Origin of the sequence: Candidatus Sulfuricurvum sp. RIFRC-1 (assembly GCF_000310245.1) — a bacterium.
Taxonomy (GTDB): Bacteria; Campylobacterota; Campylobacteria; order Campylobacterales; family Sulfurimonadaceae; genus Sulfuricurvum.
This window is the reverse complement of the sequence record NC_020505.1, coordinates 459,999-574,305: the sequence shown is the minus strand read 5'-3', so window position 1 is coordinate 574,305 and position 114,307 is coordinate 459,999. Positions and strand designations below refer to the sequence as shown.

At 44.3% G+C, this 114,307-nt stretch carries 135 protein-coding genes (2 of these 135 only partly in view); 46 read left to right on the top strand and 89 right to left on the bottom strand.

What is annotated here, in order from left to right; translation table 11 throughout:
• The 14 genes from B649_RS03090 to B649_RS03025 all read right to left on the bottom strand — a co-directional run.
• On the bottom strand, nt 1-214 hold the 5' portion of the coding sequence (locus tag B649_RS03090; protein WP_015653045.1) for a cation:proton antiporter. 938 nt of this gene lie to the left of the window's left edge; the window shows 214 of its 1,152 coding nt (coding positions 1-214); its start codon is at nt 212-214; its stop codon lies off the left edge, out of view.
• Nucleotides 215-216: 2 nt separating this feature from the next.
• The gene (gene folP, locus B649_RS03085; protein WP_015653044.1) at nt 217-1,356 is read right to left on the bottom strand and encodes a dihydropteroate synthase; all 1,140 of its coding nucleotides are present in this window, start codon (nt 1,354-1,356) and stop codon (nt 217-219) included.
• Nucleotides 1,346-1,969 carry a DNA polymerase III subunit delta' gene (locus B649_RS03080; RefSeq protein WP_015653043.1) on the bottom strand — a complete coding sequence of 208 codons (624 nt, stop codon included), beginning with the start codon at nt 1,967-1,969 and terminating at the stop codon, nt 1,346-1,348. Before B649_RS03080 ends, folP begins: the two co-directional genes overlap by 11 nt.
• The gene (locus tag B649_RS03075; protein ID WP_015653042.1) at nt 1,956-2,504 is read right to left on the bottom strand and encodes a HobA family DNA replication regulator; all 549 of its coding nucleotides are present in this window, start codon (nt 2,502-2,504) and stop codon (nt 1,956-1,958) included. The genes B649_RS03080 and B649_RS03075 overlap by 14 nt, the downstream gene beginning before the upstream one ends.
• Nucleotides 2,504-3,715, bottom strand: coding sequence for an aspartate kinase (locus tag B649_RS03070; RefSeq protein ID WP_015653041.1), 1,212 nt, complete (start codon nt 3,713-3,715; stop codon nt 2,504-2,506). The genes B649_RS03075 and B649_RS03070 overlap by 1 nt, the downstream gene beginning before the upstream one ends.
• Complete coding sequence (locus B649_RS03065; protein ID WP_015653040.1) at nt 3,715-4,185, bottom strand: RNA pyrophosphohydrolase; 471 nt, start codon at nt 4,183-4,185, stop codon at nt 3,715-3,717. Before B649_RS03065 ends, B649_RS03070 begins: the two co-directional genes overlap by 1 nt.
• A 156-nt stretch (nt 4,186-4,341) precedes the next feature.
• Nucleotides 4,342-5,118, bottom strand: a complete 777-nt coding sequence (locus tag B649_RS03060) for a transposase (protein WP_041192385.1) — start codon at nt 5,116-5,118, stop codon at nt 4,342-4,344.
• An 11-nt stretch (nt 5,119-5,129) separates the two neighbouring features.
• Complete coding sequence (locus B649_RS12055) at nt 5,130-5,627, bottom strand: hypothetical protein (RefSeq protein WP_015653038.1); 498 nt, start codon at nt 5,625-5,627, stop codon at nt 5,130-5,132.
• A 12-nt stretch (nt 5,628-5,639) separates the two neighbouring features.
• The gene (locus tag B649_RS03050) at nt 5,640-6,119 is read right to left on the bottom strand and encodes a DUF5625 family protein (RefSeq protein WP_291750926.1); all 480 of its coding nucleotides are present in this window, start codon (nt 6,117-6,119) and stop codon (nt 5,640-5,642) included.
• 17 nt (nt 6,120-6,136) lie between these two features.
• Nucleotides 6,137-6,442: a hypothetical protein gene (locus B649_RS03045; RefSeq protein WP_015653036.1), complete on the bottom strand. Its 306-nt coding sequence runs from the start codon at nt 6,440-6,442 to the stop codon at nt 6,137-6,139.
• 157 nt (nt 6,443-6,599) lie between these two features.
• Nucleotides 6,600-7,160, bottom strand: a complete 561-nt coding sequence (locus tag B649_RS12050) for a 2OG-Fe(II) oxygenase (RefSeq protein ID WP_015653035.1) — start codon at nt 7,158-7,160, stop codon at nt 6,600-6,602.
• 4 nt (nt 7,161-7,164) lie between these two features.
• Entirely contained in the window at nt 7,165-8,073 is a 909-nt protein-coding gene (locus B649_RS03035) for an HlyD family type I secretion periplasmic adaptor subunit (protein WP_015653034.1), read from the bottom strand.
• A gap of 74 nt (nt 8,074-8,147) precedes the next feature.
• Nucleotides 8,148-8,417 (bottom strand): hypothetical protein, encoded by a 270-nt coding sequence (locus B649_RS03030; protein WP_015653033.1) that lies wholly within the window; start codon nt 8,415-8,417, stop codon nt 8,148-8,150.
• Nucleotides 8,414-8,686, bottom strand: coding sequence for a hypothetical protein (locus tag B649_RS03025; protein WP_015653032.1), 273 nt, complete (start codon nt 8,684-8,686; stop codon nt 8,414-8,416). Before B649_RS03025 ends, B649_RS03030 begins: the two co-directional genes overlap by 4 nt.
• A gap of 97 nt (nt 8,687-8,783) precedes the next feature.
• Between B649_RS03025 and hemW the strand changes: the two genes are divergently transcribed.
• Genes hemW through B649_RS02995 form a run of 6 tightly spaced genes read left to right on the top strand, consistent with a single transcriptional unit; the run spans nt 8,784 to nt 13,710 of the window.
• Nucleotides 8,784-9,845: a radical SAM family heme chaperone HemW gene (hemW, locus tag B649_RS03020; protein WP_015653031.1), complete on the top strand. Its 1,062-nt coding sequence runs from the start codon at nt 8,784-8,786 to the stop codon at nt 9,843-9,845.
• 55 nt (nt 9,846-9,900) lie between these two features.
• A complete protein-coding gene (gene tatB / locus B649_RS03015; protein WP_015653030.1) occupies nt 9,901-10,296 on the top strand; it encodes a Sec-independent protein translocase protein TatB in 396 nt (131 codons plus the stop codon).
• Nucleotides 10,296-11,078, top strand: a complete 783-nt coding sequence (gene tatC / locus B649_RS03010) for a twin-arginine translocase subunit TatC (protein WP_015653029.1) — start codon at nt 10,296-10,298, stop codon at nt 11,076-11,078. Before tatB ends, tatC begins: the two co-directional genes overlap by 1 nt.
• A complete protein-coding gene (queA, locus tag B649_RS03005) occupies nt 11,056-12,099 on the top strand; it encodes a tRNA preQ1(34) S-adenosylmethionine ribosyltransferase-isomerase QueA (protein ID WP_041192384.1) in 1,044 nt (347 codons plus the stop codon). The genes tatC and queA overlap by 23 nt, the downstream gene beginning before the upstream one ends.
• A gap of 51 nt (nt 12,100-12,150) precedes the next feature.
• Nucleotides 12,151-13,377 (top strand): molybdopterin-dependent oxidoreductase, encoded by a 1,227-nt coding sequence (locus B649_RS03000; RefSeq protein ID WP_015653027.1) that lies wholly within the window; start codon nt 12,151-12,153, stop codon nt 13,375-13,377.
• A 9-nt stretch (nt 13,378-13,386) separates the two neighbouring features.
• Entirely contained in the window at nt 13,387-13,710 is a 324-nt protein-coding gene (locus B649_RS02995; RefSeq protein ID WP_015653026.1) for a hypothetical protein, read from the top strand.
• Between the two features lie 7 nt (nt 13,711-13,717).
• Here B649_RS02995 and B649_RS02990 read toward each other — a convergent pair whose 3' ends face one another.
• The 3 genes from B649_RS02990 to ilvC all read right to left on the bottom strand — a co-directional run bounded on the left by B649_RS02990 (nt 13,718) and on the right by ilvC (nt 16,709).
• Nucleotides 13,718-14,494 carry a DNA-processing protein DprA gene (locus B649_RS02990; protein ID WP_015653025.1) on the bottom strand — a complete coding sequence of 259 codons (777 nt, stop codon included), beginning with the start codon at nt 14,492-14,494 and terminating at the stop codon, nt 13,718-13,720.
• 73 nt (nt 14,495-14,567) lie between these two features.
• Nucleotides 14,568-15,626 (bottom strand): divergent polysaccharide deacetylase family protein, encoded by a 1,059-nt coding sequence (locus B649_RS02985; protein ID WP_015653024.1) that lies wholly within the window; start codon nt 15,624-15,626, stop codon nt 14,568-14,570.
• 60 nt (nt 15,627-15,686) lie between these two features.
• The gene (ilvC, locus tag B649_RS02980) at nt 15,687-16,709 is read right to left on the bottom strand and encodes a ketol-acid reductoisomerase (RefSeq protein ID WP_041192383.1); all 1,023 of its coding nucleotides are present in this window, start codon (nt 16,707-16,709) and stop codon (nt 15,687-15,689) included.
• A gap of 164 nt (nt 16,710-16,873) precedes the next feature.
• On the opposite strand from ilvC, the gene B649_RS02975 reads away from it, so the two are divergent.
• On the top strand, nt 16,874-17,512 hold the full coding sequence (locus tag B649_RS02975) for a hypothetical protein (protein ID WP_015653022.1): 639 nt from the start codon (nt 16,874-16,876) through the stop codon (nt 17,510-17,512).
• Here the strand turns inward: B649_RS02975 and B649_RS02970 are convergent.
• From B649_RS02970 to rpmH, 10 genes are all read right to left on the bottom strand, one after another.
• The gene (locus B649_RS02970; protein ID WP_015653021.1) at nt 17,507-17,800 is read right to left on the bottom strand and encodes a type II toxin-antitoxin system RelE/ParE family toxin; all 294 of its coding nucleotides are present in this window, start codon (nt 17,798-17,800) and stop codon (nt 17,507-17,509) included. The two genes, B649_RS02975 and B649_RS02970, sit on opposite strands and share 6 nt — an antisense overlap.
• Entirely contained in the window at nt 17,801-18,025 is a 225-nt protein-coding gene (locus B649_RS02965) for an addiction module protein (RefSeq protein ID WP_015653020.1), read from the bottom strand.
• Between the two features lie 102 nt (nt 18,026-18,127).
• Nucleotides 18,128-18,841: a hypothetical protein gene (locus B649_RS12045; protein ID WP_291750925.1), complete on the bottom strand. Its 714-nt coding sequence runs from the start codon at nt 18,839-18,841 to the stop codon at nt 18,128-18,130.
• A 161-nt stretch (nt 18,842-19,002) separates the two neighbouring features.
• On the bottom strand, nt 19,003-19,422 hold the full coding sequence (gene ruvX / locus B649_RS02955) for a Holliday junction resolvase RuvX (protein WP_015653018.1): 420 nt from the start codon (nt 19,420-19,422) through the stop codon (nt 19,003-19,005).
• Complete coding sequence (gene mnmE / locus B649_RS02950; protein ID WP_291750962.1) at nt 19,422-20,771, bottom strand: tRNA uridine-5-carboxymethylaminomethyl(34) synthesis GTPase MnmE; 1,350 nt, start codon at nt 20,769-20,771, stop codon at nt 19,422-19,424. The genes ruvX and mnmE overlap by 1 nt, the downstream gene beginning before the upstream one ends.
• Entirely contained in the window at nt 20,765-21,568 is an 804-nt protein-coding gene (locus tag B649_RS02945) for a Jag N-terminal domain-containing protein (RefSeq protein ID WP_015653016.1), read from the bottom strand. Before B649_RS02945 ends, mnmE begins: the two co-directional genes overlap by 7 nt.
• Nucleotides 21,555-23,162: a membrane protein insertase YidC gene (yidC, locus tag B649_RS02940; RefSeq protein WP_015653015.1), complete on the bottom strand. Its 1,608-nt coding sequence runs from the start codon at nt 23,160-23,162 to the stop codon at nt 21,555-21,557. The genes B649_RS02945 and yidC overlap by 14 nt, the downstream gene beginning before the upstream one ends.
• Complete coding sequence (gene yidD, locus B649_RS12440; protein ID WP_015653014.1) at nt 23,156-23,488, bottom strand: membrane protein insertion efficiency factor YidD; 333 nt, start codon at nt 23,486-23,488, stop codon at nt 23,156-23,158. The genes yidC and yidD overlap by 7 nt, the downstream gene beginning before the upstream one ends.
• Nucleotides 23,466-23,810, bottom strand: coding sequence for a ribonuclease P protein component (gene rnpA / locus B649_RS02935; protein WP_015653013.1), 345 nt, complete (start codon nt 23,808-23,810; stop codon nt 23,466-23,468). Before rnpA ends, yidD begins: the two co-directional genes overlap by 23 nt.
• Before the next feature lie 11 nt (nt 23,811-23,821).
• Nucleotides 23,822-23,956, bottom strand: coding sequence for a 50S ribosomal protein L34 (gene rpmH, locus B649_RS12435; RefSeq protein ID WP_013459438.1), 135 nt, complete (start codon nt 23,954-23,956; stop codon nt 23,822-23,824).
• 140 nt (nt 23,957-24,096) lie between these two features.
• On the opposite strand from rpmH, the gene B649_RS02930 reads away from it, so the two are divergent.
• Nucleotides 24,097-24,621: a hypothetical protein gene (locus B649_RS02930; RefSeq protein WP_015653012.1), complete on the top strand. Its 525-nt coding sequence runs from the start codon at nt 24,097-24,099 to the stop codon at nt 24,619-24,621.
• On the opposite strand, the gene B649_RS02925 is transcribed toward B649_RS02930, so the two are convergent.
• The 3 genes from B649_RS02925 to B649_RS02915 form a co-directional block, all read right to left on the bottom strand.
• Complete coding sequence (locus tag B649_RS02925; protein WP_041192381.1) at nt 24,618-24,971, bottom strand: hypothetical protein; 354 nt, start codon at nt 24,969-24,971, stop codon at nt 24,618-24,620. The two genes, B649_RS02930 and B649_RS02925, sit on opposite strands and share 4 nt — an antisense overlap.
• A gap of 8 nt (nt 24,972-24,979) precedes the next feature.
• On the bottom strand, nt 24,980-27,559 hold the full coding sequence (locus B649_RS02920) for an AAA family ATPase (RefSeq protein WP_015653010.1): 2,580 nt from the start codon (nt 27,557-27,559) through the stop codon (nt 24,980-24,982).
• Between the two features lie 76 nt (nt 27,560-27,635).
• Nucleotides 27,636-28,334 carry a hypothetical protein gene (locus B649_RS02915; protein WP_015653009.1) on the bottom strand — a complete coding sequence of 233 codons (699 nt, stop codon included), beginning with the start codon at nt 28,332-28,334 and terminating at the stop codon, nt 27,636-27,638.
• Between the two features lie 75 nt (nt 28,335-28,409).
• Here B649_RS02915 and B649_RS02910 point away from each other — a divergent pair, with 75 nt between their 5' ends.
• On the top strand, nt 28,410-28,898 hold the full coding sequence (locus B649_RS02910) for a hypothetical protein (protein WP_015653008.1): 489 nt from the start codon (nt 28,410-28,412) through the stop codon (nt 28,896-28,898).
• Nucleotides 28,898-29,323, top strand: coding sequence for a hypothetical protein (locus B649_RS02905; protein WP_015653007.1), 426 nt, complete (start codon nt 28,898-28,900; stop codon nt 29,321-29,323). Before B649_RS02910 ends, B649_RS02905 begins: the two co-directional genes overlap by 1 nt.
• Here B649_RS02905 and B649_RS02900 read toward each other — a convergent pair.
• From B649_RS02900 to B649_RS02830, 15 genes are all read right to left on the bottom strand, one after another.
• Entirely contained in the window at nt 29,314-30,621 is a 1,308-nt protein-coding gene (locus tag B649_RS02900) for an aminopeptidase P N-terminal domain-containing protein (RefSeq protein ID WP_041192529.1), read from the bottom strand. The two genes, B649_RS02905 and B649_RS02900, sit on opposite strands and share 10 nt — an antisense overlap.
• Nucleotides 30,622-30,705: 84 nt before the next feature.
• Complete coding sequence (locus B649_RS02895; protein ID WP_015653005.1) at nt 30,706-31,200, bottom strand: chemotaxis protein CheW; 495 nt, start codon at nt 31,198-31,200, stop codon at nt 30,706-30,708.
• A 1-nt stretch (nt 31,201) separates the two neighbouring features.
• The gene (locus B649_RS02890) at nt 31,202-33,691 is read right to left on the bottom strand and encodes a chemotaxis protein CheW (RefSeq protein WP_015653004.1); all 2,490 of its coding nucleotides are present in this window, start codon (nt 33,689-33,691) and stop codon (nt 31,202-31,204) included.
• 10 nt (nt 33,692-33,701) lie between these two features.
• Nucleotides 33,702-34,646, bottom strand: a complete 945-nt coding sequence (locus B649_RS02885) for a chemotaxis protein (protein ID WP_015653003.1) — start codon at nt 34,644-34,646, stop codon at nt 33,702-33,704.
• Nucleotides 34,643-35,386, bottom strand: a complete 744-nt coding sequence (locus B649_RS02880) for a metallophosphoesterase (RefSeq protein WP_015653002.1) — start codon at nt 35,384-35,386, stop codon at nt 34,643-34,645. Before B649_RS02880 ends, B649_RS02885 begins: the two co-directional genes overlap by 4 nt.
• On the bottom strand, nt 35,376-36,389 hold the full coding sequence (argC, locus tag B649_RS02875) for an N-acetyl-gamma-glutamyl-phosphate reductase (RefSeq protein ID WP_015653001.1): 1,014 nt from the start codon (nt 36,387-36,389) through the stop codon (nt 35,376-35,378). The genes B649_RS02880 and argC overlap by 11 nt, the downstream gene beginning before the upstream one ends.
• The gene (gene greA, locus B649_RS02870) at nt 36,376-36,873 is read right to left on the bottom strand and encodes a transcription elongation factor GreA (protein ID WP_015653000.1); all 498 of its coding nucleotides are present in this window, start codon (nt 36,871-36,873) and stop codon (nt 36,376-36,378) included. The genes argC and greA overlap by 14 nt, the downstream gene beginning before the upstream one ends.
• A gap of 91 nt (nt 36,874-36,964) precedes the next feature.
• On the bottom strand, nt 36,965-37,261 hold the full coding sequence (locus tag B649_RS02865) for a type II toxin-antitoxin system RelE/ParE family toxin (RefSeq protein ID WP_015652999.1): 297 nt from the start codon (nt 37,259-37,261) through the stop codon (nt 36,965-36,967).
• On the bottom strand, nt 37,248-37,466 hold the full coding sequence (locus B649_RS02860; RefSeq protein WP_015652998.1) for a hypothetical protein: 219 nt from the start codon (nt 37,464-37,466) through the stop codon (nt 37,248-37,250). Before B649_RS02860 ends, B649_RS02865 begins: the two co-directional genes overlap by 14 nt.
• 40 nt (nt 37,467-37,506) lie before the next feature.
• On the bottom strand, nt 37,507-38,145 hold the full coding sequence (locus B649_RS02855; RefSeq protein WP_015652997.1) for a tRNA threonylcarbamoyladenosine dehydratase: 639 nt from the start codon (nt 38,143-38,145) through the stop codon (nt 37,507-37,509).
• Nucleotides 38,142-38,909 carry a 5'/3'-nucleotidase SurE gene (surE, locus tag B649_RS02850; RefSeq protein ID WP_015652996.1) on the bottom strand — a complete coding sequence of 256 codons (768 nt, stop codon included), beginning with the start codon at nt 38,907-38,909 and terminating at the stop codon, nt 38,142-38,144. The genes B649_RS02855 and surE overlap by 4 nt, the downstream gene beginning before the upstream one ends.
• Entirely contained in the window at nt 38,910-40,208 is a 1,299-nt protein-coding gene (locus tag B649_RS02845; RefSeq protein WP_015652995.1) for an ArsS family sensor histidine kinase, read from the bottom strand.
• Nucleotides 40,205-40,867 carry a response regulator transcription factor gene (locus B649_RS02840; protein ID WP_015652994.1) on the bottom strand — a complete coding sequence of 221 codons (663 nt, stop codon included), beginning with the start codon at nt 40,865-40,867 and terminating at the stop codon, nt 40,205-40,207. The genes B649_RS02845 and B649_RS02840 overlap by 4 nt, the downstream gene beginning before the upstream one ends.
• Before the next feature lie 34 nt (nt 40,868-40,901).
• Nucleotides 40,902-43,013 carry a ferrous iron transport protein B gene (feoB, locus tag B649_RS02835; RefSeq protein ID WP_015652993.1) on the bottom strand — a complete coding sequence of 704 codons (2,112 nt, stop codon included), beginning with the start codon at nt 43,011-43,013 and terminating at the stop codon, nt 40,902-40,904.
• Nucleotides 43,003-43,272: a FeoA family protein gene (locus B649_RS02830; protein ID WP_291750924.1), complete on the bottom strand. Its 270-nt coding sequence runs from the start codon at nt 43,270-43,272 to the stop codon at nt 43,003-43,005. Before B649_RS02830 ends, feoB begins: the two co-directional genes overlap by 11 nt.
• Nucleotides 43,273-43,411: 139 nt before the next feature.
• Between B649_RS02830 and B649_RS02825 the strand changes: the two genes are divergently transcribed.
• Genes B649_RS02825 through B649_RS02815 form a run of 3 tightly spaced genes read left to right on the top strand, consistent with a single transcriptional unit; the run spans nt 43,412 to nt 45,771 of the window.
• Entirely contained in the window at nt 43,412-44,365 is a 954-nt protein-coding gene (locus tag B649_RS02825; protein WP_015652991.1) for a DUF6662 family protein, read from the top strand.
• 9 nt (nt 44,366-44,374) lie between these two features.
• Nucleotides 44,375-44,923, top strand: a complete 549-nt coding sequence (locus B649_RS02820; RefSeq protein ID WP_015652990.1) for an FMN-binding protein — start codon at nt 44,375-44,377, stop codon at nt 44,921-44,923.
• Nucleotides 44,920-45,771 (top strand): FAD:protein FMN transferase, encoded by an 852-nt coding sequence (locus B649_RS02815; RefSeq protein ID WP_015652989.1) that lies wholly within the window; start codon nt 44,920-44,922, stop codon nt 45,769-45,771. Before B649_RS02820 ends, B649_RS02815 begins: the two co-directional genes overlap by 4 nt.
• A gap of 6 nt (nt 45,772-45,777) precedes the next feature.
• Here B649_RS02815 and B649_RS02810 read toward each other — a convergent pair whose 3' ends face one another.
• Nucleotides 45,778-46,992: an OprD family outer membrane porin gene (locus B649_RS02810; protein WP_015652988.1), complete on the bottom strand. Its 1,215-nt coding sequence runs from the start codon at nt 46,990-46,992 to the stop codon at nt 45,778-45,780.
• Between the two features lie 225 nt (nt 46,993-47,217).
• Between B649_RS02810 and B649_RS02805 the strand changes: the two genes are divergently transcribed.
• Complete coding sequence (locus B649_RS02805) at nt 47,218-47,766, top strand: CDP-alcohol phosphatidyltransferase family protein (RefSeq protein ID WP_015652987.1); 549 nt, start codon at nt 47,218-47,220, stop codon at nt 47,764-47,766.
• Here the strand turns inward: B649_RS02805 and rmuC are convergent.
• Genes rmuC through B649_RS02785 form a run of 4 tightly spaced genes read right to left on the bottom strand, consistent with a single transcriptional unit; the run spans nt 47,761 to nt 50,998 of the window.
• Nucleotides 47,761-49,065 carry a DNA recombination protein RmuC gene (gene rmuC / locus B649_RS02800; RefSeq protein WP_015652986.1) on the bottom strand — a complete coding sequence of 435 codons (1,305 nt, stop codon included), beginning with the start codon at nt 49,063-49,065 and terminating at the stop codon, nt 47,761-47,763. The two genes, B649_RS02805 and rmuC, sit on opposite strands and share 6 nt — an antisense overlap.
• Before the next feature lie 53 nt (nt 49,066-49,118).
• Nucleotides 49,119-50,036, bottom strand: a complete 918-nt coding sequence (locus B649_RS02795; RefSeq protein ID WP_015652985.1) for an SPFH domain-containing protein — start codon at nt 50,034-50,036, stop codon at nt 49,119-49,121.
• Nucleotides 50,037-50,053: 17 nt separating this feature from the next.
• Entirely contained in the window at nt 50,054-50,488 is a 435-nt protein-coding gene (locus B649_RS02790; RefSeq protein ID WP_015652984.1) for an NfeD family protein, read from the bottom strand.
• Between the two features lie 3 nt (nt 50,489-50,491).
• On the bottom strand, nt 50,492-50,998 hold the full coding sequence (locus B649_RS02785) for a hypothetical protein (protein WP_015652983.1): 507 nt from the start codon (nt 50,996-50,998) through the stop codon (nt 50,492-50,494).
• Nucleotides 50,999-51,080: 82 nt separating this feature from the next.
• Between B649_RS02785 and B649_RS02780 the strand changes: the two genes are divergently transcribed.
• Nucleotides 51,081-51,482, top strand: a complete 402-nt coding sequence (locus tag B649_RS02780) for a YchJ family metal-binding protein (protein ID WP_015652982.1) — start codon at nt 51,081-51,083, stop codon at nt 51,480-51,482.
• 21 nt (nt 51,483-51,503) lie between these two features.
• Here B649_RS02780 and B649_RS02775 read toward each other — a convergent pair whose 3' ends face one another.
• Nucleotides 51,504-52,307 (bottom strand): formylglycine-generating enzyme family protein, encoded by an 804-nt coding sequence (locus tag B649_RS02775; protein ID WP_015652981.1) that lies wholly within the window; start codon nt 52,305-52,307, stop codon nt 51,504-51,506.
• Between the two features lie 113 nt (nt 52,308-52,420).
• On the opposite strand from B649_RS02775, the gene B649_RS02770 reads away from it, so the two are divergent.
• The 7 genes from B649_RS02770 to B649_RS02740 all read left to right on the top strand — a co-directional run bounded on the left by B649_RS02770 (nt 52,421) and on the right by B649_RS02740 (nt 57,941).
• A complete protein-coding gene (locus B649_RS02770) occupies nt 52,421-52,885 on the top strand; it encodes a hypothetical protein (RefSeq protein WP_015652980.1) in 465 nt (154 codons plus the stop codon).
• 124 nt (nt 52,886-53,009) lie between these two features.
• Nucleotides 53,010-54,335, top strand: a complete 1,326-nt coding sequence (gene rho, locus B649_RS02765; protein WP_015652979.1) for a transcription termination factor Rho — start codon at nt 53,010-53,012, stop codon at nt 54,333-54,335.
• A gap of 1 nt (nt 54,336) precedes the next feature.
• Nucleotides 54,337-55,083, top strand: a complete 747-nt coding sequence (gene murI / locus B649_RS02760) for a glutamate racemase (protein WP_015652978.1) — start codon at nt 54,337-54,339, stop codon at nt 55,081-55,083.
• Between the two features lie 57 nt (nt 55,084-55,140).
• Nucleotides 55,141-56,781: a DNA polymerase III subunit gamma/tau gene (locus B649_RS02755; RefSeq protein WP_015652977.1), complete on the top strand. Its 1,641-nt coding sequence runs from the start codon at nt 55,141-55,143 to the stop codon at nt 56,779-56,781.
• 190 nt (nt 56,782-56,971) lie between these two features.
• Entirely contained in the window at nt 56,972-57,190 is a 219-nt protein-coding gene (locus tag B649_RS02750; RefSeq protein WP_015652976.1) for a cold-shock protein, read from the top strand.
• Between the two features lie 130 nt (nt 57,191-57,320).
• Complete coding sequence (locus B649_RS02745; RefSeq protein ID WP_015652975.1) at nt 57,321-57,506, top strand: hypothetical protein; 186 nt, start codon at nt 57,321-57,323, stop codon at nt 57,504-57,506.
• A 75-nt stretch (nt 57,507-57,581) separates the two neighbouring features.
• A complete protein-coding gene (locus B649_RS02740) occupies nt 57,582-57,941 on the top strand; it encodes a cupin domain-containing protein (protein WP_015652974.1) in 360 nt (119 codons plus the stop codon).
• A gap of 13 nt (nt 57,942-57,954) precedes the next feature.
• On the opposite strand, the gene B649_RS12430 is transcribed toward B649_RS02740, so the two are convergent.
• A complete protein-coding gene (locus tag B649_RS12430; protein ID WP_291750923.1) occupies nt 57,955-58,086 on the bottom strand; it encodes a hypothetical protein in 132 nt (43 codons plus the stop codon).
• Between the two features lie 114 nt (nt 58,087-58,200).
• Here B649_RS12430 and B649_RS02735 point away from each other — a divergent pair, with 114 nt between their 5' ends.
• The 3 genes from B649_RS02735 (at nt 58,201) to B649_RS02725 (ending at nt 59,175) form a co-directional block, all read left to right on the top strand.
• A complete protein-coding gene (locus B649_RS02735) occupies nt 58,201-58,542 on the top strand; it encodes a nucleotidyltransferase domain-containing protein (RefSeq protein WP_041192380.1) in 342 nt (113 codons plus the stop codon).
• Nucleotides 58,529-58,918 carry a HEPN domain-containing protein gene (locus tag B649_RS02730; RefSeq protein ID WP_015652972.1) on the top strand — a complete coding sequence of 130 codons (390 nt, stop codon included), beginning with the start codon at nt 58,529-58,531 and terminating at the stop codon, nt 58,916-58,918. Before B649_RS02735 ends, B649_RS02730 begins: the two co-directional genes overlap by 14 nt.
• Nucleotides 58,919-58,983: 65 nt before the next feature.
• The gene (locus tag B649_RS02725; protein WP_015652971.1) at nt 58,984-59,175 is read left to right on the top strand and encodes a YwbE family protein; all 192 of its coding nucleotides are present in this window, start codon (nt 58,984-58,986) and stop codon (nt 59,173-59,175) included.
• A 51-nt stretch (nt 59,176-59,226) separates the two neighbouring features.
• On the opposite strand, the gene B649_RS02720 is transcribed toward B649_RS02725, so the two are convergent.
• The 4 genes from B649_RS02720 to B649_RS02705 form a co-directional block, all read right to left on the bottom strand.
• Entirely contained in the window at nt 59,227-59,625 is a 399-nt protein-coding gene (locus B649_RS02720) for a hypothetical protein (protein ID WP_015652970.1), read from the bottom strand.
• A gap of 82 nt (nt 59,626-59,707) precedes the next feature.
• A complete protein-coding gene (locus tag B649_RS02715) occupies nt 59,708-60,349 on the bottom strand; it encodes a 3-methyladenine DNA glycosylase (RefSeq protein WP_015652969.1) in 642 nt (213 codons plus the stop codon).
• A gap of 95 nt (nt 60,350-60,444) precedes the next feature.
• Nucleotides 60,445-61,254, bottom strand: coding sequence for a TIGR00282 family metallophosphoesterase (locus tag B649_RS02710; RefSeq protein WP_015652968.1), 810 nt, complete (start codon nt 61,252-61,254; stop codon nt 60,445-60,447).
• Nucleotides 61,251-61,832 carry a hypothetical protein gene (locus B649_RS02705; RefSeq protein WP_015652967.1) on the bottom strand — a complete coding sequence of 194 codons (582 nt, stop codon included), beginning with the start codon at nt 61,830-61,832 and terminating at the stop codon, nt 61,251-61,253. The genes B649_RS02710 and B649_RS02705 overlap by 4 nt, the downstream gene beginning before the upstream one ends.
• A gap of 140 nt (nt 61,833-61,972) precedes the next feature.
• Here B649_RS02705 and pgaB point away from each other — a divergent pair, with 140 nt between their 5' ends.
• Genes pgaB through B649_RS02685 form a run of 4 tightly spaced genes read left to right on the top strand, consistent with a single transcriptional unit; the run spans nt 61,973 to nt 66,269 of the window.
• Nucleotides 61,973-63,982, top strand: a complete 2,010-nt coding sequence (pgaB, locus tag B649_RS02700; protein WP_015652966.1) for a poly-beta-1,6-N-acetyl-D-glucosamine N-deacetylase PgaB — start codon at nt 61,973-61,975, stop codon at nt 63,980-63,982.
• Between the two features lie 12 nt (nt 63,983-63,994).
• Complete coding sequence (gene pgaC / locus B649_RS02695) at nt 63,995-65,287, top strand: poly-beta-1,6-N-acetyl-D-glucosamine synthase (protein ID WP_015652965.1); 1,293 nt, start codon at nt 63,995-63,997, stop codon at nt 65,285-65,287.
• 1 nt (nt 65,288) lies between these two features.
• The gene (pgaD, locus tag B649_RS12425) at nt 65,289-65,732 is read left to right on the top strand and encodes a poly-beta-1,6-N-acetyl-D-glucosamine biosynthesis protein PgaD (RefSeq protein WP_015652964.1); all 444 of its coding nucleotides are present in this window, start codon (nt 65,289-65,291) and stop codon (nt 65,730-65,732) included.
• A gap of 6 nt (nt 65,733-65,738) precedes the next feature.
• On the top strand, nt 65,739-66,269 hold the full coding sequence (locus B649_RS02685; protein WP_015652963.1) for a YgjP-like metallopeptidase domain-containing protein: 531 nt from the start codon (nt 65,739-65,741) through the stop codon (nt 66,267-66,269).
• Here the strand turns inward: B649_RS02685 and rlmC are convergent.
• From rlmC to yajC, 9 genes are read right to left on the bottom strand one after another with little or no spacing between them, the layout of a single operon-like run.
• Entirely contained in the window at nt 66,236-67,354 is a 1,119-nt protein-coding gene (gene rlmC, locus B649_RS02680; RefSeq protein ID WP_015652962.1) for a 23S rRNA (uracil(747)-C(5))-methyltransferase RlmC, read from the bottom strand. The two genes, B649_RS02685 and rlmC, sit on opposite strands and share 34 nt — an antisense overlap.
• On the bottom strand, nt 67,351-70,335 hold the full coding sequence (locus tag B649_RS02675; protein WP_015652961.1) for a DEAD/DEAH box helicase: 2,985 nt from the start codon (nt 70,333-70,335) through the stop codon (nt 67,351-67,353). The genes rlmC and B649_RS02675 overlap by 4 nt, the downstream gene beginning before the upstream one ends.
• On the bottom strand, nt 70,313-71,476 hold the full coding sequence (locus B649_RS02670) for a Mur ligase family protein (RefSeq protein WP_015652960.1): 1,164 nt from the start codon (nt 71,474-71,476) through the stop codon (nt 70,313-70,315). The genes B649_RS02675 and B649_RS02670 overlap by 23 nt, the downstream gene beginning before the upstream one ends.
• Nucleotides 71,473-73,008, bottom strand: coding sequence for a GGDEF domain-containing protein (locus tag B649_RS02665; RefSeq protein ID WP_015652959.1), 1,536 nt, complete (start codon nt 73,006-73,008; stop codon nt 71,473-71,475). The genes B649_RS02670 and B649_RS02665 overlap by 4 nt, the downstream gene beginning before the upstream one ends.
• Before the next feature lie 9 nt (nt 73,009-73,017).
• Nucleotides 73,018-73,515, bottom strand: coding sequence for an LPS assembly lipoprotein LptE (gene lptE, locus B649_RS02660; protein WP_015652958.1), 498 nt, complete (start codon nt 73,513-73,515; stop codon nt 73,018-73,020).
• 4 nt (nt 73,516-73,519) lie between these two features.
• On the bottom strand, nt 73,520-75,967 hold the full coding sequence (leuS, locus tag B649_RS02655; protein ID WP_015652957.1) for a leucine--tRNA ligase: 2,448 nt from the start codon (nt 75,965-75,967) through the stop codon (nt 73,520-73,522).
• Nucleotides 75,968-75,989: 22 nt separating this feature from the next.
• Complete coding sequence (gene secF, locus B649_RS02650) at nt 75,990-76,961, bottom strand: protein translocase subunit SecF (protein WP_015652956.1); 972 nt, start codon at nt 76,959-76,961, stop codon at nt 75,990-75,992.
• A complete protein-coding gene (secD, locus tag B649_RS02645; protein WP_015652955.1) occupies nt 76,961-78,538 on the bottom strand; it encodes a protein translocase subunit SecD in 1,578 nt (525 codons plus the stop codon). The genes secF and secD overlap by 1 nt, the downstream gene beginning before the upstream one ends.
• Entirely contained in the window at nt 78,528-78,794 is a 267-nt protein-coding gene (gene yajC, locus B649_RS02640; protein ID WP_015652954.1) for a preprotein translocase subunit YajC, read from the bottom strand. Before yajC ends, secD begins: the two co-directional genes overlap by 11 nt.
• A 69-nt stretch (nt 78,795-78,863) precedes the next feature.
• Here yajC and B649_RS02635 point away from each other — a divergent pair, with 69 nt between their 5' ends.
• Nucleotides 78,864-80,081 carry an apolipoprotein N-acyltransferase gene (locus B649_RS02635; RefSeq protein ID WP_015652953.1) on the top strand — a complete coding sequence of 406 codons (1,218 nt, stop codon included), beginning with the start codon at nt 78,864-78,866 and terminating at the stop codon, nt 80,079-80,081.
• Nucleotides 80,082-80,160: 79 nt separating this feature from the next.
• On the opposite strand, the gene B649_RS02630 is transcribed toward B649_RS02635, so the two are convergent.
• A complete protein-coding gene (locus B649_RS02630) occupies nt 80,161-81,630 on the bottom strand; it encodes an acetyl-CoA carboxylase biotin carboxylase subunit (RefSeq protein WP_041192379.1) in 1,470 nt (489 codons plus the stop codon).
• Between the two features lie 230 nt (nt 81,631-81,860).
• On the opposite strand from B649_RS02630, the gene cysK reads away from it, so the two are divergent.
• The 3 genes from cysK to B649_RS02615 are packed head-to-tail and all read left to right on the top strand — an operon-like array spanning nt 81,861 to nt 83,834.
• On the top strand, nt 81,861-82,784 hold the full coding sequence (gene cysK / locus B649_RS02625) for a cysteine synthase A (RefSeq protein ID WP_015652951.1): 924 nt from the start codon (nt 81,861-81,863) through the stop codon (nt 82,782-82,784).
• On the top strand, nt 82,785-83,354 hold the full coding sequence (locus B649_RS02620) for an aminotransferase class IV family protein (protein ID WP_015652950.1): 570 nt from the start codon (nt 82,785-82,787) through the stop codon (nt 83,352-83,354).
• An 18-nt stretch (nt 83,355-83,372) separates the two neighbouring features.
• Complete coding sequence (locus B649_RS02615; protein ID WP_015652949.1) at nt 83,373-83,834, top strand: hypothetical protein; 462 nt, start codon at nt 83,373-83,375, stop codon at nt 83,832-83,834.
• A gap of 78 nt (nt 83,835-83,912) precedes the next feature.
• Here B649_RS02615 and B649_RS02610 read toward each other — a convergent pair whose 3' ends face one another.
• Nucleotides 83,913-84,812, bottom strand: a complete 900-nt coding sequence (locus B649_RS02610; protein ID WP_015652948.1) for a LysR family transcriptional regulator — start codon at nt 84,810-84,812, stop codon at nt 83,913-83,915.
• A gap of 163 nt (nt 84,813-84,975) precedes the next feature.
• On the opposite strand from B649_RS02610, the gene B649_RS02605 reads away from it, so the two are divergent.
• From B649_RS02605 to B649_RS02580, 6 genes are read left to right on the top strand one after another with little or no spacing between them, the layout of a single operon-like run.
• Nucleotides 84,976-87,024 (top strand): UvrD-helicase domain-containing protein, encoded by a 2,049-nt coding sequence (locus B649_RS02605; protein WP_015652947.1) that lies wholly within the window; start codon nt 84,976-84,978, stop codon nt 87,022-87,024.
• Complete coding sequence (gene truB, locus B649_RS02600; RefSeq protein ID WP_015652946.1) at nt 87,025-87,846, top strand: tRNA pseudouridine(55) synthase TruB; 822 nt, start codon at nt 87,025-87,027, stop codon at nt 87,844-87,846.
• Entirely contained in the window at nt 87,840-88,070 is a 231-nt protein-coding gene (gene csrA / locus B649_RS02595; protein ID WP_015652945.1) for a carbon storage regulator CsrA, read from the top strand. The genes truB and csrA overlap by 7 nt, the downstream gene beginning before the upstream one ends.
• Nucleotides 88,067-88,843, top strand: coding sequence for a 4-(cytidine 5'-diphospho)-2-C-methyl-D-erythritol kinase (locus tag B649_RS02590; protein ID WP_015652944.1), 777 nt, complete (start codon nt 88,067-88,069; stop codon nt 88,841-88,843). The genes csrA and B649_RS02590 overlap by 4 nt, the downstream gene beginning before the upstream one ends.
• Nucleotides 88,836-89,288 carry an SsrA-binding protein SmpB gene (gene smpB, locus B649_RS02585; protein WP_015652943.1) on the top strand — a complete coding sequence of 151 codons (453 nt, stop codon included), beginning with the start codon at nt 88,836-88,838 and terminating at the stop codon, nt 89,286-89,288. The genes B649_RS02590 and smpB overlap by 8 nt, the downstream gene beginning before the upstream one ends.
• A gap of 3 nt (nt 89,289-89,291) precedes the next feature.
• Nucleotides 89,292-90,107, top strand: a complete 816-nt coding sequence (locus tag B649_RS02580) for a CorA family divalent cation transporter (RefSeq protein WP_015652942.1) — start codon at nt 89,292-89,294, stop codon at nt 90,105-90,107.
• A gap of 65 nt (nt 90,108-90,172) precedes the next feature.
• On the opposite strand, the gene rplS is transcribed toward B649_RS02580, so the two are convergent.
• From rplS to B649_RS02545, 7 genes are all read right to left on the bottom strand, one after another.
• Nucleotides 90,173-90,532 (bottom strand): 50S ribosomal protein L19, encoded by a 360-nt coding sequence (rplS, locus tag B649_RS02575; protein ID WP_015652941.1) that lies wholly within the window; start codon nt 90,530-90,532, stop codon nt 90,173-90,175.
• On the bottom strand, nt 90,522-91,217 hold the full coding sequence (gene trmD, locus B649_RS02570; protein ID WP_015652940.1) for a tRNA (guanosine(37)-N1)-methyltransferase TrmD: 696 nt from the start codon (nt 91,215-91,217) through the stop codon (nt 90,522-90,524). The genes rplS and trmD overlap by 11 nt, the downstream gene beginning before the upstream one ends.
• Nucleotides 91,217-91,687 carry a ribosome maturation factor RimM gene (gene rimM / locus B649_RS02565; RefSeq protein ID WP_015652939.1) on the bottom strand — a complete coding sequence of 157 codons (471 nt, stop codon included), beginning with the start codon at nt 91,685-91,687 and terminating at the stop codon, nt 91,217-91,219. The genes trmD and rimM overlap by 1 nt, the downstream gene beginning before the upstream one ends.
• 64 nt (nt 91,688-91,751) lie before the next feature.
• Nucleotides 91,752-91,991: a KH domain-containing protein gene (locus B649_RS02560; protein WP_041192521.1), complete on the bottom strand. Its 240-nt coding sequence runs from the start codon at nt 91,989-91,991 to the stop codon at nt 91,752-91,754.
• Between the two features lie 2 nt (nt 91,992-91,993).
• Entirely contained in the window at nt 91,994-92,224 is a 231-nt protein-coding gene (gene rpsP / locus B649_RS02555; protein ID WP_013459360.1) for a 30S ribosomal protein S16, read from the bottom strand.
• 146 nt (nt 92,225-92,370) lie between these two features.
• A complete protein-coding gene (gene ffh, locus B649_RS02550) occupies nt 92,371-93,717 on the bottom strand; it encodes a signal recognition particle protein (protein WP_015652937.1) in 1,347 nt (448 codons plus the stop codon).
• Between the two features lie 88 nt (nt 93,718-93,805).
• Entirely contained in the window at nt 93,806-94,543 is a 738-nt protein-coding gene (locus B649_RS02545) for an RNA pseudouridine synthase (RefSeq protein ID WP_015652936.1), read from the bottom strand.
• A 244-nt stretch (nt 94,544-94,787) separates the two neighbouring features.
• Here B649_RS02545 and B649_RS02540 point away from each other — a divergent pair, with 244 nt between their 5' ends.
• On the top strand, nt 94,788-96,071 hold the full coding sequence (locus B649_RS02540; RefSeq protein ID WP_015652935.1) for a malic enzyme-like NAD(P)-binding protein: 1,284 nt from the start codon (nt 94,788-94,790) through the stop codon (nt 96,069-96,071).
• 50 nt (nt 96,072-96,121) lie between these two features.
• Here the strand turns inward: B649_RS02540 and waaA are convergent, their stop codons facing one another.
• The 5 genes from waaA to B649_RS02515 are packed head-to-tail and all read right to left on the bottom strand — an operon-like array spanning nt 96,122 to nt 100,074.
• The gene (gene waaA, locus B649_RS02535; protein ID WP_015652934.1) at nt 96,122-97,279 is read right to left on the bottom strand and encodes a lipid IV(A) 3-deoxy-D-manno-octulosonic acid transferase; all 1,158 of its coding nucleotides are present in this window, start codon (nt 97,277-97,279) and stop codon (nt 96,122-96,124) included.
• Entirely contained in the window at nt 97,272-97,994 is a 723-nt protein-coding gene (locus B649_RS02530; protein WP_015652933.1) for a zinc ribbon domain-containing protein, read from the bottom strand. The genes waaA and B649_RS02530 overlap by 8 nt, the downstream gene beginning before the upstream one ends.
• Before the next feature lie 39 nt (nt 97,995-98,033).
• A complete protein-coding gene (locus B649_RS02525; protein WP_015652932.1) occupies nt 98,034-98,756 on the bottom strand; it encodes a Nif3-like dinuclear metal center hexameric protein in 723 nt (240 codons plus the stop codon).
• Nucleotides 98,753-99,493 carry an NYN domain-containing protein gene (locus tag B649_RS02520; protein WP_015652931.1) on the bottom strand — a complete coding sequence of 247 codons (741 nt, stop codon included), beginning with the start codon at nt 99,491-99,493 and terminating at the stop codon, nt 98,753-98,755. Before B649_RS02520 ends, B649_RS02525 begins: the two co-directional genes overlap by 4 nt.
• Nucleotides 99,490-100,074: a tetratricopeptide repeat protein gene (locus B649_RS02515; RefSeq protein WP_015652930.1), complete on the bottom strand. Its 585-nt coding sequence runs from the start codon at nt 100,072-100,074 to the stop codon at nt 99,490-99,492. Before B649_RS02515 ends, B649_RS02520 begins: the two co-directional genes overlap by 4 nt.
• An 80-nt stretch (nt 100,075-100,154) precedes the next feature.
• Here B649_RS02515 and B649_RS02510 point away from each other — a divergent pair, with 80 nt between their 5' ends.
• The 5 genes from B649_RS02510 to B649_RS02490 are packed head-to-tail and all read left to right on the top strand — an operon-like array spanning nt 100,155 to nt 105,111.
• The gene (locus tag B649_RS02510; protein WP_015652929.1) at nt 100,155-102,254 is read left to right on the top strand and encodes an RNA degradosome polyphosphate kinase; all 2,100 of its coding nucleotides are present in this window, start codon (nt 100,155-100,157) and stop codon (nt 102,252-102,254) included.
• A gap of 14 nt (nt 102,255-102,268) precedes the next feature.
• Nucleotides 102,269-102,805, top strand: coding sequence for a gamma carbonic anhydrase family protein (locus tag B649_RS02505; protein WP_015652928.1), 537 nt, complete (start codon nt 102,269-102,271; stop codon nt 102,803-102,805).
• Complete coding sequence (locus B649_RS02500) at nt 102,798-103,415, top strand: TRIC cation channel family protein (protein WP_015652927.1); 618 nt, start codon at nt 102,798-102,800, stop codon at nt 103,413-103,415. The genes B649_RS02505 and B649_RS02500 overlap by 8 nt, the downstream gene beginning before the upstream one ends.
• 2 nt (nt 103,416-103,417) lie before the next feature.
• The gene (mtgA, locus tag B649_RS02495; RefSeq protein WP_015652926.1) at nt 103,418-104,302 is read left to right on the top strand and encodes a monofunctional biosynthetic peptidoglycan transglycosylase; all 885 of its coding nucleotides are present in this window, start codon (nt 103,418-103,420) and stop codon (nt 104,300-104,302) included.
• Nucleotides 104,303-104,343: 41 nt separating this feature from the next.
• Nucleotides 104,344-105,111, top strand: a complete 768-nt coding sequence (locus B649_RS02490) for a carbonic anhydrase (protein WP_015652925.1) — start codon at nt 104,344-104,346, stop codon at nt 105,109-105,111.
• A gap of 146 nt (nt 105,112-105,257) precedes the next feature.
• On the opposite strand, the gene B649_RS02485 is transcribed toward B649_RS02490, so the two are convergent.
• Nucleotides 105,258-106,322 (bottom strand): type I restriction endonuclease, encoded by a 1,065-nt coding sequence (locus B649_RS02485; protein ID WP_015652924.1) that lies wholly within the window; start codon nt 106,320-106,322, stop codon nt 105,258-105,260.
• Nucleotides 106,323-106,486: 164 nt separating this feature from the next.
• On the opposite strand from B649_RS02485, the gene B649_RS02480 reads away from it, so the two are divergent.
• Nucleotides 106,487-106,684, top strand: coding sequence for a hypothetical protein (locus tag B649_RS02480; RefSeq protein ID WP_015652923.1), 198 nt, complete (start codon nt 106,487-106,489; stop codon nt 106,682-106,684).
• 221 nt (nt 106,685-106,905) lie between these two features.
• Here the strand turns inward: B649_RS02480 and B649_RS02475 are convergent, their stop codons facing one another.
• The 9 genes from B649_RS02475 to flhF form a co-directional block, all read right to left on the bottom strand.
• Nucleotides 106,906-108,132 (bottom strand): MFS transporter, encoded by a 1,227-nt coding sequence (locus B649_RS02475; RefSeq protein WP_015652922.1) that lies wholly within the window; start codon nt 108,130-108,132, stop codon nt 106,906-106,908.
• A gap of 124 nt (nt 108,133-108,256) precedes the next feature.
• Complete coding sequence (gene mnmA, locus B649_RS02470; RefSeq protein WP_015652921.1) at nt 108,257-109,276, bottom strand: tRNA 2-thiouridine(34) synthase MnmA; 1,020 nt, start codon at nt 109,274-109,276, stop codon at nt 108,257-108,259.
• Entirely contained in the window at nt 109,276-110,061 is a 786-nt protein-coding gene (locus B649_RS02465) for a TIGR00730 family Rossman fold protein (RefSeq protein ID WP_015652920.1), read from the bottom strand. The genes mnmA and B649_RS02465 overlap by 1 nt, the downstream gene beginning before the upstream one ends.
• Before the next feature lie 2 nt (nt 110,062-110,063).
• Entirely contained in the window at nt 110,064-110,924 is an 861-nt protein-coding gene (gene fliY / locus B649_RS02460) for a flagellar motor switch protein FliY (RefSeq protein WP_015652919.1), read from the bottom strand.
• Entirely contained in the window at nt 110,917-112,014 is a 1,098-nt protein-coding gene (gene fliM, locus B649_RS02455) for a flagellar motor switch protein FliM (RefSeq protein WP_015652918.1), read from the bottom strand. The genes fliY and fliM overlap by 8 nt, the downstream gene beginning before the upstream one ends.
• The gene (locus tag B649_RS02450) at nt 112,014-112,706 is read right to left on the bottom strand and encodes an RNA polymerase sigma factor FliA (protein ID WP_015652917.1); all 693 of its coding nucleotides are present in this window, start codon (nt 112,704-112,706) and stop codon (nt 112,014-112,016) included. The genes fliM and B649_RS02450 overlap by 1 nt, the downstream gene beginning before the upstream one ends.
• Complete coding sequence (locus B649_RS02445; protein WP_015652916.1) at nt 112,703-113,020, bottom strand: hypothetical protein; 318 nt, start codon at nt 113,018-113,020, stop codon at nt 112,703-112,705. Before B649_RS02445 ends, B649_RS02450 begins: the two co-directional genes overlap by 4 nt.
• Nucleotides 113,021-113,086: 66 nt before the next feature.
• Nucleotides 113,087-113,959 (bottom strand): MinD/ParA family protein, encoded by an 873-nt coding sequence (locus B649_RS02440; RefSeq protein WP_015652915.1) that lies wholly within the window; start codon nt 113,957-113,959, stop codon nt 113,087-113,089.
• On the bottom strand, nt 113,956-114,307 hold the 3' end of the coding sequence (gene flhF, locus B649_RS02435) for a flagellar biosynthesis protein FlhF (protein ID WP_015652914.1). It continues 914 nt past the right edge of the window; only the last 352 of its 1,266 coding nucleotides appear in the window; its start codon lies off the right edge, out of view; the stop codon is at nt 113,956-113,958. Before flhF ends, B649_RS02440 begins: the two co-directional genes overlap by 4 nt.

Genomic DNA, 114,307 nt, shown 5'->3' with positions numbered 1-114,307 from the left:
GATTAACCTCCATACCCGCAAGAAACATCAGGTATAAAAACCCTACTTTTGCAATGATTTTAAAGAGCTCGTTTTCAACCAAAAATCCAAAATATCCGGCAAGACTTCCCAACATAATTTCGACAACTACCACCGGTATTTTCGTAACACGGGATAAGAAAGGAGAAAGCATTACCAGTAAAGACAAGGTAATAATAACGACCGTATTGCTCATATTTATCCTCGCATCGCTTTCCAGATTTTAATCGCTTGTACATGCTCTTTTACATCATGCACCCGTACAATCGAAGCACCCTCTTCGATCGCTTTGAGATGGATGGCGACACTTCCCGCCAAACGCTCATCACTCTCTGAGGGGGAGATTGCATCGATCATTGATTTACGGCTGGCACCAACCAGCAGTTGTTTGCCCAAACGCAAAAAATGGCGTTGATGGGTGATTAGGGCAAGATTATCTTCCAAACGTTTTCCAAAACCGATTCCGCAGTCTAGTATAATCTCTTTAATTCCAAAGGACTCCGCTTTCTCAATCCGTTCACGGAAAAAGAGTTCAACTTCAGCAATTACCGACAAATAGGCCGGGTTCTCTTGCATACTCTTCGGACTACCCTGCATGTGCATAATCACAGCCGTTGCCCCGTAGCTTCCGCACAATCGTGCTACCTCATCGTTGGCTAGACCCGTAATGTCATTGATAATATGAAATCCCCTCTCCAGTGCGTAGTGGACGACCATGGGCTCATAACTGTCCAGACTCAGACGGGTCTTGTCATAAAAACGCTGCTCATACAGTGCGTCAATGATCGGACGGACACGAGAAAGCTCTTCTTCCGCACTCACTGCTACAGACCCCGGACGGCTCGATACACCGCCTAGATCAATAATATCGGCACCTTCACTAATCATCGTCTCAATACGTTCAAGCGCGTAAGATCCTTGAAAACGACTCGCATGATAAAAGCTGTCATCATTCGCGTTGAGAATTCCCATAATAGCAATATTTTTCTCACGTTTCAAATGACAAAAACTCTCCAATTCTGATGAGAGTTGTTTTAATCCAAACGGTTGAGCTTTCTCTTTTTTTACCAGCTGCTGCAACTGCCGCTCGGTAGCGATCAAAAGTACATCTACCTGAGGAATCGATGCCGTTACCGTACCACGAGGAACCGCTACATCGGCACCGATACTGAGCGCATCTTGCTTGAGGATATTGGCGGCACCCACATGCAGATCACGAATACGAATCAGATGCAGTTCCCCTTTATCCTCTAAAATCGATACCCCGCCGCCATCTACACCGAGATGTTTAAGCTCACGCTGCAGGTCAATGGCATTGGAGAGTTTTTCAACGACCACGTTTAATCTCGCGGGTAAAATTCATCAATACCATTACCAATACACTTTGAAAACGGCTGTTCAACTCGATCAAACGGAGCGCTTTTTCAAATCCTTCGAGTTGCGCCGTGGTAAGGGAAAGTTTTTCACCATGAATTGCCTGATGCATTAACTGCTCAATCAACGCCTTGGCTTCATGTTTTTTAAGGCGATCATGCGCTTTAACAAAGGTAAACAACCCTGCAAGATCGAGATTTTTCAACACAATCGGAAGGATTTCGTAAGTACGTTCAGCATGCTCTTGCGTAAGACTCAAACGAGAACGAACCGTTGGCAAAAACGTACTTTTATTGGGGGCAAGGAGGATAAAAACAATATTTCGAGGGGGCTCTTCGAGAATTTTCAAAAGGGCATTTTGGGCAGGAACGGTAAAACTCTTGGCTCCGAGGATAAGGGTTTTGGTATCCTCTTCGCTTCGATACGCTTCGGCTATAACCTCTTTGGCATCTTCAATTTTAAAATCATCACGCATAAAGGTGATGCAGCGCAGAGGGTATCGAGATGCTTCGATCTGGCGTGCTCGCTCTTCCATTTCTGCAGTGATGAGGATGCCGCCCCTCTCATTCGCGAACATTAATCTCCCCAAACAGTACTGCACCGAGCGTTTTATCAAAAAGACGGTAAAGCTGCAAAAGTTTGATATCGATAAGTTCATCGTGAGAGCGTAAAACTAAAGCATTTTGAAACCGCTCATCCATAATCCATAACAGAGAGTTGGCATTACGTTTGGCGATATCGGCACGACGATCATCCCCGCGACCGATATACCAAAAGAAATACTCCCCCTTAAAAGTAATATCCAGCATATCACTCAGCATATCGATCGACTCTCCGCCGCTGATATGATCATAATGCGGATAAAGGGCATCGATACAAACGATAGGGATCATCGGACGCTCTTGAGAGCGTTTATTTAAAGAAGAGGTGATGTAATGGGAAAACCATTTACGATCATGATCGGTAATGAGGACGATACTTTTCCCCCCCATCATTTGATCCATGGCATTAGCGATAGGAGGAGTCCATTCGAAGCGCTGTTCTTCGAACCAGCTCATCGATGCCCCTACGGAGCGGATCGATTCTAATGTCCACTGATCAAATTTGCGCACTACTTGTCCAACGCGTAAGCACTGTGTAGTGATCTAACCGCTAATTCTGCGTATTTTTCATCAATTACCATCGATACTTTGATCTCTGACGTAGAGATCATCATGATGTTGATGTTCTCACGTGCCATTGTTTGAAATGCTTTAGCCGCAACTCCCGTATGCGATTTCATCCCAACACCGACAATGGAGACTTTACAAATATTTTCATCGTACGAAGCTTCACTGATCTCATCTTCGGCAATAAACGTTTCAACCACTTTTTTCGCATCCAAAAGTTCAGTTTTAGGGACAGTAAAATCGAGATTCGTTTTACCGTCATGTCCCGAAGTTTGGATAATCATGTCAATATTCACACTGTTGTCGGCCAAACGGGTAAAGATATCCGAAGCAATTCCGGGGCGGTCAATTACGCCGCTCAAAGATACGCGTGCCTGATTTTTATCGAGTGCGATACCGCTGACAAGTGGTTTTTCCATAATATTCTCTTCCTTTGTGATAAGTGTCCCTTCCGCATCGCTAAAGCTGGAACGGGTTACGAGGTTAACGTTTAATTTTTTAGCGAGTTCAACGGAACGGTTTTGAAGCACTTTTGCTCCGAGTGATGCGAGTTCCAACATCTCGTCGTAACTGATTTTATCCATTTTACGCGCTTTAGGCTCGATACGCGGATCGGTAGTATAAATGCCGTCAACATCGGTATAAATTTCGCATAAATCCGCTTGAAGTGCCCCTGCGAGAGCAACGGCAGAGAGGTCCGATCCTCCGCGTCCGAGCGTTGTCACCTGACCACGCTCGCTCACCCCTTGGAATCCGGCGACAACAATGACTTTGCCCTGTGCGAGTTCAGCATGCATTGTGGACGGATCAATACTTTCAATCCGTGCTTTGGTATGGACAGCGTCGGTAACAATACCGGCACGACGACCGCTCATAGAAGTGGCACTGTGTCCCATAGCATTGAGTGCAATGGAGAGTAACGCAGCCGTTACCCGCTCGCCTGAGCTCAGAAGCATATCAACTTCGCTTCGCTCAGGGGTAGCGGTATAATGTTCCGCATACGCAATAAGTTTGTTGGTTTCACCGCTCATAGCCGATACAACGACTACAACCTGATGTCCCTCTTTAAGTGTTCGCGAGACACGGTTGGCAACGTTTTGGATTCGTTCCAAATCGCCGACACTGGTTCCGCCAAATTTTTGCACAATTAGCATTACAGATACCCCTTGGTTCTAAAATGAGAAATAACACGTTCATAGACCGGTTTTTTAAAATGGGCAATATTACTCAACAGCTCATCAATCTTGACAAATCGGTACGCCTTGAATTCAGGATGCTTAGTATTCAAATCGATTTTAGCCCCTTGTTTTAGGCGTACTAAAAAATAGCGCTGTTTTTGTCCCGCATACGGAGCCATTTTAGCAGCTACATGAGTAGGAAAATCATAGGCAATCCACTCAGGATATTCGGCAATGATCTCTACTTTTTTGGTACCGATCTCTTCCTCAAGCTCCCGAAAAAGTGCTTCTTCAGCCGATTCGCCTTCATCAATTCCCCCTTGAGGGAATTGCCATACCCCTTCCAAATCACTCCGCTCGGCGATAAAGATATCTTGGACTTCAGGATACTCGTGAGAGACAATAATCGCCGCCACATTCGGTCGGTAGAACTTATTTTCGGTCATTCGCCATCTTTTAATTTAATGTTGTCCTAAAGCTTTTCGCACATCTACGAAAGAATTCTTTATTTTGGAGGGGTATTGTAAACTATTCGCCATTAAAAATACTATAATCCGCGTATGCTTTTATATATTCATATCCTTTTCCACAAGGGTCAGGCGTTAAATATTAATTATCTCTAAACTTTTTTTTACCATCTGTGAAACACGTGCTCTTGAAATATCAAGATGACGTGCGATTTGAGCCTGTGTGTATCCATCAGCTAACGCTTCAGCTATTGCGTTATCCCTTAAAACAGTAGTCTTGATATTTTTAAAATGATTATTAAGTGATTTTGTATAAGCAAGACTTTTCACATCCTCATTGAATACAACTTTTTGTTTTTCAATTGCTTGTAGTCTTCCAATATCTTCTTCATTAAGTGATACTCCTACAAATTGATCAATATCTTTAATCTCATCAATTAATTTGGAATGTACTGCACATTCGATGAGTGTCGTTTTATTTTTTATTGCCCGTAATAACGTATAGGGATACTCTCCAACACTTTGCGCCATCCCTGCTTCTATAGGATTTTGTTCGATATATTTTACCAAAGTATAAAAATACTCATCACTGTTGATATAGCGGGAATAAAACCGTCCTTGCCAAAAATGACCGCTTCGTTTATATTTTTTGTTCACATAAATAGCGTAATTGCTATTGATATGTTTCATAAACAAAGAGAGGTTTTCCAGCTCACACTCAACCAAAAGATGATAATGATTACTCATCAGACAATAATCATGAAGAATAACTCTATAATTTTTACACGCTTTACACACAATCATTAAAAACATCTCATAATCGTCATCACACATGTAAATATCAGATTTATTGACACCTCTGTTGATAATATGATGAAATCCACTAAGCTCTATTCTAGGTCTTCTTGGCATTTTCTAACCTTTTATTTTTGGTATTCTAGCGTATTAATATTTAACGCCTGACCCGTATTTGTAAATAAGTATTTGTAAAGTGCAGCATCCGCATCGTCGGCGTTCTTTGTCGGCCATATTTGTCCCTCAAAATCGCTTGGATTAAGTCCGATGATGTTTAGTGCTTTCCATGTGTAGTCGATACAGCTGTTACTTGTTCCTATGTAGAAACTGCTGAAATCAAAAGGGTGACCGTTGAGATTTTCAAGATTTCCAAACTGTTGTAATTTTATATACTGATTATAATCGATTACGATTGTACCTGTATAATACGTACTGCCATAGTTTACATCATCATCTGGTTTGATTTCTCCTGCCCATACTGGCATGCTATCTTTTGCGGGAGCAAATCCAAAAGATAAAGGAGTTCCTCCATCCGATATCGAATACCACATATGACCAGTTAGAGATGTGTCGTTGTCATGATATATTGTTCCGTTTGCTGCTATTTTTACTGTGATTGTATACATAATTTTTTCCTTTTATTTCGTTTTGTAATAGCCGATTGCTACTTCTACGTTTAACTCTGCCAACTCTGGATAATCCTCTACGGTTTCAACTTTGATGTGATATTTAGCACCTTCTTGAAGCTTGAATTCATTAATTTCTCTACTTGAATAAGTTCTTCCAAGTGAATTTGTATAATAAATTTTATCAACCACAATGCTCGTGCCAGTTTTTTCATATTTCAGCACAGTAAGTTTAATTGGGAAAATTGGGAATGCTTTATGTCTCCCAAAATATTTCTCGATAATTTCCCCATACCTATCTCCGCCTATTTTTTGTTTTCTATAGTCATAGTACAACTCTACATACACAGAATACTTCTCATCAATCCGAATATCCGTCTCGGCAACATTTCCCGCCTTACTCAAATCGATAGCCATTGTATGACGCGGTGTCGGCGTAGAGTCAAACAAATCCCCAAACCACCCCGCATGTAAAAAACTCATTAGTGCCATTGTGATTACTCCTATTTTTAGCATGGTGATTCCTCGCTGATGTTGTTAATCGATATGACTTTGCCGTGTTGAAACTCGACTTGAAAGGTCTGTACCCCTTTTTCGGGATACTGGGTAGCGTTTTGGAAGGTCATCCAGATTTGGGAGTTGTCAGGTTGTGTTGCTTGGGTTTTAATGATGATATTTGGGTCTGTGTCTTTGTCCCATACCTCTTCATCGGCTATGACTCTGTAAAAATATGCTCCCCCTGCTAAACTTGCCTCAATAGTATTCATCCCTAGAGTGATTTGCTTTTTGGATAGTGATTGTGTTGTTGTTTTCATTTAGGCTACCTCTCTTTCAAAATTATTCCCCTACCACTCCGCCATAAACGCATCGAACTGCGTGGCAACCTTGGTGATATCAGCTGCGTACTCTACCCCCATCGCTCTGAGGGTATTCCTATCTTCCATTTTCATTTTTCTTCCCCTTTTTTGATTTTTATTTATAATGCAAAAGCGTCCCGACGATGTATTTCGGGCTTCCTCGGATGATCGGTTTGGCTTGATGCAGCCATCCCCACATCGGAGGAAACATGATCAGCCTCCCCGGTTTGGGCTTCGCCATAATCTGTAGTTGCGGAAAGTCGGTCTCACCGCCTATAAAATCATCATTTAGATAGAAAAATACGACCAAAAATCGTCTCGCCGAGTCATGGTCAGTGACGTCCACGTGAGTATCGAAACGATCATCCCCGCCGGGCTGATAGCGTTTCATCCGTATCTGCTCGAATGTATAATCACTCAGCCATTGATGCGGCTCGATCTTGTTATCTTCTTTGTAACGCTCGATTGCTTCACGGAATAAATGGCTGAGAAATATGACATCATCACGAAAGATTTCGTGTTGATAGAGGTTGATCTGCGTAAAACGCATCTGCCACTCATCATACGTATTTCGCACATTATGGTGACACTGTGAATTTGTCTCGAATCGCTCGATCAAATCTTGACAGTAGTTTTTACTTAAAACATCGTCGTATATACTGATATAGTGGTGCATTTTCTTACCTTACACTGAGCCCTTCATCGAGATATTTGATCATCGGGTAGATAAAGAACTCGATCACTCTGCGTTTACCGACTTTGAGTTCTGCCGTGACGCTCATCCCCGGATGGATGGAGAGGGTTTTTCCTTCCCCTTTGAGCGTCAGATTAGAAGGTGCGATGGCGATCTCATAGACAGGCCCGAGTTTTTCATCGTCTATCGCATCATCGGCGATGTGTTTGACCTCTCCGTGGATGAGTCCGTATTTTTGGAAATCGAACGTATCGATCTTCACCGCCGCTTCCATCTTCTTGGTCACGAAACCGATGTCTTGGTTTTGTACAGTCGCTTTTATGATGAGGGGGACACCTTTGGGGATTAGAGTTAGGAGTTTTTCAGCTGGGGTAACGACTCCTCCTACGGTGTGGACGAGAAGTTTTTCGATATAGCCATCTACGGGAGCGATGATCTGCTGTTTGGCGTTACGAAACTGGGTTGTTTCCACTTCGGTACGCAGAGACGTTGCCTCTTTGGACTTTTGGGTAAGTTCGGCTAAGAGTTTGTTGCGGTACTCTTGGGTGATGAGGCGGAGCTGTTGGTTGAGCTCGTTTAGTTTACCCTGAGATTGGGCGATAACGTGCTCTTTCATGGTGAGTTGTTCTTGGTACTCTATCCGTTGGTTCTGTGCTTCGATGTAGTCGCGTTTGGCGATAATGTCGAGTACCTCTTTGAGACGGGCTTCGTGATCTTTTGCGGAGGTGAGAAGCTGTTTGAGTCTGCTTTTATCCGCTTTTGCCGCTTCGGTCGCTTCATCGTTCTGGCGAATCTGCTCTTGGAGGACTTGGCGTTGTTGATCGTAGGCGAGTTTACCTGAGGTGTACATCATCTGCTGGGTGGCGATGGCGGCGGTCTCTTGGAAATAAGGCAAACTATGTATCTCATTTTTTATCCCAAAAGGCAGAAAACCTATTTTTGATAAATTATAACGAAATAAATTTCAAATCAAATCTTCAACTCCACTTTTCCATGTGCATAGTTATGGATCAATGCTTGGATGATATTTTGGTACGATATTCCTATGTCTTTTGCCCGTTGTTTGACAAAATCCAAATCGGATTGCTTCATATTGATCGTAATCTGCTTCTTTTGGTTGAGATAATCGAGAGAATCGGCTGCCGTTTTTTTGATTTGTTCATTATCAAACGGGACATGCTCGATTTCACCTTTTTCCAACGCATCTAATAACTCTTTTTCTTCTAAGTCGTATTTCATGATTCATCTCCTCTGTAGTGTTTATGTAGTTTTCGACTGGGGATAATATTTTTGAGAAAAATATCATCTCCATCCCTCACATAGGGGATATAATGGATATACCCGCCTAAAGATATGACGTATATGTATTGGTTCGGATATTTATCACTCAAAGGGTGTTTATAATGATCAACTGCCCCCTCTTTCGACAATACCTCTAAAACCTCTTCGAAGCTATAACCTCTGGTTGCTTTTAGAATACTGTTTTTATCTTCATTCCATTTATACATATACAACCTTTTCCATATCTAAGCATTATATGAGCAATATATTTAATATAAAATAAATTCCTAAACTTCTATAGGAGTCACAATGCTATAATGGCACATGCTTTTATATATTCATATCCCTTTTTGCGATAGCAAATGTTCTTACTGTGCGTTTAACTCTTATGTCGATAAATTTTCATTGCGTGAAGCGTACATGAATTCCCTTCTCCACCAGCTCAAAACTGAGCTACACCGTTTTAACGTCAGTGCTTCAAACCCTATCGAAAGTGTATTTATCGGCGGAGGAACTCCCTCTACGGTAGAGCCCTCACTTTATCATCCTTTATTCGAAATGATTGATCCTTATTTGGTAAAAAATTGCGAAATCACCTCCGAAGCCAACCCAAACAGCGCGACTCGAACATGGCTAGAGGGGATGTTTGAGCTGGGAGTCAACCGCATTAGCTTCGGTGTACAGAGTTTTAATAATGAAAAACTCAAAATACTCGGACGTGCGCATAACACTCTCCATGCCCTGCAAGCAATCCGTACCGCCTCCGCCATCGGATTTAAACATCTCAGTATCGATCTGATCTATGGTGTTCGAGGCGATACCAAAGAGCTTTTGAAATCCGATATTTCCCAAGCATTTGTTCTCCCCATCGATCATATCAGTCTCTATGCCCTAACAATCGAAGAGGAGACCGCGTTTGAAAAAACACCGGAAATTGCTCAAGAAGAGTTGGAGCTTACCCAATGGCTCTTTCGTGAAATCACCGCAAAAGGGTTTGAACAATACGAAATCTCGAATTTTGGGAAATACCGCTCACATCATAATATCGGATATTGGGAGCACAAACCTTATATCGGTCTAGGCTCCGGGGCCGTCGGATTTTTAGACCATCGACGCTATTATCCCGGCACCAATGTCGAGCACTATATTCAAAACCCTTGTGAGCATACCACCGAAGAGATTACCAAAGAAGCACTGATCAGCGAAAAACTGTTTTTAGGTTTTCGCAGTTGTGTCGGAGTAGATGCTGCCATTCTCAACGACAAACAAAAAGTTCAAGCGGATATCCTCGTCGAAGAAGGGATGCTCTTTCACCGTCATGGTCGCTATTTTAACGGTGATTTTTTACTTGCTGATGAAATTGCATTGAGGGTAGAAGGGTTTTAAACTTTCTTTGGGTAAAATCCCAGATTATACAAAATACACACATTAGGCAGTTATTATGTTTGGAATGGGTATCGGCGAAATATTGCTCATCATTATTATCGCTATTTTATTTTTAGGGCCGGACAAACTCCCCTCAACAATGGTGGATATTGCCAAATTTTTTCGACAAGTAAAAGGGACCGTCAGCAGTGCCAAAGCTACGCTGGAAGAAGAGATGAAGTTCTCAGAGATGAAAGAGAGTGCCCTTAATTATAAGAAAGAGCTAACCGATGCAAGTGCAGAACTGGAACGTCTTACCAATGTCACTGAAATCGGAAGCGAACTGAGCAGTATCACAAATGAGATCAATCTTGATATTCCCCCTCCCGCTCCATCCGCACCCAAAGAACCTGAAGTAATCACCTTCACACCTAAACCAAAAGAAACTAAACCCGCAGAAGAGAACGCCTGATGTTTGAAGATTTAAAACCCCATTTAGCCGAATTACGAAAACGTCTCGGTATCAGTGTCGCCACAGTCATTATTATGTTTTTTGTGATGTTCAACTTTCATGAAGCTCTTTTAGCCTGGGTAACCGCGCCTTTAGCCGAAGCAATCGCTGCTGTGGCCAAAGTCTCTACAAAAGCAGCTGAGGGGATGATCACTACCACTCAACTGGGAGGGACCTTTTTCGTTGCGATGAAAGTCTCTTTTTTCGCAGGCTTACTCGCCGCACTCCCCGTCATTCTGACTCAATTTTGGCTTTTTATCGCTCCGGGGCTTTATGCCAATGAGAAAAAAATGCTGATCCCGTTTGTCGTCGGTGGAACGGTTATGTTCGCGATGGGTGCTTCATTCGCTTATTATGTCGTCACCCCGTTTGGGTTTAGTTATCTTATTGCATTCGGAAGTGCCTCTTTTGTTCCGATGATTAACATCGAAGACTATGTCGAATTTTTTACGAAAATCATGTTTGGATTCGGCCTCTCGTTTGAGCTTCCGGTTATCTGTTATTTTTTAGCTCTATTGGGGCTTATTGATGACAAAGCAATGATCGGGTTTTTCCGCTACGCCATTGTTTTAATCTTTATTATTGCCGCTGTTTTAACACCGCCGGACGTTATTACCCAGATATTGATGGCAATGCCGTTGATTCTCCTTTACGGGATCTCTATTCTGATAGTCCGTGCTGTCAATCCGGCACCGAAAGAAGAGCCATATATCGCCGAAGATGAAGAAGAGACGATTGACTAACCTCGATCCTCTTCTTACGTCAAGTTATCACTATGAGCTCCCCGAAGAGCTGATAGCGACCCATCCGATACACCCCAGAGATCATGCCCGACTCCTTGTCTACGACCGAGCCGATCAATCGATTACCCACGCTCGCTTTGATGCACTGGACAATTTTCTCCCTCGTGAATGCGGTATTATCTTTAATGACACCAAAGTTATCAAAGCACGATTGTACGGTCACAAAGAGAGCGGAGGAGCGATTGAGCTGCTCATCAACCGTCCTCACGATGCCTACGCTATTAACGTCTATATCAAAGGACGGGTGAGAAGTGATACCCGTTTAATTTTTGACGGTGATTTGAGTGCTCGTGTTATAAAATTGTACGAAGACGGCTCACGTGATGTCAATTTTTATCTCCGTAAAACTCTTATCCGATTTGAAGAACTTCTCCCTATTTTGGAGCAAGTAGGTCACATCCCCCTCCCCCCGTATCTGGGACGTGAGGACAACTCCGAAGATGAACGCGAATACCAAAGCGTTTTCGCCCACTACGAGGGGGCAGTTGCCGCTCCGACTGCGTCGCTTCATTTTAGTGATGAGCTTTTTGAAGCCGTATGCTCACACCACCCTCACGCTTTTGTCACTCTCCATGTAGGCTCGGGGACGTTTAAACCGGTCGAAGCCGAAGTGATTACCGATCATCCGATGCATTCGGAGTATTTTGATATCAGTGCCTCTGCACTAGAGCTTATCCACAGCAACATTCCCCTCCTCAGCATCGGAACTACCTCTACCCGTACGGTTGAGTATCATGCCCGTACTGCGGAGCATCATGGAGAAGCCAATCTCTTTCTACACCCCCACAATCCCCCAAAACGGATCAACCATCTCCTTACCAATTTTCATCTTCCCCAATCAACGTTGCTTATGCTCGTCGCCTCATTTGTCGGGCTGGAAGAGACCCATCGCATTTATCACGAAGCAATTGATCAAAAATACCGCTTTTTCTCGTACGGCGATGCGATGCTTATTCTTTAAATTATTCCAGATTATGATAAAATAGTGATATTATAATCTAAGGTACAGCGCATGAGACATCTTAACCGCAGACATTTTTTAGGTGCCGGCTTACTCCTGGGGGCTTCAACCCTGCTAGGTAAAGAGGCACCTGCCAAACCAATCGCTATCCCGCAAACATACACTCCGCCTGTAATTGCATTTCCTGAAAAAAAGCCGATGGTGACCATCTCCGATCGCCCCCCTTTGCTCAAATCTGCAAAAGGGCGTGAAATTTTCACCCAAGCAATCACCCCGAATGATGAATTTTTCGTCCGTTGGCATCTTCCGGATATCCCGACTCATATCGATTTGAATGAATTTCGTCTGGAAATCAAAGGTTCCGTCAATACCCCTCTCTCCTTGAGTGTCGATGATTTAAAATCAAAATTCGAGCCCGCAGAGATTACCGCTGTCCTGCAATGCGGCGGTAACAGCCGTAAATATTACGCGGTTACCGGACAGGCAACGCATGGCGTCCAATGGGATCACGGTGCGATGGGCTGTGCTGTATGGAAAGGGGTCCGTCTCAAAGATATCCTCAATCGTGCCGGTGTGAAAGAGAGCGCTACATGGGTTGGCCTTAACGGTTTAGAAAAACCGGCAATGGATGAAACTCCTGACTTTTTCCGTGAAATGGAGATTCATGAAGCGCTTGAGGATCAAATCATTGTTGCCTACGCAATGAACGGTGAAGACCTCCCTTATCTCAACGGTTTTCCGATCCGTCTCGTTATTCCGGGACACTTCTCGGATAGCTGGGTTAAAATGCTCAGTGAGATCATGGTTATGGATACGTACCGTAAAAGTTTCTTTATGGATGTAGCCTACACTGTCCCTGATAATGATTGCGAATGTGTTGTCTCAGGCAGTGACTTCGAGTACAAACGCAAACCGATCGCGAGCATGAAAGTCAAATCGGTTATCGGGTACCCATCCTCTGACACCGTGATCAAAAAAGGCTCCAAAGTCAAAATTTCAGGCGTTGCTTTCGATCAGGGCAAAGGGATCAAAGAGGTGATGATTTCTCTCGATGGAGGCAAAAGCTGGAGTGCGGCAAAACTGGGTCAAGACTACGGCAAATTTGCCTTTAGACCATGGAGTTTTGAATGGGATGCAAAAGCCAAAGGTAATTTCACCATTATGGCACGCGCTATCAACCGCATCGGCAATATTCAGCCCCTAGCCGATGAGATTGGCTGGAATGCCGGCGGATACCAATACAACGCTGTTGACAGCGTTAATGTGAAAATTGTATAAGGTTCAAAAATGAAAAAATTACTACTACTCAGCGTATTTTTGGCCGCTACCGTATTTGCTCAGGTTGATAAACCGATTGAAATGCCTTACGTCGATTATCCGATGGCAAAAGGGGATCACGATGAAGTAGCGCAACAATACTGCCTGATCTGCCACTCATGGGGATATATCCTCAATCAAGGGGAAAAAAGCCGTCCGTATTGGACAGGAACCGTCCAAAAAATGGTCAATGAGTTCAAAGCTCCTATCGGGAAAGAGGATCAACAAACGATTATCAACTACCTTGTAAAACACTACGGGTATGAAGTGAAATCAGGGCAATCAGGACATTAAGTCCTGCTTACTCTAGATAGACCCTCCCGTTACGCACTTCCACAATCCCGTTTAATTCCGCTTCAAAAATATCTTTGGGAAATTTTGCCAAAACCTCTTCATAGGTCGGTGCATTTCGGCAAAATGCAAAAAATGGGCTATCGTCCATGGCATTTCGCCCTTTTTGACTGACCAGGGCAACAAAGATATCGATATCATCAATCGCTTCAGCCTTCCCATCACGTAAAAGTTGACGCGTAGCCGCGCTCTCACGGAGCCGATGGGGAAGAACATAGATCGGTTTTTTCATCGCAAGCGCATATTCTACACTGCGCATACTTCCGCTGTCGATATCTGCCTCAGTGACAATCAAAACATCCCCCAATGCAACCACTATCTCATTACGGACGACAAAACTCCACTCGCGAGCATCAAAACCTCTCTCAAACGGGCTGATCGTAAGCCCTCGTTTTTCAATCGCTTCAATCAATTCAGCGTTTGCCGCAGGATAACGCACATCAATACCGCTGGGGAGAACCGCTATCGTATTTTCTGCACCCGCCCCCTGATGGGCTATTGCGTCAACTCCGAGTGCCGCGCCGCTGACAATAACCATACCCGACAAAGAGAGTTTTTTGGAAAGTTCCAGTGTAATAGAGCGCGTATAAGGATTGGGCCGGCGTGTCCCGACAATAGAGATTTTAGGACGGTGAAGAAGATCCAAAGAACCTCGATAAGAGAGTTTCTCGGGATAACGTTTCATCGAGAAGAGTTCAGGAATATCAAAATGGATCGTATTGCTCATGCTGACTCATTACTATTTTAGATGAGTAACAATAGCGAATAAAGGTTAAAACGAGCGATTTTTTGTCACTGTGTCAAATATTTTCTATCCCGACTATCTGAATGCCGCGTAATAGTTCTTTGGACTCTTTGAGCGCTTGAATCGTATCCGCTCTTGGATGACCGATGGCGATAGCAGTTCCATGGCGTCTAGCTTTCTCTACCGCCTCTTTAATCTGCTTTTTAACATTGGCTACACCGTCTTGATGATCCAAAAATACATCGCGTCCGATATAACGGGTACCTAATTTTCTCGATATCTCTGGAACCTTCGTTTTTCCGGTCGTTCGGCTATCGACAAAAACAATCCCTTCCCGTTTCAAAACGCGGATCAGCTTTTCCATTGCTTCCGCATCTGCGGTAAACTTGGAGCCTGTATGGTTATTCATATAGCGAACCGCAGGATAAAGCTGCTTGAGTGTCGAAATGCGTTTAGCCATCTGTTCTTCAGAATCGGTGATATGGAGAGTGACTGCCTCTTCATCGTTAAAATCCATCGCTTCCATCGGCAAATGAACCATATAACGAGATTGCTGTTGTGCTAATTTAGCCGATTCCGGATGCCTGGAACTTGGGGGAAGAAACGACATTACCAAAGGCAATCCCGTCGATTGAATTGCCTTAACATCATGAGCATACGAAACATCATCAATGATAATGACGAGTTTTGCACCTTTGGAATCAAGAACTACCGGACGTTTTGGAGCGGGAGGGGGTAACGCCTGCTTATCTTTAGGGGCATATTCATGCTGAGGCTTAATCGGCTCAGGTTTATGCACTTGTGCAGGTGAACGCTGAGATTCTTTCTCTAAAAGAGATTGCAGCTCTTTTTTCAGTCGACGGATTTCAAGATCTTGCCCGTTTTCTTTGGGCTTTGGGGTAGGTATGTAACTCTCATCTATCGCGGCAATTTCTTTGATTTGATTTACGAGCATCTGTGTTTGAACACGTTCGGCGGCAAGCTCTTCTTCTGCTTGTGAAAATCCGATTACATACCCGATTAGAAGTGCAATCAGAAAAAGGAGAAATCCGACGATTCCCCATCCAAGGCGTTGCAATGAAAAAATGTGATTAGGTCGAGGTCGTTTGCTCATAAAATGATAAAACCTCTTATGATGGAGTATATTCAGAGCGTCATGCTCTGAAAAGGGATATTAGTTTGTGCTTTGGTTAACGATTTTGTTTTTAGAAATCCACGGCATCATCGCACGAAGGCTTACACCTGTACGTTCGATCAACGATGCTTTTGCGTTTGTACGCTCAGCATTCATACGTGGGTAACCCGCTTGACCTTCAAGGATAAAGTCTTTTGCGAAACGGCCGTCTTGGATCTCTTTGAGGATCTCTTTCATCGCCGCTTTTGATTGCTCATTGATAACACGTTTACCACTTACATAGTCACCGTATTCCGCTGTGTTGGAGATAGAATAACGCATATCAGCGATTCCGCCCTCGAACATCAAGTCAACGATGAGTTTAAGCTCGTGAAGACACTCGAAGTAAGCAAGCTCAGGTGCGTAACCCGCTTCTGTCAATGTTTCAAATCCCGCTTGAACGAGAGAAACTGCACCACCGCAAAGAACCGCTTGTTCTCCGAAAAGGTCTGTTTCCGTTTCGTCTTTGAACGTCGTTTCGATGATCGCTGTACGTCCGCCACCGATAGCCGATGCGTATGAAAGCGCCAATTCTTTTGTTGTACCGCTTGGATTTTGTCCTACTGCGATCAAATCGGGAATCCCGCCGCCGCGAACAAACTCAGAACGTACGGTATGACCCGGTGCTTTAGGCGCGATCATCGTTACATTGATATCAGCGGCTGGTTTAATACGTCCGTAGTGGATGCTGAAACCGTGACCGAATGCGATAGTTGCACCTGATTTTAGGTTTGGAGCGATTTCGTTTTTATAGATTTCTGCTTGGTTCTCATCCGGAAGAAGGATCATAACAACGTCAGCGTATGCAGAAGCTTCTGCTACTGTCATAACTTTGAACCCTTTAGCTTCCGCTTTTGCCCATGAGCCGCCCTCTTTGCGAAGACCGATAACAACTTCGACACCGCTGTCGCGAAGGTTTTCCGCGTGTGCATGACCTTGTGATCCAAAACCGATCATTGCCACTTTTTTGCTTTTGATTAATTCGATATTACAATCTTTATCGTAGTAGACGTTCAATGCCATACAGGTATCCTTAGAGTAAGCTCATAGGCTTAAAATTTGGCGAATTATACCCCACTTTTGCATAAAAATATATTAGCGTACCCTTATATCATTCTGCTAAATACTTCACTAAGGATGATGCAACGATCCCATGCTACAATTCACCCAAAAAAAGAGACATTTTAATGAAAAAATTCAACCTTTTTAAAGAGATCATAGTTGTCGCCAAAGAGGATTTTTTGCGTGCCGCCAGCTCGGCAAAATCTTTTGCGATCACCTATAGCGGTGAAATCCGATACGCTCCTTTCGCAGATGATACCATCTCGATTTTCGAGGGACAAATTCCACCGCTCTCTCCTCTAAGTACCACACTTTCTCGCCCTATCTCAAGTATGCTCGGAGACAGTTATCGAATCGTCGAAGATGATGATCGAATATTGATCAAAGCTTCCGGTGCATGGCAAAGTATTATCGGGTTTAACCAAAAACGGGCTTTGTACGATGATACTACGGGAGATGGAATTGCCGAATTTTCCGATAAAAAGCTCGAAGATATCGGTTGGAATGCTACCGAATTCAACATCTCTTACCGTGAAATCGTCGAACAATTTGAAGAAAAGTGTGAAGGGATTTTACTCTGTATCGAACAAGAAGAGCCGTATCAATTCAGCGGAATGGGATTTGTATTTAACATTGAAAATGCGAGAGAAATCGGATTTGATTATTGTGTCTCGACCATCAAAGATAAGCTGGAAAACGATGAGGATTTTGCCACCCTCACCGATGATGAAGAGGAAGCGGCGGAGTTTTTTAAAGTTTTATAGCCGATCTTTCCAGTATCCGGGTTTACGGCTATTATGCATCACAGCAAGTATAAAAATGGTATCGTGCGTTTCTTTGTAAATGACAGAAAATGGAAAATGGGGTAAAACATAGCGGTGGAATCCATGCTCAAAAGGAGACCACATCTGTGGAAAGTAGCTGATTGCTTCATACGAGTGTTCTAGTTGGGAAATAAATCTAGCCCCTAATCCAACAGAGCGCTCTTCATACCACTCATATGAGCCTTTGACATCGACGCTCACATCAGGATGAAAGCGCAACGGCTTCACTCAAGCACCTAAAATCTGATTTTTGATGCTCTCCCAACTTACTGATTGGACATCTCCATTTTCCAATGATTCAAAACGTTTTTTCGCCAGTTCCGCCCACTCAGTTTGAGCATCAGCATCCTGTGCGGTATCAAGAGAGGAAATCAGGTATTGTGCGACAAACCCTTTTTCATTTGGGGTAAGTTCCTGCAAATCTTCAATCGCTTTATTCATTGCAATCGTCATAGTGTCACCTCGTGTGTGTTGGTAATATTGTAGCGAAAATTCATTTCAGTAAGTTTCCTATTTTTAATGAAAAATCGATGATTTTGCATCCATATAATATTACTATTGATGAATAACTTTTCTATATTCCCCGCCAAACGAAACATTTAAGCCTCCACAATGTAAATTCTCATCAGTCACAACCAAGCTATTCTTATAAAAAACAACTCTCAACTGACATCCATTGCCATCTTCGGATGTTTCCTCATAATTAAATCTATTGTCGATTAATGTGGCTTCGCCATAAGCTTCACCCGTATTAACGTTACCTGTCTCAATATTACCAATCCATATTGAAGAACCTACAATTTGAACTCTATTACTATCCAATTCATAAATGTTGATTAAAGATATATGTTTATCAAGTCTTCCATTATAATATCGTTGATACTTACCTGAAATAGAATCTTTAGAGATATTTTTGACAAACTCACGTAGTTTACTGATTTGAGATTCATATACTTTTTCAAGACAATGAGGATCATTGCAGCTTCCACGATCATTATACAACCAAACTTTTTGCCATTCTTTTATAGATTGTTTATTCCCTTTTGATAGTGCATCATGATAAGAAATTGACAATTGTTTATCAAGTTTTGATAATTCCTTACTATCGCATACCATTGCGTCGATTGATGTCTTTGTTTTAGAACAATCAAAACTTGGTTTATCATCCATGGAAACATTAGCTGTGTCGGCAAAACTCAAATAGGGCAACATAAACATCGCTAAAACACTCAGAAATCTCATAATCTCACCTGAAATAAAATGGTTCACATTTTATACCATTTATGCATAATTTTTACATTTTATTGCTTGAATTATGAGCGTTTGCCCTGAGCCTGTCAAAGGGGGATGTTCATGGTTCGACAAAACAAGGGTTCCGCTCGCGAAGCGATGTTTCCTTGAGCTCACCACGAACGGAGAAAAAGGACAGATTATAAAACTGGATTCCCGCCTTCGCGGGAATGACAGGAAAGATACCGCTCTAAAATAATCTTTGCCGAGAGCGAATCTATCCGGCCGTCGCGTTTGTAACGGATTTCACCCTTCATCAACGCTTCGGCTTCTTGGGAGCTGTGGGATTCGTCTTGGTAGGCGATTTCTCCACTGAATTCGACGAGATTCATAAAGTGTGCCACCCGTCGGCGCATCTCATCCTCGGTCGTGCTTCCCATAGGGATACCGACGACGACCGTTGTCGCTTCGTATTCGTTCAACACTTTTTTAACGTCATTAGCGGCTTGGTTACGGTTTTTCCGCTCAACGGCACTCAGCGGCGTCACGATCCCGGCACCCGCACTCAGCGCTAATCCGATCCGCTTTAGTCCTAAATCAATTGCGATATAAACTGCCATCATTTCCCCAGACAAAACTGTCCGAACATTTTGTCGAACATCTCATCGAGTTCATACGGACGGCTGATGGAGGCGACTGAGCGGATCGCGGCATTGATATGAAAGGAGAAGAACTCCAACTCCCCATCATGTAACGGTTCGTACGCGTCGTCGATTGAGCGAACGGCACTCTCAGTGGCACTGATCTGACGGGCGGAAATCAACATCATCTCCTCACCGTCATTCTCATAATCCATCAAAGAACTGAGGGTATCGATGAGACTGCGCATCTCCTGTTTACAGCTCAGACGAATCGGAGTGTATCTCTCGATTGACTCTGTGTCAAAGCTCTCCGGTAAATCCGATTTGTTCAGGATACAGATAAAAGGTTTCTCTTCGCGGTAACGTTCGATTAACTCGATAATGGCACGATCTTCGTCATCGATCATGCGGCTCGAATCAAATAATGTAATGACAACATCGGCATTTTCAATCGCCGCGATGGAGCGTTCGATCCCGATCCGCTCAATCTCATCGTGAGCGTTACGTATCCCTGCTGTATCGACAAGACGGATCAAATGGGTACCGATACGCACTTGCTCTTCTATCGTGTCACGAGTCGTCCCTGCAATGTCACTGACGATGGCACGCTCGTAATCAAGCAATGCGTTTAGAAGTGAACTCTTACCGACATTGGGCTTTCCGATGATCGCAACTCGAAATCCCTGCATTAAACCTGAGCGTCTGCGGCTCGATTCGAGTGTACGGGAGAGGGTATGTTTGATACGCTCCAGCTTCACTTCGATCTGCTCTACGACGTCTTGAGGCAAATCCTCTTCGGCATAATCAATCACCACTTCGGAGTACGCCAAGATTTCGAGCAGCGAATCACGAATCCCCTCGATGTATCCGCGCAATTCCCCCTTCATCTGACGAGCGAGTATCCGTGCGGCATCGTCGCTTTTGGCTTCGATCAATGCTGCGGTCGCTTCGGCTTGGGTCAGATCAAGACGTCCGTTTAAAAAAGCCCGTTTGCTGAACTCACCGGGTTCGGCCAAACGTGCCCCCTCCGATAATACCGCCCGAAGCAACGACTCGGCGACCACGTAGCCGCCGTGACATTGAAACTCAACGACCTCTTCACCCGTAAAACTGCGCGGCGCTTGGAAATAAATCACAATTGCTTCATCAATCAATGTTCCGTCGTTATGATGCAAAGAGCTGAGGGTTGCATAGCGGGGTTGGAGCTGCGATTTTTGGGTAAGTTTTAATGCGATCTCAAGAGAGCGACCTCCGCTGAGGCGGAGAATCGAGATAGATCCGACACCGTTCGCGGTGGCGATAGCGGCTATGGTGTCGTTCATCAATATTCGTGGTAGCTGTTAATGATGATAAATTTACCACCATCACGGGTAGAGCGGATCGCGACATAGCGATCAGGGTAACGATCACGAAGTTGTTTGAGTGCGATTTGAACCAATACTCCATCGAGTACCTTGGTTTGAGCACGTCCCTCTTGATCGATGATCTCACAAACATTAATCAAATAACGGGAAATCGACTCTTCTTGATTTTTCAAAAACTCGGCGATTTCAAGACGCAGCTGCATCCCGTACACTGCATTAATCCAGTTAAAAAGCATATAAGAGAGCGCTTTATAACGATATCCCTCTTTACCGATCATGAGCGCCGCATCGGCACCCGTAAATTCAACAAGCAGTGTATTTTCATCATACACACTCACTTCTACATTGTTTATGTCGAAGCAAATGTCTTTAAAAAGGATATTGATCTGCTCTTTGACTTCATCCGCACACTCTTGAGCTGAGATTTCATAATAATCCCCCTCCATCTCTGAGGGTTCTTCAAAATCATCCGCTTGCTCGTAAAACTCATCCCCTAAAACCAGTTCTTCGGGTTCAGTAAATGAAGGTTCATGAGTGATCTCATCATTTTGTCTATCAAAAATCTCTTCTTCTACTGCTTCTTCCACGGAAGCGGTATAAGGGAGATTGGCAACAATGATGGCAGATTTTTTAAAAAAGCCCAATACCCCGCTAGAGGGGAACTGAACAATCTCAACTTGCAGTGCGGTAACGGAACATCCAAACGCAGCGGCCGCTTCAGCGTACGCTTGTTCTAGTGTAGGTGCTTCAATCTTTTTCATGATGCTTTTCCGCAAGATGAGCTTCGTGACGTACTGCGCGTGCCGCTTCGAATTGTTTGTTGACCAAATATTGCTGCGCAATCGAGAAAAGGTTGTTTACGAACCAGTACAACACGAGGCCCGCCGGGAACGTGATAAAAAAGAACATAAAGATAAGCGGTAAAAATTTAAAGATTTTTTCCTGCAACGGATCGGTAAAATTGCTCGGAGTAATCTTTTGTTGATAATACATCGTCGCACCCATCAAAATAGGGAGGATGTAATACGGATCCATTCGTGACAGGTCGGTTACCCATAGTATCCATGGAGCTCCTTGGAGTTCAACGGCATTGAGTAATACACGGTAAATTGCAAAGAAAACCGGAATTTGCAAAATCAATGGAAGACATCCGCCGAGTGGATTAGCACCGTGTTTTTTGTACATCTCCATCACTGCCGCATTCATACGGGCAGGATCACCTTTGTATTTTTCTTGAACTTCTTTGATACGTGGAGCGATATCTTTGATCTTTTGCATCGATACCATCCCTTTGTGGGTCAAAGGGTACAAGAAAATACGGATAAGGACAGTAAGGCCGATAATCGCCCAACCCCAGTTGCCGAGCAAACCGTGCAACCACATCAATACTTTAAAAATTGGAGCCGCAACAAACGTGAAAAATCCAAATTCGATTGCATTAACCAAAACCGGATCAATGGATTCAAGTGTTTTATACTCTTTTGGCCCGATGTATCCGTTAAACGTAAAGTTATTGGTCCCTTCCAAATACGTGACAGGATTATTGTTCATATCACGTTCAACCGTTACCTGAGTTGCTTTATCAAAACCGTAAAAAATTGTCGCGTAGTATTGATCAAATGCCGAAACAAGGTGAACATCACTAAAGAGTGAACGTCCTTCAACATCGCCATCTTCAAAAATTGTGGTTAGGTTGTCTCCTGAATAAATCATCCCCCCCACAACCGTCATCATCTGTTCAATGATCTCAGGGTGTTGTCCTAAGTAAAGTGAATAACGCTTTTCAGTGGAGAGAGCAATCTTAGCATCGTAGTGTCCGTCTGCGTAAAAGGTCAATGTTTTAGTCACGGTCAATTCAGGAAGATTTTGACTCAGCACGAGTGTAGATTTACCGTTTTCACCCAAGGCGATATTGGTAGCATCGGTTGTATACGGAGTTTTTGCCGCTGCATCGTTGAGTGCTGCATCGGCAAAACGAATTTGAAGCGGTTTAGCACCGCTGCTTGCGATCAGTTCAGAGAGTTTCCCGTCTTTACCATTATGTTTTGCATTACTCAGAACAACAGAAGATACTCGTCCGAGAGTATCGATTTTGAGCGTGAACTCTTTAGCCGTGATGGTTGTCAAGGTATCGGTCGTTACCGTTTTAATGTCTGAAACCGTTGAGCTGTTAGTCTCTTGAGTTGCAGTAGCCGTTGGTTTAAGCGAAACTTCTTTCGCTGCGCTTACTTCGGTGGTGTTACTTTCACTGTTAGGTGCTTGAGGAGGAAATAGAGTGGTATATCCTATAAAAAAGACAAAAGATAAAGCGACAGCAACGATGAGTCGCTGATTGGGAGTAAACTTTTCTAGCACTGTGACCCTTTAAACTTAAAATTTTTAATCAGAAAATAATTCTGCTGATATGGAACAAACCAGTATTTTATCGTATTTATGGAGAGTTCGGAGGGTTTTAATACCGGTTTGTTGATAATCGGATAATCGATACCGCCGGAAAAAAGCTGATTGCACCGTAAAATTCGTAAAAACGTGGAGTAAAATGCATGAGGAAGCGGGTTACGCTCAAACTGCCATAGGGCATATTCGGAGCAAGAAGGATAGTGGCGGCATGCGCCGCGTGTCACTAAAGAAAAAGAGTGCCGATAGAGCCAGAGGAGCTTAAGAAAGAAGCTTCTTATCATCACCTGCTCCACCCATGGCACCCGTCCGTTTTAAAACATATTTGCAGTCGCGTCGCACTGTATCGAAAGAGTTGTCAAATAACCCTTTCTTGGCAACAAAAACGTACCATCCGTCTTGTGCATTGGGCGAAAATTCATCGAAAAGAGCTCTTAAGCGTCTTTTACATCGATTTCTCACTACTGCATTTCCAACTTTTTTACTGGCCGTATATCCAACTTTTTTTTCTCCCGCTAACGGGAGATAAAACAACGCGATCGAAGTGCTGTGTGCATTTTTCCCGCGTTGATAAACACGCTGAAACTCACTATGGAGCTTTAGCATCGAGAAGCTATTTAGACAGCCAATCGTTTTCTACCCTTAGCACGACGAGCGTTCAATACTCGACGGCCGTTTTTTGTCGCCATACGTGCACGGAAACCGTGAGTACGTTTACGTGGCGTATTATGCGGTTGGTATGTTCTTTTCATAAGCCATTCCCTTTAGAAATTTTTAGCACGCAATAATAGACAATTCTTACTTAAAGAAGGGTTAAGTTTCGTAAAAGCTTATTAAAATTATTGTAAAAAAGTCCGATATATTCACTAAGATTAACCCGAAAGGTGCTGCCATGACCACTGCAACCTCTTATGATGCTTACCGCTCCCATGAACTTAATATTCAAATGAAAACAAGTAGTGGGGATACCCTCTCACTTAACTTTACCAATGAGCAATCCCTTTCACTCAATGAAAAAACCACTGATGAAAGCAAAGAACAATCATTCTCATTTGCTTCGATGCAGGCATTTAGTTTTAATCTCGATAGCAATGGGATTAGCGAACAAGATCAAAAAGAGATCAATGCTTTTATGAAAAAAGCACAGCCTTACATCAATAAATTTATGAAAGAACTCGAAAAAGAAAATCAAACATCACCGATCAATAAAGTCGCTTCCGATGTGACAAAACTCATCGGAAACCTGAAAAACAGCGATGAAAATGTCAAAAATCATGCCAAAAAAGGGGTGGTAGATATGTTTGATAATGCGGTAAAAGAGACCAAAACAACCGAAAAAATGATCGAAGAGGCTCAAAAACTGATGCAAAAGATCATTGACGGGTTCGACAAAATATTCGAGCCGGTTTACGCTTAAGGCTTTAAAAAATCCCGCAACGTCGGCATAACCGACTGTCCTTTTGGGGTATTGTTCAAATCAAGATTTGTTTTTAGCTTCATGTGACAATCTCTGCATTCGCGAATCACGGCATGCTCTGTCACCCGTGCGCTCTCAATCTTTGCTATCGGATGACACGCAAAACAATCACTTCCGCAATCGGCCATTTTAGAAGGATTGGCACTGTGGCATTGTATGCACGTCGTCATCGGTTTATGACGGTGATCGTTATCGATATTTTTAAGGAGTGCGGGATGACAGGTCATACAATCCCCCGTACATCCCAAAAGCTGTAACAATACGACTAAAAGCAATGCAATTATTTTCATGAATGCGATTATGCCACAGTTACGTTAATCTCGTCTCCAACAGCATCAAAAGCTACCGAGGAACCCTCTTCCACCTCTCCGCCGAGAATCAGATCGGCTAAACGGTCTTCGACAATCTCATAGAGCGCCCGTTTAAGAGGACGTGCTCCGTAGACCGGATCAAATCCTGCACTCGCAATATAGCGTTTAGCACTCTCGGTGAGGGTGATAGTGATGTCCCTCTCTTCAACTTTTGCCGCGATGTCTCTAAAGAAAAGATCAACGATACTGAGAATTTGTGCTTCACCCAGCGGATTGAAGACCACTACATCATCAAGACGGTTCAAAAACTCCGGTTTGAAATGGCGTTTAAGTTCATCGAGGACCATATCTTCCAACCCCGCATCACCGTGATGCGACATAATTTTGTCACTCGCGATGTTGGAAGTCAAAATGATGATTGTATTGGTAAAGTCGACCAAGACCCCTTTGTTATCGGTTAGACGTCCGTCATCCAATACTTGCAACAGAACATTAAAGACATCGGGATGGGCTTTTTCCACCTCATCAAACAATATAACGCTGTAAGGCTTACGGCGTACCGCTTCGGTAAGCTGTCCCCCCTCATCAAACCCGACGTACCCCGGAGGTGCTCCGACGAGGCGTGATACCGCATGTTTCTCCATGTACTCCGACATATCGATACGGATCATCGATTCGCTGCTGTCAAAAAGAAATTTCGCCAACGTTTTCGCCGTCTGAGTTTTTCCGACGCCGGTAGGTCCAAGAAACAAGAACGATCCGATCGGACGGCTTTTATCCGATAATCCCGCTTTATTGCGCTTAATCGCACGGGCTACCGCATGGGTAGCCTTCTCCTGCCCCACCACATCACGGTTAAGTTCGTCTTCGATGTGAAGAATTTTTTCTTTTTCGCTCTGGAGCATTTTATTCACCGGAATTTTTGTCCAACGGCTCACGATTCCGGCAATAGAAGCTTCGTCAACGCTGTTTTTAAGCAGTGTCCCTGCCACCATCATATTTTTCCACTTTTCCTGAAGGACTTTTTCTTCTTCAAAGAGTTTGGGGATTTGTCCGTATTCGATCTCGGCTGCTTTATTGAAATCAGCATTTTGTTTGGCTATCTCTGCCTCACGGCGTTTAGCCTCAATTTCACCTTTGAGCTTTGCCATGTAATTGAAAACCTCTTTTTCATGGGCAAATTGTGCATCAAGACTTCGGCGTTCTTCACTCACATCGGCAAGCTCTTTTTCAATCTCTTCGAGCCGTTTCGTATTGGCAACCGATGCTTCCATCTTCAGTGCCTCTTTTTCAACCTGAAGATTGGTTTGACGACGTTTAACACCGGCAAGAGCATTGGGTTCCGATTCGATCTGCATTTTAAGTTCTGCCGCTGCCTCATCAATCAAATCGATCGCTTTGTCCGGCAGAAAACGGTCGTTGATGTAGCGATCGGAGAGTTTTGCCGCCGCTACCAATGCCGAATCGATAATCGTCACGTTATGGTGTGCTTCCAAACGCTCTTTGAGTCCACGAAGAATTTGCAATGATTGGTTCACGCTCGGTTCATCCACATTAACCGGCTGAAAACGGCGCTGCAATGCGGCATCTTTTTCGAAGTATTTACGGTATTCTTTGAGCGTTGTCGCTCCGATCGTATGAAGTTCTCCCCGTGCTAATGCCGGTTTGAGGATATTCGCGGCATCCATCGATCCCTCAGATGCACCGGCACCGACGATCGTATGAATTTCATCAATAAACAAAATGACATTGGCCGATTTTTTGACCTCATCGATCACCGCTTTGAGACGATCTTCGAATTCACCGCGATATTTTGCTCCCGCAATCAAGGCACTCATATCAAGCGTTACGACCCTCTTATTTTGAAGACTCAGAGGAACCTCTTTATTTACTATCCTCTGTGCCAATCCTTCGACTAGAGCTGTTTTACCGACTCCGGGCTCACCGAGTAAAATCGGATTGTTTTTGGTTTTACGGATCAGAATCTGCATCATACGAGAGATCTCTTCGTCCCGTCCGATCACAGGAGAGAGTTTCCCCTCTACCGCTTCTCGCGTTAAATCAATTCCGTATTTTGAAAGCGATTCGAGATTCTCATCCGAGGTTTGAGACTCGATTTTTTGTCCTGCACGCATCGCTTCGAACGTTTTACGCAATTCAAATACATTAATGTATTTTTCCAAAATTTCTTTAAAAGGGGAGTGATTTAAATTACCCATTAAAAATGCGTCAATAGCAATGTACTCATCTCCGTTAACTGCCATTTCAGCAGAAGCTCGTTCAAGAGCATGAACAAAATCACGCGACAAACGAATGCTCTCTTTTGTTACACTGGAGGAACTGGACAATTTTTTGGCTGCGCTTTTAACATCGAGTTCTATCGCGGTTTTATCCACCGCCATTTTTACCAACGCTTGATTCAATGATGAGTTACTGTTCGCTAACAGTGCCCATAAAAAATGGATCGGTTCAACTTCGCTGTTTTTATTATGCAGTGCCAAAGAGATCGACGACTCGATCATTTCGGTCATTTGATGGGTTAGTTTTTCAAAAATATTGTTTGACATAAAATTCTCCTAAATTGAGTTTCAATAATTATAATACTTTGAGTCTATTATTGTCAAGTCTTTTAAGTGGAATCTTTTAGATGATAAAAACAGATAGCAATCCGATGATTCCTCCAAACACACCACCCCACACTACAAGCCATCCCAAATGCTCTTTCATGAGATTATGAAGCATCTCTTTCACCATCATTGGAGTAAGTTCCTCAAGACGGGATTCGACAATTGATTCTATCGTCTCGGTTAGATGGGAACTCCCTTGATGCAGATGGGTATTGAGGGCATTCATGAACGATTCGCTCTGACTAATCTCGATTGTCGATGCCTTGATCTTTTCTAAAAACGGCTCTTTGAGTTTTCCGATAATCGCTTCACCCCCAAACATCCCGAGCATCCCCCCTAAAGATGAATCCATAACACTGCGAACCAACGCATTATACGCAGGGGTAAAATCGGTTTGTTCGATAATCGGAGAGAGATCAATCGTCCGCTCTTGGGACTGCACAAAACTCTCAATTTTTTCAGGGGTAAAAAACTGCTCCATAATGAGTTTTTTCAGCGCTTCACGAATCGATTCAAACCGATCAAGGATTATCCCCGAACCGTATAAAAAAGGGACTTTTTCAAAAAGCATATGGATTGCGAGCTGATTGGTTATTGCTCCCGAGAGGGCAAATAAACCTGCACTGCGTAACGCGGAACCGGCTATCCCCTCAAACCCATACGACAATGCGACCAGTCCTACTGAAATACTATTTGTTAACCAACCTTTATCCATAAGACAATCTCCTGTTATTAATAGGGGTATTATACAAAAATAGCTAAAGTTGCACCAAAAATGAGGATATTAACGATGGTTTTACACTCAATGTCCACACTGCTTCGCAGCGGTAAAAATTCTGCGATACTCGGAGCCATCTCTAGTGCCTTGGAACGCAGTGACGAAGCTCCCTTCTGGCGACAAAAGAGTCTGCCGTTTTGCGAAGCGATTTTAAGCGTTCTGATCCCCTTACGAGAACAAAATCTCCTTTTTGACCCTGAGGGAAATCCACAGACCGAATTATCCCCTGCTCTCTTTATCCGCTGGTGTGATCTCCTCAGTCTCAAAACGCTCGCTTTTACCTTGGCACACAGTAATAAAGAGGGAAAATTGGTACGTACCAAACTCTCACCCGATCTCTGTACAACCTATCAGCCAATCGACTTGGAAATTCTCGGAACATACCTCAGCAGTTATACGGTCAATTTGAACGATGAATGGGTTGATTTTCCGATCACCAATTACAATCTCCACATCGGTATGGCCTCACTGATCACCAAAATTCTCGAAGGAAAAGACTAATGCAAGAGATGCAAGCGCTCAAAGTCAACAGTTACCTCTCAGCGGGAGAGATCGCCAATCTCCTCAACAATGTCGAGTACATCTTGATGGCATCACCCTCTATGATGGCGGATGAGCTTCCAATCCATTTTACCACCATCCTCAACACTGCCGATCTCATCCCAGAAGAGGTGAAGCCGCTTATCTTGGAAAAATTCTGCCGAGAATTGGGTATCACCGCTACAAGCCATGTTTTGAGCAATCGTGAACGAATCGCGTTTGCCCTGACAACCCAAGAGACCCCGATGCCCAAACATATCGTCGATGATGCCGAAGCCAATACTATCCCGTGGACTTTGCTGCACATTATCGATTTTTTAGGGGATTCAGAAGAGTTTAAAGAGGCTCAAGACGGTCTCAGCGGATGGAGTTATAGTTATAACTGATTACATACCGCTTCGATCTCTTCCACACTCTTCGCAATCATAGAGGAGAGATTCTCATATCCATCGATGGTAACAAGAATATTGTCCTCGATACGGATACCGATCCCGCGATAGCGTTCAGAGACAGACTCATCATCGGCGCGGAAATAGAGCCCCGGTTCGATGGTCATCACCATCCCCGCCTCAAAAGTTAACGATTCACCGCTTTCATCGACATACGGACACGGATCGTGTACATCCAATCCCATCCAGTGCCCTATCCCGTGCGGAGCGTATTTTTTGTGTTCTTTGGCTTCCATGAGCGTATGGCGTTCACCGTTCAAAATCCCAAGTTCGATCAGAGCGTCGCATAGCAACTCTTCGCTATAGGTTTGGAGCCAGTCGCGTTTTACCCCCACGCAGATCGCGTCAATCACACGGAGCTGAACATCGAGCACTTTTTCGTACACTTCACGCTGAGCCTCGCTGAATTTTCCGTTGATCGGAAAGGTGCGGGTAATATCGCTGGCATAGAGCTCCCATTCACACGCCGCATCGATAAGAACTAAATCGCCGTCTCGCAACGTATCGCGATTATCAACATAGTGGAGCGTATTGGCATTGTTCCCCCCTGCGACGATGGCACCGTAGGCTTCGCTCTCGGCACCGTTATTTAAAAAGATATAGCTCATCTGCGCTTGGAGTTGATATTCTCTCATCCCCGCACGACATTCTCGCATTGCGACATGATGTGCCTCGGCGGTAATCGTTAGTGCCTGTTTGATCATCTCGATCTCTTCGTCTGATTTAATGAGGCGTAGGGTACGGATCAGATAGGTAACATCTCGGATGGAGCGGATGTGGCGTTTGACGCCACGTGTAGAGTGGAGCGATTGTGCGGCAATTTTCGCTTCGACAAGTCGTGCTGAATCGCTGTAAAGATCGATATAGAGGTTGATATGTTCACGCAATAGCTCTTTGATTCTCTCGCTGTATTCAGCAACATCATTCACTTCATCGACACTGAATCGCTCGCTCGCACCCTCTACACCTAAACGCGCCCCGTTCCAAAGCGCTGACTCGGCATTGTACGCTTCGACAAAAAGGATTGTTTTCGATGATTCGGGAGTTTTAACCAAAACCAATACAGAGTTATCTTCGTTCAATCCGCAAAGATAATAAAAATCGCTGTTTTGTCGGTAAGAATATTCCGTATCATTGGAACGCGTTTGGGTAGGGGCAGAGGTGATAATCGCAACCCCCTCTTCCATGAGAGCGAGGAGTTTTGTGCGGCGGTTTAAAAAGTGTGTTTCATTCATGGCGTTATTGTGCCATATTTTCTTCGTCATTGCGGACTCGATCCGCAATCTCAGATCCTGAATCGAGTTCAGGATGACGAAAGGCTAAAAATTACGTTCGAGTAATTTATGTACTTTAAGGATGGTAATGATTCGATCCGATTGTTTACCGACACCGTCAATCATACTTTCAGCTTCTGCAATCGTATCCGGCGCAGGTCCTACATCCCGTTTTGGCAGGCGAATCGCTTCGGTAAGACGATCAATAACAAATCCCGCGACATCATCCCCGTTTTTCATTACGATAAAACGGGTCTCTTCAGTATGTTTGATCATCTCCAATCCAAAACGTGAGCGTAGATCGATCAATGGGATCACCGAACCGCGCAGATTAAAAACCCCTAAAATATAAGCAGGCGTTTGCGGTACACGTGTCCAAGAGATCGGTTTAATAATCTCTTGGATACTCAAAATGGGCACCGAAAATTCTTCGTCCCCCACGATGAAACCGACCAGCTGAATCACTTCATCGATTTTAATATCATCTCCTGAGAGGGACTTTTGCTGTTTGTTAATAATTTGTTGGAGTTTTTCGCTCATGTTATAGCCCCTCGTTAAATTTGATGTTTCGTTTGACGACATTCATCAGATATTCCGGTGAATACGGTTTCGTGATGTACTCGATCATTCCTGATTCGACACCGCGCATACGATCCGCTTTTCCGGTACGGGATGTCACCGCGATCAATGGGAGATTTTTATACTTATTGTATTTTTTGATCTCAGCGGCCAAAGTATAGCCATCCATTCGCGGCATCTCAATGTCTACAAGCATTGCATCGAACATATACTCGCCCTGCTTCAAGACATTGAGTGCTTCAACTCCATCAATCGCTTCGACAAGGGTGATTCCCATCGGCTCTAATGCTTTACGCATAATGGTACGATCGGTTTTTGAGTCATCAACGATCATCACCGTATAATCGCTCGCTTTATTTTTCACCCCTAAACGCCCTTTGGATTCTGCACTCTCTTGACCGACGGTCGATTTAACCGATTTTGCCATTTGCATCAATGCCGCGACATCAACGATCAATGTCACGCCGCCATCACCGCGAATGGTTGCCCCTGCGATCCCTTCGATCCCTTTGAGATATTCGCCGAGAGATTTGATAACAATCTCTTCTTGCCCAACCAATGAATCGACAATAAGACCGATTTTACTCTCTGCAAGACCGAGGACAACAACATACGCATGTTCGCTGTTATCAAAGACACGTTCAACTTCGAAAATATCGCCGATATGAACGAGAGAAAGAACTTCATCACGTAGACGCATAACAGAGCGGCTCTCAACGGTATAAATCTCATCTTTGCTAATACGTACCGTCTCAAGAACGGATGCAAGAGGGATCGCATAATACTCTTCTTGAACCCCGACAAGCAACGCTTGGATAATCGCCAAGGTGAGCGGGATTTTGAGTTTCATCGACGTACCCTTGCCCACTTCGGAGTCGATATCGATCATACCGTTTAGTTTTTCGATGTTGGTCTTCACCACATCCATGCCGACCCCACGTCCTGAAACGCTGGTGACTTGCGCTGCGGTTGAGAAGCCCGGTCGGAAAATGAGGCCAAATGCCTCTTTTTCAGTCATCCCATCCGCTTCTTTTTCAGTAATGATACCTTTCTCAATCGATTTGGATTTAAGCATATCGGCATCAAGCCCTTTACCGTCATCGATGATTTGAATAACGATATGGTTCCCCTCATGGTATGCTTTAAGATGGATGGTTCCGCCCTCTTCTTTACCGGAGGCCAAACGAACATCCGGTGTTTCAATCCCATGGTCACATGAGTTACGGATAATATGGACGAGCGGATCACCGATCTCTTCGACGATCGATTTATCGAGTTCTGTCTCTTCACCCGTAATCTCTAGCTCAATTTTTTTGTTCAGCTCACGCGATAAGTCACGTATCATACGAGGGAATTTGTTAAATACTTTCCCAATCGGAAGCATACGGGTTTTCATAACAGCGATTTGCAAATCGGTGGTAACCAATGAAACGATTGAAACCACTTGATTCAGCTCTTCGAGGAAGGCTTCTCCTTCGTAACGTTCTTCAACATCATCATTGATCTTAATCAGACGGTTTTTACCAAGAACGAGTTCACCGATCAAATTCATCAAATGATCCAACCGTTTTACATCGACACGAATCGTTTGCTCGACCGCCGCGCCGCCGCGAGATTCTCCATCCTCTTTCGGCTCCACTTTTCGAGGTGTCGGTGCCACTTTCGGTGCAACTACTTCTACTTTTGGTGCTGCGACCGGAGTAACTGCCACAGGTGCCGGTGGCGCTTTCGGCGCTTCAGGTTCTACACTTTTTTGCGCACGTTTTGCCGCATCTTCGGCTTGACGAACAGCGATAAGACGCTCAATTTCTGCTTCCACTTCCTCTTCACTCATTCCTGAATAATCGGGTTCCTCTTCTTCTGCCATCGGAGTAGCCGGTGGAGCTTTGTGCGCTCGTTTAGCTGCATCTTCGGCTTGACGAACAGCGATAAGCCGCTCAATCTCTGCTTCTACTTCCGCTTCGCTCATTCCAGAGTAATCGGCTTCTTCATCCTCTTGTACCGGTGATGCAGCAACTTCCGGTTCTGGAGCGGGAGCCGGTGCTTCGGCCACAGCACTGAGCGGGGTACCGTTAGCGACCGCATCCAAACGCTCGACACAATGAGTGACTTCCAATCCGCTATCCACACCTCTATCACGGATTCGTACCAACAATGCTTTCATCAAATCGATCGATTCGAGGATGACATCCATAACATCCGCATCGATGGTTAAATCTCCATGACGTGCCATATTGAGGAGATTTTCCATATGGTGAGTCAAATGGGTCAATACATCAAAGTTTAAAAAGGAACTCGCCCCTTTAATCGTATGCGCTACCCGAAAGATACGATTTAGTAAATCCAAATCATCGGGTCGTGATTCCAGTTCGACAAGGTCTTGGTCAAGCTGTTCGATCAGTTCAAACGACTCAATCAGAAAATCTTGTAATATCTCTTCAAATTCATCCATTGTCTAACCCCTATTGAATATGAGCACGAACGACACGCGCTACTTCATCGTAAAATAAATTCGAATCAAATTTGACCAAATACGCTTCTCCGCCGGCTTCACGTCCACGCATTTCGCTGAAATGATCGCTAATGGAAGAGTTAAAGACAATCGGTATCATCTTGAAACGCTCATCGGATTTGACATTCGCCGCAAAATGGAATCCATCCATCAACGGCATTTCGATATCCGATGCGATAAGACGGAGTTTAGAAGAAAGGTTATCACCGTATGCATGATACAAATCTTCCAAAATTTTAAGCCCTTGCTGCCCGTCCGTTGCTTCGATAACATCAAAGCCCATTTGCTCCAATGCCTCTTTAATAATACGTCGTGCGGTTGCACTGTCATCAAGAAGTAAAACATGACCGCTAAAGCGATCTTTCCCCTCTTCTAGCTTTCCACGGGAAGGTTGATAGAGACCGAGCTCTTGAACAACCCCTTCCAAATCTAAAATCAAAAGGACACCATCATCTTCAATACGGGTGACACCCGTAATTTTAGAACCGTCCAGCCCTCCGGAGGAGGATATGAAAGAGGCCGGTTCAATATCTTTCCAATTGATTCGGCGGATACGTTTAGCTTCGTGGACCACAAAGCCGATCAGAATATTATTGAATTCGGTAATAATCACACGTGACTCATGGGCCATCTCTTCAGGAGCTTCCACTCCCATCCATGTAGCCAGATTGACGACCGGAATAACCACACCGCGCAAATCGAAAATTCCCTCGATAAACGGAGGGGTTCCCGGTAGTTCGGTTAATTTCGGAAATCGGATAATTTCACGTACTTTAGAGACGTTAACACCGTATATCCCTTCGTATATTTCATCGCCTTCACGCTTAAAAATACGAAAATCGACCAATTCCATCTCATTTGTGCCGACTTTTAAAATATCACCTTGTCCCTTCATCGGGGCTCCTTACGAAAAACTGCTTCGTGTAATAACGGCTGATTTTGGCTTGATTGTACAGTAAAGTATCTTTCATTGCAAGCAAAAGCACCGACGTTAATATAATCTAAATGATTAACTTTGAATATCCGATTTTGGTGGAAATGTCCCTCAATCAAAAGATCGACAGAATCTAGCTTCAGTGATAATAATCGATTTTGGATTAAGTCTTCAAAATGGACAATCTTACGGCAATGATTTTTTCGTTTCATCTGCTTTTCTAACCATGCAACGATAAAACCGTTCCCAAGTGTATCGATAGCTCTCAACCCCGCAAGAATCAGTGGATTACGGATAAGTACCGTATACACTTCATATCCAAACCCCATATGGCTATCACCATGAGAAAGTGCGATTTTTTTACCTTCATGTATCATCATCAAGGGCTGATTTTCACGACGAATCACTTCTGTTTTCGGGAATAAATCACCGATTAAAAAATCGTGATTTCCCTCTAAGTAAATGATTTCAATCACAGTTGAGAGACGGTTGAGTAAATCGATTACCTCTGTATTGTACTCATAAGTTCGAGGTATCGGACCATAAAGCATGTCTAAGATATCTCCCATCAAAATCAGTTGCGGTGTCGTAATCTCACCTGATTCAAGAGCATATAAAAAATCGATAAAAGGGGTGCGCCACGGGGCGCAATGGGCATCTGCGATGAGAATCGCCCCATTTTTGAGAGGTTTAAGGGACATAAGAGATGGTGGGAATTCCGAGAGTTTCGTCCAATCCCATCATGAGGTTTGCATTGACCAGAGCTTGTGAGCTCGCACCGCGCATCAAATTATCGATTGCACACATCGCGACGAGTGCATTACCATGGCGGGTGGCATACACATCTGCGAAATTCGTTCCGGAGGTCATTTTTGTATGCGGTGGTGCACTACGGAGACGGACAAAGGGTTTATTCTTATAAAATGATTCCATAAGCGCCAAAGGATCGCAATCGGTTTTCAACGTTGCATAAACACACGCAAGCATCCCTCGCGTCATCGGAACCAAGGAAGGGACAAAAGTCACTTTCACTTCATTGGCACATAAAGCCGATGCATGCTGTTCGATCTCGGTAGCATGGCGATGCTTGATGATGTTGTAGCAGTTAATGTTGTCATTGACACTGACGTAATGAACGGCACTGCTCGGAGATTTCCCCGCACCCGAAACACCGGTTTTGGAATCAATAAAAATCGGATTAGTAAGATCGATATGATCCAGAAATGGAGCCAGTGCCATCAAAGAAGCGGTAACATGGCATCCCGGATTAGCAACAAGACGAGATCCGGCGGCAATATTACCGTGGAGTTCAGGGATAGAATAGATCGCATGTGAGAGATTGTCGATATCTTCGTGTTCACAGTAAAATGCTTCGTAATTCTCCTGATTCAGACGATAATCGGCAGAGAGATCGACCACTTTTATCCCACGTTCTAACAACCCTTTTGCACTCTGCATTGCGGTTTTATGCGGCAGGGCTAGGAATATCAGTTCACAAATCTCAGCAGCACGGTCAATATCGACTTTTTCAACACTCAAATCGCATACACCCATCAATGCGGGGTGAAGCTCGGAAACCGTTGTAGCACCTTCGGTATTGGCACAATAGACAAGATTGAAAATCGGATGAGAAATGAGCATTTTAACAAGCTCTATACCTGTATAGCCGCTGACTCCGATAATACCGACGTTAATGGGATTCAAACACAATCTCCTGATATTTCACTTCAAGCACTTCAAAGTTTTTGGTTCCGCCGGGGAGTTTTGCATTCAGTTCATCCCCCTCCTCGCGACCTAAAAGCTGTTTAGCAAGCGGAGAGTTAAATGAAATAAGACCCCGTGCAGGATTGCTCTCACATCCGCCGACGATGGTATACGTGACCTCTTGGTCATTGTCTAAATCGGAGAGTACAACGGTAGAACCAAAGCTGATACGAGCGTGTTCAAGTTCGCTCGGGTCCACGATCTGAGCACGTGAGATTACCTCACCGAGTTCCGCGATCCGTGTTCCGATAAAAGCCTGTTTTTCACGTGCCGCATGGTATTCGGAGTTTTCTTTTAGATCACCGTACTCTTTAGCACGATCGATTTCAACATTAACTGCCGGTAAATCGATATTTTTAAGGGTGTTCAGCTCGTCTGATAATCGCTGAAACCCGTATTTTGTCATGGGTTCTTTTTGTTCCACTGTTTACTCCGCAAAAATAAGTGGGGATATTATACCAAAGCTATCCTCCTCGTTACTAAAGGGATAACGTGAAACTCTACTTATAGCATTCTTATGGAAGATTTTCTCTAAAAATATTCACAATCTCCACCCGTTCTTTCGGCTCATTAAGTCGATAGAGAATCGAATACCCTTGGTACACAAGTTTTCGTATCTCTTTGCCATACTCTTCACATTTGCGTCCCGATTCTGGAAAATGGATTAGAATATCACGAATGTACTCTTTTAATCTCGACATATAAGCGAGAGTCATAGATTCGGATTGAGTTTGAATGTAGATGAAATCGGTGATTTTGGTTAATCGATAGGTGGCTTTTTTAGAGAATACGACCGTTTTAATGTTTCGCATACTTTGCCGTAGCCATCTCAAACGCTTCATCAATCCCTATGAATTCATCACGATCGAGTTCTTCAATCGATGTTTTGACTTCACTTTTGATCTTTTGAAAACGCAAAAACTCTACAAACTGGTTCATGAGGCTGTTTTCATCACCATGATACTCGTTTTGGATAAAGCTCTCTAGTTCAGGGTTATTGAGCTGTATTGATAACATCATAACTCCTTTGCATTATTTTAGATTATTGTAGCATAAATCAATACCCGATTCTTCGAAGTGCTAACGAACACATAGCAAGCCCAAATGATCCTGTTACGGCGACGAAACTCCCTTTTTCTTTGATACGGGGGAGTTCTGAGGAGCAGATACAGCTGAAATCGCCTTTGAATTTACGTTTACGCAGTTCATTTCGGATTTTTGAGGCAAACGGGTCTCCTTCGGTTTTCCAGATGGAACGTACTTCGATTTTGGTCGGATCAAGCCGTTTAGCCGAACCGACGGAGGAGATGAGTTTAGGGTAGCATTTTTGGATGAGTGCGAGTTTAGCGCGCATATCATCAATTGCATCGAGGATCAGATCAAAGGAGCTAAAATCGAACGCCTCAACCCATTCGGGGGTGATCTTATCGCTGATGGCAATCACTTCGGGATAGTGCGTTTTGAGCGCTTCGACTTTCAGTTCCCCCTCGTGGTTTTCCGAGTGCATCTGACGGTTTTGGTTTGTCACATCGTAGCGGTCGAAATCGACGATCGTGATATGGCGTACTCCAGATCGGTAAAGACAATCAAGACAAAAACTCCCGACACCGCCGACACCGAGTAGAAGGATGTTAGCGTTTTGAAGTTTTGCGTGCGTCTCTTCTCCGAATACAAGCTTCGTGCGGGTATGTCTCATAGCCACTCTCGCAATTGCTGCATCGACTTATAGGCACTCATATCGAGTTTGATCGGGGTAAGAGAGACTTTTCCCGCTTCAATCGCTTCGAAATCACAAAGTGCACTCCGCTTTTCACGCGGTTTATACTCCAAAGGATGAAGCCCGAGCCAGTAGTATTCCATCCCTCTAGGATTACGGTGCAGGTGGGCATCATTGGCGTAGTAGCGATATCCCGCATAGGTGACGGCAAATTCCAATTCTTCGACATCGTGGGGAATATTGACATTTAAAAACTCTCGCTCGTTCAACGGAAAATCCCCTGTCAAAATTTTCTCGGCAAGATGACGGATCGCTTGTTTGGCCAATGCAAAATCACCGACGGGTTGAGTAAAATCCATTACTTGTGATATTGCAATAGCAGGGACATCGTGCAAAACCGCTTCCATCGCCGCCGCCGCAGTTCCAGAATAGGTAATATCCTCACCCATGTTGGAGCCTTTGTTAATCCCGCTAATGAGTAAATCGGGTTTGGACTCTTCGAAAAGCGAATGCAGCGCAAGGTAGACGCAGTCACTCGGAGTTCCGTCATCGAGTTTATAAAAATCATCCCCGACACTGATAAAGCTGAGCGGTCGCGTAAGTGTCAGCGAATGTCCGCACGCCGATTTCTCCGTTGAGGGGGCAACAACGGTAATCTGACCTAACCCATCCAATGCTTCGATAAGAGCCAAAAGCCCTGCCGATTCGTATCCATCATCATTCGTGATCAAAATTTTTTTCATCTATTTCCTTTTAGATTTTAGCGGAACAAAAATAAAGCAATTACGATCCCCACGCCGTTCATATGCCAACACGTATCCATGCTCTTTTAAAATTGCGTCAACAATGTAAAGGCCCAACCCGAAACTGTCTTTCGTCGGGTGATCTTTGGTAAAAGGTTCGATGTAGTAGCTAAGCGGTTTTTTCAGCGGTTCGCCCAAATTACTAAAGAGAATCTCTCCTCCTTCTACCGTTATCTCCATTCTTTTGTCGGGAGAGTATTTGATTGCGTTGTCGATCAAATTTTTCACCGCAGTGACAAACAAGCGATAATCAACTTCCATTTTGATCGACGTATCAACGTTACAGCTCACCGAATCATAATCAACCATTGCCGAATCGACGGCACCGTCAATGATATCGACCAGACGATACTCTTTTTTCTCATGATACTGATTCCCCGATGTAATCTCCTCAATCAGTGCAAATTCACCGATCAAAGACTCCAGCCGCTCAAAAATACCTTCAAACCTTGCTTGCTGTTTTTCATCGCTGAGCATGGTTGCCACTATCCGCCCCTTGGCAATCGGGGTTTTAAGTTCATGCATGATATTACGCAAAAAGAGGGTGCGCGATTCGATCAGCGAGCGGATTTTGTTTTGGGTGGTATCGAGTTCATTCGCAATCAACGCAATCTCATCACTCCCGTCGATACGAAATCGTACCCCCATGTCCCCTTCCCCGAAACGGGCAATCTGTTTGCGTAAACGACGCAGCGGACGCAAGCGATAAATAATAAGGGCAAATGAAACCATCAAAACGAGCATCAATGTTCCATAGGCTGAGATTAAATTGACCGGATGATAGGGTTCAATGTCCCGATCCAGAAGAAGGACACTGTGACGAGACGATTCAACCCAAAAATAGATATTACCTCGATATTCGATCATCGAGGTAATCACCTGCTCGGCTAAATGGGTTTCAAATGGAGCGTCTGAAAGGGTATACTCTTCCATCACTTCATCCCCGTTCCCGTCACTTTTGAGAATTTTCCCTTGACGGATGATCGTCTCATATACCCCTTCATCACTGATCTCTTCGAGATCATACAACGCCAAATTAGCCTCAAACATCGGCTCTGAAATTTGCTTAATAATATAGGTGTGATAGATTTGACTAATAAGGGAGTGTTTGGTGAAAATGTTATCGATATGTTTCGTGCGATTGATCTGATAAAGCTGATAAAAGGTGTAGCTGACACTCGATACAGTTACGACGAGCGCAAAGGCTACGGTTGCAAGAACCGCATTATTTTTAATCATTTTAACAGTTTGTAGCCGATGCCACGGATCGATTCAATCAGAGCTTTATCCCCGAGTTTATTTCGAATACGCCCCATCATAACATCAATACTTTTGTTCGAAGAGTCTTCGTTGATCGCTGAAACATTATGAATTAAATCTTCGCGCGACACCACCATCCCCTGTTTTTTGATCATATGGGCGAGAATCCCGTATTCAGCGTTTGTCAGTTCAAGAGGACGCCCTTTGTAGCTGATCTGCATCGCGGATTCGTTGAGTTTAAAATCACATGCAATCTCAGATGCGGCTACGGATGCAGCGTCGTATCGGCGTAACACCGAGTGGATACGGGCTTCAAGCTCTCGCGGATCGTAGGGTTTTGGGAGATAATCATCGGCTCCGAGTTCGAGGGCATTGATCTTGTCGGTCACATCTGAACGGGCTGAGGAGATGATGATAGGGATATTTTGACGTGCACGAATCGCTTCGCATACTTCCAATCCATCCATACCCGGCAGAGTCAAATCGAGGATCACTGCATCAAATTTTTCCAATTTGAGAATGCTGAGCGCTTTAAACGGATCATCTTCCGTCGTGACTTGGAAATCATACTGTTCTAAAAATTCGGTGAGGATCTCGGCAAGCTCGAGATCGTCTTCTATCATTAATATTTTACTCATGCTGATATTGTAACAAAGAGTGGTTAATGATTACCTAACTCAACCATAATGTCAAATGATAGGCGACAAATGCCAGCGAATAGGCCACGATACTCGTAAAGAGAAATAAATAGCCGAAATACTTGATTCCTCCCGCTTCACGGGTAAAGACAACCGACGCTGCCAAACAGGGAAGATACGTCATGATAACAATGATAAACGCCACTGCGGATGCAAAAGGCATCTGAGAACTGATCGTAGAGATGAGAGAGTGATCCGCTTCGGTCGCATCGCTTCCGAGTGAATAGAGAACCCCCATCGTTGAAACTACAACCTCTTTGGCCGCAAGCCCCGTCTGTAATGCTACCGCCATTTTCCAATCAAATCCCAAAGGTGCAAATACCGGCTCGATAGCATGACCGATTTGACCCAAAAAGCTCTGCGAAAGCTGCGCTTCAGCAAGCTGATTTTCGAGAGTTTTCACTTCATTTTCCGATACTGCGGCCTCAATTTTCACTCCAAATAAAGCGTTTAGAGAAGCGTCTTTCGGATAGGTACTGAGAAACCATACGAGCAATGATGCAGCGGCAATAAAGGTCCCCGCTTTTTTCAGATACATCATCGTCTTCGTTACGACCGTATGCCAGATCAGTTTTACGGAGGGGAGACGGTATTTTGGCATCTCCATAACGAACGGTTCATCAATCCCTTTGAACGCCGTTACTTTCAAGATTTTTGCCACAACCAACCCGATCATCGCGCCAAGAATATAAATTCCAAAAAGGATATTTCCCGCCATTTCAGGGGCAAAAAAAGCTCCTGTAAAAAGGACATAGACGGGGAGACGTGCACCGCAGCTCATAAATCCGATGACAAAAAGGGTCAAAAGGCGATCACGGTCATTTTTAAGAATCCGTGCCGACATATACGCCGGAATCGAACATCCGAATCCCGATACAAGAGGGATAAAAGACTGTCCGTGCAGACCAAATTTGTGGAAAAACCCGTCCAGCAAAAAAGCAACCCGTGACATATACCCCGTTGATTCGAGCAGGGCGATCCCGACAAAAAGGATCACGATATTCGGGACGAAAAGGACAACTGCCCCTACCCCCGCGATGACACCGTCTACAATGAGAGAACGAATTTCATTATTCCCGATTGTAGCGCCTACAACCTCTCCGAACCATCCGAAAAAGGCATCGATCCAATCCATCGGAATGGAACCGATTTCAAAAGTGAGCTGAAATAACGACCACATGAAAAAGAGAAAAATCGGAATACCGAATATCGGATGAATCAATACCGAATCAATCTTCTCCGTTGTTGTTTTCTTCAACGGTGTTTTTGGTTTAACTTTTACCGCTTCAGCGATGATACCACGGTTAAACGAGAAATATTCTTCCGCCAATGCCTCTTTCATATCATCCGTATCGTGGTGAAGCAATACGTGACGGTCTGCTTCGATCAGCATCGGCTGCAATTCTGTCCAAATCGGATTGTCATGCAATACACGATAGGTTTTTTTCTCTTTTTGCAAAAGGTTGATTGCAATATTACGGTTGGAGATTGACGCTTTGAACTTATGTTTATCAAGGTAATCGGCGATCATATCGATCTCTTCTTCGACGGCTTCGCTAAAGATCAGTTTTTGCTCTTGATATGAGGCCTCATGGGTTTTTATTACCGCTTTCATAAGCGCTTCCAAACCTGTTTTCGCCGCCGCAGAAACCCGAATACACGGAATCCCCAATAGCTGTGAGAGGTAGGGTGCGTTGATATCGATCCCCTCTTTATCCGCTTCATCGGACATATTCAGAGCTATCACCATTTTTTTGCTCATCGTCATAAGTTCGGCGGTAAGTTGAAGATTTTTTTCCATATTGGTCGAATCAAGGACATTGATGATTAGATCGTACGACTCATTACATAGATAATCGTGAGTTACTCTCTCTTCAATCGAATAATCGGTAAAGGCATACGTTCCGGGGAGGTCAACGACGCTGAATTCATACCCGCCGTGTTCAAATGTGACTACGGTTTTCTCAACCGTTACCCCGGTAAAGTTTCCGACATGCAGCCTCGCATTGCCGATCGAGTTAATCAACATACTTTTGCCGACGTTAGGCTGCCCGACAAGAGCTACGGTAATTTTTTTAACGGACATCGGACACCTCGATCAACTCGGCTTCTTCGCGGCGCAATGCAATATTGACATTCCCGATTTTAATCTCAAACGTGCTTTTAGTCATCCCGCATTCAAGCATTTTTACCTCGGCACCTTTCATCAGACCAAATGAGATGAGGCGCTGTTTGAGAGCTCCGGTAGCATTGATTTTTATCACCTTGCATGACCCGCCTCGAACGCATGCACTTAAAAGAGTCATTGAGTTGTTATCCATTGTATTACCAATTTTTTGCGACATTATAACATGTTTATTGACAATCATTCTCAAATATTAAACAATAATGCTTATCACTATTGACATTTACCTTTGATTTACTCTATACTTCGACAAATACAATTGATATAGATTATCAATATATTTACATCAGGAGTACCCTATGAATCAAAAACTGTTTCTATCTTGCTTATGTGCAAGTGTTCTTCTCTCTCCACTCTTTGCTGATGAAAATCTGCTGGGATTTACGAAATCCTCTGAACCGCTCCCTACAGGTGCTATCGATTTTGTTCAACATTTTGAACATCATGGCGATAAAGGATCGGGAAGCTATAAAGCCCTCTATTCCAAAACAGAGCTTGAATACGGTGTAACCGATAAATTTACCATTGCAGGCTATATTTTAGGTCAGTCGGTCAAAACTGAGGGAATTATCGTCGATGGCTATATCCCCGGTGATCATTCCGGCGGTTTTGAGTTTTCAGGATTTGAGGTGTCAGGAAAATATAATTATCTCAGTGCTGCGGGAGATGATTTTGGACTCTCTAATTATTTTTCCTATCGCCACCTCTCAAAAGATCCCCATTCGGGTCAAGACAAAACTGTCGATACCTTTGAGCTTAAACTGTTAGCTCAAAAATATTTTCTCGACGGACAACTCATTTGGCTTGGAAATCTTGGGTTAGAAACTACACGCGCGCAACGAAAAGCACTCCCTACCAGTCAATGGAATCATCTTAATTCCAAAGGATTCTATGAAACTGAGACTGAAGCAACCGCTAACAGCGGAGCAGTGTATGATTGGCCAACCCATCCTGAAATGGAAATCGGGATTATGGCTTCCACCGGAATTTCGTATCGATTTATGGACAATTGGTTTATCGGAGCTGAATATGTCTATGAAAACGAGAGCGAAACCGAAGTGGGTATCGAACGTTACAGCCATTATGCCGGTCCCTCATTACACTATGGCTCACAAAAATGGTGGATGACACTTTCCTATTTACGCGAACTCAACGGTGGGGGAGAAGCATATGATGAACAAGATGATGCCAATTTACATCTCATTGAGCGTACTAAAGACAAGTATTATTTTAAAGTCGGATTTAATTTCTAGGAGGAGATCATGAATACCAATACGTGGCTATTAACCCCTGCACTCATATTGAGTGCAGTACCGGCAATCTATGCCAAAGATTTTAGTTTTCAATATCCGACCTATTCGGAATCGCAAAAATCATTTTTTCCGCAAGCCACTACCTTTGTCCCCTCTGATATTGTTTTGCTTGATAGTGAAATCGATCAAGTGGAACAAATGAGCAAAGTGCGTGTACGTGATCCCAAACAAAAAATTTGGAAAGTGGAACAAAACGGTCATCAAATCGGCTGGTTTATCCTTGACAAAGTGATCGGAAAGCATGAACTTATTACGTATTCAATAGCACTTGATATGAGTAACAAGGTCAAAGGAATTGAGGTACTTGATTTCAAAGAGAGTTATGGTGAGCAAATTCGTGAAATCCAATGGCGTGCCCAATTCATTGGCAAAACACACAAAGACTCACTCAAACTAAACGGTGATATTCGTAATATCAGCAGTGCAACCCTCTCATGTAAAAATGTCACCAACGGTGTCCGCCGCGTACTCGCCACGATGGAAGTTAAATTCAAATGAAACAACGTTCTCGCCCCCTTTTGGGGACGTTTGTCGAAATATCTGTTCCAACGAACAGCGCACCGGAGTGCCTAGATAAAGCATTCGAGGGCATTGCTTTTATCGAATCAGTTTTGAGCTTTTTTAACCATGAATCAGACGTTTCTCGCATCAATGCACTCTCCCCCAATACCCCTTTAACTATTCATCCTCATACCTATAGGGTTCTCTCTTTTGCACAAGAACTCTCTCGTCATAGCAACGGTATTTTTGACGTCACAGTTGGTAATACCCTCGCACAAAAAGGTTTTTTACCACAAAAAGATTATCTGATGTATGATGGAAAGTGGAGCGATATCGTCCTAGGGGAAGATTCATCTATTCTGCTGACCAAACGAGTATGTATCGATTTAGGTGGAATTGCGAAAGGATATGCCGTCGATTGCGCCATCCAAGTACTACGTGAATACGGTATCACGTATGGCAGTGTCAACGCGGGGGGAGATTTACGTGTTTTTGGAAGCACTCCTGAGTCTCTTATCGTCCGACATCCCATTACACCCACTCAAACGATCTATTTAGGTGAGTTATTACACAATAATGCCGCCGCTACCTCTGCCGGATATTATTCCCGAACCAATGAGTCGTTACCTATCGTTCACCCCCATCGCTCTCAATGTATCAATAGCTATGAGAGTGTCACTATCTTGGCACCTACATGCATGATTGCCGACTCACTCACCAAGGTATTTTTAATTGACCCGCACAATTCACATCCATTGCTCTCTCATTACAATGCGCGAGTCTTCCTCCTGCGTTATGATGAAGAACAAAAAATCCTCAACGTCTTTGATTCCAAAGTCTCCTAATGCTCTTTAGAAGTTATAGCTGAGACGAACAAGAAAACGCTCATATCCGCCATCATAGGTGAGGTCGAACTCATCCACAGCCGTATTCTTATTTTTATCATCAATCATTGCATAGCTTACTTCGGCATTTAACCCTTTGCTCACTTCATAGGTGGCTATGAGATCGATCTCTTTAACTTGCATATCTGCCGGAGCACTTTTGAAATTTCCATACAGTGCACTCAACATCAATCCCTCAATTCCGGCATTTGCCATATCGAATTTTGCACTGAACTGATACGCTTTGACGTCCTCAAATCCGTCAATCGTCATCTCTTCCATTGAGGTGAGGTATGGTCCGCCGCCGAAGCCGTTTCCTATAAAGTTACCTTCATAATTTGATACTTTGTTATACGCTGCACCCACACTCACCATTCCGACATTAACACTTGCTCCGATACCGTATACATTGCCGTCCAAACCACTATTATTTTCTTCGGAAAAATTTGCAAATTGTCCGACTAATTCGACCCCCAGAGTCTCATTCATAGGGATAGCATAGATCGCATCGGTATAGAAAGCCTTTGAAAGTTTATTCCGATGATAGAACCACCCTTGTAGGGTAAGATTCTCAATGCTTTCGTTCAAAATACCGATAACGGATGCACCGTCACTTTGATGATTGGATCCAAATTTTTGAAACTCGCTGATACTGTCATTATGCCCTTGCGGAGCATCGTATCCTGCCCAACGTATCATGTATCCGCCGACCAAAGTTGTCCCCTCGATTCCCCTGTAGGTTGCCATCGCTGCTTCAAAGCTATTGGGGTGCATACGGATATCATCGGAATCGGCTAACGGCGTATCGATCAATTGACGTCCGACACGGAGGCTTAGATCATTCGTGCTGTAATCGATATACGCTTCACCTACATATGCAAATGATTTCCCTTCAGTATCAAAAAAATCCGGATTGAGTCTAGCATCATTACCGGTTGCAAAATGGAGCTTTTGAGACACATATGCGGCGACACCGAGCTTAATCTCATACCATGCCGCCGTTTCATATTTCAATATACCTCCGATAGAAGTTCCGTAGGTATCGGTATCCACCGCATTATCCTGATTTACATACGCAGCACGAATCTGTCCACTTCCCTTTCCCTCACCAAACGCTTCGTCGATACTCGCACTATTTAGTACAGCAACTGCTACTAAACTCATCATAACAGTTTTCTTCATTTGTATCCTACATATTTGTACCAAATGAATTTATATTCACTTTTAACAGAAGTATAACTTTTCGATATAAAAAAAATATTATATTTTTACATTCTTATAAAATATCAGGACCAAACTGATTTTTAGCCACAACCACGTAATGATAACATGTTTTATTATCATCTATACCTTTTTCGATTTCGTTATAATGTCAAATAAGTACAGTAATATGAAAACGGAGCATTAATGCAATTTCTATGGCGTTCTACCAGTCACTTCAATTTAGCCAATCTCGTTACGATGGCCAATATTACCTGCGGGTTATTAGCAACCTATTTCATTACACAAGATCAGTTTATGATTGCCGTCATCTTGGCATGGATGGGGGGCGCATTTGACATCATTGACGGGAAAATTGCCCGTAAATTCGGTCTATCGAACGAATTCGGAATTCAGCTCGACTCTTTTGCCGATTTCCTCAGCTTCGTTCTCGTACCCACCTTCTTTATCTTCCAAGGGGTCTATACTCACCTCTCAGGCATTCCTCTCATTATTACCTCAATCGCTTCGATCTACTATGTTATCAGCGGTCTTCGCCGTCTTATCCAGTTTAATATTAACGCCGATGCGGGAGAGGTAGCCAAACATTTTACAGGAGTTCCAACACCGCTGGGGGCGATTTTGCTGTGGCTAGTATGGCTTGGGTCAGGGTTTATCGGATGGATGGGGGTGCTTGCCCTCATGATACTCATCGGAGCGCTACTTAATTCAAAAGTGAAGATTCCGCACCTATAAAATATCTTCTTCCACCTCTGTTAAAGAGGAAGGAAGCAACTTTTTCGGCTTTAACCCCAGTTTCCGCATCGACTCGACGCGACGGATCAGATTCCCTTTTCCGGTTGAAAGTTTGTTCATCGCACCCTCATAGCTTTTTTGAGTACGTCCGATCTGCTCACCGATCTTCTCCATATCCTCCACAAACGCTACCAGTTTTTCATAGAGAGCTTCGGCGGATTCGGCAATCGCTTTGGCATTACGCTCTTGGTATTCGCTTCGCCAAATGTGCTCGATGGTGCGCAATGTCACGAGAAGGGTCGATGGAGAAACAACAACGATGTTTTGTTCATACGCCGTTTTAAAGAAGGTGTTATCCTGCTCCAGTGCAAGGAGAAACGCCCCCTCGATCGGCATAAAGAGGAGGACGAAATCGAGGGTGCGTACCCCGCTGAGTTGTTCATAGCGTTTGGAGCTTAATCCTTTAATATGAGCATGGATCGAGAGAAGGTGCTGTTTCAGTGCATGAGCGCGATCTTCGTCGTTTTCGGCACGGATAAAGGCATCATACGCGACGAGGGAGACTTTTGAATCGATGATGATATCTTTGTTCTGCGGGAGATGGACGATCACATCGGGACGAAATTTTTTCCCCTCTTCATCGCTGAGGGTGCTTTGGATATCGTACTCATGCCCCTCACGTAAACCTGATTCTTCTAAAATCCGTTCCAACACGATCTCGCCCCAGTTCCCCTGCGTTTTATTCTCTCCCTTGAGTGCTTGGGTGAGATTGATCGCATCTTGGCTGAGCCGTTCATTGAGGGTTTTAAGGCGTAAGATTTCGTCTTTGATACTTTGACGCTCTTTTGCATCGTGAATAAACTGCTCTTTGCTCTGCGTTGCAAACTGGGTAATCTGCTCACGGAACGGTTTGAGGAGGAGATCAAGTCCTTTGGTATGGGCTTCATCAAAGGTTTTCGCTTTTTGTTCAAAAATCTGTGTGGCAAGATGTTCGAACTGAGCTTTCATTTGCAGTTTTGCTTCATCGAGGAGGCGAAGCTTCTCTTCAAATGAGCGTGAGGACTCTTCGTGGCGGGTATGGAGCACCGCGTAATCGCGTTCTAATGCGTGGTACTCTCTCTGGCTATTCTCTAACTCTGCTTGGAGTTTGCCTTTGAGTCTCTGTTCTTGTGCATACAGTTCTTGGATCTGTAATGCACGCGCTTCGAGGAGTGCGTAGTGTTGACGGGATTGATTCCACATCCACATGAGTGTTCCGGCAGCACTAAAGCCTATAAGTGTAGTTATTTCATATATCATAAGAGTGATTATAACCCATCACTCCTAAGAGGTAAAAAAAATGGCAAATTGCCCTATTTTTTCTCCCCCAGAGCTGTACCTAAATATCCTAACGATCCGACTGCCCCAGCAAGACTTTGCTGCCAATCTGCGGGCATAAAGACGACTTTTGAGTTTGCCGATTCACTCAAATTTTTCACACTGTCAATATAACGCTGTGCCAACAGATAGTGTGGAGAAGCCTCTCCCGCTGCGAATCCCTGTGCCACAACAACCATCGATTTGCGATCCCCTTCGGCCAGTTCCACTTTTGCCTGAGCTTCAAGTTTCGCTGCTTCGAGTCTCCCTTCTGCTTGTAAAATAACGGATTGTTTTAACCCCTCTGCTTGAGCGATAGCAGCTCGTTTCTGACCGTCCGCGATCAAAATAGCCGCTTCACGTTCACGATCTGCCGCCGCTTGACGCTCCATCGCCTCTTGGAGATTTTGACTCGGGCGAATATCCTGAACTTCCAAATTACCCAATGTCAAACCCCATCCGCTGAGCGAATCGCGGATCTTGCCCGCAACTTCGGCTTTGATCACATCACGTTGGGAGAGCGATTCATTGAGGGTCATCCCTCCGATCACCGCACGCAGCGTCGTTGTGGTCATATTGGCAACAGCACTCTCAAAATTGCTGATCGAATACGACGCTTTACCCGGATCGGTAACACGGTAAAAGACGACCGCACTGATAATAACAACGGCATTGTCTTTGGTGATCACCTCTTGTTCACGCGTTTGCTGGATCAGCTCTTTGGTGACGATTTTATACGCGACAATATCCACAATCGGAATCAGCAAATGCAACCCCGGTAAAAGGGTGGTATGATATTTGCCCAACCGCTCGACGACCCACTCTTCCCCTTGAGGAACGATACGTACCATTTGCGACAGTGTATACACCACCGCGACCATTAATACTAACGGAAAAAGAAGCGTTGCATCCATACTATGAATCCTTTGATTTAAATTTTTTCGACAATGAGCGTATTACCGTTCAATTTTACAATCCGAATCTCGGCGTTGGGTTCAATCGTGCCCTCAGCACTCACCGCAGGCCAATGACGCCCTCCGATCACCGGTTCATACAGTTCTACTTCCCCCTCTTGGTGAGGTGAAATGATACTCAAGGCCACACCCTTGATTCCGACAAACTCATTATGGGTTCCTACCGCATCCTGAGTATCATCCCCCATACCCCGCTTTTTAAACACTACCGCTCCGATAATCATAAATACCGAAGCGATAATCAACTGCCAAAAGAGCGATTCCGGGAGAAAAAACGATACTGCCGCTGCCGCTAAAAAACCTACTCCCGCAAACAGCGCAAAGAAGGTAGGGATTGTCATCTCAACCACAAATGCCAAAACACCTAAAATCAGCCAAAGATAATACGACATCCTCTACCCCTGCACTTCGATAGCGGCATAGCGTTTTTCCAGTGCCGTTAACTCTTCAAACTTAGGACCGTTCATCAATTTTAGAAAAATACCAAAACTAATAAGCACCAAAGGGGTTTCCAATTGTCCGCTTGAAAGATACAAAATTATCCCTCCGATAGTGATAGCTTCACATAAACTCCATAATATAAAGAGTATGGAAAGATAATTAGAAAAAAAAGACGGTTGATCTGGGTTCTTTGCATCTTTCGATTTTTTAAATATGTTATCTGATGACAACAACTTTTGACGCATGTATCGAACAATCCCCACTGCAATCAAAGCGTACGCAAATATCCCATAAGTTACTGTCGTCAATGTCGAAGCATCGTTAATAGCAGGGGGAATTGGCGCATACAAATGGATAAAGACAATAACAACTCCATACGTAAAACTACCCATCATCATCATAAAATGAATCATCCGAAAAGCTCGAAGTTTTTCTCGAATCAGCGAATTTATATCTTCCATACATTCCCTTTATTTATAAATCGGAACATAGCATACAACTTCAATACTTACGCTATAATAAACTAAAAAAAACGAACTTTACATGAAAATATCATCCAATTCCCTCTGCCCCTGTCACAGCGGTAAAAAATACAAACAATGCTGCCAACCTTACCACAAAGGGATACTCCCCTCTAATGCAGAGAAATTGATGCGTTCACGCTACAGTGCCTTTGGACTGGGTTTAGCCGAATACATCATGGCAACGACCCATCCTGATAATATAGACTTTAGTGATGATAAAGTGAACTGGAAACAAAGCATTATGCACTTTTCGGAAAACACCCGCTTTTTAGGCTTAAAAATTACAAAGTTTATTGATGAAGAGGGTGAAGCATTTGTAACATTTGAAGCGATGTTGGATAGCGGCATTTTAAAAGAGAAAAGCCGCTTTTTAAAAATAGAGGGGAAATGGCTCTATGAGAGCGGAAAATTTGAAGACTAATCAGCGCGCTATGGCATCAGATCATTTAAACGGGTCCCCATTGATCACCAATCGAAATCCGATGTCATTGGAGACAAAATCGGGGCGGGAATAACCTCGGAACGAACTTCGAAGACACAAATAACCCGTTTTGTAGCTTCCCCCGCGACGTACTTTGAACGATTCACTCTCAGCCCCGCCGATACGGGGGCTTCCATCCCTCGGAGCACCGTTATAGTTGGCGAAAAAATCGTCCTCGCACCACTCCCATACATTCCCCAGCAGCCCATAAATCCCTAATCGATTCGGTGTTTTACACTCTACCGTAGCGGTTCGCCCGTTGGAACTGTATTCATAGATAGCGTGATCATCAAGCATCGCTTCGGAATCACCGAAGGTAAAACGGGTATTGCCTCCCGCTTTTACGACGTATTCCCACTGAGCTTCGGTTGGCAAAGCATAAAAACGGGTTTTTCCCTCGTAACGGTTCAACAGTTCTACGTATGCCTTTGCATCAAACCAGCTCACCTGTTCCACCGGATGACGGCGGGAGCTCTCCTCTTCAACTTTGTCATTTTTAAAAAATGCAGGATTAACGCGGGTGAGTTTAAAATATTGTTCTTGAGTTACCGGGTATTTCGCAATCCAAAATCCGCTCAGCTTGACGGGATGCTCAGGAGATTCGACATCTCCCCCCTCGTTATACTGCGGATTACGACCCATCGTAAACTCTCCGCCGTCGATGTAGAGAAACTCCATCCCGATCGAATTCGTAAAATCTCTGGGAGTCTCTACGGCTTTGACCACGACAGTTTCTTCAGTTTTCTTTTTTAAAAAATCGAGCAAAATGAACCTTTTAAAATATGTTTATTACACTTCTGAAAATCAGTGTAGCAAAAAGCGTTCACATCTTGATCCGATGCTTACTATTTTGACCCTTTTGAGATAAAATCTTCTGCATGAAACTCTTTTTTTCTATACTCTTGCTACTCTCTTCATTGTCTGCAAAAGATATTGATCTCTACGCAACGCCAGGAATGATATCGCACCATTTCGGCAGTACTGAAAATGGAGGAAAATATAATGAAAATCATCATGCTTTCGGGGCAGAACTCCTATACGATCAGCACTACACCTTGGCCTATCTTCATTTTACCAACTCCCGTAACAAAACAACCGATATTACAGCAATCGGCTATCGATACGATCTGATAGATTCCTTTGGTATCTACGGAGTCATCGGATATCAACACGGTTACTGCTTCGATGGGCTCAAATCGGTCGAATGTACTGAAGGAAAAGACAATACCGGTATTGCTTTTATGCCGATGCTGTATTATCGCCATAAATATTTTATTCTCGACTTTATGACACAAGGGAGCATGATCGCTCTCAAACTCAATCTTAAACTTTATCCGTACTAAATATTCCCTTTCTTGACAACCTGCTTCGCTATAGTTTATAATGTCGGAACAAAACAATGACCTGTCAATGACATCTCACCTAAAACTCGCCGATTAAATCCACACACTTTAAGGCATTCCACGCATGAGCGATACCGCAAAAACTCCTCGAAATAACTCGAAAAACCGTACCCACATACCGGTTGACGGCTTTACCATTGAAGCCCTACGTACTAAAAAACTCGAAGATCTCCTCGAGATTGCCGCGTCATTGAACATCGAAGACCCCAACGAACTCAAACGCCAAGATTTGATTTTTGAAATTCTTAAAACCCAAGTTCAACAGGGTGGATTCATTCTCTTCACCGGTATTTTGGAGATTATGCAAGACGGCTACGGCTTCTTGCGTGCGGTAGACCAAAGCTTCAGCGACTCGATGCACGATGCTTATGTTTCCAGCACTCAAATCCGCCGTTTTGCTCTTCGTAACGGGGATATCGTTACGGGGCAGGTTCGTGCACCGAAAGACCAAGAGCGCTACTATGCCCTCCTCAAAGTCGAAGCGATCAACTACCTCCCTCCCGAAGAGTCTAAAAAACGTCCACTCTTTGAAAACCTTACACCTCTTTATGCATTAGAACAAATTAAACTCGAATATCAGCCGACCAAACTTACCGGTCGTATGATGGACCTTTTTGCCCCTATCGGTAAAGGACAGCGCGGACTCATCGTTGCACCTCCACGTTCCGGTAAAACAGAGCTCATGAAAGAGATCGCGCATGGGGTGACGAACAATCATCCTGAAATCGAGCTCATGGTTCTCCTCGTCGATGAACGTCCCGAAGAGGTTACCGACATGGAGCGCTCCGTCAAAGGGGAAGTCTACAGCTCAACGTTCGACGAACCGGCAAAAAATCACGTCAAAGTAGCCGAAATGGTCATCGAGCGTGCAAAAAGACGCGTTGAGCTTGGCAAAGACGTGGTTATCCTCCTTGACTCGATCACCCGACTTGCCCGTGCGTACAATACCGTTACTCCGAGTTCAGGAAAAGTTCTCTCGGGAGGGGTGGATGCTAATGCACTCCATAAACCGAAACGATTCTTCGGTGCGGCGCGTAACATCGAAAACGGCGGAAGTTTGACCATCATCGCGACTGCCCTTGTCGAGACGGGAAGCCGTATGGATGAAGTCATTTTCGAAGAGTTCAAAGGAACCGGTAACTCCGAGATCGTCCTCAGCCGTAAAATCTCCGATCGCCGTATCTTCCCGGCTATCGATATTCTCAAATCGGGAACTCGTAAAGAAGAACTCCTCCTCGGGCCGGATGTGCTGCAAAAAGTATTCGTACTTCGTTCGATGCTGCATAAACAAGAGGACGAAGTCGAAGCACTCCGCTTCCTCTACAACACCATGCTCAAAAGTAAATCGAATATCGAGTTTCTTGATAGTATGAACGAGTCAAGCAAATAAGATGAGAGTCGGCGTCTTTGATAGCGGTGTCGGAGGATTAAGCGTCGTCAAATCGTTGTTGGAGCATAAACTCTTTGAAGAGATTATCTACTTCGGCGATACTGCCCGCGTCCCCTACGGCGTCAAAGATCAAAACACTATCATCCGCTACTCCCTCGAAGCCCTCGAATTTTTCAAAAACTTTGAAATCGATCTGTTGATCACTGCATGTAATACCGTCAGTGCTTATGCCCTTGATGAGATGAGAGAGCACAGTGACTGTGACGTAATCGGAGTGGTCGATCCGGGAGTGTTGGCACTCAAAAACGCCATCCCCTCAACCGATGCCAATATTCTGATTCTCGGCACCAAAGCGACCGTCAAATCGGGAGCCTATGAAAAAGGGCTTCGTAAGCTCGGATACCAAAATCTCAGCGCTATTGCAACTTCGTTACTGGTTCCTATCGTCGAAGAAGGACTCTATGAGGGTGAAGTACTCCAAAGCGCATTGCATCATTATTTCGGTTCATTAAACAAAAGACCCGATGCGGTTATCCTTGGATGCACCCATTTTCCACTCGTTGCTACTGCGATTAACAACTATTTCGAAGGGAAAAGCACCCTTATCCACTCGGGTGAAGCGATCGTCGAATATTTAGAGAGCCATTACGATTTTACGAAACGATTTGAGGAAACCAGCCTCAAATTTTTTGCCTCCGAAAATCCCGAAGGGCTTCGCCGCGTTGCCAAAGAGTGGCTGTCACTGTAATCTAAAATTTATCGTAACCACGGTAAACTCACTTACTCAAAAGCAAAGAGGTCTCAATTGGGCACATCCGAAGTACTTGCACTCAAATACCGTCCTCGACGTTTCGAAGAGCTCATCGGGCAAGAGAGTATTTCCCAAACCCTCTCTCTGGCCCTCGATTCGGGGCGGCTCTCTCACGCCTATCTGTTCTCAGGTTTACGCGGATCGGGTAAAACTTCTACCGCACGGATTTTTGCTAAATCACTCATTTGTGAGAACGGCCCGACTTCGGCTCCGTGTGACGTGTGCAGCCACTGTGTGATGGCAAACGAGGGTCGTCATATCGACATCATTGAGATGGACGCCGCTTCCAGCCGTAAAATCGATGATATCCGCGATCTGATCGAACATACCAAATACCGTCCTGCCAGCGCCAAGGTCAAGATTTTTATCATTGATGAAGTGCACATGCTCACCAAAGAGGCGCACAATGCCCTCCTCAAAACCCTCGAAGAGCCGCCGGAATACGTCAAATTTATTTTGGCAACCACCGATCCGCTCAAACTTCCGCCGACCATTTTGAGCCGTACACAGCATTTTCGGTTCAAACGGATCAGCCACCCGAACATCGTCCACCATCTCAGCCACATCCTCCATTTGGAGAATATCGAGTACCAAGCCGAAGCCCTCGATATTTTGGCGCGCAGCGGTTCAGGAAGCCTACGCGATACCCTTACCCTCATGGATCAGGCAATCATCTACTCCAAAGGGTTTGTGGATGTCAAAACCATTGCCGATATGCTGGGGCTTCTCGATCCCGATTATATCAGCCGTCTTTTTGATGCCATTTTCGCCAAAGACCGCACGACATTGATACAAATGCTCCAAGAACTCGAAGCGTATGAGTCAGAAATGGTGATCGATGAACTGATCGCTTACCTCAAAGAGCGTTTGTATGAGGGGGATCACCGTTTCAGCCCCCTCGTGATCGAACGTTTTTTCCGAATCCTCAGCGATGCAAAAACCCTTTTCGCGATCAACGCAGACGGCGGATTTGTCGTGAGCCTTGTCCTCTTTAAAATGATCGAAGCCCTCAAGATCAAAGAGATCGATGAGATGATTGAATCTCTCGAATCGCGCGTATCCCACGCACCTGCAAAAGCTTCGGTTGCCGTAAGTGTGAGTGAAGCACCGACCATCCACGTCACCCCGACACCGCCTGCGGTAAAATCCCCTTACGAGCAACTGTGTGAGCGGATCAGTGACCGAAGTGCCGAGCTTGGAATCTGTTTTAAGAACAATGTTACATTCCTATCCTTCGACAATGATACCCTTACATGGGAAAGCTGTGCAGAGGGTGAGGATAAAGAACTTCTCAAAAACAGTTTTGGAATCATCCGCCAATTTGTAAGAGAGATCTACGGTATCGATACACAGATCAAATCTCAGGGGTGTACTAAAACTTCGGAAGAACTCGCCCCTCCACCACCTCCTGAAGCTGAGACACCTATTAGCGTTGATACCCAGAGTGAAGAGAATTTCCCCGAGCCCGCTTCGATGGTTGAAGATGCCGAAATAGGGGTTGGAAGCTGTGTCAGTCAATGCGATGAGAGCAGTGTCAAAGAGTTTGACGGCAGTGATGTACTCAAAGAGCCAATGATCCAAAAAGCGGCAGAACTCTTCGAAGCGACGAAAATCACCGTCCAATCTAAAGTTTAACATTTTTCCTTGCTATTAAGTTTTTTTTCAGCTACAATACTCTCTATAGAAAGATGATTTAGAGTTTCATCTTTGGTTTGCTTTTTATTGAAGACCTTTTAGTTAACAGTACGATCTACCATAAGAATACTCCACTTTATATTTTCGACCACCTCGGCAACGAAGTGTATAACAACAAAAAGGGTCTATTATGGCAGAAGTACTAAACGGAACAGTTAAATGGTTCAACAGCGAAAAAGGTTTTGGATTTATCCAACAAGATAACGGCGGGAAAGATGTATTCGTACATTTCCGTCAAATCAACAGCACTGGTTATGGCCGTGTTTCTCTTGACGAAGGTCAAAAAGTGACTTACACTGTAGGTCAAGGTGAAAAAGGTCCACAAGCAGAAAACGTTACTGCACTGTAACTTCTTCCTCCGGGCAGATTTTTCTGCCCACTATTAACTGATATCATTAATCCAAACAAAGCCCATCTACTAAATCATTTTACTAAGACACTGATAGGTGTTTTTCCGAGCCGATTTAAAAGGAACACCCATGGAAAGCAAAGAAGCCGTTTTAGAAGCATTAAAAGAAGGTAAAAAGCTTACCAGCAACGTCACAGGATTGCAGTACACCCTTATCGGCGGACAACTGCACGCACGTAACGGCGAAAAGACCGACTGGCACGAAAGTGAACTCAGTTTCGACAATCCTCCATCATGGTTAAACCTTCGCGCGTAAGCGGAGGTTCTTTTTTTTAACTCCCCTAAAACAATTCTACGATACCCTTACGTAATCAACCATTACGAGGCACTTATGTTCTTACACAAACACATCGACACCATCGAAGCAACTCCCCAAAAAGCGGGCAAAGGGGTAAGTATGAAAATGCTCCTCTCACCCGATGAATCCCCCACATTTGCCATGCGTAACTTTACCATCGCCGCAGGAGGTCATATGCCTCTGCATACCAACAGTGTTGAACATGAACAGTACGTCCTAAGCGGTCGCGCACGTGTAGTGATCGGAGATAAAACGATTGAAGCGGGAGCGGGAGATGTGTTGCTGATCCCTGCTGGGGTAGCGCACAGTTATGAGACCCTCGGAGATGACACGTATAGTTTTTTGTGTCTCGTACCTAAGGGTGTAGACATTATCGAAGTATTGGCGTGCTAAAGAGGATGCGGGATTAGTTATTGGTCCCGCGAATTACACGCTTAACATCATCCACACCATCACTGACACCATCGCTAAATTCTTTAGCCGTGCACCCGCTCAACATTAAAATGGTGATGATTGAAAGCATTGTAAAACGAATCATTGATTCTCCTGAAATTGTAAATAGATACGGAATTATAACGCTTTTACGGTTCACATACCGTTTATATAAATTATGCCAAAGCGAGAGAAATCAAAAATCTGTTATAATCTTCCCATGAAGTTAAACAACATACTAAAAGATCAAATCATCTACCAACTCACTCCGCTCAATCCCATGCAAATAGTCCTATTTGGAAGCTATGCGTATGGTGAACCGACCGAAAACAGTGATATTGATTTGTATGTTGTTACCGACGATGAGTTTATCCCTCAAAATTGGGGCGAAAAAAACCAAATTTATCTCAAAGTTGCGAAAGCGTTAGAGAGTATTGTGCGTGCACATCCCACCGATTTGATCGTTCATACCAAAGCAATGCACCGAGAATTTATCGCCCTCAATAGCTCTTTTTCGAGAGAGATCACGACCAAAGGTATCAAGCTCTATGAATCGGCTTAGCCAAGCATGGCTCCAAGCTGCTTCTGATGATCTCGACGTTATCGAACAAATCCTTTCGCAACCTCATCTAACCCATCTCGTCGCATTCCATTCTCAGCAAGCCATCGAAAAAACTTTTAAAGCACTTATGGAAGAAAACGGTGAGAATATCCCTAAGATCCATTCGCTCAATAAACTCTTCGATCTCAACAAATCAGAATTGGTATGCGACGATACCGATCTCTTTCATACTCTCGATGAACTCTATATCGAATCCCGCTATCCCGGAGATTTTGGATTGATGCCTAACGGTAAACCAACCGTCGAAGAGGCAAAAGAGTTTTACGAATTTGCTAAAACAATCTACCTACAAACAAAACAAAAAATCGGACAATGAGAGACGAATACGATTTTTCTCAATCTACTGCAAGTATATATAAAAACAAAGAGCAAGGGTCAACTATGGACGGCAAAGAGCGTAAAAATATTATGTCGGGTAAACGGGTAAGCATCGTCCTCAAAGAGGACCGATCGACAGATAGATTAACAGAGGGAGTTGTCCGTGACATCCTCACTAAATCCCCGAACCATCCGCACGGGATTAAAGTGCGTCTTATGAGCGGGGAAGTGGGACGGGTTAAAGAGGTGTTTTAGAAGTCTGCATTCCCACTTAGAAAGTGCGCACAAGGAATGAGAAAAGAACTATTATTTTACTTCTTCTTTTTGAACACTTATATTGTTGTCAGCAACAATACTTTTATGTGGAGAGCATTTTTTATCTGCCAATAAAACCCCTAAATAATCAAACCGTTTTTTATATGATTCCCATTCAGTTCTCTCTGCACCGGACATATCCATAAAAAACCAAGGAACAATAAGAAAAGCTCCAGCTACTCCAAGAGCTACATTAGTACCAATCTGTTGATTTCGTTCTCCCCATTTTCTGTTCATCTCGTTTTCAATATTACTCATTTCATGCATTAGTGATGCACAACTTCTTTCTGAATCACCTGGCATGTATGTCGACATCGTATTTGGTGGTCTTGATGCACAACCAGTAATTAGTAAAAATGATGCCGCCCCGATTATAATAACTTTCTTCAATATATTCCTTTTATTTTAATAAAAATTAATTGTATCTATTTTTATCTTAATTTTTAAAAACAAAAGATATTATTTTTTACAATCAGTATATCAGCTCAACATTTACCTGCTTCCCCTTACTATTCCTCTTCACATACTCCACAATCATCCCATGAAACCGCGCAAATGCGGCAGGGAGCTGTACGGTATCGAAATAGCCTCTCACCCCCGCTTCGCACCACTCCTGCAACTCATCGTAACTCTCGAACTCATATCCGAACGCATTTAACAGCCGTGCCGTGTAGCTGTCCACGACCATCGCGGGACGGGCGCAGGCGTAGCAGAGGATAGAATCTGCCGTCTCAGGTCCGATCCCTTTTTGTGACAAGAGCCACTCTCTATCGACACTGAGGGCAAAAGTTTCGAAGTCGCCGAAATCATCACAGATAGATTGTGAGAGGCGGATCAGGGTTTGGGCTTTGGCTTTGAACAGACCGCTGGGACGGATCAGCTCCATCAGCTCATCAACGTCACAATGGGCTAGGAGATGGAGGGAGAGAAGTTCTTTAATACGGAGGTTATCGAGGGAGATTTGAACCCGTGACCATTGGGTGTTTTGGGTGAGGATGGCACCGACGACGACTTCAAAGGTTCCATAGGATGGCCACCACAGCGGCGGAGACTCTTCTAAGAGTTTTAATTGCTCTAATGCACTGAAAAGTTCGAAAGAATCGGTTAGTTGCATAAAAAGCTCCTTTGGTGTTTTGTCATGCCGTACTTGATACGGTATCTACGCATAAATTAGATGCTGAATCAAGTTCAGCATGACCAATCACATAGTTATTCTTCCACCCACGCATCGGTTCGATGGACACGTCCGTCATCAAATATTTTGAGTTTGAACGCTTCGGTGCATTTCCCCTCATCCAGAGTCAATATAGCGATTTGGAGAATTTTGCGACATTTTTCGGGGACTTCAAAACGTCCCGATACGCCCGTGATAAAGCGTTCCAACGGCACTTTTGAATCCATTCCGATGACGTTATCACGGCAACCTGAGAGACCGATATCGGTGAGATAGGCTGTCCCTTTTGCAATCTGAAAATCATCACTCCCCACATGGGTATGGGTTCCGATGATGCCGCTAATATCGCCTTGGAGCAACATCATCATGGCCCGTTTCTCACTGGAGGCTTCGGCATGGAAATCGAGAAAGATATGCTCAACCCCGTCGTTTTTGAGGTGTGCGACGGTATCGCGGGCGCATCGGAACGCATTATCGACGTACGGCATCCCGTAATGCCCCATGATGTTGAGGACGGCGAGTTTTTCTCCCGCTACGTCAAAGACACGGCACCCCGTTCCCTTGACCCCTTCGGGGTAGTTGTGAGGGCGGAGCATCGGCAGGTTCTCCAACAACGGTTCGACCTCTTTTTTATCCCACGTATGGTTTCCCCCGCTCATGCAGTCGATCCCCATTGCCAAAAGCTCTTGGGCATTTTTCATCGTTACTCCGAAACCGTGCGAAGCGTTCTCGTAGTTGGCGATGACGAAATCGATTCCGTGTTCGCGTCTGAGCTTTAAAAGATACTCTTTAATCATATTCCGTCCCGGACGGCCTACGATATCTCCGATAAAGGCTATTTTCACTCTTTCTCCTCTTTGAGATCCTCTCTAAGCTCTGCGCTTCTTTGTCGAAAGTTCTCACTGTCTCCGTAATCGAAGAATTTTTTATAATTGTTGTGCATCGATTTGACCCGTGATGCATGGCGGATCGGGCACCAGTACTGTTCGGTGCGACCGGCAATCTCGCTAATGTATCCCATCAGTCCGTTGAAATAACTGCAATAGAGACAGTTAAGCTTTTCGATGATGTTGAGATAGGCGAGTCGGTGACGATCGATAAGGATGTAATCACTCCGTTTGACTTTGGTAATCTTGTAGATCGGAAAGCAAATCCACTGATAAAGACTCACAAAAGCATCCAAGATCAATGCAGGGAACAAGACCGACCAGATGACGGGGGCACTCAGCAGATGCAAGATCGGGGTGGTCGCCAAATAGCGCAATAACCCTTGGCGCTCACGCCGGTACGACGCGAGAAGCTCTTCCCGTTTTTTCGTTATTTCACAGCTGAACCGCTCATACTCCTGGTGCAGTTCAGATTCCAGTTCCGATTCGAGGGCTTTAATCTTGGCGACGAGTTCGTCGATCTTTTGATGTTCCATCTCGAACCTTTGCGTAATGTAGTGAAACTATACTATAAGATAGCAAAAGCTGACGTAAGAGATGCCGGTAAAAGTGGGAAGATACAAGGGGTTATACTGTATAATTTTCGATTAAAATTTAAAACAAAGTACTCTACTTTATGCTCAAACCAATCATCAAATTTCTTTTGATCTTCATCGGCATTGCCAACAGTTACCTTATAGCCAATGACCTCCCTAATGTGTGCAGTCGGGATCAAAACCCCAATGAGTTTACGATCCTAAGTTATCACGAAATAGCCGATAAAAGTGAAACGCTCGATTCAACCTATGCGGTTACACCATCTCATTTTGAAGAGCAGATACATTGGCTGATCGATAACGGCTATCACTTTATCGGTATCAATGATATTTTAGCCTACCGGAAAAGTGCAAAACCATTGCCTAAAAAAGCCGTTTTGATGACCTTTGATGATGGGTATCAGTCCGTTTACACCAACGCTTACCCCTTAATCAAAAAATATAAAATTCCGGTTGTCATCGCACTGGTCGGCAGTTGGATGAAGGCTAAAGATACGGTAGATTTTGATGGGCATAAGATTGCGCGTGAGAAGTTTTTAACCCATGAAGCGATCAAGGAAATGGCCGACAGCACTCTGGTCGAGTTTGCAAGTCATAGCTATTTTTTACATAAAGGGATACCGGGCAATCCGCAAGGCAACCTGCAGCCGGCCATGATCACGCGCCAATGGTTGAGCGATAAACGCTCCTATGAAGATGAAAAAAGTTATCAGCAACGTATTTATAATGACTTATCGGAAAACAACCGCTTTATCAAAGAGTATACAGGGCAAAAGCCTCGTGTCATGGTATGGCCGTATGGATATTACAATAAAGAAGTGCGCACCATTGCAGAGCGTTTAGGGATGAGCATCGGATTAACTCTGGATGATGGCAGCAATACACGTATTACCCCTTTGTGGGGGATGCGCCGTATCTTGGTTGATAAAAACATGACCCTTAAAGAGTTAGAACAAAATATCCGCTCACGAAATGCCAATTTGATCGATAACGACCGTACCACAAAAGCCGCGCATGTCGATTTGGATTATATCTATGATTCTGATCCAGAGCAGCAGGAAAGAAATTTGGGTGATTTGCTTGATCGAATAAAAACGTTAGGTATCAATACGGTTTATTTGCAGGCTTTTGCTGACCCTGATGCCAATGGGGCAGCGGACTATGTCTATTTTCCAAACCGAAATATTCCGATGCGTGCCGATTTATTTAATAGGGTGGCTTGGCAGCTTACAACGCGCACACAAGTTAAGCGCATTTATGCCTGGATGCCGATGCTGGCGTGGCAATTGCCGAAAAACAATGCGGTTGCCAAAGAGACGGTAGTAACCTTACAGGTTGATCCGACCCATCTCAATATGGGATATCCGAGGTTATCGCCGTTTTCTCCTAAAGCACGAAAAGTTATTCAGCAGATTTATGAAGATTTGGCTAAATTACCCCGTATTGACGGCATATTGTTTCATGATGATGTAACGCTGTCCGATTTTGAAGATGACAGCACATTTGCACGTAAGCAGTATAAAAAATGGGGATTGGCACACAGTGTAACCAAAATTCGAGAGGAGAGCGAACAGTTAGAAAAGTGGACGAACCTCAAAACGGACTATTTGGATTCGTTCGCGATGCGATTAGCGCAGATTGTTAGAGATGAGCATCCCGGACTTAAAACAGCCCGTAATTTATATGCGCAGGTTGCACTCAATGAGTACGCCGAAGAATGGTATGCGCAAGGATTGAATGAATCGATCAAAAATTATGACTACACCGCTATTATGGCGATGCCGTATATGGAACAAGCCGATGATACACGACAGTTTTACGATAAAATTGTTGAACGTGTAAAGCAAGAAGAGTGTGGGTTGGAACGTACCGTGATGGAGCTGCAAACCATCAATTGGAGAAAAAACGATGAACCGATTTCATCTCAAGAGATGGTTGATACGATAAACCATTTATACGATCTCGGGGTCCATCATGTGGCCTATTATCCGGACAATGTATTTAAAAATATCCCTGATGCCGATACGATGAAACAAGCCTTTGGACAAAAATCAGAGCTTATGCATGGCGATACCATGCTAAGTAAGTAAGAAGGATTTGTAATGACATTTGAACTATTTTGGCATTCACTATGGCACATAGTGCTGGGCTATGTCTTTTATTATCCATTGTTTATGTCAAGTTTGTGGATCGTAGGGGCAATCTTTTTTTATTTTAAAAATGAAAAACCCTATCTCAAATACATTATTCCTCCTCTAAGAGCCAATGAGAGCTGGCAAGGGGTGAGTATTTTGATCCCTTGTTACAATGAAGGGCAAAATGCCATCGAAACCATCACGTATGCCCTCAATGTGGACTACCCTGAATTTGAAGTCATTGCCATTAACGATGGCAGCAAGGATGATACCTTAGAGATTTTAGTCGCTCTGGCAAAGAATAACCCCAAGTTAAAAGTGGTTAATTTAGCCGAAAATCAGGGGAAAGCGTTAGGGCTTCAAGCCGGCGCATTGTTGGCAAAATACGAGTATTTGATATGCATAGACGGAGATGCCTTAATCGATAAACATTGTGTCCATTGGATGGTCAAACATTTTATCCGTTATCCCGAAGTTGCCGCCGTAACGGGTAACCCGCGTATCCGTAATCGCACAAGCCTATTGGGTAAAATCCAGGTGGGTGAGTTTTCTTCTATCGTAGGGATGATCAAGCGGGCACAGCGCAGTTTCGGACGACTATTTACCGTATCGGGTGTCATCACCGGTTTTCGAAAAGCGGCGGTGCATGAAGTGGGGTATTGGAGTCCCGATATGCTGACCGAAGATATCGATATTACCTGGAAACTGCAACGCAACGGTTGGGATGTACGCTTTGAGCCACGAGCACTGGTATGGATTTTGATGCCGGAAACATTGAGCGGATTGTGGAAACAGCGGTTGCGTTGGGCTATGGGCGGTGTTCAAGTGATGCTTAAAAACTTTAAAGTTTTATTTATGCACAAGCAAACCCATCTTTGGGGCCTTATGACGGAACTCATGTTAAGCACCCTTTGGGCCTACAGTATGGTATTGGTGTTTGTCGTCTGGTTAATGAGTTTCTTTACTCCCATTTCCTATGCCATGCCGGATCATTCACCCATTTTACCGGACGAAAGCAGTATTATTCTTATCGGTGCATGTTTGATACAGTTTGCCATCAGTAAATGGTTAGACGGTCATTATGACCAAGGCTTAGGAAAAAACTACTATTGGATGATTTGGTATCCGTTTGCCTATTGGTTGCTGAATCTCTTTACCGCCGTAACCGCTCTACCGAAAGTGTTATTTGGGACGAAAGGACGTGCAAGGTGGGTTAGTCCCGACCGAGGTGTCCATCAACAATTACCGAAAAAGGGGTAAGATGTCTAAAGAAACATTGATTATCAACAAACGCCATGAGCTACCCAAAAGAAAAAGATTAGTGTGGGATGGACTAACCATCGGACTTTGGTTAGGCTTTATCTATTTGTGGAAGCCTTTATTGGTTGTATTTTATGGGATCATTACATTAAAAGTACCGGCGGATAAAATATCCGATTGGATATTTGAAAATATTCATAGTGTAACCTTTGAACATGCAATATCGATGTTAATTGCAACGCCGATTGTGTTGTTTATCCTCTCAAGGCTAAACAGACACAGAGCTCCCAGTGAACATTTGCTCTATAAATCCACTGATTATTCAAATTATTTTCATTTGGACGATGATCAGTTGCAACAGTGTGCAAACAGCCAATTGGTTACGGTTTTCCATGATGATCATGGCCATATAACCCATTTAAATGATCGCATTGAAACGAAGTAATCCCCCATGCAATCGCTTAGATATTTAGCTCACTACAGCCAAGAGATACTCGCTCAGGTACAAAATCTGATCGATACCGACACTCTCGGCGAGCGACTTATCCGTAAATATCCCGATACCCATCCCTACACAACCGACAAAAGCCTCTATGATTATGTTATGGAGATCAAAAACACCCATTTTCGCAGCTCTGCGCCCATCTCAAAAGTACTTTATGATACCAAAATCCGTGATTTAAACTCCGCTTTGGGAACCCACACCTTCGTCTCTCGGGTACAGGGAGGAAAGCTCAAAGCCAAAAACGAGATTCGGATTTCCCACTTTTTTAAAAAAGTCCCGGAGCCGTTTTTGCGGATGATTGTCACCCATGAACTCGCCCATCTCAAAGAGAAAGATCATAACAAAGCCTTTTACTCCCTCTGCACCCATATCGAAACCGAGTACCATCAACTCGAATTTGAGGTAAGACTCTATCTCACCTACATTGATCATTTTGGAGAACTTTATTCTCGTACCAGCTCCACTAAAACTTCATAATGAGCCGTATGGGGAAACATATCGAACAGTTGAACCCGATTCACCGAGTAGCCGCTAAGAAGTTCAAGATCTTTGGCTAAACTCGTCGCATTACAGCTCGAATAGAGTATCCGATCGCTACTGACTCGCATCAACCATTTGCATAACTGCTCACCCAATCCCCGACGGGGCGGATTAACGATAATCAAATCAGGTTTTTCACCCGAACTCGCTCCGAAACTCGCCGCATCGAGAGATTCAAAACGAAGGTTCTTCATCTCCAGCTGTGCCGCCGAATCACGGGCACACTCTATCGCTTCAGGTTCAATCTCGATCCCCATAATACTCCGATCCGGTGCAGTACAATGGAGTGCAAACCCCCCTACGCCGCAAAACAGATCCCACAGAATCTTCGGTTTGCTCTCCCCCGCCCATTCGCTCGCGCTGCGGTATAGCTTTTCAGCGACTTCGGGATTGGTTTGAAAAAAGCTTTTAGGACGGATATAGAGGGGGATACCGTTCAACCGCTCTTCGAGCCGACGCTGTTCAGTAAAAAAGATCTCCTCTTCCCCTTCCAAAATCGCCATGTGGACACTCTGGATATTCACCGTAACCACTTTGAGTTCCGGAGCATGTTTGATCAAGTCATCCAGAGCGTTTTGCAATCGGGCAACAATCCCGTGGGAGCGGAGGACGAAACGGAGCATCATCGAGCCGTTGGATTTGCTTCGCGTAAGGAGAACGTATTTCAACTCCCCTTTTTTCTTTTTAATATCGTACGCTTTGACCCCTAATCCCCGGAGCCAATCTTGAACGCTCTGCAATACTTTTTGCATACTCATATCGTACAACGGACACTCGATCAGACTCACCTCTTCGGAGAGTCCAAGGACTACACCCTCTAACGTCGGAGTTGCCACCATTTTGGCTTTATTCCGAAATCCTTTTAGAGGTGATGTGGCGGGTTTCAACCAATCTCGCGGTTGAAAGGGGTTGAGAAGTGCATGTAAATGGTCACTCTTGAGTTTCAGCTGTTCAGCATAATGATAATCGATCCAGCTGCATGAGCGGCATTGATAGGTATCGAAATAGGAACAAAAACTCATGCTTTTCCTTTTGCCGTGCGGAGATAATGCAAGACGGTACCGATCAAGTCATCATCATCTTTACTCTTACTCTGCAATGTCTCTTTGATACCGCTCGCGTACTCTATCGTGATGTTTTGGTTGTAGTTGCTCACCATTTTAATCTTCTTCTCGATAGAGAGGAGTTTGATCACCATAATCTCAAAGAACTGTTTCGTAGGCGTGTCGGGCTTACCGAAACGATCTCCGACTTCCTCTTCAATTTCATAAATCTCGCTCGGGCTCTCACACTGGCTGAGACGGCGGTAAAGTTCGAGGCGGAGACGGTCTTCGCTCACGATCTCGTCGCTGATAAAGGCGCTGACGGTAAGTTTTATATCCACTTTCGCCCGTACCGCCGTCGTTTGGTTGGTGAGGATTTTAATCGCATCTTCCAGCATCCGCAGATAGAGGGCATATCCGATGTTTTTGATATGACCGCTTTGGGCATCTCCGACGAGGTTCCCCCCGCCTCGAATTTCGAGGTCGTGATAGGCCAACATCGATCCGCTTCCCAAAAAGGAGTTCGATTCTAACGCTACGAGGCGCTTTTTCGCCTCTTCGGTAAGATGATCTTTGTCATCGACGATAAAATAGGCATACCCCTCGGTATGCCCCCGCCCGACCCGACCGCGCAGCTGATGCAGATCGGCCATCCCGAAACGGTCGGCTCCGTCGATAATCATCGTATTCACCGTCGGCATATGGATACCCGACTCGATGATCGATGTGGCAAGGAGGACATCGTATTGGCGATCGGCAAACTTGGCAAGCTCATCTTCCGTTTGAGTCGCACCGATCTGGGAGTGGAGTATTAGAATACGCAGATCGGGAAGGATTGCTTTGAGCTCTCCCGATTTGATAATCATCGAGTCAATCGAGTTGTGAACATAGAACACCTGACCGCCGCGTCGAAGTTCGCGTAAGATTACCTCTTTGATCAGCTTCTCATCGTAGTTTTTAACAAACGTCCGTACCCCTAAACGCTCACTCGGAGGGGTGAGAAGCTCCGACATCGTCTTGATCGAACTAAGCGCCTGATTAAGACTGCGGGGGATCGGGGTCGCACTCATACTGAGGAGGTGGACATTCTCATAAAGCGATTTGAGTTTCTCTTTTTGTTTCACTCCGAATTTATGCTCTTCATCGATGATGACGATTCCAAGCTTCGCACAATTCACCCCAAACAGGGCATGGGTTCCGACGACGCAGTCAAGTTCTCCCGCTTCTAATGCCCGAAGGGTCGCATTTTTCTCTTTCGAGCTGACGAAACGATCCAACTTCGCCACCCGAAGTCCGAACGGAGCTAAACGGGCTTTGAGCGATTGGAAGTGCTGAGAGCTAAGTAGCGTCGTCGGAACGACAAGGAGCGACTGATAGCCCCCCTGCGCAGCCGTAAAGATAGCGTTCATCGCCACTTCGGTTTTTCCGAAACCGACATCTCCGCTGAGGAGCCGATCCATGATCTGACCGGAGGAGAGATCACAGACGATAGCGCTGATGGCACTGGCTTGATCCGGAGTATAATCAAATCCGGCGGCCTCTTGGAATCGACGCAATTCACCCGCATCGACGTTGAGAACCGAAGCCTTAATAAGAGCACGGCTTGCCGCGATCCCCACAATTTCGGAAGCGATCTCAAACAACCGTGCTTTGACCGACTCTTTGAGCTTACCGAAACTTCCCTTGCCCAGACGATCAAGAACGGGAAGGCTTCCAGAAGCGATATAGCGATCGATCGTATCGAGGTTTTCTACGGGAAGGAGAAGTTTGTCATCCCCCATGTATTTGATCACGACAAGGTCTTTAATCCCGCCGAGGATCTCAGCCTGCTCGATCCCCACAAATATCCCGACCCCGTACTCTTCGTGGACAACGTAATCGCCCACTTTCAGATCATCGAGGAGGATGGAAGTACGGCGGCGACGACGTTTTTTCTCATGACGGTTGAGAGAGAGGATGATTTCATCAGGACCGATCAAGTTGAGGACAATCCCCGAGGTTTTAACACAAAGGCCTTTAAGTTCAAAAATCCCCGCCGCTTTAAGCTGGGTATCGCTGGCGGCGATGAGGGTAAATTTTTTGGCTTTATGGACGCTTCGGAGGGTCTCGAAATTCCCTCCCCCCAGTGGAGTATACTTCTGTGACTCAGGGAGTATCTCTGCTTCCAATCGCTCACGCGGGAGTACGCTTTGATTAAGACCGTACGCTTCATCAAGGACACTTTTCATCTCACGGATACGGGCGATCTTTTTCCCCTCGCACAGATCGATCCCCTCAGAACCTAAAACCCAAAATCCGAGTGAGGCGATGTCTTTCACAAAACTGTCGCTTTGGGCTGCATTAATCGCTTTTTCAAAAGCTTTATGCTGATCCGCAGTCAGTGAGAAAAAGGCGCTTGTCACTTCGATAGAGGCTAACTCCTCTTTATCGGTGCGCTGGGTTTCGACATCGAACGCTTTGATCTCTTCCACCTCATCGTCGAACAGACTGATACGGTACGGGTTGCTTTGATTCGGAACATAGATATCGAGGATATCACCGCGATGGGAGACTTCCCCCTCTATTTCCACCATGTCGACGAAGGTATATCCCCAATGGAGCAGCTTCTCTTTAAATGCACTCAGATCGATCCGCGAAGCGAACTCGATCGTCTCGCTTTGGAGTAATGACCCATTCGGCATAGGGAAAAGAAGTGTTTTAAGCGGAGAAATAATCAGCGGTTTTTTGGATGCCGTGTAATAGGTACGCAGTGCAGAAAAAAGGGCAAACAGTTCTTCGCTAAACGGGCGTAAATCGTCCATATAGGTCGCACGAAAATCGGGCAAGACGATGTGTGGGATTTCTAAAAATGTCGATACGTCGCTCAGTTCCGACGCCTCTTTGGCATCCTCGCACAGGAGAATGTCCGGTCGATACTTCGGGTTGTTTTTTAGGTACTCATACCATCGTGCTTGTGACATTCATCCTCTTTAAAAACGTCTCGGCTACACTAAAAGAGCCAAAGACCAAATATTCTTTATCTTCTTCAATCGATTCAAATACGCCATAGGGTATTTCCAATTTCTCCAATACCGATTCAAGCTGATCACGCTCGACAATCCGTCCTTCAGCTACATTGATTATCTCGACACACTCGATAATCGGTTTTAAAAGGCTCAAAATTTCTTGGTAATCTTTGTCCCCGTAGGTGTTATAGACCAAAGTCACTTTTTTACCGGTATACGCTCCAGCTATTGACTCTGCTGCCAATGCGTTATGCCCTACATCCAATGTAATGTTTGAAGCGATACGGCTCAAACGGCCAAACAATGCGCTCTGATCGAACAGCGATTCGTCCGTTTCATAGCCCAAAAGCTCATATGCGGCCATCGCCAACGTCAGATTATCACGTAAATAGTCGCTGAGACTGTTTTTCATGGCAAGATGCAATGCCAGTTCTTGAATGTTTGGTGTAACGCGTTCTGAAAGTGTATCAAGCTTACACCCTTGTGCATCCGCTATAGTGCGAGCAATCGATTCAACTATTGGGTGTTTCTGCTTCCCTAAAAGGGCAACACTTTGCATGCTATTCAATTTGGTCGTGGCAATGGACTCGATGGTAGTCCCCAAAAACGCCGCATGATCATAATCGATAGGGGTAAAGATACTGAGCGCTTTAGGAAATACGGCTGTGGCATCATATTCTCCCCCAAGTCCCGCTTCAAGTACGATATAGTCACACTCTGCATAGGAAACCATTGCCAAAAGAGTCGTGTATTCAAAATAGCTGAGGGCTTCGGCACTTTTGCGGTTCACCATCAAAAGAAGCTTCTGATGGGCAGTTTCCAAAGCCTCATCACTAATCTCATCGCCATCTATCCATATCCGCTCATTAAAATGGAGGATATGAGGAGAGGTGTAATGTCCTACCTTCTTCCCTGAACGATGTAAGGCTGTGGCCAGAAATCGTCCGGTTGAGCCTTTGCCGTTGGTCCCGACAAGATGAATAATTTTAGGTTTCGGCAGAAGGTGCTCAATCTCACGGTACACTATCGGGAAACGATCATAATCGATCACATCATAGAAAAGAGGCTTGGCCGCTAAAAAATCGCTCAGTTTCATGCAGGCTCGACGCGATTTCGCCCTTTGCGTTTGGCATCGTATAGTCGCTCATCCGCCCCGTTAACCAAGGCTTTCATGGAAGGATAATCACTACGCTGAGCCACACCGATGCTCACACTGATACTGATACGCTGTCCTTGATACATAAAATGGGCTTGCTCCACATGGTTACGTACTTTTTCACAAAATACTTTTGCACCCAAAAGTTCCGTATCTCCTAAAATCGCTAAAAACTCTTCTCCGCCGTAACGTCCAACAATATCACTGGTACGCGCTTCTTCTTTGAGGATTTTAGCAAATGCAAGCAATACAGCATCTCCCGCATCATGTCCATACGTATCATTAACCGTTTTAAAATAGTCCAGATCCAGCATGGCGACACAAAAACTGCGTCCATGACGCTCAAATTCAGCTTCTTTGACATTCAGGTACTCTTCGATTGCCCGTTTATTAAAAAGTTTGGTTAAAAAATCTTCACGAGAAGCTTGCGTCGCTTGAGCTAAATCCTCTTCGAGTGCCGCGATCTTTTTCCCCATCTGCGTCACTTTTTCATTGTGTACTTTTAAATCTTTGCTCAACACTTCAACTTTTTCTTCCAAGGTGCTGGCAATCGCATAAAGACGTTTGTGCGCTGTTTTAAAGTCGGTAGGTTTATTGTTTTCTAACGCTTCGAGATCTCGCTTAACCTCACGAATCTCGCTGGTCGAGTTTTCGCTTCGCTCTATCAATTCGATAAGTTGTGCGGAGAGTTTCTCTAAAAGTGTGTCAAGTGCTCTCACCATTTCTTCAACGCTTTGCTTATCCAAAGCCACCCGCATAGCAATAGCCATTTTAAGTTCTTTTTCGCACTCTGCAGTAGCGACGTAAGAAGGTTCATCCCGAAGTTTTTGTGAAAGCTGGATCGTCGCGCTATCCATGGTAGGGGCGATTGAGGGAACCAAAGAAGAGACTAAAAGACGAACCGTTTTCGCATAATCGACTTTCTCACTGCTCCCTTCCTGGAAACGAAGATTCTCGATTGTACTGCGTAAATTAGCCGTATCGACCGATCCGAACGGTGCCAATTTCATCAAAAAAGAGTCATCATACAACGTGAGGAAATTGACCCATGCTTGTTTGAGCAGATCAATCTGTGTCGCACCGCCTTGGGTTTCTAATATGGCAACCGTTTTTTTAGCCAGTGCTGAGGCTTCCGGGTTATGAAGAACATCGATGCTTTGGGCCATTTGTTTTGCCAATGAACTCAAAAGTTCAACCAATACAGAGGCTTCATTAGGGTTAAGACGACTAAGTTTGGAAATGAGGAAACGGATCAGTTCGGCGGTTGTTCGGACACGGTATTGCTTGATCTCTTCCGCCGTTTTTTTATCGAACAGTGGGGTATAACGATCAATTCCGCTGCAATCTTCAACGGAAAATCCCGCTTTTTTTGCCTCAGAACAAAACGTTTCGGCATACGTATCGGGAGTCCATATCTTCCCTTCGCTTTTAAGCCGTTCTACCGTATTTCGGACGATTTGATTAATGGTCATCTTTACCCCTTATTTCGAGTTCGCACCCTGTGCCGCAACGTGTGCGATAAAGGCATCGATCCCTTTTTGCGCCCCTTGGCGTATCGCTTCGAAGCGGGCCTGATCGGTTATAATCGCATTGGGTTCAATCGCGAAATCATAAATCCCCCGTGTTGAATATACCTCTCTCTTATCTCCGCTAAAACGCTCAACTGACATCACTACCGTAGTACGGTAAGTGATAACATAACCGTTCGTATCATAGCGCAAAGGGGTAAATCCAACTGAACTAATCGCGATTTTAAGATGGGTTTGTGAAGCATTTTTAGGGACTAACGAAGTACGAAATTTTGTAATTACCGCCATATCAACAGCATCTTTGATAATGACGGTATTTTGCGGATCTTCCATCGAAATCACCACTTCGGTACTGACACTCTCTCCTACCACACTTTTGGCATAATAGCTTGAGGGCTGATAGCCGCATCCGGCAAAAAGGATCAAAGTGCTCAGTATCCAGTATTTCATCGACTTACCCTTTTATGACGAGATTGACAAGTTTCCCGGGGATAACAATCGCTTTTACGATCTCTTTACCCTCAATCCATTTCTCAACTGCGGCTTTCGCAATCTCGATAATCGCTTCTTGGCTTTCACCGACGCCCACTTCGATCGTTGAGCGGTTTTTACCGTTGATGGAGACACCCAGAGCTACGCTATCGACTTCAAATACCTCTTCGAGCACCACTTGGACACCGAAGTTTTTCCCGCCGAAAAATTCAGTAGAGAGTTCCCAACAGATATGAGGAACGATCGGTTCCATCACGGAGGTAAGAATCCAATACCCCTCCGTCCAGACATCACGGTTAGTTTGTTCGTTCAATGCGTTCATCGCTTCCATCACACCGGCAATCATCGTGTTAAAGGTATGACGTTCCGTGTATACCTCTTGAGCCCGCTTGAGTGCCTCATACACTTTTTTACGAGCGTTTTTCTCCTCTTTGGAAAGGGTACTATGATCGATCATCGGTAAGCGGTCGGTAACATTAACGTATTGACTGCGATCGGCAAACCGTTTGAGGAAGCGATACGCCCCCTCCACCGCACTGTCGTTCCATTCCAACTCTTGGGTCGGAGGGGCAGCGAAAAGGATAAAGAGACGCGCCGTATCGGCACCGTATTTCTCGACCAATGCACCCGGATCGACGGTGTTTCCTTTGGACTTGGACATTTTTGCTCCGTCTTTAAGAACCATACCCTGAGTGAGAAGATGCTCAAACGGCTCATCGCTGTTGACGTAACCCAAATCACGGAGCATTTTCGTAAAGAAACGGGCATAGAGCAGATGCAAGATCGCGTGCTCAATCCCGCCGATGTAGTGATCTACTCCCATCCAGTAATCGAGGGCTTGTTTGTCTAGCGCCTCTGTATAATCGTTTTTGACCGTATAGCGGAGGAAATACCACGATGATTGGATAAAAGTATCCATCGTATCGGTTTCGCGGATGGCGGGATTGCCGCATTTTGGACAGGCGCAGTGTTTCCACGTCGCATGGTGTTCCAGAGGATTTCCCTCACCGTTGATCACAACATCCTCAGGAAGTGCTACCGGAAGATTGGATTTATCTTCGGGAACGATTCCGCACGATTCACAATGAATCAGAGGGATCGGTGCACCCCAGTAACGCTGACGGCTGATTCCCCAGTCTTTGAGACGGAAATTGATCACTTTACGGCCCAGTTTTTCGTTTTCGAAATGATCCATAATCGCAGCTTTAGCGGTGACGTTATCCAAACCGTTGAACTCTCCGCTATCACGGAGTGTTCCCGCTTCGGTATAGGCACACCCTGATGGCAGTTCACCCTCGGATGGGAAAATAACTGCTTTGATCGGAAGATCATATTTGGTCGCAAACTCATAATCGCGATCATCATGGGCAGGAACCGCCATAACCGCACCCGAGCCGTAATCGGTGAGAACGAAATTCGCCACCCATACCGGTACTTTTGCCCCCGTTAGAGGATGGAGAACATGAATACCGAGTGATACACCCTCTTTCGGGCTGGTTGCACGATCACGTGCACTGACCCGCTGCATCGCTTTGATCGCGTCGCTTGTTGCTTGATCGAGTAACCCGAACGAGAGCATATGACGGACGATTTCGTGCTCAGGTGCCAGTGCCGCATAGCTTACTCCGTAGATCGTGTCGGGACGGGTGGTGAAAACATCAAAACTTTGATAAACTGCGCCAAGCTTAGCCTTACTCTCTTCATCCAGTTTGAAGGCAAACTCCAAACCGTACGATTTTCCGATCCAGTTCTCCTGCATCGTCAAAACCTGCTTCGGCCATTTTCCCTCAAGCGTTTTGAGCGATTCGAGGAGCTCTTCGGCATAATCGCTGATGCGGAGATAATACTGATACATCTCTTTTTGGACGATCTCGGTTCCGCATCTCCAACATCCGCCGTCAACTACCTGCTCGTTGGCTAATACGGTTAAATCGTGCGGACACCAGTTCAAAAACCCTTGTTTCCGGTACAAGAGCCCTTTGTTGAACATATCGATGATGAAGCCCTGTTCAAACGCCGTATACTCAGGATTAGAGGTCGCAAACTCTCTATCTTCTGAAAACGAAAGACCAAGACCTGCAAGTTCTCCGCGCATCGTCGCAATGTTTTCATAGGTCCATTTTTTCGGATGGACACCGTGTTTGATCGCCGCATTCTCTGCCGGCATTCCGAAACTGTCCCAGCCGATCGGGTGAAGGACGTTAAAGCCCTGCTGACGATAATAACGGGCGAAGGCATCACCGATCGTGTAGTTACGAACGTGTCCCATGTGGATGCGCCCCGAAGGATAAGGGAACATACTTAAAACATATTTTTTAGGTTTAGAAAAATCAGTTGAGGGTTCATACGCTTTGGTTGCACTCCAAGTTTTCTGCCACTTGGCCTCAATCGATGCGGGGGTATAATTCAAAAAAAACTCCTAAATACTGTAATCAAACAATGCCCTGCTCAAACTGAGCGCGCATTTTCTCTTTTTCGGCTTGAAGTTTGATTTTCTCCGCCATTTTTTCACGATATCGACTTACACTAAACCCTGTCCACACGACAAGCTGTGCAGCAACGAAAATCGAGCTGTAGGTTCCGATTATAACACCGACAAGCATCGGGAAACTGAAACCGATCATAATATCTCCCCCAAACAAGAAGAGAGTTAATACGACGAAAAATACCGTCAATGAGGTCAATGTTGTACGAGACTGAGTACGAGAAACCGCTTCATTCACGATCATAACAAAATCACTGTTTTTAGACTCTTGAATATGTTCACGTATACGGTCATATACGATAATCGTATCATGAATCGAGTATCCCAGAATCATAAGGAGTGCCGCAACACTCTCGATGTTGAAATCGATCTCAAAAAAGGAGACAAAACCAAACGTAATAACGATATCGTGGACGATCGCGATAATCGCCGCCAATGCAAAACGCCACTCATACCGAAACGTAACCATCGCCATAATTGCAGCCAACGTCAAAAGAAACGCGGTAAGCCCTTTAACCCGAAGTTCATCCCCGACTTTCGGTCCGACCATATCGACACGACGAATTTCAAATTCACCCGTTCCTTTGAGTATCTCTCGTGTAACGTCTCCGATATCTTTGCTCAATCCATCCGTCGATGCCGCCGTTTTAATAATAATCTCTTCAGGAGAACCGAATTCCGTAACACTGGCGTGTTTAAAAAGTTCATTTTTCTCCAACGCTTCACGTACTTTATCGATAGGGGCAACACCCTGATATTTTACCTGAACCACCGTTCCTCCGGTAAAATCGATACCGAAAGAAAATCCTTTTGTCGCGATAAGAGCAATCGCTAAAAAGAAAAGGACAAACGAAGCAACGAAAAAGATTTTCCCTTTGCCTAGGAAGTTATAGACTTTATCTTCTTTAAACAATTCCATTATCCGTTCACCTTTCTCGTCATTCCAAACCACATTTTGTAGTTTTTCGATTTTTCAATACGATTGGTAAAGAGTTGAAAAATCCCGTAGGTTCCGACAATCGCCGTCAACATAGAGGCCAAAATACCCATACTGAGTGTTACGGCAAACCCTTTAATCGCACCCGTTCCATAGACATACAAAATGGTACACGCAATAATTTGGGTAATATTGGAGTCCAAAATAGCCCGCATCGCTTTAGCATATCCCTCTTCCAACGCTTTTCGAACACTAAGACCCAATCGTAACTGCTCACGAACACGCTCGTTGATGATAATATTGGCATCAACAGCAAGACCGATATGCAAGACGATACCCGCCATACCCGGCAATGTCAGTGTCGCACCTAAAAGTGCCATCATCGCCAAAATAATAAAGATATTGATCAAGACTGCAAGGTTGGCGATAATACCTGCCAACCCATAGTACATCATCATAAAAATCATAACCAATACAAATCCGCTCACCAATGCGAGCAAAGAGGCTTTAATACTGTCCGCTCCCAGACTTGGCCCGACAGAGCGTTTTTCCAACATATAGATAGGGGCAAGCAAGGCACCGGATCGGAGAGCAATCGCTAAATCGTTTGCCTCTTCGATTGTGTAGTTACCGCTGATCTGACCGCTTCCACCGCCGATACGTTCATTGATTACGGGTGCTGAGTACACTTTTCCATCCAAAACGATCGCGAGACGTTTACCCACACTTCTCCCGGTAAAATCACCGAAAACCTGTGCACCGGCAGAATTGAGTGAAAAATTAATCACCGGACGATTGTTTTGATCGTATCCCACCTGTGCATCGGTCAGCATTGTCCCATCCAAAATAGGAATCTCATTAACCAGATGTTTGACATTCGGCTGCAACGCATCTTCGAGAATTTTGTCCCCGAAGCTCAGCGCTTCCGCATCGCTCATGTCATTTACACGCATTGAGCGATCTTCATCGACTGCCATGAGTTCCAGCTTCGCTGCACGGGAGATCAACTCACGTGCACGCTGCTCTTCTTGCGGTGTTTTGATCCCCGGAAGCTCCACGAGAATTTTATCAACCCCTTGACGTGCGACGACAGGCTCTGCCAAACCGAACTGATCGAGACGGTTACGAATCGTTTCAATCGCCTGATCCACCGATTGGGTCTTTAGCTTTTCAACCTCTTCGGGTTTAAACGAAACACTATACGCTGCACCGGAGAGTTTGACCGCTGTACCTTGAACGCTCTTTAAATGTTCATCAATCTTGGCACCGTCTTCACTGTCCATGAGTTCAAAGACCACATGATCTCCCTCAACACTGAGACCGTCGAGTAAAATATCATTCTGTTCACTAAAGTGCTTTAGACCGGAGGCAACCGATTTGAGCTGAGAGTTAACCGCTTCTTCGGTTTTAACCCCCAAAAGAAGATGTAATCCACCCTGAAGATCGAGTCCAAGGGTAACTTTTGCACCATGTTCGCTTTGTGTGAGGGAAGGGACCGAAAAGATGATCCCGAAAAGAGCAGCCGCTATGAGTAAAATAACACGGAAATTAAACTTCATCCTCGTACTTTCTGGCTACTGCATCTTTAACGAGGCGCCCTTCGGTTTCATTGTTCATTTTAATCGTGAAATAGGTCTCTTCGACTTTTTTAATCTCAACGATCAATCCGCCGGTTGTGATAATCTTATCCCCTTTTGCGAGGGATTCAACCATCTCTTTGTGCTTTTTAGCCTGCTGGTTTTGGGGACGAATGATCACGAAGTACATAATAGCGATCAAAAAGACGAAAGGGAGAATTTGTGAAACAATTTCCATGGATATCCTTGGGTTCTGTGAAATTGGGGCATTATACTGAAATGTGGCTAACAACGGTATAATTGCTCTATGAAATATCGATATACACCCTTTATGGAACTCCTTCTCGCCCCGTTGCTCATTGCCCTTTTTTTCTCCGCTTTTATTTACTGGGAACATTTCGCTCTCACATCCAAAGCACTCAACACGTTTTCAGGGTTAATTGCCCTCTATGCTCTCCTGCATGCCCCGAAGCGTACCGTACTCATCAGCGGATTTTGGATCGGACTGCTGTGGTGTTACTGGATCGGATTTAGTTTTCAATATTACGGTCTTGGATGGGCAACATGGCTGGTAGCTCTGGGATTTGGAATCGTCTATTCCCTCTATTACGGGACGATGTCCCTCACCTCCAATCCATTCATCCGGGCCCTCGTCTTGTTCGCTCTCACGTTTGTCTGGCCGATGGATTTCAACTGGATGCAGCCGGAACTTATTTTCGTCGAAAGTTATCTCGGGTTTACCAAATGGCAGTTTGCCCTTGTCCTCTTTTCTCTTGCACTCTCAGGATGGTTTAGCGGCTTCAAAAAACTCTTTCCTTTAATGCTGCTGCTCGGCGCCATCCAAACTTCGTACGCCACCCCGCCTCTTCCCGATGTCAAAATCAAGCTCGTCTCAACCGATATTTCTCAAGATTTCAAATGGCAAAATGAGCGCTTAGAGCAAACACTCCAAGAAAATTTCGATGCCATCGATGATGCGATCGCTCAGGGGTACGATCTTGTCGTCCTCCCCGAATCGGCATTTCCTCTCTATATGAACGAATACGCCGTGATTTCCGAAGCACTCGCACAGCGCTCAATGCATATCGCCATACTCACCGGAACACTGCACAAAGAAGACGGTTTAAACTACAACGTATCTTACCTCTATAATGAAGGCAATGTCACCGTCGCAAAAAAAACAATTCTCGTCCCCTTCGGCGAATACATACCGCTACCGGAGTTTTTACGCGGATGGGTCAATCGGGAGATTTTCGGCGGGGGGGCTGATTTCGTCACGGCCGAAAAACCGACCGATTTTAACGTTAAAGGGGCAACTTTTCGCAATGCCGTCTGCTACGAAGCGACACGCTCTGAACTCTACACTCCTGAAGTGCGCTACATAATTGCCGTCAGTAATAACGGATGGTTTAAACCCTCCATCGAGCCGACAGTACAAAATCTTCTGATTCGTTTTTATGCCCGTAAAAACAATACAATAGTGTTTCATGCGGCGAATGGCGGGGGAAGCGGGATAGTGTATTAAAAAATAATAGGGGAAAATAGCTGGTTTACTCTCAGGGGAAAAAACTCCCGCTAGCGCGGGAATAAGGAACTTTTCGCTTTTAGTGGCGAACGTTGAGCTTGTTTTTGTTGATGGCTTCGATAACAGCAGTGATCTGTTTCATTTTCGTCTCTTCGTCGTCCATGTTGTGGATCGCATCAAGATTAAAACTTTGTAATTTTGTATCGAGGTAACCGGTATCAAGTTTACCATCGATAAAATCTTGGTCACGAACGATTTGACGGTGAAGAGGGATATTCGTCGGAACCCCCTCGATCAAGAACTCATCCAATGCACGAGTCGCTTTACGCACCGCATCTTCCCATGTCAACGCCGTAACAATCAATTTACCGATCATTGAATCGTAGTTTGAAGGGATTTGATAGTTGGTGTATGCCATAGAATCCAAACGCACCCCAGGGCCACCCGGTGCAAGATAGTTAGTGATAAGACCCGGAGATGGGACAAAGCCCATTTTAGGATTTTCGGCATTGATACGGAATTCGATCGCATACCCACGAAATTTAATCTCTTCTTGCATGAAAATAAGTGGATCACCCTCTGCAATTTGGATCATACGTTGGATCAAATCGATTCCTGAGATCGCTTCCGTTACCGGATGTTCTACTTGAACACGGGTGTTCATCTCGATAAAGTAGATATTGTCATCTTGATCAACCAGATATTCGATTGTTCCGACACTCTCATAGCCGAGTTTGAACATCGCTTTGGTCGAAATACGGTAAAGCTCACGACGAGTCGCTTCATTCAATAATGGAGACGGTGCGATCTCGATCACTTTTTGGTGACGACGTTGGATAGAACAGTCACGGTCTCCGAGATGAACAACGTTACCGTATTTATCCGCAACGATTTGGATCTCGATGTGACGAGGATTTTTGAGATATTTTTCGATAAATGTTTCACCACGGCTAAAGAAACGCAACGCTTCGTTAGTTGCAGACTCGTACATCTCTTTAAAATCTTCCGCACGTTCAACGATACGCATACCGCGTCCGCCACCTCCGAAAGCCGCTTTGATGATAACAGGGAATCCGATTCCGATTGCAATCTTCTCAGCATCTTCGACATTATCGATCGGCTCATCCGTACCCGGAAGCATCGGAACACCCACCGCACGCATCGCTACTTTTGACGCCATTTTATCACCGAAAAGGGCGATATGTTCCGGTTTCGGACCAATGAATATAATACCGTTATCGACACATGCTTGTGCGAATTCTGCACTCTCGGACAAAAAGCCGTATCCCGGATGGATCGCGTCACAATCAGCTTTTTTCGCCAAAGAGATAATACGATCATAATCAAGATACGCGGCAATTGGGTCACCCATGATCGGATAACACTCATCAGCTTTACGAACCCATACACCATTAACGTCTACTTCTGAAAAAACGACGACGCTTTTAATCCCCAACTCTTTACAGGCTCGAATAATGCGAAGTGCGATTTCACCACGGTTCGCGATCAATACTTTGCTGATCTTTTTAGTTTTCACGTATTCCCTCATTTGAATATCTTTAAGCGTCTTAGCCAGGCTAAATGGTTTAAAGATACCCGATATCTTGATTTAAAAATGAAATTATAGGATAAAACCACTGTATATGCAAAATTTTTTAATCTCTCGTAAAAATCCTCAATTTAAATAGAAGTTATTTACATCTATCCATACTGATTCACTAATGATTATTGGATTTTAAAAAATTTGCTATTATAATGGGTAAAAAACAGGGATACCACATGAAAATCGCGGCAAATATCACTGAACTCATCGGCAACACGCCACTTGTACGGCTCAATGCACCATCTGGCAGTAGCGGAGCAACCATTTTAGGAAAATGCGAATTTATGAATCCGACCAGTTCGGTCAAAGACCGTATCGGGTTTAACATGATTAAAACCGCAATGGAAGAGGGTCGTATCAACCAAGAGACCTTGATTATCGAGCCGACCAGCGGAAATACCGGTATCGCACTCGCCTCTATCTGTGCTGCTTTGAGGTTAAAACTCACCCTCACCATGCCTGAATCAATGTCAATCGAACGACGCAATCTTCTCAAAGCTCTCGGGGCAAATCTCGTCCTCACACCGGCAGCAGCAGGGATGAAAGGGGCTATTGATGAGGCCAATGCATTGGTTGCATCAACCCCCAATGCTATCGTTCTTCAACAATTTTCCAATCCTGCAAATCCTGCTATCCACCGTGTCACCACGGCTCAAGAAATTTTACGCGATACCGATGGAAATGTCGATATTTTTGTCGCTGCTATCGGAACCGGAGGGACAATTACCGGAACGGGGGAAGCACTCCGAGCCGCTTTGCCGAATATCCAAATCATTGCTGTAGAGCCCAAAGATTCCCCTGTCCTCTCAGGCGGAAAACCGGGGCCGCATAAGATTCAAGGGATCGGAGCGGGATTCGTCCCCGATGTACTCAACACAGCCATTTACAATGAAGTGATTATGGTGAGCAACGAAGATGCAATCGCAGCCTCCAAAGCACTCGCTAAAACGGAAGGGCTGCTCGTCGGTATCTCTGCGGGGGCTAATGTCCATGCCGCTGCGCTCATCGCTGCTCGCCCTGAAAATCGTGGCAAAACAATCGTCACTATTTTATGCGATACCGCAGAACGTTATCTCAGTACGCCGCTGTTTGAATCGTAAATGCTCTTAGAAACGATACGGTGCGAAGAGGGTCTGCCTCTTCACCTCTCCTATCATCAAAAGCGTTTAGAAAGTTCACTCCAATCTCTCGGCATCGATAAAAATTATGAGCTTAAAATATTGATAACACCTCCCGATCGTGGACTCTATCGATGCCGTTTTCTTTATGACGCAAACCACTATTCCATCGAGTTCATCCCCTATACACCCAAAAAAATCAGCTCTCTTAAGCTAATTCATGCCGATACCATTGAGTATCCCCTTAAATACGCACAGAGAGAAAATTTAAATAATCTGTATGAGAAGCGAGAGGATTGCGACGATGTTCTTATCGTGAAAAACGGCTTGCTTACCGACACTACGATCGCAAATATTGCCTTTTTCATTGATGGGAAATGGCTCACTCCGGACATCCCTTTGCTCAAGGGAACGACACGTGCAAGAATGATTGAAAAAGGGGTCGTTTATCCCGTATCCTTACGTGTATCTGATATTGCAAAAGCAACAAAGATAGCCCTTATGAATGCGATGATGGGATTCATTGAAGTCGAAAGTGGTATAATTACCTAAAAATACAGGTCTGTGATTATGTTATTCGATATTATCAAAAGTTCTTCATTCGCCCGTTTAATGGAAAACCATGTTCGGGATATGCTTATCTACCTTTTTGAAAATGACCAAAATTTCGGGATTTTATGTAAAATTGATCACGTTACGTTTGATCCCCCTCTCCCTCATCATCTAAGTGAAGAGTTTCGGGCAATGACCCTATTTTTTCTCGCGGGATACACGTTTGAAAGTGCCCGTATCGACAACGATATTTTGATTTTTGAAGCGGGATTTGGTCAAGAAAATATCGGCAGTTTTGTTTCCGTACCTCTTCTCTCAATTGTTCAGATCATCATTGATGATACCCCTGCATTTGTCAACCTTGCAATACCCCAAGAACAACATCCTATTATCAACATTGAAAAGCATGAAGGGGTTCAGAACTCTATGAGCGCATTGCTCGCGAATCCTGAGAATCAGAAGTTTTTGAAGAAAAAGTGATTTTATTTCCGTTCGCCCTGAGCTTGTCGAAGGGTGTTCATGGTTCGACAAGCTCACCACGAACGGACTACTATAAAGTTACAGTTTTAATCCCAGTAGATACGTCACAACGTTATCGATAAACGCGTCATGTTTACGCTCTTTGCTGTAGACGATGTAGAATTTACGCTTGATTTTATAATTTTTAATCCGCGCTTCGAACAATCTCCCCTCTTCCACCTCATCACTGATAACATGGCGAGAAATGACCGATACAACCGGACGTGCAGCATCTTTCGGTGAACGCATCAATGTCTCTTTAATCGCTGTCGAGCTGGCAACGACACCGATGACATTGAATCCTGAACACTCTACCCCGATCTCTTCAAACACTTCTGCGGTCAATTTGCGTGTATGAGAATTTTCATCACGGCAGATCCAGTCGAATTTATACATATCTTCTTTACGAAGCTGTTTTGGGATCGGCTGATTGGAGAACATAACCAATTCATCTTCTTCCCATTCACGGTAAATTAATCCCTCTTTAAATACCGGTGATTCAATAAGGGCGATATCAATCTTTTTATCAATCAACTGATCTACAATTTCCTCTGAAAATGCAACACGGATGTGAACTTCGTTATTAATCTTCTCTTTGAGTTGACCCAAGTACGATGGCAATACATAGTTACCGATCGCATACGAAGCACCCACGATAAAAGTGAACTCTTTATTGATGATTTTAAGGAGCTCTTTTTCACTCGATTGGATCGCTTTTTCAAGCTTTATCGCAATACGGAAAAGATCTTCACCCTCTTTGGTTAACTTGATCCCGTTCTTTTTACGCTCTACCACACGAGTATCGAGGTAATCTTCGATAAATTTAATCTGCTGTGTTACGGCAGGCTGAGAAATACCGAGTTTCGCCGATGCTTTTGAAAAACTTTTCTCCCTAACGACCGTCAGAAAGGTCATGAGTTTTGCAAAATCTTTTAACATAATAATTCCTATAAGCTGAATGAATAGCAGTATTATAACCCAAAATTATAACCAATGCAAGAGTTGAAGAGCATATTTTATTGCATTTGGATAAAGGAATTTAAAAAATAGAAAACTTGGGCTATAATAAATTAACTATTAATACGAGCAGGGCGATAACAGCATGGATGAAATTCTCTCAAATCTTAATGAAGCACAACGCAGTGCGGTGGAGCGGATTGACGGTCCTTTGCTCATTTTGGCAGGAGCAGGAAGCGGAAAAACCAAAACCATTACCACACGCCTTGCGTATCTGCTTGATCAAGTCGGAATTCCCGCAGGCAACACACTCACCCTCACTTTTACCAATAAAGCGGCCAAAGAGATGCGTGAGCGGGCGATGGGACTTATCGCCCAAAATTCCTATCCCCCTTTGCTTTGTACCTTTCATAAATTCGGCCTCCTTTTTCTCAAATTTCATATCCATTTGCTGGGACGTGCTAATAATTTTGTAGTTATCGATACCGATGACAAAAAGAAAATCATTAAAAAAATCAATGCTGATCTTCCCACTGCCCTGATCGCCAGTGAAATTTCCCGCTATAAGAATTCTCTCATCGATCCTGCCGAAGCGTACGCGCAAGCGGAACTTACGAACTACAAGCACATTGCTAAAATCTATGAAGAGTATGAAGCCTATCTGCTCAAAAATAATCTCGTCGATTTCGATGATTTGCTCTGCCTCACCTATAAGCTCCTCAATGAGAATCCCGATCTGTGTACTCAGACATCGGAAAAATATCGCTATATCATGATCGACGAATATCAAGACACCAATGAATTACAATTACGATTACTCCAAAAATTGTGCAGTACTCACAACAATCTCTGCGTCGTAGGGGACGATGATCAGAGTATCTACGGATGGCGGGGGGCGCATGTGCGAAATATCCTTGAGTTCGATCAGGATTTCGCCAATACGATGGTGGTCAAATTGGAGCACAACTACCGATCCACCCAGCCTATTCTCACGGTTGCCAATGCCCTCATCGAACATAACCGCTCAAGATTGGGTAAAACACTCATCGCAACCAAAGAGGGGGGAGAGGCGGTCCAAACCATCACCTCGAATGATGAGAGCGAAGAGTCCCAAAAAATTGCCAAGACAATCAAAACTCTTATCACCCAAGGAGTCCGCCCGAATGAAATCGCGGTACTTTATCGGATCAATGCCCTCAGCCGTTCTCTCGAAGAGGGACTAAACCGCGCCGGTGTCGCTTATAAGCTCGTCGGCGGTTTACGTTTCTATGACCGTGCCGAGATCAAAGATCTCATCAGTTATCTGCGTGTCATCACCAACGTTCATGATAATTTCTCTCTCAAGCGGATTATCAATAAACCTAAACGGGGTCTGGGAAAAGCGACGATTGATAAAATTGAGCTCTCTTCCATCGAAGCGGGTAAATCGATGTTTGAATTTATCTCTACCCTCAATGAGAGTGAGCTCGAATCGCTTGTACGGAAAAAAAGTGCCGGGGAGCTGCGTGATTTCGTCTCCGAAATTCTTGAACTTCGTCTCGTTGCAGAAGAGGCAATTTACCGTTTTATCGATCTGCTTGAAACACGTTTTAAAATCAAAGAGACCCTAAAAGGGCTCCCGGACGAAGCCGAAAAAATAGCCAATATCGATGAATTTTACGGTCTCTTTCGTGATTATGTCAAACAAAATCCTGACGCTTCATTGGCTGAGTTTCTCAACGACATCACCTTGCAAAGCGAACAAGATCAAGTGGAGGGCGAGAGTATCTATATCATGAGTATCCACGCTTCCAAAGGGCTGGAATTCGAGCACCTATTCGTTATCGGTATGGAGGAGGGATTTTTACCGCTTATCGGCGATGGGAGTGATCTCGAAGAAGAACGTCGTCTGGGGTATGTTGCTATCACCCGTGCCAAAAGCAATCTTACCCTCTCCAATGTCAACAGCCGCTTTTACAAAGGACGCCGTACCGATCTGCAAAAAAGCCGCTTCATCAACGAAGCGGGATTATGCGAAGGTTCCCTGATCTTGGAAAAAAATACCTCCTATAAAAAAGGGGACTTAATACGCCATAAAATCTTCGGTGCCGGACGGGTCGAAGGGGTTAGCAAAGCGGGACGCGAGTTTAAACTCAGTATCAATTTCGGCGGTAATAAACGGGATATTCTTGCCTCATTCGTGGAGAAACTTTAATTGAATCGTCTTTTCGTTGCCTATAAACCCTCTGGAATAAGTTCAAATCAGCTCTTAGGGAGACTTAAACGGCGTTACGGCGTCAAAAAAGCGGGCTACTCCGGTACATTAGATCCCTTTGCCAAAGGGGTGCTTATTATTGCATTCGGCAATCACGGACGATTGTTTCGATTTTTAAACAAAACCCCTAAGCGTTATCGAGCGACGCTTTGGCTTGGAGCCTATTCGCCGACTCTGGATATTGAAAAAATCGAGACGATAGACGAGACTCAGCCTCTCAGTGTAGAGCAGATTCAACCTATTTTAAACTCTTTAACCGGTGAGCTCACCTATCTACCGCCCAAATACAGCGCAAAGCGAATCGAAGGGCGCAGAGCTTATGAATTCGCCCGTGAAGGAAAAGAGGTTGATTTGCATGAAATCACCTCGACAATCTATAATCTTACCCTCATCCACTACACGCATCCCTTTCTTACCTTTGAAGCAACTGTTTCCGAGGGGAGCTATATCCGTTCACTCGGAGAAATGATTGCCAATCGCTTAGGTTGCAATGGTGCCCTTAGTGCATTAGAGCGGCTCAATGAAGGGCAATTTATCTACGAAAATGAAAAAGAGCTTGATCTTAAAACCTCTCTCGCTATTACCAAAAACCGCTATAATGGCACATTACAAACGGTTCTACTCGGTCAACCATTATCACGCGAAGATTTTGATATTAGCGACAATGGAACCTACTGGATCGACAACGGTGATACCATCTCGATTCTAGAGATTACCTCTGATGGCGTCCGTTATATTCTCAATAAGGTTGAAGCATGCTGATTCTCTCCCGCAGACCTGAAGAATCGATCATTATCGCCGATACAATCACCGTTAAAGTGGTCTCAATCGAAAAAGGGGTCGTAAAGCTAGGGATAGATGCCCCGCACAATATTCGGGTATTACGGAGTGAGCTTGTTCGCGCCGTCGAAGATTCAAACAAAGAGGCATCATCAGGTCATGATGAATCACTCCTGCAACAACTGGTACAAAAACTCAAATTATGATCCGTTACCGCGCCTACGCCAAAGTCAATATTTTTCTCAAAATCACCGGAATGAGGGGAGATTACCATACCCTAAGCTCACGTTTTATGCGGGTCAATCACCTTTTTGATACCCTTTGGTTTGAACCGAAATCGACTCCTGAATTTGAGATCCGAGGCAATTTTGATTGCGAAGTTCACTCTAATACCATCTATAAAGCCTATAAATATCTCCAATCCGTTACCCGCTCCGATAATCTTTCCTCTTTCTTTGAGAACCATGCCGTATGCGTTGAAAAAAACATCCCCTCTTTTGCAGGTTTAGGCGGAGGCAGTTCCGATGCCGCAACCTTTTTGCGGATGTGTAATGAGGAATTGGAGTTGGGGCTAACCGTCGAAGAACTTGCCGATATCGGTGCAAATGTCGGTGCCGATGTCCCCTTTTTCATTTACGGGTACGAGAGTGCCAACGTCAGCGGAATCGGAGAGATTGTCGAAAAATTCAATGAACCGTTGATCGATTTTGAAGTTATCACCCCCGACATACAGATCAGTACCCCAGCGGTGTACCGCTACTACCGTGAGCATCTCTATGCACCGATCGCTCCTGAAGAGGCGTCACGTCTCGAGTCCACCCCTTCACGTGCTATTCTTGCCGCTATGTGCCCTAAAGAGGCCAATGACCTTTATCGCTCCGCACTTGGATGTTATCCTGAACTAAGCGAAAAAAAGGGATGGTTTTTTTCCGGCAGCGGAAGCAGTTTTTTTAGAATTAAGGAGGATACCCATGGGTGAAAACATTGCCACCAATAAAAAAGCCTTTTTTGACTACTACATCGAAGAGAAATTCGAAGCGGGTTTAGTCCTCAAAGGCTCAGAAGTCAAAGCCCTCCGTGCCGCACGAGTCAATCTCAAAGACGGATTTATCAAAATCGTTCGCGGAGAAGCGTTCGTATTTGGTGTGCATATCGGGGTACTCGATACCACCCACCATTTTTACACTCACGAAGAACGTGGAAGCCGCAAATTACTGCTGCACAAGAAACAAATCGATAAGATGTTTAAAGCCGTCGAGAAAGAAGGGTTTACCCTTGTACCGCTGAGTATCTATTTCAACGATAAAAACCTTGCTAAAATGCAAGTTGCCATTGTAAAAGGGAAAAAACTCTATGATAAGCGTGACGATCTCAAAGAAAAAAGTCTCAAACGCGATATGGAAAGAGCCCTCAAAGGAGAATAACAGATGATACAGCTCCATGAACTTCATCTCAAAGACCTCCAAAATCCTATCCACCCATCTCTCTACGAAGTATACGGAGAATATCAAATCCTTATCCTTAGACTCCCTGAACTCTGGGAAGGGAAAGCCAATATTTTAGCCTTACGTTCAAATGAGTTTTGGAAGACCAAAGGGAGATTTTTTTCCTACCCCTTTGTTATTGTCCAAGACGAGATCTTCTATTATGATAGAAAACAGGGAGAACTGACTCGTTTTGAGAATGGCTTCAAAGATCTCTATCTTTTTCTGGATGAAAAAATCGATGCCTATATGGAAGATATCGAAATTGCGCACGATAAAATTGCTTTCATCGAAGAGAGTCTCTACAAAAAACAATCCTTTAATCCTATGGAACGATGGCATATCCTCAAAAAGGAACTCTCTCGCACCGAACGTGTCATCATCAAGGCGGTGGATATTTTCGAGCGCTTCGTCACTAAACACAACTTTTCAGAAACCGATCTACTGAATGAATTCAATGATTTACACGAACATCTGGAACGCTCACTCCGTTCGACCATCGCTGCCAATACACAGCTCGATGATATCTACCGCTATCATAATATCCAGACCAATGATCGCCTCAACCGCAGTATTTATCTTCTCACGATTATCTCTGTCATCTTTTTACCCCTTAATCTCGTTGTAGGATTTTTCGGGATGAATACCGGGGGATTGCCATTTCAACACACGTACGGAACCCTAGATGCTTTTATATCCATGATTGTTTTTGCGGCTTTATTAACAGCTGCGGTACTTTGGAAAATTAAAAAGTATTAGAGAGAAATTTGATACGATTGGAAAAAAGAAGAGAAGAAGAGGTGCCGCATAAAAGCGGCAGGGGATTATTTGCGACGAATTTCTTTAATACGTGCCGCTTTACCAGCAAGGTCACGAAGATAGAACAATTTCGCACGACGTACACGTCCACGGCGAAGAACTTCGATTTTCTCTAGGCTATCGCTGTAGATTGGGAATACACGCTCGATACCAACACCGTTAGCGCCGATTTTACGTACTGTGATAGTACGACCAGTACCTTCTCCACGGATAGAGATACAGATACCTTCATAATTTTGAACACGTGATTTTTCGCCCTCTGTAATGGTTACAGCAAGACGAAGTGTATCACCCGCGCGGAACTCAGGAACGTTTTTGTTAGCGATTTGTGCTTGCTCGAAACTTGCAATGTACTTATTTTTCATAAGATGTCCTTATTTTATGCTTTTGAAGCTGCTCCGGTCTGAAGTATTTTGTTTTGCATTCAGACAGAGACGATTTTAGTGCACGAATTTTACTGTGATTTCCCTTTAAGTATTCTGATGGAACACTCATATTCTCATAAACAGGGGGTTTTCCAAACGAAGGGGCTTCCAACAGTGGTGATTCGAAACTCTCATATTCCAATGATTCACTATTTCCCAAAACACCTTCGATGTTTCGAACGATGGCATCGGTCATCACAAGAGAGGGGAGTTCCCCTCCTGTGAGAACGTAATCGCCGATGCTGAACACTTCATCAGCGAAGCGTTCAACTACCCTCTCATCAATCCCCTCATACCGACCGCTCACAAAAACCACATGAGATTTCGATGAGAGACGCTTGGCATCGTTTTGGGTAAATTGTTTCCCGACGGGTGCGACAAAAATAATGTGAGATTCATCCGGCAGTGTTTGAAGAGTATCAAACAGCGGCTGAGGAGTCATTAACATCCCTGCCCCACCGCCTGCGGCAGTATCATCCACTTTATGATGCTTTGAGGTACTGAAATCTCTGGGATTAAGATAATCAACCGAAAATTTACCCGACTCAATACCCCGTTTTAGGATCGAGTCTTGAAAATATCCCTCGATCAGATTAGCAAAAATCGTTACATAGGTAAAACGCATTAGGATGCCTCTAACAGATCCAATCCGCCCTCTACGGTGATTATTTTAGCCGTTGCATCAGCATTTAAAACAAAATGATCGATGTATGGGATTAAAAAGGTAGCCGGAAGTCCTTTGGAAACAAACGATGCATCGGTTGTTACCAGCAGATAATCCAAAGGACCGATCCGTTCAATCTCTTGAACGCTTCCCAAAACTATTTCCCCTTCCATAACAGTGGAACCGAGCAGGTCAAACCAGAAAAACTCACCCTCTCTCAAGTTGCATCGCTCACGCGTCGCTTCAAAAGTGGTAAAAAGTTTCGTATTGGTCAGTGCTTTAGCCGCTTCAGGAGAATCGATCCCCTTGAGATGAACCAGTTCACGATCAGGGTTATAAGAAGAGAGAGTTATTTCTTTGCCGTTTTCCAAAATAAAGGAGGCATTAGCACTAAATTGTTCAGGGAAATCAGTGGAAAGATTGAGTTTCATATCCCCCTTTAAACCGACGACTCGGCCTAAAGTGGCAACATGAAGAAGATCTTTGGGGGGTGAATTACGAAAGCGGTTCGACATTGATTCGGTAACTTTTTCCGTCTTTGGCTTTGCAACCGGAAATGACGGTTTTGATCGCACCGATCATTTTGCCCTCTTTTCCGATTAGCTTGCCTACATCCGCCTGATTGGCATACAAAATGATTTCGGTCACTTCGTCGCCTTCATTCGATTCTACCCGAATCTCTTCGGGATAAGACGCTATTAACTTAGCAAAACCTGCGACGAAGTCCGCAACCATCATTATTTACCGGTAATTTTTTTAACGCGGTCTGACATTTGAGCACCAACGCTCAACCAGTAGTTCAAACGCTCTTCATCTACTTTGGTAGTGATAGGGTCTGTCATTGGGTTGTAATACCCGATCAATTCGATCCAACCGCCGTCGCGACGTTTGCGACTATCGGTTACCGCGATACGGTAGAAAGGTTGTTTTTTGCGACCCATACGGGTTAAACGGATGACTGTTGCCATTGTGTGTCCTTTAAATGTTTTGTTGCACCAAGAAGTTTAGAAGAGTGTTTTACCCACAAAAGTAAAAGAAAAACCTCTAAGCTTCTTCAAATGCTAAGGAGTAAACTCATTACGAGTGCACACCTTAACATTTGACGTTGGCAAAGTTAACGCGGTAAACGCGCACCTTGCATCTGACCCATCATACTCTGAAGGTCTTTCATCCCTGATTTGCCCGAGAACCGTTTTGCCATTTTAGAGGCATTTTTAAACTGCTTCAAGATACGGTTCACTTCGATAATATCCAAACCGCACCCTTTAGCCAAACGGGCTTTTCGGCTGTTATTTAACAACTCAGGATCTTCGCGTTCTTTCACCGTCATCGAAGAAACCAATGCTTTGATCTGCTTGAGTTGAGATGAGTTTTCCAAATCGAAATCTTTGAGCGCAGAGGCCATGCCGCCCATTCCGGGGATCATCCCCATTATGGATTTCATACTCCCCATTTTTTTGAGACTCTCCATCTGCTCTAGGAAGTCGTTAAAGTTAAACTCCCCTTTTTTGATCTTTTTGGTAAGGGCTTTTGCCCGTTTCTCATCGATAACGGATGCCGTTCGCTCAGCAAGCCCTTCGATATCGCCCAAGCCCATCAGACGGTTAACAATACGATCCGGGAGGAAGATTTCGAGATCTTCCATCTTCTCACCCGCACCGATAAATCGAAGCGGTACTTGGATCTGGGAAGCGATACCTAACGCAACGCCCCCTTTGGAATCACCATCGTATTTGGTGAGGATGACCCCATCGATTCCGATCTTTTCGTTAAAGGTAGCCGCTGTACGAACCGCATCCTGACCTGAGAGTGAGTCGGCAACATAGAAAATCTCATGCGGGTTGGCAACGGCTTTCACTTCCGCCAATTCACCCATCAACTCTTCATCAATCGCCAAACGTCCGGCGGTGTCAATCAATACAACATCGACAAGTGCATTTTTTGCGTGAGCCAATGCTGTTTTAACCACTTCAACCGGATTTTTACTTGCATCATCGGCATAAAGTTCTACTTCGATAGAAGCGCACACTTGGCGGAGTTGTTCAACCGCCGCAAGACGCTGCAAGTCTGCCGCAACAACCAATACCCGTTTTTTCTGACGTGTTTTAAGCCAATTAGCAAGTTTACCCGTCGTCGTCGTTTTACCCGAACCCTGTAATCCCGTCATCAAAATGACGGTCGGAGATACCGGAGCGTACACAAATCCTGATTTCCCTTTGACATCCAAAAGGGCATACAACGATTTGCGAAGTGCATCGAGGAATTGATCTTTCCCGATACCGCTTTGTTTGGTTTGAAGTTCAACCGAATCGATAAGGTCTTTAACGACTTTATGATTCACATCGGCTTTGAGCAACGCTTTTTTAAGCTCGCCGAGTGCCTTGGTCAACGCCTTTTCATCGTCGTGAAAACGGATTTTGCGTATGGCTGATGTAAACGATTCGGTTAGTGTATCAAACACTTCAACTCCTAAATAATGGTTCTACAGGGTATAAAAATTTCCGAATTATACTTAATTTTTTCTTCAATTACAATTAGAGTATTCGTAATTAACTACCGAAGTGTCCAAATACCTTCGGTTCCGGTGCTTCAAATGTTTGCCCGAGCAATATCACTTTTTTCGCATGAAGCATTACGCGCTTCGACTGTCGTCCGCCGTAGCTCTCATCCCCGATAATCGGGTGCTGTGCATATTTCATGTGGGCACGGATTTGATGGGTTCGTCCGTGATGGATAATGAGCTGTACCTTGGTCTTTTTCCCTGATACTTCCAGTGGTGTCACTTCCGTAATCGCAGGTTTGCCATTTTTAGCAACTTTCGTATAAGCTTTGTTCCCTTTTTTCTCGGTAATAAGCGGTTGATCGATCACAAACGGTTCACTCACCAATCCCTCTACCCACGCAACGTACTCTTTGTAAACATTGTCTTTTTTAAACTCTTGGATCGCTTTAAGGCGGAACTCTTCGTTTTTAACGAGCATCAAAACACCGCTTGTTTCACGGTCGAGTCGATGTAGCAATTGAGAGCCTTTAAACTGTCGCTCAATCTCATCGGAGTTAACAAATGCCGGCTTATCGACAACAATCAAATCATCGTTTTCAAAAATTGGACGTACTTTTTCCACTTTTTGAACGATAAAAATCGTTTTGGGACTAGTCTCACCCCGTGCAATCATCACCTTGTTATTTCCGACATAAACCAAACCTCGGTCAATCAGTGATTTGGCCTCAGAGTTGGATATCCCCTCTTGCTCTGCTAGGAGCTTATACGCTTTTGGTTTTTCCATTTTCATTCTCCGCTGAATATTGGTGTAATGTAGCTATACACCCTAACTGTTTATTTGTGAAACTTTACCATGATAGTGCTTCAATACAGGTAAGTCATAAAAACAGACTACGACCGTTTGCTCAGATCTATTATGTTACTATTTGAAACTAAATATAAGTGTATGTTACTATAAGTATCAAAATTCTTGATGTCTAAAATTTTAAAGCTATAATGATTATTATAAGTTAATATAGGGAGAATAGATGTCGACTTTTGAGGAAGAATCACTCGAATACCATTTTGCCAAGAATGAATTTGATACAAACGGCAAGATAGGAACACTGATCACAAAACCTTGTGATACTATAAAAGAGCTATCTATGGCATACAGTCCGGGTGTTGCCTATCCATGTCTTGAAATCGAAAAAGATATCGATACCGCATACGATTACACCAACAAAGGGAATCTGGTAGCTGTCATCTCGGATGGAACAGCCGTTCTGGGCCTTGGTGATATCGGACACTTGGCCGGCAAACCTGTAATGGAGGGCAAATGCGTATTGTTCAAGTCGTTTGCTCATGTAGATGCCATCGATATCGAACTCAATACAAAAGATACCGAAGAGATCATTAGAACGGTTGCGGCGATCGCAGATACTTTCGGTGGAATCAATCTGGAAGACATCAGTGCTCCTAGATGTTTTGAGATCGAAGAGAGATTAAAAGAAATTTGCAATGTTCCTGTTTTCCATGATGACCAACACGGAACCGCCGTTATCACGACGGCTGGACTCATCAATGTTCTTGAAATGAGCGGTAAAAAGGCGGAAGAGCTTAAGGTCGTCGTTATCGGAGCAGGTGCAAGCGGGATTGCGTGTGCCAATATGTACAAACAGCTTGGTGTTAAAAACATCACTATGCTTGATTCTAAAGGGGTTATCCATAGCGGTAGAACGGATCTTAATGCACAGAAACAAGCCTATGCGATCGATACGGAAGACAGAACACCCGAAGACGCGGCCAAAAATGCCGATATGCTCCTTGGCCTTTCAGGCCCTGAGCAAATCAGCAAAGAGATGGTGGCTTCAATGGCAGGCAATCCGATTATCTTCGCCTGCGCAAACCCGACACCTGAAATCATGCCTGATCTCGCTAAATCAGTGCGCGATGACCTCATCATCGGTACCGGCAGAAGTGACTTTGCAAACCAAGTCAACAATGTTTTGGGCTTCCCGTTTATCTTCCGTGGAGCATTAGACGTTAGAGCAACGAAAATCACCGAAAATATGAAAATGGCGGCTTCAAAAGCTTTGGCTGCCCTTGCAAAAGAATCGGTACCTGATTATGTTGCAAAAGCACACAACCGAACCGATATGGTCTATGGAAAAGAGTATATTATCCCTTCCCCTTTCGACAAACGTTTGATGGAGTGGGTATCGTATGCGGTTGCTGAAGCGGCAATCGCCGACGGTGTTGCCAGAGTGAAAGATTTTGATATGGCTGCCTACAAAGAAAAGCTCAAAAGAATGGCGAACCAAGTAAAATAATTTTTCTACCCTCGGGTAGAACTCCCCTCACACTAAAACTATCCTAATCTTTATTGTAAATATTCAACGACTTTTTCCAAATCAACACTTCCGTTGATCTGTGAAGGTGGTAATTCTTCCGCATGCTTTAATCCTTCCAAGACCCCCTCCAATGATACAAACTGCACATGAGAGACATATTTAAACAGCTCACGCTGCAAAAATATCTGCTCACCGCTAATAATCTTGCATCCGAAATGGGCAGGTTCAAGTGGGTTATGCCCCCCGATAGGAGCAAATGCACCTCCTACAATAGCAATATCACTGATAGCGTAGAGGTTGTTTAGTTCCCCCATTGCATCGATGAGGGTAATATCCGTGTCCATCATTTGCGATTCGCTCCAGCGCGAAAAACTCATCGCAGGTGCCGTTTTAGAAATCAGCTCACCCACTTTGACAAACCGCTCAGGATGGCGCGGAACCACAAGCAATTTTGCAGAGGGATTATGGTCACGATAAGCGATAAATCCTCGGAGTATCCCCTCTTCCTCCCCTTCATGGGTACTCGCCGCTACGATCAGTGTCCCCTCAGGCTTCGGATAGAGTTTTGTCGCTTCGATCTTTTGGGCGAGTTTAATATTCCCCACCACTTCAACATTTCGTGCACCCAAAGCGATAAAGCGGGCCATATCTTCACTGCTTTGGCAAAAAATACGATCACATTGGGAGAGCAAAATTCGGTAAAACCACCGCATTCGATAATATTTCGGAAAGCTCCGATCACTGATACGGGCATTAAGAGCAATGACACGAGCACCTCTTGTACGGGCTAAACGAAACAACAAATACCAAAACTCCGCTTCCAATATCACCACTGTTTTGGGTCGTTCAATCCAAAACCATAACCATATCTCATAGGGAAGATAGCGTACCTGTGCGGCGTATTTAGATGCTGCCTCATACCCTGTATGGGTTATGACACTGATCGCAATCTTTTTACCTCTCAATTGCTCCAGTATCGGTGCAATCGCTTTTGCCTCCCCTAATGAGCAGACATGGAACCAAATGTCATGCGGTTGAAAAGAAGGATTTTTAATACCGAAAAAACGTGCAGGAATCGAATCATGATATTTTTTTTTGAATGAAAAAAGGATTAAAAGGGGGAAAGCTACGACGTAAAAAAACGCCGCAACTGCAGTATAAAAAAGGTCGAACGCTACGTTACGCACCGATAGCGTCAGAAGGCTCTAAAAATAAAATACGTCCGCAGTGAGGACACATTGTGATCTCTTCGCCTTTGATAACGTCCGAGTAAACTTTGTCACTGATTGCCATATAACAACCCATGCACGCTTGGTTACGAACGGGAACAGCTGTCGTATTTTTTGCCCATCGGCGGATTTTTTGGTAAAACGATAACCCTTTTTGGTTCATCGCGCCGACCAATGTCTCTTTACGTCCGAATACTTCTTTGCGCTCTTCATCGATACGTGCTAATTTAACATCGACATCGGCTTTTACGGTTGTGAGAGTGCTTTCGATTTCTGAGGCTTTATTTTCGAGTTCATCGATTTTGCCTTGTTTGTGATCGATCAATTTTTCCAAACGTTCGATCTCTTCATTTGCAAAGCTTACTTGCTCTTTTGCAATCTCTTCTTCGAGTTGAAGTGATTTCATTTCGCGTTCAGTTTTAACTTCACCGCTTTTACGGCTATTTTCTTCAAGTTTTGCTGAGAGTTCCGCGAGATGAAGCTCATTTTTGTGCTTTTTGATCTGTTCGTCTTTGATCTCTTGCTTAAGCGCATTGATTTCGCTGATGATACTGTTTTTAGTCGCTAGAAGTGCATCATACTGAAGATTAGCTTCTTCGATTTGCGGTTCAAACGCATCGATCTCTTTGTCAACATGAGAGAGCTCGATTAATTGTTCAAGGTGTTTGTTCATACGGTTCCTTTTGGAGTTACACGATTACCTAATTTTAGCTCAAAGATAGGTGAAGGGGTTCTTAGATGGTGAAATTATAACACTCAATCCTAATTTTTCCAAATACCCCCCTAAAACCTCGCCAAAATAGCGCTCGCTCTCATAGTGTCCGATGTCAATCATCGATAATCCGAGCGCCTTAGCCTCCATTGCATCATGGTATTTGATATCCCCGGTCAAAAAACACTCGGCTTCAATATTACGCATCAATGAGGCACCTGAACCCGTCACTAAAGCACAGGTTCGTATATATTCATGACATTTTACCCCTCGGGTATTGGGAAGTCCCAATGCCATTTTAATTTTGGCGGCAAACGTTTCATACGACTCATCCACTCCCAGATACGCTACGAACCCCTCTTTGGCGATAATGGGGTAACCCAAAACTTCCGTTGCAACGTAGTCATTAAGGTGAGTTTGGTCGAAATTGGTGTGCATCGCGATATTGGTGATATTTTTTCGGATCATTGGAGCCACGATCTTTGCCGGATATTGGTTAAATTGAAGCTGTTTGAGTCCGCCGAAAATGATCGGATGGTGCGTAATCAAAAGGGCATTTTCGGGGATTGATGCAATCAACTCCTCATCTATGTCGATACTGAGTACCACATGAGTAATCTCTTGGGCAAAATCGCCGACCAGCAGTCCTGAATTATCCCACCCCTCTTGCAATGCAAACGGAGAAAGCTCATCGAGGTACGTATAGATCTCTTTCACTCTCATTTTTCATAACTCCTTTTATGCCGCTTGAGGCGAACATGCACCGCCTGTGAGCCCGATAGCGGATCAGAGAACTTAAAGTCAAATTCTCCCAACCCTTCAATCAGATCGAGAAGTTTTTTGTAACCGTAACTGCGAGGATCAAACTCAGGAGATTTGTTAATCAAATTTTGCCCGATAGCTCCCAAATACGACCATCCCGCTTCATTGGTCGTATCTTCAACCGCATTACGAACCAGAGCCAGAAGAGCTTTATTATCCGATTTGATTTTTGCCGTGACTGGTTCTTTATGATTAGCGTCGCGGCGAAGATTTTCGGTATAAATAAATTTATCGCACACGCCGATAAACGCTTTGGGAGTTTTTTGTTCTCCAAACCCGTAAACCTTGATCCCCGATTCACGGATCCGGCTGGCAAGACGGGTGAAATCGCTGTCACTGGAGACGATGCAAAAGCCGTCAAAGTTTTTCGTGTAAAGCAGATCCATCGCATCGATAATCATCGCGCTGTCGGTCGCATTTTTCCCCGTCGTATAGGCAAACTGCTGCATCGGGTGAAGTCCGTGTTCCAAAAGGGCGTTTTTCCACCCCTTGAGTTTGGTATCGGTCCAGTCGCCGTAAATTCGTTTGACACTGGCGATACCGTGCGCCGCAATTTCATCCATAAGCCCCGCAATAATCGAGGGTTGTGAATTATCCGCATCAATCAATACCGCTAAACGTGCTTGATCATCAATCATTGAGCGCTCCCTAACGAAAGGAGTGCTTCACGCGCTTGCGGAAAATCGCTTTGAAGTTCCAATGCACGTTTATACATGATTCTTGCTTCTTCAATTTCGCCCATATCGACCAATAAATTCGCATAATTGTAAAATGTCTGCGCATACTCATCATCAATCTCGATTGCTTTACGGTAATGATCTTGTGCTCGCTCATACGCCATCTCTACTCGGTACAGTGACGCAATCGCATTGTGGGTCAGATCATCGTTCTCATCGAGTTCCAATGAACGCTCATACAATTCGATCCCCTTGATACGGTCTCCGCTTTTTGCAGTGACGAATGCAAGTTTATTTAAAATTTCAGGATTATTCGGCTCAATCTGTGACGCCTCTTCGAGGGCTAATCTCGCAGGTTCGATCTCTCCTTGCTCATACGCGCTATCGGCTTGTTCAACCAAAATCTCCGCCGTCGGGAAATTTGATTCAGCATTTGTTTCAGGACTTTTAGCAGGCTCATCCTCTAACGTTTGGACGTGACGATAGATCTGATATGCGAAAAAAAGTGTCGCCGCAAACATTAAAATTTGAAATGTAGACATAGTGTTCCTTTTTTGTAACGATAAGTATAATATAATCACGTTAAACAATAGACCAAACAAAACCAAAATCGGTAGAAACCATGCCTAACAATTACAAAGATCCAGCACTTTACATCAATCGAGAGCTTTCATGGCTCCAATTTAACACTCGTGTCTTGAAACAGGCACAAGACGAATCTCTTCCACTCTTTGAACGACTGAAATTTTTGGCGATTTACGGAACGAATCTCGATGAATTTTACATGATCCGAATCGCAGGACTAAAAAAACTTTTCAGCGCAGGGGTTAATGTCTCGGGGGCGGATCGATTCACACCTCTACACCAATTACGCGAAATTCGCTCTTATCTGCACAAAGAGCAGCAAGAAGTAGAAGCATGTTTGCTGGGAATTATGGAAAAACTCGAAAAAGAGGGGATCTTTTTTAAATCGTACAAAGAGGTAACGCCGCAACAACAGCAGATACTGGATAAATATTTCAAAGAAAACATCTATCCGGTTATTGTCCCGATCGCCGTCGATGCAACCCATCCGTTTCCGCACTTGAATAACCTCAGTTTCGGGCAAATCGTGAAACTTCGGGACAAAGACGATCCAAGTGTCGAGCGTTACGGTATCATCCGTATTCCACGTGTATTGCCTCGTTTTGTCGATATCGACAACCGTATCTATATTCCGATCGGCAGTGTCGTTTCCGAGCATATCCAAGATCTCTTCCCCGGTTATGAACTCCTCAAATTTTCAGCATTCCGTATCACCCGTAATGCCGATATCGCCATAGAGGAAGAAGAAGCGGACGATTTTATGGAGATCCTCGAAGAGGGGCTGAAACTGCGTAAAAAAGGGGAAATCGTTCGCCTTGAGCTGAGCAATCATGCCGATGATGATCTGCTGAATTTTTTCAACCGCCATGCCAATGTTTTTAAAGATGACATCTACCGGTTCCAGACCTATCTCAACCTCGGTGCCCTCTGGCAGGTGGTCGGAAATAAAGATTTTGCCCATCTCACGAGTCCAAGTTTCAAACCAAGAAACCTTCCGCCGCTCGATTCGGATGAGAGTCTCTATACCATTCTCGACAAACAAGATCTTGTCCTCTTTCACCCGTTTGAGAGTTTTGAACCCATCGTTCGTCTCATCCAAACAGCGGCGAAAGATCCCGATGTCGTTTCTATCCGTATGACACTGTATCGTTCAGGCTCCAAATCGGTCATCGTCCAATCCCTGATTGCAGCGGCCGAATCGGGCAAACAGGTAACCGTTATGGTGGAACTACGAGCCCGTTTTGATGAGGAAAACAACCTCCAATGGGCAAAAGCGTTAGAGAGTGCGGGAGCCCATGTTATCTACGGAATCACCGGATTTAAAGTACACGCAAAAGCGGCTCTCATCACCCGCCGTGTGGATGGAAAACTCAAGCAATACGCCCATCTAGGAACCGGAAACTATAATCCCTCGACCGCAACTGTCTATACCGACATCAGCTACATGACCAGCAACGATGCCATCACCTATGATATGACCCGATTTTTCCACTTTTTGACCGGATTCAGTAAAAAAGGGAAACTGAACGAGCTCTACATGGCACCGACTCAGATCAAGCCGAAAATCCTTTCTCTGATTCACAATGAAACCCGTATGGGAAGCGAGGGGGTTATCATCGCAAAAATGAATGCCCTCGTAGATGAAGACATCATCCGCGCCCTCTACAAAGCATCCCAAGCGGGAGTCAAAATCCAACTGATTATCCGTGGTGTCTGTTGTTTGCGCCCCGGAGTAGAGGGGATGAGTGACAACATCCGTGTTATCTCCATTATCGGAAAATACCTCGAACATGCCCGAATTTTTTATTTTAAACACTCAACGCCACAGACCTATATTTCCAGTGCCGATTGGATGCCGCGAAATCTTCTCCGCCGTATCGAACTTTTGACTCCGATTTCAGGGGAAGAAGCGTCCAACAAACTGATTCAGATTTTGCAATTGCAATCCTCTGACAATGTACTGGCCCATGAGCTTCAACGCGATGGGACATATACCAAGGTAGCGAATGACGGACATAATCTGATCGACAGCCACGGAATCGTTGAAACCCATACCAACAAAGTGTATAATTCGGTCAAAAAACAGACTCCAAATTACGTGCAGCAACTCACAACACGATTATTTAAAGAGAGTTAATCAAGGATATATTTATGATCGGAAATTATCTACATTATGCCCCCGAAATGAAGGAGCGCGTTTGGATTGCCGACTCCGCCGATGTGATCGGACGAGTATCGATGGGAGAAGACGTCAGCATCTGGTTCGGATGCGTTGTGCGCGGTGACGTCCACACTATCTCTATCGGTGATCGAAGCAATATCCAAGACCTGAGTATGGTGCATGTTACCCATCACAAGCGTGAGGATATGAGCGATGGTTATCCAACCATTATCGGCAATGATGTCACGGTAGGGCACCGTGTCATGCTGCACGGCTGTACAATCGAAGATGCCTGTCTGATCGGGATGAGCGCAACCATACTCGACGGTGCGGTGATCGGTAAAGAATCCATCGTCGGTGCCGGAGCGCTGGTGACCAAAAATAAAGTATTTCCTCCACGATCACTCATTATGGGAAGCCCTGCGAAAGTAGTTCGTGAGCTCACCGATGACGAAGTTGCCGAACTGTACGCTTCAGCACACCGTTACGTCAGCTTCAAAGAAAACTACCGCGCACCCAATGTTTGATCTTGTCGTTGCCGCCGATATTCTCGGAATTGTTGCCTTTGCGCTGAGCGGCTTTTTGGTCGGAGTGCGGAACAATCTCGATTTGCTCGGGCTGATTATCTCTGCCTCTCTCACAGCACTTGGCGGCGGGGTTGTGCGGGATGTTATCTTGGGACGAACCCCTTTTGCATTTAACGAATACTATCCTGCTATCACCGTTATCCTAACGATTCTCCTTGCCTTTGCCTTTCGCCTTTACCGTCGTGAACAATTGGAGCGGCAATGGCTTTTTATCATCTCCGACACGATCGGTCTTGTCGCCTTTAGTATCACCGGGGCCTTACTTGCCATCGAAGTGGAGTTTAATTTTTTCGGTGTCATGATCCTGAGCTTTCTCACCGCTGTTGGAGGGGGAGTATTACGCGATACGATGATCAATCAAGTCCCCTCGGTCCTTATCAGCGATTTTTACGGCTCTATTGCCATAATTGTTTCGATTTTACTCTTGGTTTTAGTCCAAATGGATATGATCAATACATGGGGTGTTGCGAGTGTTGCAACCTTTGCAATCTTTTTGCGCCTTTTGGCTTATGCCAAACAATGGCACCTACCTAAACTTAATATGGATTAATGATGTCAAAACTTAAATTGCTTTTTTACCTTCTCCTTCTCGGAGGAATCATCGATATCGGTCGCTACTTTATCTATCCGAATATTTCCGATTTAAAAGAGATCAAACCCATCCCTACCGCTTTTATGGAGTACCGCCAAGAAGAGTGGGCTGAACAAAACCGTGATATGGAGATCACCCACAAATGGGTCCCCATGACAAAAATATCTCCCAATGTTATCAAAGCCGTTCTCATCGGTGAAGATGATAAGTTTTGGAACCATGACGGGTTTGATGTCAAGGGGATGGAAGATGCGATAGAACGAAGTCTTAAAAAAGGTTCCGTTGCCGGGGGAAGTACGATCAGCCAACAGCTCTCTAAAAATCTCTACCTCTCTCCGAGCAAAAATCCGGTACGCAAAGTCAAAGAAGCCATCATTACGTGGCGCATTGAAAACACTCTCTCCAAACGGCGTATTTTGGAGATTTATCTCAACGTTGCCGAATGGGGAGACGGGATTTTCGGGATCGAAGCGGCGGCTCGTCATTATTATCATAAAAGTGCAAAAAATCTAACCGGACGAGAAGCGGCACGCCTTGCGGCAGTATTGCCTAACCCGATTAAATACAACCCTACGGGAAGCCAAAAATACGTTAAAAACCGAGCCCGTATCATCTATAAAATAATGAAACGCAGAGGAATAGTCATACCTCAATACCAAGAGGTAATGTCACCACCGAAAACAGAAGAAACACTCGAGGGCTCTTCCGAAAATAACGACAGTATCACGGAACTCTTCGGAGAGAACGTTGCTCCAAGCGAAGAGTCTAACCCTTTTGAACAAACATCCAATCTCCCTTCAGATAATGAAGTAGGAGCAGAGGGGAATGGTTCACTAACGTTTTGATTTTATGGTACACTACCTCACTATTTTAGGAGGTTTTTTTCATGAATAAACGGACGTTTCTTAAATTTTTCGCACTCGCATCCGGTGGAGCAATTTTAGCTCCTAATGCCACTTTTGCATCCGACGCTCACCACGCTGCACCCAGTGCCGGAGAGCTTCAAGAGATGGCAAAAAAGATGTTTGCCGAAGTTGTCTCTCAAAATGATTATTACGTCAACAAAAAAGGGGCTGCCTTTTTTCAACATTTCAAAGATTCCCAACACCCTCGCGCTACCGTCATCGGATGTTCAGATTCCCGTTTTCAAAGTGACGCACTCGATGCCAGTGCAGAAAATGATCTTTTTATTATCCGTAACATTGGCAATCAATTCAGTTCCAACATGGGAAGTGTCGAATACGGTGTCCGTCATCTTAACACCCCTTTATTGATCGTTGTAGGACATTCACGTTGTGGTGCGGTCAAAGCAGCGATGAGCGATTACTCATCCATCGAATCCAACATCGTTAAAGAACTCGATTCAATAGCCCTCGCTATTCGCAAAACTTCCCTTATGGGGACAGAAGAGGCAAAATGGCTCGCTGCCGTTCAGAGTAACGTTCATCAGCAAATCATGTACGCCCAAAAAGAGTTTAAACCCGAAGTTGAAAGCGGTAAATTGACGATTATCGGCATAGTATATGATTTAGCGAACGATTTTAACAACGGCTACGGTCGTCTCAAAGTGGTGAATATCAACGGAGAAACCAACCCTGAAAAAATCATGGAGTTTCCTCTGATGAAATCACTCTTTAAGCCGGTACACGTCTAAATCGTCATTCCCGCGTAGGCGGGAATCTAGCTATAAATTTTGCTTCTCAATTTTTGATGGTATAATTTTTTTGCTAGTATCACCTTTCATACGTTCAATGGAGCGGCAAGATTAAGGGCGAGGGAGTAATTACCCTCCGACTTTTTTTATTCTTTTCCTACCAACCGTTTTTCAAGTGCTTCTTTAAGCTGAATTTTCAGCCCATAAATATCTTCAACTTTATCAATATTAATTTTATTTTCCGATCCTTTTTCATCCCCTGGAAATGCTATTGCTTTTTGTTTTCCATTAAAGTATAAACGACAAAGCCATTTTGTCACTTTGCCTTGATACATGATGGTGAAATAGTTAACAGTATCTTTAAATGTAATATTTACCATATCTGTCGAATCTCCAAGTAGAGCTTTCACAATGTAGTAGCCTTCTAACTCTTCATCTGTAGTGACAATTTGATTTTTATCCTCTTGAACTGTTAGATCATCTAAAGGTAAATCAATTTGTAGGTTTGTTTGCAGTGCATTAATTTTATCGCTTGCCATATCATGTAAAACTTCTGCAAATGATTTTTTTATATATCCTCTAAACTCATCTATAATCGCGGCAGTCATCATCTTATCTGTCAGTTTCCGTGCAAAAAATTTAACAAATTCATCTGATGGCGATTCTGTTTCTATCTTAAACACTGCTTGAATTTCTCGATGATATTTTTTTGCACTTGCCATGCTCAATATCAAATCAACATCTAAGTTGTCACGTGCAAATTTTTCAAGTTCTTTAATGTCACGATCTCGTAAATTATCAAGATTAATTACAAGAAATGGCATCTTATCCATACGATTTGTCTCTTCCATATCTGAAAAGAATCGATACTCTATCCCATTAGTCAATATCGCAAATTTTGAATCTGTAACGTTGAAATATCGAATTAGCTGATTATTATGATTATCTAACTTTTCCGTATGATTTTTAGCTTCAATGACAATAATTGGCTTTCCATCACGAAGAATCGCATAATCAACTTTCTCCCCTTTTTTAGTTCCAATATCTGCTGTAAATTCAGGAACTATAACGGTTGGATCAAATACATCGTAGCCTAATGCACTCAAAAAAGGCATGATAAATGAATGTTTTGTCGCTTCTTCCGTTAAAATCTTGTCTTTCAAGTTTTTGATACGTTCTGCTAATTGTTTTAATCTAATGTCAAGTTCCATGAATTTCCTTTAAAATAAAAACAAATATATTTACTTCAATCGCCTATTTTTAGAAAAATATTTGCCAATGTTAATAATTATAGCAAAATATTATCTATAATAATAGATAAAAAGATAATATTTTTCGAATTTTATTTGTAGATTTGTTCTAATAGAATTTTTTTATGAAACTGACGCAACAAGATATGGCACGTATTTTAGATATCACTACAGCTACCCTCCGAAATTGGCGAAAAGATAAACCAAACCTCTACAAAATCGTCATGCAAGGCTTCGCTGTAGAGGATGCAAAAAATACTCTTCGTGAAAGTATTGAAAAGTTAGAAAGTGCGGGGGAAAGTACAAAGGGGGCCAAGGGGTAAAACCCCTCGGCTATACTCAATTGAGCATAGGTGCAAAAATGCACATAAGCAGTAGTGTAAGTATCAGCTTATCCATAAAGACCCCCTCATTGTAGTTTTTGGAGGGCAAAAAAAAAGGCCGAGAGTTTCGAACCTCCCGACCTTACTTTACCGCTCCATTAACTACAATGAAAAAGTGATACTTACAAAGAAAATTATATCATATTTTTAACCAAATAAATTTAACCCTTTATCCGTCTAAGAACAATCCATCCGACCAACGATGTTACGGCGATCAAATACGCCGGAGCATACGGGTCACCGCTTAGTTTCTCCAGCGATGTCATCAAAGCAGGGGTAATTCCCCCCACTATCCCTGCGGCACTTCCCAAAATTACTGCCGTGAAGGATGCCCGGTATCCATGATATTTGAGCGCTGTAACGGTCGTTGCAAAAATTGGTGCCTGAAAAGCGCATAACAAGATAACCATAACGATCGTTCCCGCTAACGATGCCCAATACCCGCCGATACTCATCCCTACCATCAGCGGATAAATCCCTATCGCAAGCCCTAATGCCGCGATCCGCATCACACGTAGCGAACCGATCCGATCAGCAACCATCGCCATCAACGGAATAAAAACAACCCCTACGAGAATTGAGAAAGTATTGATTTGCCCTGCTTCCGCCTTACTGAGTCCCGCACTTCCCTGAAGCCATATAGGGAGATAGACAAACACCGTGTAATAAAAAATCCATATCGATGACGCGACGGTGAGAAATCGCCAAAATTCAGAACGATGATGTCGTAAAATCGCGACAATCGGAACGGTTTTATCTTCGCTCGGCTGATACTCATCGGTTAAATTACGGCGCAGATACAATCCTGCTGCCGCTATAACGATACTTGCCCAAAAGGGGATTCTCCATCCCCAATCCCCCATTGCATCTTCACCTAGATACCACAGCAATGCTCCGCATAATCCTGAGCCCAATGCCATACCGATCTTTGCACCAACAGAGACAAAAGAGCCGTAGAGATTTTGACGGTTTGGGGAAGATTGTTCAACGAGGTAGACAATAGAGCTGGCGTATTCACCGCCGACCGATAGCCCCTGGATCATCCGCAGTGCAACAAGAAGAATCGGAGCCATCATCCCGATTTGCGCATAGGTCGGCAAAAAACCGATCAAAAAGGTCGGAAGGGCCATGAGAACAAGTGAACTCATCAGAGCAAAGCGGCGACCGATACGATCTCCGATGTGACCGAAGACCAATGCTCCGACGGGACGCATAATCATCCCTGCGGCAAATGCGCCAAAAGAGCCTAAAAGGGAGAGAAAAGGATCATCAGAGGGGAAAAAGAGGTTCCCCATCATAACCGCTAAAAAACCGATAAGGGCAAAATCATAATACTCGATGACATTGCCGATAATCCCAGCGGCGATGATTTTCTTTTTAGATTTCATATTCACCTTTCTCTAATACCGTTCGCCCTGAGCTTGTCGAAGGGTGATAAGTTCATGGTTCGACAAAACAAGGGTACCGCTCGCAAAGCGATGTTTCCTTGAGCTCACCACGAACGATTGATTGCTAAATTATCCACCCGCCGCCAAGCAATTTTTCTCCGTCGTAAAAAACACCCGCTTGTCCTGAGGCAACGCCCAAAACCGGTTCGTGCAGTTCAACAACTGCATGATCGCCGTCAATTTTAACCGAACAGCGTACTGCCGTAGTACGGTAGCGGAGTTTCACATCACATTCAAATTCCGTGCGGGAATCAAACATATTGACCCGTTCCAATTCGACACTGCGGCACTCTAAATCTTCACGTGTCCCTACAACAATCTGATTGGTTTGCGGTTTGATCTCTACCACGAAATGGGGATCATGCGCTCCGTTTACAGTAAACCCTTTGCGTTTACCGATCGTGTAATGCATATACCCTTTATGCTTACCGACCACTTTGCCTTCCATATCGAGGACATCCCCTTCCTGATCGACAGGAACATAAGGTTTTAAAACATCCATATAGGTCGTTTCGACAAAACAGATTTCGCTCGATTCACCCTGAGAGGCAAATGATTCCAATCCTTCGACACTCGCGGCGTAAGCTTTGATATCACTTTTGTGACGCTCGCCCAGTGGAAAAATCAATCGCGGCACTAACGCAGGATCGATGTAAAAGAGAAAATAGCTTTGATCTTTTGTATCATCCTGAGCCTGAAGCAAATATTGCCCGTCATGTCGGATATAGTGTCCCGTTGCAACATAATCAGCACCGATACTATCAGCAAATGCCACCATCGCACCGAATTTGATATTACGGTTACACAGAGCACACGGGTTTGGCGTTTTTCCCTCTTTATAGGTTTCGATAAACGGAGTAAAAACTTTTGCATTGAACTGCTCTTGAAGATCAAGAATATGGAGTTTAACCCCGGCAAAATCGGCCGCTTTCTGTGCACGTACCTGATGAATTTCATGATAACCGGGCTTGGAGTGGAGTTTCATGTAAACTCCTTCCACTTCATATCCCTGCTCTTTTAGCAACAATGTCGAAACGGTCGAATCAACGCCGCCGCTCATCCCAATTAAGACTTTCTTAGCCATTAAAGAGTACTCCCCTCACATATCGGTCTGTTTTCAAAATACGAAGAAAGAACCTTGTAATACTTCGTATCGTCCAAACCTTCTTTCTCCAATGTTGCCATTTGTGCAACCAATGATTTTTCAATCTCTTTAACAACCAAATCCAAATCATCCGTCAGAGTCATTAAACGCAAATCTTTGGAATCAATCATCCCTTCCGCAAGCATTTTATCCTGAATAAACTGCATAAGCGGAGCATAAAATTCCGTTCCGATAACAAATAACCGGACTCCCCAAACTTTTCGAGTCTGAATCAGAGTCAAAGCTTCAAACATCTCATCGAGAGTGCCAAAACCTCCCGGAAAAATGACGTACGCCATCGAATATTTAACCAGCATGACTTTACGGGAAAAGAAATAGTCAAAACTGCGTCCCTTTGTAATATAGGGGTTAGGCTGCTGTTCTGCCGGAAGTTCGATATTTAAGCCGATCGATTCAACGTCTTCAAAATCATACGCACCACGATTGGCCGCTTCCATGATACCCGGACCGCCACCCGTGATGATGTTATAACCCCGTTCTGCGAGCATCCCCGATAAGCTCATCGCCTGTTGGTAATAGGGGTGATTTTCATCCACGCGCGCACTGCCGAAAATTGTTACAGAAGGGCCTAAATCCCCGAGTTCATCAAATCCCTGAACAAAGTCGGCAATAATTTTAAACACACTCCAGACATCGGCGGATTTAATATCTTTGACGTAACGACTACTCGGGTACTCTTTTTTTTTGCCATTTCTGTGCGCCATGATTACCCTTTAAGTTTATTCAGACGATCACGTTTCGTTCCGATCGAGGTGATTTGAACACCAAAATTTCCATCCACGATCACCACTTCCCCTTGAGCAATCACATGATCATCCACCAAAATATCGAGCGGATCATTGGCCAGTTGATTCAGTTCGATAACTGAGCCGATATCCATACTAAGGACATCTTTAAGGAGCATTTTTTTCTTTCCGATACGAACACGGACCGGAAGTTTGACATCCATGATCAAAGAGATATTTTTCATCTCTCCCTCTTCCAATTTTACCGAAGGCTCGCTTGAGGGTTCATCAAATATGCTCCCGGTTGGAGCAAGTGCAGCAGGAGCTTTAACACCGCCCAAAGCCCCGTTCACACCTGAATCGATTGCAAACATCATTAACGAGTTAATCTCGCCCAATGCAAACGTGAAAACAAACATTTTGGCATACGCATCGAGATTTACCTCACCGTTTTCAGTAATAAACTCCGCTTTTTCCGGTTTAATGGTGAACTTCGGAAGCTCTTTTTGTGACCCAAGAGTCGTACTCATAGCACCGACAATATTGGAAACGATCTCTTTGGCCGCATCCATATCTTCATCGGACATGGTATCTTGAGCTGTCCCTTCGCCACCGAGCATCATATCACCCAATGCCGTTGCGAGCTGTGGAGGCATCATGATCAGCCCTCGCCCCGATGCTTCACCACTAAAACTCACTTGAATGAGCGCAATAGGAGGAATAACATTGGAGACGATTGAGATATCTTCAGCCTCTTTGAGGACGATTTTAGGGGTCTGTCCCGTCAGCCCCTCAATAGTAGCAATAGCCTCATTTGCGAATACTCCGGCAAAATCACTCATCTTCATCCTCCTCATCTGCTAATGGCCCTCGAATCATCTCTTTGACCCCGCTAATCCGTGCTTTTCGTCTCACTTCAAACTCTTTAAGCGCCCGTTTTACGGCATCTTTTTCGGTATCGATGAGAGATGTGATTTGGATCGATTTTCGAAATCGTCGCAGCCCCATTTGGCCTACAAAACGCTCTTTTCCATCGACACTGACGTTTACAACATCATCCGCCGGAATATTGAGCCGTATTATATCTCCCTCACCTAATTCAAGCAACTCATGCAGCGTTAACTCTGCTTCCCCAAGGTTCACTTCAACATTCACGTGAGCACCGCCCAAAAGGACTTGGAGTTCTTGATTACGGCTTTTTTTCGAACTGGTTTCATTCAGCATCAAATCACGGCTGGCAAGTTTCGGCAATACCGGTTCCAACGCGATAACGGGATAACAGATGTTCATCATTCCCGAACTGTGTCCGATGATGATCTCCATTACGACCATTACAACAATCTCATTTTGAGCAACGATTTGAACAACATTGGGGCTTGATTCTTTTGATTCGACCTGAGGATACAAATCGGTTACGGGTGCCCATGCTTCACGCAATGTCCCCATCATTACCCGCAAGATTGTTTCAAAAAGGGAGAGTTCGATATCGGAAAATTCACGGTTAGCTTCGAAAGGCTCACCCTTTCCGCCGAGAATACGGTCCAACATCGGAAATGCGATAGAGGGGTTGATCTCTAAAACACCGTTCCCCTCCAGCGGTTTCATCGAAAAAACGTTGAAGCTGGTCGGGTTTGGGAGCGACATTAAAAACTCCCCATAGGTCATCTGATCGACGGAGTGGAGCTGAATCTCGACAATGGAGCGCATAATCGCTGAAATCTGTGATGCGATGGAGCGGGCCATCTTGTCATGAATCCCTCTGAAGGCACGAAGCTGTTCTTTAGAGACGCGGTTAGGACGTTTAAAATCATAAAGGGTAATTTGACGCTGAGAGAACAGCCCCTCATCACCCGATTCTAATACACCATCTCCCTCATCATCGACAACGTCCAAGAGGGCATCAATCTCTTCTTGTGATAGAATATCAGCCATTATCGCCCTCCTACTGCATCTTTAATTCGTCGAATAACCGATTTATGGATTTGTGAAATACGCGATTCGGTGATATTGACGATTTCACTGATCTCTTTAAGCGTCAACTCTTCAAAATAATAGAGTTGAATGATAATCTGCTCACGTTCTTCAAAGCTCATCAAAACATGTTGAATCGCTTCCACCAAATCATCATGTTCTATCCTCTCCAGCATTCCGCACTCTTCCGGAGTACCCAGCTGATCATCCAATGGCATCACGGTATAAATATCCGAAGCAATCCGTGCTTCATGGATTTTTTCAACTTCGATTCCTAAAATTTTTGAGAGTTCTTCATCGCTGGGTTCATCGTCATGATCCGCCATATACACTTCGATAGCACTGTCAATTTCTTTGATAAGACGACGGCTTGAACGGCTTACCGTATCGAGTGAACGAAGATAATCGAGCATTGCCCCATACACTCTCGTTTTAGCATATCCCCAGAATGAATCATTTTGCAATTCATCATAACGGCGCGCTAATTTGACCAACTCTTCCGTTCCGATCGCACATAAATCCATGTAGTCAATCGAGCTTGGCAAACGCTCTTTGAGACGAAACGACATCGCTTTCACGGCAGGAAGATATTGGAGGGCAAGCTGATCTTCACGATGTTTCAACTCTTGCGTATAAACATTTGCGCCGCTCATCCTCGCCCTTTCTCGTCTAACAAATCGGCTTTATGGGTATAAAATGCATCGATAAATTGTTCACGTTTATTGATTTCACGGACAAAGAAATCGAGATTATGTTCATGCGATACTTTAGGAAACGGATGGGTTTTAACTCCAAGTGTCTGAAAGAAAAATCCAACACATAAATGGGCAAAAAGATAAAAAAATACCGTTATCAGGAGTACAAATCCCAGAAAACTCTCCGCAGAACTTGATTTAAGTACCCCAAAAACAATACCGATGAAAAAACCTTGTACCGTTAAAAAAGAGACAAAATTCGAACCCCGCATATAGTTTTATCCTTGTTTCAGTAATTTTATACAAAAAAACGATTGCCGTCATTCCCATATTTGGGATTAAAAGTGCTCCATTAAACGCTTAAACAGTCCGCCTAACCCGCTCTCTTTGGGATCTACCAGCACATTTCGTTCCAGTTTTTTTGCGATACGCTTAACGATCTGCTCTAATTCTGTTGTCGGTGTGGCCGTCGGAAAATCACGGCTAAACAGAGCCCTTTTTTTGACACTGTTCGAAATTTTAGGATCACTCGAAACCTGCCCTAAATAATTAAGCTGTAATGAACCTCCGATATTTGCCTGTGCTACTTTATGGATTTTCTCAAACAAAGATTCCGCTTCTTTGGGCGAGCGCACCTGATTCATAATAACATTGATCTCATCTCTGAGGCGTGAAGTCACCTTAATTGTTGCATACGCATCGGTAATCGCCGCCGGATCAGGCACCGTCACAACGATAACATCATCGCAGGCTCGTAAAAAGAGCTGAATATGTTCTCCGATTCCGGCACCCGTATCGATAATCATCACATCCAAATCATCCAAAACATTGGCCTGATCCATAAACCGCTCGAATAATCCCCCGGAGGCGTATTTAAAAATCTCCTGACCGCTCTCTCCCGGGATAAGAACAAGATTTTTCTCAATCGGAACCAAGATGTCTTCAACGGTTGCTTCCCCTTTGAGGACATGGAGAATATTTTTTTGAATTTTTACGTTGAACATAACATCGAGATTCGCTAATCCGATATCCGCATCGAAAATTCCCACTTTCAGCCCGTACTTTGCCATGATATACGCCATATTAGAGCTGATGGTACTTTTACCGACACCGCCTTTACCGCTGGTAATCGCGATAAAACGGGTTTTTTTGCCCTTTGTATTTCGGTTTTGATTCACCAGGGCTTCAAGTTTAGAGGCTTGATGGCTCATAAATTTTCACCTTTACCGAATCCGTTCATCAAACATTCGACTAAAAAATCGCTCGTAGCTACCACTAAATCTTCAGGAACTTCCTGCCCAACTGAGAAATAGCTGATCGGCACTTTGGTCTCATAAACGAGAGAGAAAATATTTCCAAATCCTCTCGTCTCATCGAGTTTGGTAAACATCATCGTATCGATCCCAAGCGGAGCGAAATTGTCATAGGTTGCTTTGAGATCTTCGTATTTGATCGAGCTTGGCATAACCAAAACGACATCTACGCTGTAATCCGTCTCGTTACCCCGCAGACACTCATATATCTTTTCGATTTTCCCTTTGTCATAGGGGGATGACCCC

Coding starts and splice junctions, on each gene's coding strand:
- B649_RS02440 (WP_015652915.1), bottom strand. CDS start 113,959: ATGAGCCATCAAGCCTCTAAACTTGAAGCCCTGGTGAATCAAAACCGA.
- feoB (WP_015652993.1), bottom strand. CDS start 43,013: ATGTCCGTTAAAAAAATTACCGTAGCTCTTGTCGGGCAGCCTAACGTC.
- secF (WP_015652956.1), bottom strand. CDS start 76,961: ATGGAATTGTTTAAAGAAGATAAAGTCTATAACTTCCTAGGCAAAGGG.
- ilvC (WP_041192383.1), bottom strand. CDS start 16,709: ATGGCATTGAACGTCTACTACGATAAAGATTGTAATATCGAATTAATC.
- B649_RS02925 (WP_041192381.1), bottom strand. CDS start 24,971: ATGAAAATAATTGCATTGCTTTTAGTCGTATTGTTACAGCTTTTGGGA.
- B649_RS02920 (WP_015653010.1), bottom strand. CDS start 27,559: ATGTCAAACAATATTTTTGAAAAACTAACCCATCAAATGACCGAAATG.
- B649_RS03050 (WP_291750926.1), bottom strand. CDS start 6,119: ATGGCACTAATGAGTTTTTTACATGCGGGGTGGTTTGGGGATTTGTTT.
- trmD (WP_015652940.1), bottom strand. CDS start 91,217: ATGCGTTTTACCTATGTAACGATTTTTGCTAATCTGATCGAGGGATAT.
- B649_RS02540 (WP_015652935.1), top strand. CDS start 94,788: ATGTCGACTTTTGAGGAAGAATCACTCGAATACCATTTTGCCAAGAAT.
- B649_RS02520 (WP_015652931.1), bottom strand. CDS start 99,493: ATGATTGATGATCAAGCACGTTTAGCGGTATTGATTGATGCGGATAAT.
- B649_RS02530 (WP_015652933.1), bottom strand. CDS start 97,994: ATGAACAAACACCTTGAACAATTAATCGAGCTCTCTCATGTTGACAAA.
- B649_RS02945 (WP_015653016.1), bottom strand. CDS start 21,568: ATGAAAAAGATTGAAGCACCTACACTAGAACAAGCGTACGCTGAAGCG.
- fliY (WP_015652919.1), bottom strand. CDS start 110,924: ATGAGTGATTTTGCCGGAGTATTCGCAAATGAGGCTATTGCTACTATT.
- pgaC (WP_015652965.1), top strand. CDS start 63,995: ATGACATTTGAACTATTTTGGCATTCACTATGGCACATAGTGCTGGGC.
- smpB (WP_015652943.1), top strand. CDS start 88,836: ATGGGTGAAAACATTGCCACCAATAAAAAAGCCTTTTTTGACTACTAC.
- B649_RS02475 (WP_015652922.1), bottom strand. CDS start 108,132: ATGAAATCTAAAAAGAAAATCATCGCCGCTGGGATTATCGGCAATGTC.
- surE (WP_015652996.1), bottom strand. CDS start 38,909: ATGAAAAAAATTTTGATCACGAATGATGATGGATACGAATCGGCAGGG.
- B649_RS02465 (WP_015652920.1), bottom strand. CDS start 110,061: ATGGCGCACAGAAATGGCAAAAAAAAAGAGTACCCGAGTAGTCGTTAC.
- rimM (WP_015652939.1), bottom strand. CDS start 91,687: ATGAAACTCAATCTTTCCACTGATTTCCCTGAACAATTTAGTGCTAAT.
- yajC (WP_015652954.1), bottom strand. CDS start 78,794: ATGGAAATTGTTTCACAAATTCTCCCTTTCGTCTTTTTGATCGCTATT.
- B649_RS12055 (WP_015653038.1), bottom strand. CDS start 5,627: ATGTATACAATCACAGTAAAAATAGCAGCAAACGGAACAATATATCAT.
- B649_RS02635 (WP_015652953.1), top strand. CDS start 78,864: ATGAAATATCGATATACACCCTTTATGGAACTCCTTCTCGCCCCGTTG.
- B649_RS02855 (WP_015652997.1), bottom strand. CDS start 38,145: ATGAGACATACCCGCACGAAGCTTGTATTCGGAGAAGAGACGCACGCA.
- B649_RS02730 (WP_015652972.1), top strand. CDS start 58,529: ATGAATCGGCTTAGCCAAGCATGGCTCCAAGCTGCTTCTGATGATCTC.
- secD (WP_015652955.1), bottom strand. CDS start 78,538: ATGAAGTTTAATTTCCGTGTTATTTTACTCATAGCGGCTGCTCTTTTC.
- B649_RS02865 (WP_015652999.1), bottom strand. CDS start 37,261: ATGCGAAACATTAAAACGGTCGTATTCTCTAAAAAAGCCACCTATCGA.
- csrA (WP_015652945.1), top strand. CDS start 87,840: ATGCTGATTCTCTCCCGCAGACCTGAAGAATCGATCATTATCGCCGAT.
- B649_RS02900 (WP_041192529.1), bottom strand. CDS start 30,621: ATGAATGAAACACACTTTTTAAACCGCCGCACAAAACTCCTCGCTCTC.
- B649_RS02505 (WP_015652928.1), top strand. CDS start 102,269: ATGATCGGAAATTATCTACATTATGCCCCCGAAATGAAGGAGCGCGTT.
- B649_RS02630 (WP_041192379.1), bottom strand. CDS start 81,630: ATGAGGGAATACGTGAAAACTAAAAAGATCAGCAAAGTATTGATCGCG.
- B649_RS02545 (WP_015652936.1), bottom strand. CDS start 94,543: ATGGAAAAACCAAAAGCGTATAAGCTCCTAGCAGAGCAAGAGGGGATA.
- mtgA (WP_015652926.1), top strand. CDS start 103,418: ATGTCAAAACTTAAATTGCTTTTTTACCTTCTCCTTCTCGGAGGAATC.
- B649_RS02510 (WP_015652929.1), top strand. CDS start 100,155: ATGCCTAACAATTACAAAGATCCAGCACTTTACATCAATCGAGAGCTT.
- B649_RS02490 (WP_015652925.1), top strand. CDS start 104,344: ATGAATAAACGGACGTTTCTTAAATTTTTCGCACTCGCATCCGGTGGA.
- B649_RS02910 (WP_015653008.1), top strand. CDS start 28,410: ATGGTTTTACACTCAATGTCCACACTGCTTCGCAGCGGTAAAAATTCT.
- B649_RS02580 (WP_015652942.1), top strand. CDS start 89,292: ATGATACAGCTCCATGAACTTCATCTCAAAGACCTCCAAAATCCTATC.
- B649_RS02830 (WP_291750924.1), bottom strand. CDS start 43,272: ATGTCGCAAAAAATTGGTAATACAATGGATAACAACTCAATGACTCTT.
- B649_RS02735 (WP_041192380.1), top strand. CDS start 58,201: ATGAAGTTAAACAACATACTAAAAGATCAAATCATCTACCAACTCACT.
- B649_RS02685 (WP_015652963.1), top strand. CDS start 65,739: ATGCAATCGCTTAGATATTTAGCTCACTACAGCCAAGAGATACTCGCT.
- B649_RS02705 (WP_015652967.1), bottom strand. CDS start 61,832: ATGGAACATCAAAAGATCGACGAACTCGTCGCCAAGATTAAAGCCCTC.
- rho (WP_015652979.1), top strand. CDS start 53,010: ATGAGCGATACCGCAAAAACTCCTCGAAATAACTCGAAAAACCGTACC.
- yidD (WP_015653014.1), bottom strand. CDS start 23,488: ATGATAAGAAGCTTCTTTCTTAAGCTCCTCTGGCTCTATCGGCACTCT.
- B649_RS02990 (WP_015653025.1), bottom strand. CDS start 14,494: ATGAGCAATACGATCCATTTTGATATTCCTGAACTCTTCTCGATGAAA.
- rmuC (WP_015652986.1), bottom strand. CDS start 49,065: ATGATATATGAAATAACTACACTTATAGGCTTTAGTGCTGCCGGAACA.
- B649_RS02485 (WP_015652924.1), bottom strand. CDS start 106,322: ATGGAACTTGACATTAGATTAAAACAATTAGCAGAACGTATCAAAAAC.
- B649_RS02965 (WP_015653020.1), bottom strand. CDS start 18,025: ATGACGATTGCAATGAATAAAGCGATTGAAGATTTGCAGGAACTTACC.
- B649_RS02560 (WP_041192521.1), bottom strand. CDS start 91,991: ATGGTTGCGGACTTCGTCGCAGGTTTTGCTAAGTTAATAGCGTCTTAT.
- B649_RS02715 (WP_015652969.1), bottom strand. CDS start 60,349: ATGCAACTAACCGATTCTTTCGAACTTTTCAGTGCATTAGAGCAATTA.
- B649_RS03045 (WP_015653036.1), bottom strand. CDS start 6,442: ATGAAAACAACAACACAATCACTATCCAAAAAGCAAATCACTCTAGGG.
- B649_RS02895 (WP_015653005.1), bottom strand. CDS start 31,200: ATGAGCGAAAAACTCCAACAAATTATTAACAAACAGCAAAAGTCCCTC.
- B649_RS02845 (WP_015652995.1), bottom strand. CDS start 40,208: ATGATTAAAAATAATGCGGTTCTTGCAACCGTAGCCTTTGCGCTCGTC.
- B649_RS02810 (WP_015652988.1), bottom strand. CDS start 46,992: ATGAAGAAAACTGTTATGATGAGTTTAGTAGCAGTTGCTGTACTAAAT.
- B649_RS02890 (WP_015653004.1), bottom strand. CDS start 33,691: ATGGATGAATTTGAAGAGATATTACAAGATTTTCTGATTGAGTCGTTT.
- B649_RS02915 (WP_015653009.1), bottom strand. CDS start 28,334: ATGGATAAAGGTTGGTTAACAAATAGTATTTCAGTAGGACTGGTCGCA.
- B649_RS02615 (WP_015652949.1), top strand. CDS start 83,373: ATGTTATTCGATATTATCAAAAGTTCTTCATTCGCCCGTTTAATGGAA.
- B649_RS02975 (WP_015653022.1), top strand. CDS start 16,874: ATGAAAAAATTCAACCTTTTTAAAGAGATCATAGTTGTCGCCAAAGAG.
- B649_RS02620 (WP_015652950.1), top strand. CDS start 82,785: ATGCTCTTAGAAACGATACGGTGCGAAGAGGGTCTGCCTCTTCACCTC.
- B649_RS02740 (WP_015652974.1), top strand. CDS start 57,582: ATGTTCTTACACAAACACATCGACACCATCGAAGCAACTCCCCAAAAA.
- B649_RS02795 (WP_015652985.1), bottom strand. CDS start 50,036: ATGGATGCAACGCTTCTTTTTCCGTTAGTATTAATGGTCGCGGTGGTG.
- B649_RS12430 (WP_291750923.1), bottom strand. CDS start 58,086: ATGATTCGTTTTACAATGCTTTCAATCATCACCATTTTAATGTTGAGC.
- murI (WP_015652978.1), top strand. CDS start 54,337: ATGAGAGTCGGCGTCTTTGATAGCGGTGTCGGAGGATTAAGCGTCGTC.
- mnmA (WP_015652921.1), bottom strand. CDS start 109,276: ATGGCTAAGAAAGTCTTAATTGGGATGAGCGGCGGCGTTGATTCGACC.
- B649_RS02880 (WP_015653002.1), bottom strand. CDS start 35,386: ATGTCCCTTAAACCTCTCAAAAATGGGGCGATTCTCATCGCAGATGCC.
- B649_RS02515 (WP_015652930.1), bottom strand. CDS start 100,074: ATGTCTACATTTCAAATTTTAATGTTTGCGGCGACACTTTTTTTCGCA.
- B649_RS02480 (WP_015652923.1), top strand. CDS start 106,487: ATGAAACTGACGCAACAAGATATGGCACGTATTTTAGATATCACTACA.
- B649_RS02665 (WP_015652959.1), bottom strand. CDS start 73,008: ATGACCATTAATCAAATCGTCCGAAATACGGTAGAACGGCTTAAAAGC.
- B649_RS02745 (WP_015652975.1), top strand. CDS start 57,321: ATGGAAAGCAAAGAAGCCGTTTTAGAAGCATTAAAAGAAGGTAAAAAG.
- tatB (WP_015653030.1), top strand. CDS start 9,901: ATGTTTGGAATGGGTATCGGCGAAATATTGCTCATCATTATTATCGCT.
- B649_RS02905 (WP_015653007.1), top strand. CDS start 28,898: ATGCAAGAGATGCAAGCGCTCAAAGTCAACAGTTACCTCTCAGCGGGA.
- B649_RS02930 (WP_015653012.1), top strand. CDS start 24,097: ATGACCACTGCAACCTCTTATGATGCTTACCGCTCCCATGAACTTAAT.
- B649_RS02780 (WP_015652982.1), top strand. CDS start 51,081: ATGAAAATATCATCCAATTCCCTCTGCCCCTGTCACAGCGGTAAAAAA.
- B649_RS02995 (WP_015653026.1), top strand. CDS start 13,387: ATGAAAAAATTACTACTACTCAGCGTATTTTTGGCCGCTACCGTATTT.
- B649_RS02825 (WP_015652991.1), top strand. CDS start 43,412: ATGAATCAAAAACTGTTTCTATCTTGCTTATGTGCAAGTGTTCTTCTC.
- B649_RS02860 (WP_015652998.1), bottom strand. CDS start 37,466: ATGTTATCAATACAGCTCAATAACCCTGAACTAGAGAGCTTTATCCAA.
- B649_RS02840 (WP_015652994.1), bottom strand. CDS start 40,867: ATGAGTAAAATATTAATGATAGAAGACGATCTCGAGCTTGCCGAGATC.
- B649_RS03070 (WP_015653041.1), bottom strand. CDS start 3,715: ATGCTAATTGTGCAAAAATTTGGCGGAACCAGTGTCGGCGATTTGGAA.
- B649_RS02450 (WP_015652917.1), bottom strand. CDS start 112,706: ATGAGCGGCGCAAATGTTTATACGCAAGAGTTGAAACATCGTGAAGAT.
- B649_RS02815 (WP_015652989.1), top strand. CDS start 44,920: ATGAAACAACGTTCTCGCCCCCTTTTGGGGACGTTTGTCGAAATATCT.
- B649_RS02805 (WP_015652987.1), top strand. CDS start 47,218: ATGCAATTTCTATGGCGTTCTACCAGTCACTTCAATTTAGCCAATCTC.
- B649_RS02725 (WP_015652971.1), top strand. CDS start 58,984: ATGGACGGCAAAGAGCGTAAAAATATTATGTCGGGTAAACGGGTAAGC.
- B649_RS03025 (WP_015653032.1), bottom strand. CDS start 8,686: ATGTATAAATGGAATGAAGATAAAAACAGTATTCTAAAAGCAACCAGA.
- rlmC (WP_015652962.1), bottom strand. CDS start 67,354: ATGAGTTTTTGTTCCTATTTCGATACCTATCAATGCCGCTCATGCAGC.
- lptE (WP_015652958.1), bottom strand. CDS start 73,515: ATGAAATACTGGATACTGAGCACTTTGATCCTTTTTGCCGGATGCGGC.
- rpmH (WP_013459438.1), bottom strand. CDS start 23,956: ATGAAAAGAACATACCAACCGCATAATACGCCACGTAAACGTACTCAC.
- B649_RS02525 (WP_015652932.1), bottom strand. CDS start 98,756: ATGAGAGTGAAAGAGATCTATACGTACCTCGATGAGCTTTCTCCGTTT.
- B649_RS02445 (WP_015652916.1), bottom strand. CDS start 113,020: ATGCGGGGTTCGAATTTTGTCTCTTTTTTAACGGTACAAGGTTTTTTC.
- B649_RS02500 (WP_015652927.1), top strand. CDS start 102,798: ATGTTTGATCTTGTCGTTGCCGCCGATATTCTCGGAATTGTTGCCTTT.
- B649_RS02750 (WP_015652976.1), top strand. CDS start 56,972: ATGGCAGAAGTACTAAACGGAACAGTTAAATGGTTCAACAGCGAAAAA.
- queA (WP_041192384.1), top strand. CDS start 11,056: ATGAAGAAGAGACGATTGACTAACCTCGATCCTCTTCTTACGTCAAGT.
- B649_RS02820 (WP_015652990.1), top strand. CDS start 44,375: ATGAATACCAATACGTGGCTATTAACCCCTGCACTCATATTGAGTGCA.
- B649_RS02605 (WP_015652947.1), top strand. CDS start 84,976: ATGGATGAAATTCTCTCAAATCTTAATGAAGCACAACGCAGTGCGGTG.
- ruvX (WP_015653018.1), bottom strand. CDS start 19,422: ATGGCAGTTTATATCGCAATTGATTTAGGACTAAAGCGGATCGGATTA.
- pgaB (WP_015652966.1), top strand. CDS start 61,973: ATGCTCAAACCAATCATCAAATTTCTTTTGATCTTCATCGGCATTGCC.
- B649_RS02675 (WP_015652961.1), bottom strand. CDS start 70,335: ATGTCACAAGCACGATGGTATGAGTACCTAAAAAACAACCCGAAGTAT.
- rpsP (WP_013459360.1), bottom strand. CDS start 92,224: ATGGCAACAGTCATCCGTTTAACCCGTATGGGTCGCAAAAAACAACCT.
- B649_RS02770 (WP_015652980.1), top strand. CDS start 52,421: ATGAAACTCTTTTTTTCTATACTCTTGCTACTCTCTTCATTGTCTGCA.
- B649_RS02670 (WP_015652960.1), bottom strand. CDS start 71,476: ATGAAACTGAGCGATTTTTTAGCGGCCAAGCCTCTTTTCTATGATGTG.
- hemW (WP_015653031.1), top strand. CDS start 8,784: ATGCTTTTATATATTCATATCCCTTTTTGCGATAGCAAATGTTCTTAC.
- B649_RS03080 (WP_015653043.1), bottom strand. CDS start 1,969: ATGTTCGCGAATGAGAGGGGCGGCATCCTCATCACTGCAGAAATGGAA.
- B649_RS02785 (WP_015652983.1), bottom strand. CDS start 50,998: ATGGAAGATATAAATTCGCTGATTCGAGAAAAACTTCGAGCTTTTCGG.
- pgaD (WP_015652964.1), top strand. CDS start 65,289: ATGTCTAAAGAAACATTGATTATCAACAAACGCCATGAGCTACCCAAA.
- B649_RS03065 (WP_015653040.1), bottom strand. CDS start 4,185: ATGACCGAAAATAAGTTCTACCGACCGAATGTGGCGGCGATTATTGTC.
- fliM (WP_015652918.1), bottom strand. CDS start 112,014: ATGGCTGATATTCTATCACAAGAAGAGATTGATGCCCTCTTGGACGTT.
- cysK (WP_015652951.1), top strand. CDS start 81,861: ATGAAAATCGCGGCAAATATCACTGAACTCATCGGCAACACGCCACTT.
- B649_RS03060 (WP_041192385.1), bottom strand. CDS start 5,118: ATGCCAAGAAGACCTAGAATAGAGCTTAGTGGATTTCATCATATTATC.
- tatC (WP_015653029.1), top strand. CDS start 10,296: ATGTTTGAAGATTTAAAACCCCATTTAGCCGAATTACGAAAACGTCTC.
- rplS (WP_015652941.1), bottom strand. CDS start 90,532: ATGAAAAATAAGTACATTGCAAGTTTCGAGCAAGCACAAATCGCTAAC.
- B649_RS02590 (WP_015652944.1), top strand. CDS start 88,067: ATGATCCGTTACCGCGCCTACGCCAAAGTCAATATTTTTCTCAAAATC.
- B649_RS02985 (WP_015653024.1), bottom strand. CDS start 15,626: ATGAGCAAACGACCTCGACCTAATCACATTTTTTCATTGCAACGCCTT.
- rnpA (WP_015653013.1), bottom strand. CDS start 23,810: ATGCTAAAGCTCCATAGTGAGTTTCAGCGTGTTTATCAACGCGGGAAA.
- B649_RS12050 (WP_015653035.1), bottom strand. CDS start 7,160: ATGCACCACTATATCAGTATATACGACGATGTTTTAAGTAAAAACTAC.
- B649_RS02790 (WP_015652984.1), bottom strand. CDS start 50,488: ATGTCGTATTATCTTTGGCTGATTTTAGGTGTTTTGGCATTTGTGGTT.
- B649_RS02610 (WP_015652948.1), bottom strand. CDS start 84,812: ATGTTAAAAGATTTTGCAAAACTCATGACCTTTCTGACGGTCGTTAGG.
- B649_RS03000 (WP_015653027.1), top strand. CDS start 12,151: ATGAGACATCTTAACCGCAGACATTTTTTAGGTGCCGGCTTACTCCTG.
- B649_RS02885 (WP_015653003.1), bottom strand. CDS start 34,646: ATGAAGGGACAAGGTGATATTTTAAAAGTCGGCACAAATGAGATGGAA.
- B649_RS03030 (WP_015653033.1), bottom strand. CDS start 8,417: ATGAAATACGACTTAGAAGAAAAAGAGTTATTAGATGCGTTGGAAAAA.